Source organism: Pseudarthrobacter sp. NPDC058329, assembly GCF_042879835.1.
Taxonomy (GTDB): domain Bacteria; phylum Actinomycetota; class Actinomycetes; order Actinomycetales; family Micrococcaceae; genus Arthrobacter.
On sequence record NZ_JBHVZR010000008.1, the window covers coordinates 1 to 110,127 of the forward strand.

Below are 110,127 nucleotides of genomic sequence, written 5' to 3' on the forward strand. Positions count from 1 at the left end.
GCCTGCACCGGCGCGTCCGGCGGCGCCACCGCATCGACGGTATCCGCGTACTTCACCGCAGCCCGGGCCTTCAGACCCGCGAACCCGGCCTCGGCTTCATGCGCCCCGGAAAGGATGTCCAGGCACCCATCCCCCAGCCCGGCCAGCGGATCAGCCTCCGAAAACGGCTCCGCACCACACCCGTCCACCTCGGCAGTGAGCACGGCAAGAGCAGCATTGATGTCCTCAAACGCCTTCGCCACCGCCGCCTTCGCCATATACCAATCATCGTGAGGGGGTCTGACATTCCTTGATGCAGGTCGGGGGGCAGCGACCCTACCGTGGTCGGCGCCGACCCATTCCCTAACGGCTGATCTAATCGCAAGCCAAAGCAGACTGCCCTAAGGTGGCCTTACCGCGCCGGAAGCAGATGCGTAGGGGGACCGACCACCGCGTCCTCCAGGAGCCAGACCGTGGATCCGCCCCTGCCTGCGGGCATGATGCTGCCTTCGAAGACAAAGACGGGGTCCATGGAGCGGTCCTCGGGGCGCCAAAAACCATTCGCAGGGCAGTGGAAACCGGTTTTGGCCATCAAGCCCAGGCCTCGGCCCGAAATGCTCCGGAGGGTGTTGATCTTTTTCACAACGTGCTCCCAATTAATCCTTGAAAGAATGAATCGGCCGTAAATGCCCGGCCATGAATTCAGTTTAGGATCAGGAGGGTGCGGGCGCTAAGACGAATGATGAGTGCCCCGATAAGCGGATGGTATGGACCGGTTAACGGGCATATTTGGAGCTGAGCATTTCCTGGAGCATTTCCTTCAGCACCAGGAGAACAGCGGACGCAGCCTCGGAAAGCGGGTCGTGGTCCGGCGTGCACAGCGCGATCTTGCACTGCAGTGCGGGATCCATTATCCGGAGGACATGGAAATCTTCCTCGTGGAAGAGGGCATCCGCGGCAGACTTGGGCATGATGGTGGCACCCAGGTCGGCCCGCAGCAACCGGGTAAGGGACGGAACGGATTCCACCTCACCCACCAACTGGACCTTGAGCCCCTTACTGGTGAAGCCGGCCTCTACGGCCTGGCGGAGGGTGTGGATCTGCTCGGGCAGGAACAGGCCGTGGCGGGCCACTTCCTCAAGGGAGATTTCGCCGTCCGCGTGGTTCACTCCGGCCCTGCCGGCGCTGACTACAAAGTGGAGGTCCTCCACGATCATGGTGGTGAACAGCACACCGCGAATGGGCCCGGGCTCGTAGATGAGTGCCATGTCCAGCCGGCCGTTCTTGATGGCTTCACTGAGCACGCCGCCGTAGATTTCCGTGACGTGCAGGGTGATGTCCGGGTACCGGCTGGCCACTTCACTGATGATCCTGGGCGTCAGGCTCGACGCCATGCTGTAGGGCGCAATGGCAATGGAAACGCGCCCGGACGGTGCGGCGCCGGACTTGGCCACGTCAAGGCGGGCCTGGTCCACAAGGCGCAGGATGGATTGGGCATGCCGGTACAGCGTATGCCCGGCGGCGGTGGGCTTAACCCCCTGCTTGCTGCGGATCAACAGACGCTGCTTCAGGTCAGTCTCCAGCGCCGAAACCTGCTGGCTCAGGGCAGGCTGGGCCACATGCAGCGCCGCCGCGGCCTTGGTGATGCTTCCCGAATCCACAATCTGCACAAAGTACGCAAGCTTCCGCGTATCCATGCCGCCTTCTCTCTCCGCGGCGTCCTGAACCCAGAAAGGTCATAACCGGATGCTATGGCGGGATACACAACAAGTCTTTGTGTGATCCACATCTCTGACACTAGGTTGAACCCAGAACGCAATTTCACTAGCAGTACATTCTACCCCCGGCAGGCATGCAATTTACCGATGACGTCAGATGCATTCTGCATAAAAGCGGGGTTTACCGAAATGGACGTTTTCTTTTACATTTCCGAAATATGCGCTCCATAGTTTCGGAGCATTCAGGATCCGCCACCTAAAAGCACGGGTTCTTCTTTAGAAAGAGATGGCACATGCGAGCAACAATCAAAGGCAAAATGGCAGCCGTGGCCGCGCTTTCCGCGGCGGTGCTGGCACTCTCCGCCTGCGGAGGCGGAAATGAAGCCGCCGGTAGCGGCAGCCCTACCTCGGGCGAAGTCAACCTGATTGCCTACTCCGGCGTGTGGCAGGACCAGTACACGGCGGCGGTCATTGAACCGTTCAAGGCAAAGTACCCGGACATCAAGATCAACTACGCGTCCAAGCGGTCCTCGGCAGAGATGCTCAGCGCCCTGCAAGGCCAGAAAAACAACCCCGCCACCGATGTGGCCATCATGGACAACTCCGTCTCCACCACCGGCAACAAGCAGGGACTATTCGAGAAGGTGGATGCCGACGGCGTCCCGAACCTCGCCAACGTTCCCGAGAAGTTCCAGGACAAGGAAGGGTACGGCCCGGTGGCCATGCTCGACGCCGTCGGCCTCGTCTACGACACCGCCACCTTCCCGGAAGCCCCGGACAGCTGGGAAGTCCTGTGGGACCCGGCGTACGCCGGCAAGATCAACGTCAACGCCCCGCCGTCGCTGCTGGGCCTGTCCCTGACAGCCATCACCTCCAAGATGGAGGGCGAGGACTACACCCAGGGCATTGACAAGGCGGTTGCCCGGCTCAAGGAAATGGCGCCGGGCGTGCAGACCTTCGCACCCAACCCGGATGAGTACCAGAACGTCATCACCGGCCAGACCGTCCTTGGCCTGGGCCAAAACGCCCGCGGCCAGTTCTACAGCGACCAGAGCAACAAGAAGATGGGTGTCACCTTCCCCAAGGAAGGCACGGTCTACCAGATCAACACCATCAACCTTGTGAAGGACGCCCCGCACTCCGCGGCAGCCAAGACCTTCGTTGACTACGCACTCTCCGCAGAGGCGCAGACGGCTTTCGCCAAGGCACTGTTCTACGCCCCCTCTGTCACGAACGCGGAACTGCCCGCTGACGTGAAGGACCGTGTGGTACCCACCGACGGCTCCCTGAACATCGTCCCGCTGGACGTCGATTTCCTTTCCTCGGCCCGCGACAAGTGGACCGACACCTGGAAGCGCCAGATCATCACCAAATAGCGCCTGCCGGTGCCCCTCCCAAACTTTCCCTTCAGGAGAACTGAACCCGTGACTGAATCAAAACTGTCGATCGTAGATCTGACCAAAAGGTACGCAGCTGGTCTGGAACCCGCCGTCGACCGCCTGAACATGGAAGTGGAGGAGGGGCACCTGGTGGCGCTCCTTGGCCCGTCCGGCTGCGGCAAAACCACCACCCTTCGGATGGTTGCCGGCCTGATGGACCCGACCGCCGGCTCCATCGTGGTGGACGGCAAGGAAATCACCCACACCCCAGTGAACAAGCGGGGCATGGGCATGGTCTTCCAGTCCTACGCCCTGTTCCCGCACATGAACGTCGAGCAGAACGTGGCCTTCGGCCTGGAAATGCGCCAGACCCCGAAGGCAGAGCAGAAAGCCCGCGTCGCGGCCGCCCTGGACATGGTCCAGCTGGGCCACCTGGGCAAACGGCAGACCAAGGAACTCTCCGGCGGCCAGCAGCAGCGCATTGCCCTGGCCCGCGCGCTGGTGGTGGAGCCCACCCTGCTCCTGCTGGACGAGCCGCTGTCCAACCTGGATGCCAAACTCCGTGAAACCATGCGCACCGAGATCCGGTCCATCCAGCAGCGCACCAGGGCCACCACGCTCTTCGTCACCCACGACCAGGACGAGGCCCTGGACATGGCGGACCGGATCGCCGTCATGAACGGCGGCCTGATCGAGCAGTTCGGTTCCCCCACGGACGTGTACGAACGGCCCCGCACGCACTTCGTGGCCAACTTCATTGGCCAGGCCAACTTCCTCACCGCCCGGGTGGGCGCTGAAACCGGCCAGGCAGCCATGGCCGGCGAAAGCTACTACAAGGTGGACGTGGAAGGCCTGGGCCAGTTCGGGGCCGTCGGCTCGGCAGGGCTGGCCGGCAGCACGCACGAAATGGTTATCCGCCCGCACCGGCTGGGCGTTTCCCTGCACCCGCGGGCCGGCGGGACAGCACTGGCAGGGACCATCGAGCGCGTCAGCTACACCGGCGATGCCCTGGCCGTTGCCGTCCGCGTGGGCGACCAGCACCTTCAGGCCCAGCTGCTGACCACCAGCGGCGACCTGCCGCGCGTCGGTGACGCCGCCTACCTGTCCTGGGCGCCCGAGGACGCCTACATCCTGCCCACGCCTGTGAAAACGGAGAAGCTGGTGGCGGCATGACACTCCTGCAAACCCCTGTCGATCCGGGGCAGCGGCCCAAAGCCCAGGACGAGGGGCAGCTGGAAAAAGCCACGGAACGGCGCAACCGGCGCACGTACCTGGCGCTGCTGCTTCCCGGCCTTCTCGGCCTGCTTGTGAGCTTCGTCTTCCCGCTGGCCTACATGATCCGGATGTCTTTCAACCAGGGCTTCCCGGACGGCGTCATTGTTGAGACGTTCACCCTTGATACCTATATCCAGCCGCTCACCGACCCCTACTACTGGCGCGTCACCCTGGACACCTTCCAGATGGGCGTCACCGTGGGGATCCTGTGCGTCATTGTGTCCTACCCGGTGGCACTGTTCCTGGCCCGCAGCACCAGCAAGTACCGCGGTCTGCTCATCGCCATCGCCATCGCCCCGCTGCTGACCTCGGCCGTGGTCCGCACCTATGGGTGGATGGTGATCCTTGGAACCAACGGGCTGGTGAATTCCTCGCTGGACGGGCTGGGCCTGATCGACACCCCGCTTGAGCTCACCAACAACATGACCGGCGTAACCATCGGCTTGGTGGAAATCTTTATGCCGTACGCCATCCTGGCCATGATCTCCGGCTTCGGCCGGCTCAGCCCCCAGCTTGAGGAAGCCGCCGGATCCCTGGGCGCCAGCAAGTTCAAGGTGTTCACCAAGGTCACGCTCCCGCTGTGCCTTCCCGGCCTGCTGACAGCGTTCCTTCTGGTTTTCGTCCTCTCCATCAGCACCTTCATCACCCCGCGCCTCCTGGGCGGCGGCAGCGTGCAGGTCCTGGCCACCGAGATCTACGACCAGACCACAGGCCTGCTCAACTGGCCGTTCGCAGCCGCCCTGTCCGTCATCCTGCTGGTGCTGTTCGGCCTCATCATCGCCGTCTACCAGCGCCTCACCAAGAAAATCGGAGGCTGACCGTGAGCGACGTCAAGGTATTCAAGCCGCGCTTCAACCCCGCCAAACCCGCTTTCGGGCTGCTGGTGTTCCTGCTGTACCTGTTCCTGCTGGCACCCCTGCTGATCGTCTTCGTGGTGTCCTTCGCCTCCAACCAGTACCTGTCCTTCCCACCAGAAGGGCTGACCCTGAAGTGGTACGAGATGCTGCCGCAGGAAAGCACCTTCATGGAAGGCATGAAGGTCAGCCTGATCGTGGCGGTCATCGTCACGCTCATCGTCCTCGCGCTGGGAGTACCGGCGGCACTGGCCCTGGACCGGTTCAACTTCAAAGCCAAGGCAGCCGTCCAGTCGTTCTTCCTCTCACCGCTGCTGATCCCCAGCATCGTCCTGGCACTGGGCATGGTGCTGCTCTTCGGGCCGCTGGAGCTGAACAACACCTACGCCGGGATCATCATTGGCCACGTGGCCATCACCATCCCGTTCGTCATCCGGACCACCCTGATGAGCCTGGCCACCACCGACACATCCTGTGAAGCGGCTGCCCGCATCCTGGGCGCCAACTCCTGGACGGTGTTCCGGCGGGTCACGCTGCCCATCATCCAGCCAGGTGTGATCGCCGGCGGCGTCATTGCCTTCATCGTCTCCTTCGATGAAGCAGTCATCTCGCTGTTTGTGGCCGAGTCAGGCCTGCCCACCCTGCCCGTGCAGGTGCTCCGGTACGTGGAAAACTCCGCGGACGCCGCCGTCGCCGCGCTGTCCGTGATCCTCATCCTGATCTCCCTGGCGGTAGTGGTCGTCGTCGAACGCGTTATGGGGCTCCGCAAAGCCCTCCGCTGACGCCCTGTCCCGTACCCACAGGCCCAATCGCAGACACAACGAAACAACACAAAAGTCCTGCCCGGCCCGCAACGCGGACCGGGCAGAACTTTCGTTAAAGGCAGTTGCGGGTCATAACCGGCACCTATCCCGTGACACCTATTACGTCTTTGTGTGATCCAAATCCCGGTGTCAAACTTTTTCTACAAGCCCGGTAATCCGGGCAACGGGACCGCAAGTACCACGGCTAGTCCCGAAACTTCCGCTTCCGGCAGCTGACGCTGTGCCTCTGGCCCAGCGCCGCGCCACCACCCCGAAGGAGGGCTCACATGGGACCCATCGTTGATCTCGTAGCAGATCTCGGAGAAGGCTTCGGCGCCTACTCGATGGGCGACGACGCGGCCCTGCTCGAAGTGGTGTCCAGCGCCAACATCGCCTGCGGCTTCCACGCCGGAGACCCGGACATCATGAACGCCACGGTCGCCGAGTGCGTGCGCCGCGGCGTCGCCATCGGCGCGCACCCCAGCTTCCCGGACCTGCGCGGCTTCGGCCGCCGCGCCATGGACCTCACCGCGGACGAGGTCCGCAACGACGTCCTGTACCAGTTCGGGGCCCTCAGCGCCTTCGCCGCCTACCACGGTGCCGGCGTCGTCCATCTTGCACCGCACGGCCGGCTGGGCAACCTCGTTGCCACCCGCCCCGACTACGCCGAAGCAGTGGCTGACGCCGCCGCCCGCGTCAGCCCGGACCTCATCGTCCTGGCCCAGGACGGCGAACTGGCCGACGCCGCCGCAGCCCGCAAGCTCCCGGTGGGCATCGTGGGCATCGCGGACCGCGCCTACCAGGCAGACGGCACCCTGGTGCCCCGCAGCCAGCCAGGCGCCGTGATCCACGACCCCGCAGCCATCGTGGCCCGCACCATCCGCATGGTCTGCGAAGGCGTCATCGAAACCGTGGCCGGGACCGACCTGCCCATCGTTGCCGACACCATCCTGCTCCACGGAGACACCCCGGGCGCCGTCCAGCTGGCCCGCCAGGTCCGCGCTGAACTGGAACGCGCCGGCGTCACCATCGCCCCGCTCGCCCAGGTCCTGGCCGCCAAAGTGAAAGCCGCCTGATCATGACCGCCACGCAGACTCCAGCGCAGCCTCCGGTGGAGGTGTTCGAATCCGGTGACGCGGCCCTGCGCGTCGTAGCTTCCTCGCCGGACCGGGAAGCCAACTGGGCCACCGTGCACGCCCTCGCCGGGTGGCTGGACGCTACAGGGGCCGACGGCGTCCACGGCGCAGTGCCCACGTACGACTCCCTGCTCGTTGAGTTCGATCCCGGGGTCACCTCCGCACGCCAGGTCAAGGCTTTTGTCCTGCTCGGCCTGCGCCAGCTTGAGTTCACCGGCACCCCCGCCCGTGCACCCCGCGAATTCCGCGTCCCGGTGGTCTACGGCGGCGAGTACGGCCCCGACTTGGAGCGCGTCGCCGAACAGCAGCAGCTCTCCGTCGAGGAGATCATCGAGCTCCACACCGCCAAGTCCTACGTGATCCGCTGCCTTGGCGCCCCCGCCGGTTCGCCCATGATGGACGGCCCCGATTTCCCGTTCGCCGTTCCGCGGCTGAAGGATCCCCGGCTGTCCGTGCCGGCCGGAGCCGTATCGGTGGCGGGCCGCCAGGCAGTTATTGCTCCGGCCGTGGCACCCGGTGGCTGGTGCGTCATAGGCCAAACGCCGCTGACCGTCCTCGACGCCACGGCAGAGCCTCTGGTTCCCTACGTGCCCGGCGACCTGCTGCGCTTCCACCGGATCCAGCCCGAAGAATTCGCTGCCTACGCAGGCCGGAAGCTGGAGGCGGCACGATGAGCGGCTCCCTGGTCATTCAGCAGCCAGGCAACTCAGTGGTCACCGACCTTGGGCGTTTCCGCGGCCCCCGCTTCGGCCTGCCCGTCAACGGCGCCCTGGACCAGTTCTCAGCCCGCGCCGCCAACATCCTTGCCGGCAACGGCGACAACGCCCCGCTGCTGGAGGTTACCGCGCTGGACTTCCGCATGCGCGCCACCACCGACATCCTTATCAGCGTCACCGGCGCACCCCTGCACCTCACGGTGGGCGGGCGCGAGTGCCAGCAGTGGGAGCCCCTATCCGTCAGGGCAGGAGAGACAGTAGCGCTGCGCGGGATCAACGGCGGGCTGCGGGCCTACATAGCCGTCCACGGCTCCGTGGAGGCACCCGTCCTTCTTGGCAGCTGCGCCCCGGACACCGTCGTCGGATTCGGGCTGCGGCTCGCGGAAGGCACGGAACTGAAGACCTTCGAAAGCGTCCAGCCCATCCGGCAGCCGTACTTCGACCTCCCGCTGTTCCGCCTGGGGCTCACCCGGCCGGAATTCCACAGCACCGCGGTGGTGGAGGTCACCGACGGCCCTGACATGGAGGAGTTCGGCGACACCGCGGACCTGCTCTACAACACCGAATACACGGTCAGTGGCCGGAGCAACCACATCGGCCTGCGCCTGGGTGGTGCCCTTCCCGAGCGCCAGTCCACCGCCGAGGTGCTGTCCAGGGGCGTCCCGGTGGGAGCCATCGAAGTGCCTTCACGGGAAGAACTCCTGGTCCTGCACCGCGGACGCGGCGTCACCGCCGGTTACCCCGTCCTCGCCGTGGTCACCAGCCGCTCGCTGGACGTCCTGGCCCAGGCCCGGCCCGGCCACAAAATCACTTTCCGCAAGACCACCGTCCCCGAAGCAACAGCGAAGTACCGGGCAGGGCTGCGGGAACTGGAGACCCTCCGATCCACCGTCAGCACAGTCTTTTCCCTCCTCGGCGTCGGCAAGGATCCGGGCCCGCCCCGGCTCGCGCCGGCAGCCGGAAGCTAACCGTCCTCGCCTTAGCTTCAAACCCTTGTTACCATCCCCTTAAGTAAGGAAAGCCATGTCCACCTCTACGCACGCGGCCCAGCCGCACACAGAGCGGCTCAGCAGCAAGCAGACCCGCAAGGTCGTCACGGCCGGCTGCGTCGGCATTTTCGTGGAACTCTACGACAACGGCATCTTCGCCTTTATGGCCGGAACGCTTGCCCTCGTCTTCCTGGCGCCCGGAAACCCGGACAACGCCCTGCTGTTCGTTTTTGCCGGCTACGCCGTTTCCTTCTTTGTGCGCCCCCTCGGGGCCGTGGTCTGCGGATACCTGGGTGACCGGATCGGGCGCCAAAAACTCCTGGTCTTTGTCATCCTGCTGATCAGTGTGGCCACCGCCGGCATCGGCCTGCTGCCCGCCTACTCCGCCATCGGCATCGCCGCACCGATCCTCCTTGTGCTGCTCCGCATGCTGCAGGGCTTCTCCGTGGGTGGCGAAGCTGCCGGCGCCATGACCTTCCTCGCCGAGCACGCCCCGGAAGGCAAGCGCGGCATCATCACCTCCTACGCCCAGATCGCCTCCTTCGCAGCCCTGCTCACCGGTACCCTCGTTGCATTCTCCATGTCTCCCTGGCTCACCCAGGCAGCGATCGACGGCGGCGGCTTCGGCTCGTTCGCATGGCGCATTCCTTTCTTGGTCGCCATCCCCATGGGCGTCATCGGCTGGTACATCCGCAAGGCCATCAGCGACACCCCCAACTTTGAAAAGCTGAAGGAAGAGGGCGGGCTGTCGAAGAACCCGCTGAAGGAAGCCTTCGCCTCCGCCGAACACCGCCGCGCCATGCTGCTGGCCCTCTTCATCCCGCTGATGAACGGCTCCGGCTACTACGTCCTCTTCTCCTACATGCCCACGTTCCTCAAGGGCAAGCAGCTCAACTTCACCATCGGCGAAGCCCTGCTGGTTACCGCCTGCAGCCTCGTGGTCATCTGCATCGCCATCCCCTTCATGGGTGCCCTCTCAGACCGGATCGGCCGCAAGAAGGTCATCGCCGGCTCGGCCATCGCCATGGCCGTCCTGGGCATTCCCTCCTACGCCCTGATCGCCACCGGCGAAATGGCATTCGCCATCATGGGTGCCTGCATCATGGCCATTGTTTTCGCCGGCCACACGGCCGTCATCCACATCCTCATCGTGGAACTCTTCCCCACCCGCGTCCGCTACTCGGCCTACGGCCTGGGCTACAACATCTCCTCGGCACTGTTCGGCGGTACCGCGCCGCTGCTGATGACCTGGCTGATTTCGTCCACCGGCAACATCTACATGCCTGCCTTCTACGCGGTGGTCACCGCACTGGGCACGCTTGCCGCGGTCAGCACGGTCAAGGACCGGGCGCACCAGCCCCTCCGCGACGCCTGATTTTCCACCTCACCCCGCGGCTCCGGGCCGCACCCTATTAGGAGACTTCCATGACTTTTTCTGACTACAAGACCGCCCTTGTTACCGGCGCATCCACCGGTATGGGCGCGGCCATCGCTGAGCGGCTGGCCAAGCGCGGGCTGACCGTCCACGCCCTGGCCCGCAACGAGGAGCGCCTGAAGGAACTTACAGACAAGACCGGGGCGGTGCCCCACGTCGTGGACCTGACGGACACCGCAGCGCTGACTGCCGCCGTCGGAGACCTGCAAGTGGATGTCCTGGTGAACTGTGCCGGAGTTTCCCGGCCCGGCAACATCCTGGACTCCAGCGCAAGTGACATCGATGAGCTCGTGGACGTCAACCTCCGCGGCCTGCTCCAGCTGACCAGGCTGGTGCTGCCGGGCATGGTGGAGCGCGACCTGGGGCACGTGATCAACGTCAGCTCCATCGCCGGCGTGTACAACTTCTACGGCCACACCGTCTATCACGCCACCAAGGCCGCTGTGCACCAGATCTCCCGCCAGCTCCGCAACGACACCGTGGGCAAGCGCATCCGGGTCACCGAGATCTGCCCCGGACGGGTGGAGACGGAAATCTTCGGCCGTAATATGGGCGGCACGCCCGAAGCGATGGAGGAAGCGTGGCAGACCTACTACGAGGGCTACGAATCGCTGACCACCGATGACATCGTCAACGCGATGGATTACGCCATCGAAACGCCCCGGCACGTGAATGTTGGCATGCTTGAACTGATGCCCACGTTCCAGGTACCCGGCGGCCTCACGTTCGACCGCCGCTAGCCACAGCCTCCACCCGCCCGATTGATAGGTTTCCCGATGCAAACAGTCCGTACAGTCAGCTTCCCCGACCAGCAGCTCCTCGACGATCTCTCACCCCTTCCCGAAGGGCTGCGGGGTGTGGTCTGGGACCTGAAAGGGGATCCCGACGGCGGGACGCTGGGTGAGATCGACGGCGTTATCCTTCCGTACATCGGCGCCGGCGCGGTGTTGGGCTCCCTCGGCAGGGTGGAGCAGCTGAAGTACGTGCAGACGCAGTCCACCGGGTACGACGGCGTGATTGAGGCTGCCGGCCCGGCGGCCGGTGTGGCGAGTGCCTCCGGAGTCCACGCGGCTGCGACGGCGGAACTCGCCATTGGGTTGATCCTGGCGAAGCTGCGCGGCATCGACCAGGCGGTGCGGGACCAGCAGCACGGCCTGTGGAAGCCGGAACGGCGCCAGTCCCTCGCGGACCGGCGCGTGCTGCTGCTGGGCGTGGGTGGGATCGGGCACGAGATCGCCCTCCGCCTGCAGCCCTTCGAAGTGACCGTCACCCGGGTGGGGAGTTCGGCCCGCACCGATGAGCACGGCGAGGTGCACGCGTCCTCGGACCTCATCTCACTGGCCGCCACGCACGACATCCTCGTCTCGGTGCTGCCGCTGAACGAGCACACCCACCAGCTGATCGGCGAAGAGGTCCTCGCGGCCCTGCCGGACGGCGCCCTGGTGGTGAACGTGGGCCGCGGCTCCGTGGTGGACACCGCTGCGCTGACCAAGGAAGTACTGTCGGGCCGCCTGCAGTGCGCCATCGACGTCGTCGATCCGGAGCCGCTGCCCCAGGACCACCCGCTGTGGTCCACTACCAACGCGCTGATCACCCCGCACGTGGGCGGCAATGCGTCGGCGTTCCAGCCGCGGATCCTCAAGCTCCTCCGGAAGCAGCTCGAGGCGCTGGCCGCAGGGCAGGCTCCGGCCAACCTGGTGCAGGCAGGTCCGTTCTCATGAGTTCACTTTTTGACCTGACCGGACGGGTTGCCCTGGTCACCGGTTCGAGCCGGGGGATCGGCAACGCGCTGGCCCGGGCACTGGCCGACGCCGGCGCAACAGTGGTGCTGAACGGCATCAATGCCGAGCGGCTCAAGGACGCGGCGGCCGCGATGGCGGCGGATTTTGCGCCGGGCCGCATTCACAGCGTCGCCTTTGATGTCACGAGCGACGCCGAGGCGACGCGCGGCATTGGGTGGGTGGAAGAGAACGTGGGTCCCCTGGAGATCCTGGTGAACAACGCGGGCATCCAGCACCGGGTGCCCATGCTGGAACTGGACGTCAAGGACTGGGAACGGGTGATTTCCACCGACCTGACCAGCGCCTTCCTGGTTGGCCGCGAGGCTGCCCGCTTCATGATTCCACGCGGCCACGGCAAGATCATCAACATCTGCTCCGTGCAGACGGACCTTGCGCGGCCCACCATTGCCCCCTACATTGCGGCCAAGGGCGGGCTGCGGAACCTGACCCGGGCCATGACGGCCGAGTGGGCGGCGTCCGGACTGCAGATCAACGGCATCGCCCCGGGCTACATCCACACGGAGATGACCCAGAACCTGGTGGATGACGAACAGTTCAACTCCTGGATCCTTGGCCGCACTCCGGCGAACCGGTGGGGGACCGTTCAGGACTTGGCCGGACCGGCTGTGTGGCTCGCATCCAGCGGATCGGACTTTGTTAACGGGCAGACCATTTTCATTGACGGCGGAATGACGGTGGTGGTCTGATGACACTCGATTCAGCACTCACCAGCCCTGTTCTTCCCGTGACCGGCCCGGCTGTTGTGGCCCACGCCGCCGGGGACCTGCGCATCGACGAATTGACGCTCGCCGCTCCGGCCTCCGATGAGGCCGTCATCGAGGTGCACTACGGCGGCATCTGCGGCTCCGACCTGCACTACTGGCTGCACGGCGCCGCCGGCGAATCCATCCTGAAGGCGCCGCTGGTGCTGGGCCACGAAATTTCCGGAACGGTGGTCCGGCCCGCGGCCGATGGAACCGGCCCCGCCGCGGGAACTGCGGTTGCGGTCCACCCTGCCACGCCCGGTCCGGGCGCTGCCCGGTACCCGGCGGACCGGCCCAACCTCTCGCCCGGCTGCACCTACCTGGGCAGCGCCGCGCGGTTCCCGCACAAGGACGGCGCGTTCAGCCGCTACGTGAACCTGCCGACGCGGATGCTTCGGACGCTGCCGGACAGCATCGACCTGCGGACGGCGGCGCTGATCGAGCCCGCCTCGGTGGCGTGGCATGCGGTGGCCCGGGCTGGCGATGTGGCCGGCAAATCGGCGCTGGTGATCGGCAGCGGACCCATCGGGGCCCTGGCCGTCGCGGTGTTGAAGCGGGCCGGCGCACGCCGGATCACCGCCGTCGACATGCATCACAAGCCGCTGGAAATCGCTCAAGCCGTGGGAGCGGACGAAGTGCTCGCCGCCGGCGACGTGGAGGCGATCGCCGCCGTCGAGGCCGACGTCGTGATTGAATCCTCCGGCAACCACCACGGCCTCGCCTCCGCGATTCAGGGTGCGACCCGCGGCGGCACCGTGGTGATGGTGGGGTTGCTGCCCACAGGACCGCAGCCGGTCCTGATCTCCCTGGCCATCACCCGCGAGCTCGAGTTGAAGGGCTCGTTCCGGTTCAACGACGAGATCGACGACGTCATCGCCGCGCTCGCCGACGGCTCGCTCCACATCGAACCGGTCATCACCCACGAATACCCCGTGGAGGAGGCGCTTGAAGCCTTCGGCGTGGCACGTAACTCTGCGGAATCCGGGAAGGTCCTGCTGAGCTTCGGAGCCGGGAGCGGGTCATGACCGTGCTCTCGCCGCTGGTGGTGATGGGCGTTTCCGGCTGCGGGAAGTCCACGGTTGGTTCCCTTTTAGGGCAGCGGCTCGGCGTTCCGTTCTTCGACGGCGATGACTTCCACCCGGCCGCCAACAAGGCCAAGATGGCTGGCGGCGTTCCATTGGACGACGGTGACCGGGCGCCGTGGCTTGCCGAAATCGGTGCCGCACTGGCGGGCCCGGGCGGGGGAGCGGCCTCCTGCATCATCGCCTGCTCAGCGCTCAAGCGCAGCTACCGGAACCTGCTGCGCAGCTTCGCGCCAAACGTGGTGTTCGTCCACCTTGCCGGCGATGCCGCAACCATCTCGGACCGGCTGAGCAGCCGGGAACACGAGTACATGCCCGGCAGCCTGCTCGCTTCCCAGCTGGCCACGCTCGAACCGCTGGGCCCCGATGAGGCGCACTTTGCCGTGGACATTCATGATGACCCGGCGTCATTGGTGGACCGGATCGTCCGGCAACTGGCAGCGCTCGAAGGCCGGGCAACCGCCCCGGCTTAGGGAGTTTTCGGACAGGTATGCAGGAGGGGCTTTCAAGTCCTCGTATCTGCTAATAACTCCGTCACCCAGCAGGAATCCACGCCGTGGGCGTACTCAGGCTGCGGTGATGACCGCGTCCAGCTTCCGCAACGGTCCCCAGGCGCCGTCCTCGCTGTTGGCAACAACGGCCACCGTGACGTCCTGGGCAGGGTAGTAGCGGACCATGGCGCTGGCGCCGACGTTGATGCCTTCCTTGTATACGGACCGCACCGTTCCGTCCGCCGTGAGCTCGACGGCGGGACCCAGCCCGTAATACAGCTCGGCGCGTGCGCCCGGCGCGGGGTCCGTTGTGGTGCTGTGCAGTGCATGCGGAGTGAGGAAGGCCTTGGTGGAGGCTGGGGTGAGCAGTTCACCGTAGCGGACGGCCGTGAGGAACCTGGTGAGGTCCGCTGCTGTGGCGTGGGCACCGCCGTCGGGCGATCCGATGGGCGGGTAGGAGTAGATGTTCTGGCGCCACCCCTTCACGGGCCCGCCCGGTTCCCGGACGGGCTCCCAGCCCTCGGCAACGTCGGGCTCGGCGGCGCGCATGTCGAAGAAGCCGGCTGTGCCCATCCCTGCCCTGGCGAAGACGTCGCGGACCACAACGTCGCGGTAGCTTTCCCCGGTGACTTGCTCCACCGCCAGGCCGCAGAGGACGTAGCCCACGTTGCAGTACCGGCAGCCCTGCCCGGGTTGAAAGACGGCAGGCTTGTGCGCGAACTGCGGCAGGAAGTCCGCTGTCGTGGTGACGGAGTAGGAGGGGCGCTCAAGCCACAGCGCCTCGTAGGACTCGCCGGCTTCCTCATCGGCGTCGTCGGCGATGCCGGAGGTGTGGCTCAGCAAGTGCCTTAGGGTCACTGCCGGGGAGATGGTGGTCTCGGTCAGGTCCACGTAGGAATGGATTGACTCGTCGAGGTCCAGGGCCCCGGCATCAACCTGCTGCAAGACCGCGACGGCGGTGAAGAGCTTGGTCACTGAGGCGACGTCGAAGCGCGTTCCCGCTGAGACGGGCACCTTCCAGCGCCGGCTCGCCAGGCCATGCACCGATTCCAGCAGGACCTCGCCGGCACGCTCCACGCGGACAACACCGGAGAAAGCATCGGTTTCAGAAAGGGCCGCCAGTTCGGCGTCCACGGCCAGCAAAGGATTTTCGAGGGAAACGGTCATTGTTGTCCTTTCGTCTCGGACCATCCTAGGACCGCAGGACTCGCGTTAGTGGGCCTGCAGCGCAGGGCTGTGGCGCTCACTCCGGTGGCGGGGCAATGACGTGCCCGGGAAAATTCCGTCGTGGAGATGAAAGCCCAGAAGTTCTGAACGGAATTTCACTTCGTCCACGAACTCGGACAGGGGCGGAGGCGTGCCGTCCGTCGTTCTCCGCAGCAGCTTCTGCAGCGGGCCGCTGAAGGTGTCCCTGACTTTCAGCAGCGTGAGCCCGGAATGGTCAGTGACAGTGAATGTACGCACAAAGGTCAGCAGTCCCAGCGCCCTGCGCCCGGTCCACACCATGCGCTGCCCGTCGAACCTCTTGACGCGGAGCGGAAGGGACCTCTTGCCGCCGGTCAGCCGGACGCGGATCTTGGCGCCGTGGACGATGTCGCCCGCGATTTCCGCAATTCCCGACTTCCAGACGGGGTAGTTGCCCTGATCCGTCAGGATCTCCCGGACGATGCTGGACGGGGCGAGAAGAACAGTCTGCGCCTCGAACGATTCCATGAGCCAAGGCTATCGAACGGAAATGACAGCCTTCCCAAGAAAATCTATTGTGAAACGTGATTCCCGTAACGCCCGAAGGGCAAAGAAGCGGACGACGGCGGGAGGTCCCGTCGTCGTCCATCCATGGACTCCTCCGGTACCCTGTTGAGATGGCGCGTGGACTTGCGGATTTGGGGGCGGAGGGCATCCTGCTTGCCGGAGCGGGACGGGCCATCCTGCTGCAGCTCGCCGACCCGGCAGTGGGCCGCGGTGTCGCCGAGCACAGCACCTTCACGGACCGCCCGATCAACAGGCTCAAAGGCACCCTCACCTACGTCTACGCCGTCGTTTACGGCTCGGACGCACAGCTGCAGGAGGTCCGCCGCAGAGTGAACCGGGCACATGGCCCGGTTCGCCGGGCCGCCGACGAGAAATCCCCGGGATACAACGCCTACAACGCGGACTTGCAGCTCTGGGTCACAGCGACGCTCTATGACACCGCCCTCACCGTCATCGAGAAAATCTACGGACCGCTCGACGACGAGTCCGCCGACGCGATGTACCGCGACTACGCGAAACTCGGCACCGCCCTGCAGCTTCCGGAGCGGATGTGGCCCCACGACAGGGCAGCGTTCCGCCGCTACTGGGACGAGCGGATCAGCACGCTCCGGGCCGATGAGAACGCCGTCCGGGTGGGCCGGGGCCTCCTCTACCCGCACCGCGCGGCGCCGTGGTACCGGGCCATCATGCCGTTCGCCAGGTTCCTCACCGCGGGTCTCCTGCCGCACCAGTTGCGCCAGGATTTCGGCCTGCCCTGGAGCGGCCGTCATGAGCGCCGCTTCCACCTCACCATGAAAACCCTGGCTGTGGTCTACCCGAAGCTGCCCCAGCGCCTCCGGCACTGGTTCAAGAACTACTGCCTGAACCAGCTGGAGACACCGCGCCAGCCTGCCAATGCGTAGTTCCACCCCGCTGGAGCAGCGCCTCGACGAGCGCACACGCCGCTTCCTCGCGAGCGCACCGGCCAGCCGCATCCGCCCCAGGCTGACAGAGTTCCTGGTCTTCGGCCTCAAACAGGGCTGGGCCTGCATCTTCGGCGCCGCCCTCCTCGCTGTCCTCATGGCGGCACGGCTCTGGTACCCGGACAGCGCCGCACTGGCCAGGAACGACTTCCTGACCCTCGCCGCCGTCGTCATCCAGATCCTGATGGTTGTGTTCAAGCTGGAAACCCTCAAAGAGTTGCGGGTCATCATCCTGTTCCACCTGGTGGGCACGGTGATGGAGCTGTTCAAGACCGACGTCGGCTCCTGGACCTACGAGGCGGAGGGCGTCCTGCGGATCGGGGCGGTCCCGCTCTTCAGCGGGTTTATGTACGCGGCGGTGGGCTCCTACATGGTCCGGGTCTACCGGCTCTTCGACCTCAAGTTCGCCAATTACCCGCGGCGATGGATCACTGCGATCATCGCCGCCGCCGTCTACATCAACTTTTTCAGCCATCATTACGTCTGGGACGCGCGCTGGGTGCTGCTCGCCGCCGTCGTCATCATCTTTGGCCGGTGCGTTATGCACTTCCGCGTCTTTCGGAAGCACCATCGGATGCCGCTGGTCATGGCCTTCCTCCTCGTGGCGCTGTTCATCTGGATAGCGGAGAATATCGCCACCTGGTCCGGCGCCTGGCTCTACCCCAGCCAGGTGGACGGCTGGCACCCGGTCTCGCTGGACAAGCTCGTTTCGTGGTTCCTGCTGATGATCATTTCCGTGGTGCTGGTGGCCTGGGTCTACAAGCCCCAGCCGCCGGAAGTGGCGGGAACAACGGATCAGCCCGCCGGGCAAGATAAGCTTGCTTACTAATTCAGTGTTCGGCGGGAAAGGGTCCAGACATGGTTGCAGGGAAGAATCCGCCGGAAGCCGGGGTGAGCGGCGAAGTTCACCAGGACCGCTTTGTGGGCGGCCAGGACCTCACACGGTGGGATACCAAACCGGGCCAACTCCTGGCCTCTGCTGTCCAGCGGATCAGCAGGCTGCTGGGCTCCCACGCGGCATTGGTTCTCACCCTTGCCGTCGGGGCGGCGCTGGCTGTCGCCCTGGCCGCGATCTTTGCCGAGGTGTACGAATCCGTAGTTGAAGCCGACGGAGTGGCCGGTCTTGACCATCCGGTCCTGGACGGCGCCAAAACGCTCCGGTCCCCGGTCCTGGATACGGTCATCACCGGCTACACGGATGTAGGCGGAACGGTGGGCATGCCTGTGCTGGCGCTTGCCATCATGATCGGCCTGGCGTTGCGGCGCCGGTCCTGGACGCCTGTCATCCTGATGCTTGTCGCCGGGCTCGGGTCGCTTTCGATGACCATCGCGGGCAAGGAACTGGTGGGCAGGACCCGGCCGGACCTCGCCGACGCCGTACCGCCGTATGAATACTCCGCGTCGTTCCCCAGCGGCCACTCGTTGAACTCGGTGGTGATTGCCGGGATTGTCGCCTACCTGATCATCCTTCGCCTCAAGTCCGCCCGCGCACGTGTCCTGGCGGGCGTGGCAGCAGGGGTCTTCGCGGCCACGATGGGGCTGAGCCGCGTCTACCTCGGACATCATTGGCTCACTGACGTCCTGGGCGCCTGGGCACTGGGTGCCGCCTGGCTGGCGCTGGTAGTCACGGCCCACCGCCTGTACCTCACCACCCGGGTGCATCCGGCCTGATCTTCCCGGTGCTAAGCGCTACCGGCCATATACTCGAGGGGCATATTCGGACTGTCTTGATGGGGGACCAATGGGCGGGCAATCCAACTCGCCGGCGCGGGAGGCCAGTGAGCTTCCGCCGGTCTTTGTGGAAGTACCGGACCGGTCGGGTCTGCCCGATGCCGGCACTTCCACCGCACTTAACACTGGGCTCACCGTGGCAGAGGTGCTCACCGCCACCGAGCCAGCCCCCGTCATGTACGCCACGAAGGCCCAGCGGCGGCGCCGCGACATCCTGGGTGTCACCTGGATCCTGGTGGCCATCATCAGCGGGGTGCTATATGGCGTGTACAGGGACGCCGCCTATCCGGGAGAAGCTGACTGGGCGCTAATGGTGCTGGCAGTCACCGTCCCGTTCGTGGTGGTGTTCAGCCTCTACCCCCATTGGCAGGGACGGCGGCTCAAAAAACGGCACAAGGCCTGGCTTTCACGCTTCATCTTGTTGTGGCCGCTTCGCGAGAGGCTCGTCGAGGTGGAGCGCATCCGCGACCTGCGGCAGCGCGTTATCGTGGAGGCCATGGCGGCCACGATGGCTGAGGGCCGGGAGGCATTGCTCAGGCAGTCCGGTGCCGCGTCCCAGGCGGACAGCGCCCTGTTGATGCAGGCGCTGACTGCGGTGGGCGCCTACGCGAAGGCTACATCCGATGAGCCTGCGCTGGAGGCGGATGCACGGCAGGCCGTTGACCACTTCAGTGAAAAGGCCGGACGACGACGGGAGCTTCCCGAGCCGTCCGGCCCACCAGCCGCTCTACCTGGCAAGGCAGATCAGCGGCTGCGGCGGCGCAGCGAAGGATCAGTCAACGACGGCGGCCGGTAGCCGGCGTCGGCCTGGTTCAGGGTGGTGCCGGGCGGGACGATCTCGTCGATCCGGTCCAGCACGTCCTTGGACAGGCTGATCTTGTCCGCGCCGAGCGCCCCCTCAAGGTGCTCCAGCGTGCGCGGACCGATGATCGCGGACGTGACGGCCGGGTGCTCGAGGACGAAGCCGAGCGCGAGATGGATCAGGGACAGGCCCGCCTGCTCGGCGAGTTCGGTCAGCTCCAGCACCGCCCGGGCCTTGATGGCATTTTCGGCCGACGACGGGTCGTGCCGTTCCGGTTGCCGCCAGGCCCTGCTGGAGGTGGCGTGGGCGCCGTCGGGCCGAATCCTGCCGGACAGCCAGCCGCCCGCGAGCGGGCTCCATGGCAGCACACCGAGGCGGTGCTTCTGGGCGAGCGGCAGCACTTCGCGTTCAATGCCGCGGGCCAGGATCGAGTACGGCGGCTGCTCCGTCACCGGCCGCTCCCGGTGTCGCTCGCGTGCCACGTACTGGGCTTCCACGATCTGGCCCGGGTCAAACGTGGACGTGCCGATGTAGCGGATCTTGCCCTGCCGCACCAGGTCCGTGAGCGCGCCGAGGGTCTCGTCAATATCCGTGTGCGGTTCGGGCCGGTGCACCTGGTAAAGGTCAATCCAGTCCGTCTGCAGCCGGCGCAGGCTGTCTTCCACTTCACGGATGATCCAGCGGCGCGAGTTGCCGGCCTGGTTCACCTCTTCGCCGAGGCGCCCGTGCACCTTGGTGGCCAGCACCACGTCGTCCCGGCGGCCCTTGAGAGCCTTGCCCACGATGACCTCGGACTCGCCTTTGGAATAGACGTCGGCGGTGTCCACCAGGTTGATGCCGGAGTCCAGTGCGCGGTGGATGATGCGGATGGAATCCTCGTGGTCCGGGTTGCCGATGGCCCCGAACATCATGGTGCCCAGCGTCAGCGGGCTGACCTTGAGGCCGGTGGCGCCCAGGTTGCGGTATTCGGTCATGCGGAAGCTCCTTGAAGTTGGTTACTGTATTGGCTTGCGGGACGGTCCAGGCCGAAGTGTTCGCGGAGTGTCCGCCCGGTGTACTCGGTGCGGAAGAGGCCGCGGGACTGCAGGACGGGAACCACTTCGTCGGCGAAGGCTTCGAAGCCACCGGGCAGCCACGGCGGCATGATGTTGAATCCGTCCGCCGCGCCGTTTTCGAACCAGCGCTGGATCTCGTCAGCCACCTGGACGGGGGTTCCGGCGACGACGTAGTGCCCGCGGGCCCCGGCGAAGCGGTGCAGCACCTGGCGCACCGTCAGGTTCTCGCGGCGGATGATGTCCAGCACCAGCTGGCTGCGGCTGCCTGCCTTCCCTGCCGTGGCCAGCAGATCCGGCGGGAACGGCTTGTCCAGAGGCACACCGTCCAGGTCCACGCCCAGCAGCTTGCGCAGGATGCCAAGCCCGTACTCCGGCTGCGTCAGTTCGTCGAACTCCTGCTTGAGGGCCCGGGCTTCCGCCTCGGTGGAGCCCAGGTACGGGCTGATGCCGGGCAGGACCAGGAGCTGCTCCGGATCCCGGCCGTTCGCCGCTGCCTGCGCCTTGATGTTGGCGTAGAACCCCTGAGCGCTTTCAAGGGTCTGGTGCGCAGTAAAAACGGCTTCGGCGTGCTGTGCGGCGAAGGCTTTGCCATCGGACGAGGATCCGGCCTGTACGAAGACGGGCCTGCCCTGCGGCGACCGCGGGGTGTTCAGCGGACCCGCCACGCGGAAGTAGTCGCCTTTATGCCCGATCGGATGGATCCGGGACGTGTCCGCAAAGACGCCCGTTTCGGCGTCGGCCTCAACGGCCCCGTCCTCCCAGCTGTCCCAGAGTTTGCCTGCCACGCGCACAAACTCGTCCGCCCGCGCGTACCGCTCGGCATGTGGCGGGTGCTCGTCCAGGCCGAAGTTCTGCGCCGCGCGCTTGGCTCCGGTGGTGACGATGTTCCAGCCCGCCCGGCCGTTGCTGAGGTGGTCCAGCGATGCAAACAGGCGTGCCGCGTTGTATGGCTCCAGGTAGGTGGTGCTGGCCGTGCCGATCAGGCCGATCCGCTCCGTGGCGACGGCGATCGCAGACAGCCAGGTAAACGGCTCGATCCGGAACCTGGTGGCGAACTGCACGTTGCTTTCCAGGGCGGGGCCGTCCGCGTAAAAGACAGCGTCCAGCTTTGCCGCCTCCGCCCGCTGGGCGAGCTCCTGGTAGAAGCGGATGTCCAGCAGACGGTCGGTCCGGGACTTCGGATGCCGCCACGCGGCCTCGTGGTGCCCGCCCGGGTAGATGAACAGGTTGAGCTTCAACTGCCGGCCCATCAGAACGCCGAACCGATCGACGCGAGTTCCGGTGCAAGAGCGCCGGCGAAGCGGTTGTCCGGGCGTTCCAGGCCGTAGTGCTCCCGCAGCGTGCGGCCCGTGTACTCGGTGCGGAACAGGCCGCGCTCCTGAAGGATGGGCACCACTTTGTCCACGAAGGTTTCCAGCCCCGAGGGCAGCACCGGCGGCATGATGTTGAAGCCGTCCGCTGCGCCGCCGTCGAACCATTCCTGGATGGCGTCCGCCACCTGGACGGGGGTGCCGGTGAAGGTGCGGTGCCCACGGCCGCCGCCCAGGCGGCCGATCAGCTGCCGGACGGTGAGATTTTCGCGCCGGGCGAGCTGGACGATCAGGGTATAGCGGCTCTTGGCGCCCTCGATCTCGTCCTCGCTGGGCAGGTCCTCCGGCAGCCGGCGGTCCAGGGGCAGGTCCTCCGGGGCGACGCGCAGGGTCTTGGCGAGCTGAATCCGGGCGTACTCGGGTTTGATCAGGCGGTCCAGTTCCCGCTCCAGTTCCTGGGCCTCCTCCTCGGTGGCGCCGATAACGGGCACGATGCCGGGCAGGATTTTGATGGTTTCCGGGTCGCGGCCGGCCGCTGCGGTGCGGGCCTTGAGGTCGCGGTAGAACTCCTGCGCGTCGCCGAGGGTCTGGTGGGCTGTGAACACGGCGTCCGCGTACCGGGCAGCGAGGTCCTTGCCGTCCTCGGAGGAACCGGCCTGCACAATCAGCGGGTGCCCTTGCGGTGAGCGGGGCACGTTCAGCGGGCCGCGGACCTTGAAGTGCTTCCCCGCGTGGTCGACCACGCGGATCTTCTCTGCGTCGCCCCAGACGCCCTCCGCCTTGTCCGCGAGCACCGCGTCGTCGTGCCAGCTGTCCCACAGCTTCTGCGCCACCTCGATGAATTCGGCGGCACGCTCGTACCGCACCGCGTGGGCGGGTTGATCGTCAACGCCGAAGTTGCGGGCAGCATCCGGACCGGCGGTGGTGACCACGTTCCAGCCGGCGCGGCCGCCGCTGACCCAGTCCACGGACGCGAAGCGGCGGGCGAGGTTGAAGGGTTCGTTGTAGGTGCTGGAAGCGGTGGCAATCAGTCCGATGTGGTCGGTGGCGCCGGCAATGGCGGTGAGCAGGACGGTGGGTTCGAGCTTGCCGGCCGGACGTCGGCCAACCTCGCCGAAGAGCACGGGCGAGTCGGCGAAGAAGATGGAGTCCAGCTTGCCGCGTTCGGCCGTGCGGGCCAGTTGCTTGTAGTGCTCCACATTGGTGCTGGACTGCGGGTCGCTTTCCGGCAGCCGCCACGAGGCCTCGTGGTGGCCGGTGCTCATGAGGAAGGCGTTGAGGTGAAGTTTGCGTTGGGTTGACGCTGGGTTCTGTGATGAATTTTCGGCAGGCATGGGTGCTCCTGGTTCAGAATGTGCAGATCAGGTGGGCGGGGTTTCGCCAGGCTCAACCAGCGGGGTTGAGCATGACGGAGGGTGCCGGGTCAGTGGCTGGCGGCAGGTGCGACGCCGAGATCGGCCAGGAGTTCGCGGCGCAGCGCCTCGTGGCCGGCAGCATCAACGGCCGAGCCTACGTCCGGCGCTACGGTGTGGACGGTGGCCACGCGGCCGCTGTCCAGTACCACGATCCGGTCCGCGAGGGCGATGGCCTCGTCCACGTCGTGGGTCACCAGCAGGACTGCCGGACGGTGGGCGGCCACCAGGTCCTGAAGCAGCCCGTGCATCTTGATCCGGGTCAGGGCATCGAGGGCGCCGAACGGTTCGTCAGCCAGCAGCAGCTGCGGTTCGCGGACCAGCGACCGTGCCAGCGCCACGCGCTGCTGTTCGCCGCCGGACAGCTCGTGCGGCCAGGACTTTTCCCGGCCGGCGAGCCCCACTTCGGCGAGGGCTTTGCGTGCCCGGGCCTCGGCGTCGTGCTCCCGAAGGCCCAGGGTGACGTTGCCCAGCACGGTGTCCCAGGGCAGGAGCCGCGAATCCTGGAAGACCACGGACACCCGCTGCGGGACGGTGATGACGCCGCTGCCCCGAACGTCGTGGTCCAGCCCGGCCAGTGCCCGGAGCAGGGTGCTTTTTCCGCAGCCGCTGGGTCCCAGGAGCGCTACGAACTCGCCCGGGGCGATGTCCAGGTCCACGCCGTTCAGGACGCCCTTCGGGCCGAAGCTGCGGATCAGGTTCCGCACGGAGACGGTGCCGGCGGAGGAGCCCGCGGCGGACTGTGCTGTGCCGGAAGGTGTTGTGCCGGTCAGTGTTGTGCCGGAAGGGGCGACGGCGGTCAGCCCGCCAGAGTGCGCTGCCATGAGAGGGCCTTTCGTTCGAAGAAGCGGACGGCGCCGTCAGACAACAGGCCGAGAATGCCGTAGACGGCGAGTCCGAGGACGATGATGTTGGTCTGGCCATAGGTGCGGGCGAGCTCCATCATGTAGCCGATGCCGCTGGTGGCGTTGATCTGTTCCACCACCACCAGGGACACCCAGGCTCCGGTGACGGCGAAACGCAGGCCCAGGAAGAAGCCGGGCAGGGCGCCGGGGAGAACCACCTTGCGGATGAACGCGGCGCGGCTCAGTCCCACAGTCTGGGCGAGCTCCACATAGCGCAGGTCGATTCCGCGCAGCCCGGCATGTGTCTGCAGGTAGATGGGGACAAACACGCCAAGAGTGATGGTGAGGACCTTCATGGTCTCGTCGATGCCGAACCACAGGATGAGCAGCGGGATCAGGGCCAGGCCGGGGATGGCGCGCTTGATCTGCACCGGCCCGTCGATGAGTGCCTCTCCCACCCGGCTCAGGCCCGACAGGAGCGCGAGCAGTGCGCCGACCACAATGCCGAAGAAGAGCCCGAGTCCGGCGCGCTGGGCGGAGATGGCCAGGTTTTCCTGGAGGCGGCCGTCAGCCAGGAGTTCACCCGCGGTGGCAACCACCGTCCAGGGCTCGGAGAGGATCCTGGGATCGAGCAGGCCGGTGGCCGACAGGACTGTCCAGAGCGCCAGCAGGGCTGAGGGGCCCAGCAGCCAGGCCAGCCGCCGTCGGCGTCCCGGTCCAAGGCGGCGGCCCGTGGGCCGCACGTCCGGACGTCCGGTGAATGCCGGGTCCTGATGGGGTTCGACGGCGGGACGTTCCAGGACGGGGGCGGCGCTCATGCCGCACCGCCCTTTCCATCCTCGGCGAACGAGGTGCCGGCGATGGACTCATAGCGGGTGTCATAAAGGTCCGCCGCGGTCAGCTGCGGCTTCTTCTGTTCCCGGGACAGCAGGTCGATGGTCTGCTGGTGCCGTTCGATGCCATCGGTCCAGGTGGTGGGAACGTCCCGCTTGCCGGCGGCCTCGATCAGGTACTGGCCGTCTTCGCGGGAGAGGCCCTGGTCCTTGACGTAGTAGCCCTCAAGCCATTCCTCAGGGTGGTCCTCGATCCAGCGCTGGGCCTTGCCCCACACCTTCACGTAGGCGGCCAGTGCTGCGGCCTTGGCGGGGTCGGCCAGGACTTTGGCGGGGGAGTAGAGGTGGCCAGGGTCATCGCGCAGGCCGTGCCGGAGGGTGGTGCCGCCGTCGGCCTTGTATTTGGTGAGGTAGCGCTTGATCTGTACCCCGCCCAGCGGTGCGGCGTCCACCTGCTTGCTGGACAAAGCTGAGGCATAGGCGTCCCCGGTGCTGGGCAGTTCGATGAGCTTTACGTCGTCCTGCGCGAGGCCTGCCTGTTCGAGGATCCGCAGCACCAGGGCGCCCTGCGCCTGCCCCGGGCTGTAGGCGATCTTCTTGCCGCGCAGTTCTTCAAGCGTCGCAATCCCGGCCCCGGGCGCGATGCCAAGTTCGTACAGTGGATGGTTGACGGCGTCCTGCCGGTAGGCGCTGGCGATGATGCGGACGTCCAGGCCGGTCCAGGTGGCGTGGATGGGCGGAATGTCGGCCACGGAACCAACGTCGAGGGCGTTGGCCCGGAAGGCTTCGGTGGTCTGGGGGCCGCCGGAAATGTTGGCGAACTCCACGGTGAAGCCTTCGAGCTCCTTGTTCAGGCCCGAAAGTTCGAGGGCCACCTTGACGGTTGGATCGCCCACCTTAATGGTGGTTCCGGCCGGAACCGAGGTGGCCAGCGGGCCAAACGAAGCCTGGTCAACGGCCGGGTTGCCCGCCGTTGCCGTCCCGCCGCAGGCGGTCAGGAGACCCAGGGCGGGCAGGGCCAGGAAAGCGCCAAGCGCACGGCGGCGGGTAAAGGCTGACGTCGCGCTTGGGGCGGACGGCGGGCGGGAGGGTGCAGCGAAGGACATGGTTGGCCTTTCGGAGGTTGGCGTGGGGATGGCGTGCGAAGCCGGAAAATTGGCACAGCGGAGCTGGCCCTGGGACAGGGCCGGAGTGAAAGTTCGTAGTTGGTGCGCGGGCCGCGTGGCCGGAGGCTAGACGGCGGAGCTGCGGTTTCGGGCGGCCCGCATGCTGCACATTCGTTCCGTGCGGCAACAGCTGTCAGTGCGGCAACAGGACGGGCCGGAGGAGTAGCCGCTGTGCACGCGGCTTGTCAGTTCCTGCATCTGGTCCTCCTGTTCGTCCTGGCCTTTGAGGTGCTGTTTGGTGTGTCCGGCGTGGGCCGTGGAAACACCTAAGCACGGTTGGCAAGGCCTTGGCCAGCAGCCCGGACAAGACGCTCAACGTGAGGAAACGGCGCTACTTATGACGCCATCCGAAGGACAAACCGGGCAACGGGGCGCCATGTTCCTCAACGCGGGTTAATGTGACTGGAAAAGGTCAGTTGCACCTCGGATAAAACGCCAGCCCGCCAGTTCGGTCCCCGGAACCGTGATTGATAGGAGAAGCACATGCGCCACAGGATCAGTACGGCGGCTGCCATAGGGGCGGTTCTTCTGCTGGCGGGCTGTACAGCCCCAACCCCGCCGTCCGCGCAGCAGACCACCGGTTCCCCCGTCCCCGTTTCCCCGGCCCCGGTCACGTCCGCTCCCGTTACGCCGGCCCCGGCGTCCTCCAGTCCAGCCAGCGAACCCGCCAGGACAGCGGCAGCCACGATCGCCGGCAGTCCCCGGGCGGTGGCAACGGGCCTCCAGGCACCGTGGTCCGTTGTGTTCAGGAACGGAACGCCGCTGGTCAGCGAACGGAACAGCGCGCGCATCCTCGAACTTGCACCGGATGGCACCGCACGGCCCATTGGAACGGTGGAGGGCGTGGCGGACCGGGGCGAGGCCGGGTTGCTGGGACTGGCCGTGGGCGCCGGGGGAGACCTCTACGTGTATTCGACGGCGGCGGACGGCAACCGGGTCCAGCGTTTCACCGTAACCGGGGCGCCGGGCTCCCTGTCCCTGGGGCAGCCGGACACCCTTATCGAGGGGATTCCCGCCGCAGGCAACCACGACGGCGGCCGCATCGCCTTTGGTCCCGACGGCATGCTGTACGTGACCACCGGCGACGCAGGCCAGCGCAACAGTGCCCAGGACCGTAACTCCCCGGCCGGAAAAATCCTTCGGATGACCCCGGACGGTGATGCCCCCGCAGATAATCCCTTCCAGGGCTCCCTCGTCTACAGCTTTGGGCACCGGAACCCGCAGGGACTGGCGTGGGCCGGGGACGGAACCATGTTCGCCACCGAATTCGGGCAGAACACCTGGGACGAGCTGAACATCATCACCCCTGGCGCCAACTACGGCTGGCCAACGGTCGAGGGAATCGCGGGCCGGGAGGGCTTCGTGGATCCCGTCCAGCAATGGCAGCCCGGCGCCGCGAGTCCCAGCGGCATGGCCCATGCCGGCGGGACCCTCTTCATCGCCAACCTCCGGGGACAGATCCTGCGGTCCGTTCCGGTTTCCGACCCTTCCACGTCCACGGACCACTACAACCGTGAGTTCGGCCGGATCCGTGACGTGGCGCTTTCACCGGACGGACAGTTGTGGTTCCTGACCAACAACACGGACGGCCGCGGCGACCCAAAGCCCGGGGATGACCAGATCCTCGCCGTCCCACTTTCCTAGAGGGAGGCGCCAGGGGGCTACTGGCTCCTGGCGTGCGCCTGGGCCGATTCTGCGATCTTTTCGGTGGCCGCCCACGAAGCGAGGAGCTTGAGGCTTTCCTCTGAGGGACTGCCTGGAGTCGCGGGATAGACAGTCAGTGAATGCCCGGGGTCCTCTTCCAGCCCCAGGACCTGGTAGTTCAGTTCGAGCAGTCCCACTACAGGGTGCTGGAAGAACTTGGTCCCGGCGTAGTGCCGCCGGACGTTGTGCGCTGCCCAGCGCGTGCGGAATTCGTCGCTGCGCATGGACAATTCGCCGATGAGTTCCGCAATGCCCTTGACATGAGGATTCCGGCCTGCTTCACGGCGCAGGATGGCCACGTTGGTGCTCGCTGCCCGCTCCCAGTCTGTGTAGAAGTTGTGCGCCCGCGGGTCCAGGAAGATGAAGCGTGAATGGTTGGCCGGGCGTGCCGGACCCCGGTACATGTCCGAGTACAGGGCGTAACCAAGGGTGTTGGCGGCCACGATGTCCAGCCGGTTGTTTCCGATGAAGGCCGGCGCTCCCGTGATGGTGTCCAGGAGGTACTGGAGTTCGGGCCGGACACCGGCCGGTGCGGCGCTCGCCGCACGCTTCCGGCCCGAGGTGTTGGCGGCGCGGGCCAGGTCGTAGAGGTGGTCATGCTCCGCACGGTCCAGTTCCAGTGCCCGCGCGATGGCGTCAAGGACACTGTCCGAAACGCCGGTGAGGTTACCGCGTTCCAGCCGGGTGTAATAGTCCACGCTGACCCCGGCGAGGCGGGCCACCTCTTCCCGGCGGAGCCCAGGCACCCTGCGGCGCCCGCCGTACGGTTCGATGCCTGCCTGCTCCGGGCTGATGCGTCCACGGCGGGTGGAAAGGAACTGCCGGATCTCGGCTCGGTTATCCATACGGCAACGTTACGTCCAAAGGGGAACCCCTAAGGAGGGTCTGCCATAACCCGTTACAGCAGGGCCCTCGCTACGTCTGCCGGCGGCCGGTGCCGTCCCGGCGACGCTGGTGGCAACGGTCATCTTCCTGACGGCCGTGGCACCGCTGGCCACCGATATGTATGTCCCGGCCTTTCCGCGCGTTGCCGGTGAGTTCGGTACGACGGCGTCCGCTGTGCAACTGACGCTGACCACCTTTTTCGCCGGGATGGGTCTTGGGGAACACATCGCCATCCTTGAAAACGATGAAGACCCGGCCCGCACCACTGCCTGGGCCGAGCACATCACAGACGACGATTACGAAGGCCGCCAAGGGTAGGACTGCCAGAACCAGTTACAGCAGGGCCACCGCTACGGGCCCCGAAAGCCGGGTTGTTCCTCTTCGAGCCCGGTAGCATTTCAGAGATCCCCCTCAGAACCACAGGAGAACCATGACCACCGTCAAGGCCTATGCATCCCCGTCCGCTACAGAGGACCTTATTGCCACCACCATCGAGCGCCGCGAAGTGGGCCCGCACGATGTCCTGATCGAGATCAAGTTCGCCGGCATCTGCCACTCGGACATCCACACCGTCCGCGGCGACTGGGGCCCGCAGCAGTACCCGCTGGTTCCCGGCCACGAGATCGCCGGCATCGTTACCGAGGTAGGCTCCGCCGTCACCAAGCACGCCGTGGGCGACCGCGTCGGCGTCGGCTGCATGGTCAATTCCTGCCGCGAATGCGCCAACTGCCTGAAGGGTGAGGAGCAGTACTGCCTCAACTCAATGGTCGGCACGTACGGCGCGGTTGACCGCGACGGCACCATCACCCAGGGCGGCTACTCCAGCCACGTTGTGGTGACCGAAGACTTCGTGGTGCGCATCCCGGAAGGCATCGACCTCGACGCCGCAGCCCCGCTGCTCTGCGCCGGCATCACCACGTATTCCCCGCTGCGCCACTGGGGCGCCGGGCCCGGCAAGAAAGTTGCCGTCGTCGGCCTCGGCGGGCTCGGCCACATGGCCGTCAAACTCGCCCACGCCATGGGTGCAGAGGTGACCGTCCTGTCCCAGTCCCTTAAGAAGCAGGAAGACGGGCTGCGCCTGGGGGCTGACGCCTACTACGCCACCAGCGACGAGAACACCTTCAAGGACCTTGCGGGGACCTTTGACCTGATCATCAACACGGTCAGCGCATCGATCGACATCAGCTCCTACCTTCAGCTGCTGGCCCTTGAAGGCGCACTGGTCAACGTTGGCGCCCCCGCGGAGCCGCTCCCGGTCAACGCCTTCGCCCTGATCGGCGGACGCCGCTCCTTCGCCGGATCCATGATTGGCGGCATCCGCGAAACCCAGGAAATGCTGGACTTCTGCGCCGAGCACCACCTCGGTGCCGAGATTGAGGTCATCCCGGCTGAAAAGATCAATGACGCCTATGAACGCGTCCTTGCCTCGGACGTCCGCTACCGCTTCGTCATCGACACCGCCACCCTCTAATAAATAACAAAACGCGTTCGACGGCGGCCGGCTCCTTAGGGGGCGGGCCGCCGTTGTGCTTTAAGGGCCCGGAGCTTTTTGTTATTCGGCGCAACGGTTCGGCGCCAATCAGCGGCCGCCCGGTCCGAAAACTGCCCCTGGTTCCACAATTGGAGGATAAGTTTTCCGACCTTGTGGAGGGTGACATGCGTAGGTCCGGCGGGCTGCTGCCCGCGATGACTTTGGTTGCTGTTGTACTTGCCGGGTGCGGTCCGCAGGGAGGGCCGCCGACGGCGACCGCCCCCTCGCCCGGGGCTTCCGTCTCACCCAGTACCGCGCCTGTCCCCGAGCCTTCGGTCACTTCCCCGCCGGCCGCCCCGCCCACTGCCGCTCCGACGGCGACCGTACCGCCCACTGGCACAGCAACCCGGGCGCCGTGGACGACATTCACGACGGCGGACGGACAGTTGGCCTTCGATTATCCTCCGGGTTGGAGCGTGCGGGACCCGGCAGGGGAACTTCCTGAAGGCGGCGGGGCGTTCGCGGAGGTCACCAACGAGGCCGGCAGGCCGCTGGCTACGCTGAGGACCAACATGGCAACGGGGTCCACCTGCATGGAGAAATATCCCTTCGCAGAATTTGAGTCGCAGGAACTCCCCGCCCTGGCCCGGGACGGCGCCGTGCCACGGTACGTCTTTGAGACCCGGGGCGACGCCACCGCTCCCGGCCCGGCTGATACCCCGGCGGCCGCCTATGGGATCACGTCCGTTCCGGCTCCCGCCGGCGATTCGGCCTGCGCCATCTTCCACTTCTTCACCTGGCCGCCCACCGCGGCGATGTTCGGCGCTTTCTACAGCCCGGAGAACAACAGGACCCCCGGCGCTGAGTCCCTGCCGTACCTGGAGCAGGCCCGGAAGTACATGGACACCACCGAGTACCAGAACATCCGGCGGATGATCACGTCACTCCGGCCGGCGGGCAGCGGCTATTGACCTAGCCTGCCTGGCGTGATTCGAACCTGTCCCGGGTGAGGAAGACCAGCTGTGCTTCCTTTTCGGCGAGCTGCACCGTGGGGCCGGTTTCGAAGCCGCAGCCCACCAGGCGGCTGATGGCCTTGCTGTTGCGGGCGTCGGGTTCCGCCACCACGCGGTCCTTCGAGGGATCGGACAGGAGGAACCGGATGAGCCCCGACACCAGGATCGGTGTGAAGTTCTGCACCGGCCGCTCCGCAGGTGCGAGCAGAAGGTGCATCCCCGTATCTTCCAGGCGGGCCGGGTACACCTCGCCCACCGGATCCTGCAGGGGCTGGTACGTCTGGAAAATCCCCACCGGCCGGCCGCCGATCACCATCAGGTACCCGTGGTGTGTGTCCAGGCCGTCCAGGAAACTGTAGATGTCCCGGACCTCATCCCGGCTCAGGGCACCCATGCCCCAGAACCGTGCCCGTTCCTCCCGCACCCAGCTGTAGATCAGGTCTGCGTCCGCCTCTGGCGTGATCACCACCAGCCGCAGCCGGCCCAGCCCCGGCAGCTCGTCCTCGTACACGGCGTCCCTGGCGGCCAGGGGAAGGGCAGTATCAGCGCGCGTCATGGTTCTCCTTGGTGAGCTGGTCCCAGTCGGTGACAACGGGGATGAGTCCGCCGGCGGCCCACAGCGGCAGCTGGCTCGCGAAATGGTCATCGCGGGGATTTCCGGAAGCGCCGTACGGAACGATCCACCGGCTCTTCGTCCGGTCCGCAAGGTCCCACACGTAGCGTGCCACCGGGCCCCGGAATGAAGCGTCCGTAACTCCCGGCAGGCTCTCGGTGGATAGGACGCAGTTCGTGTCCCCGGACAGTGGTGTGACGGGCACGGCGGGTGGGGCAGCGCCAGCGGAAGGGTGGTCAGCCAGCGCGTGCAGCGGCAGCAGGGTGTGGCCGCTTCCCCACGTAACACCGCGCTTTGCGGCAGCGGTTTCCTCGAGTGCCTCCCGGGCTGCGTGGTGTACGTCGACGCCGTGTCCGGAGCCGTTGGCGATAATGGTCTCGACGGCGAAACCCACCCGGGCGGCCGGGTTCAACCAGGGCGCGAACAGGGGTGAGCGGCCGTGTGGCGACGCGAGGAGTTCCAGCGCCGGGCTCCGGGTCAGCGCCAGGACCAGCGCCGAACGCCACGCCGCGAAGGCCGCCGCGGCGGTGCTGTCCGCCCGCATGTGTCCGTCCCAACCCAGCAGCTCCGAGCGCCGCTCCTCCGCGGGACCGGAGATCCCGTCCAGTCCTTCGAGCAGGGCACGGAAGGCAGGCCACGATCCCAGCAGCGTGTCCATGTGGATGCGCTGCATGCCGGCAGCGTCCAGGCCTGGCCCGGTTTCTTCGAGCAGCTGCCGGATCCGGCGTGCCCGGTGGGCAGGGGCAAACTCCAGCCCGGTCCTGTCCCCGCCGCCGGAGGCGCGGTCGTTGGCATTGACGGCAAGCCCGTCCACGCCGGACCGGGGCAGGTCAGCCCACCCGCCGGTCCACTGGTGCCCTGCGGACCAGGCCGGGACGGGCCGGACACGGTTTTCCGGGTTGCGCACCGGCACCCTGCCCGCAACCAGCTGGCGCACGTCCCCGCCCGAATCGGCGGCAAGGACGCAGTTGACCGGTTCAACCCAGTGGCTCAGCGCGGTTTCCACGTCGGCGGCGGAACGGCTCCGAAGGAGCGGCAGGAGGGCCTCGAAACCCAGCGACGCTGCCGAGTTGGACGGCGTCCGCAGGCTCAGCGCACCGCCGTCGGGCCCGCCGGAAATCACCGGACCCCGCGCGGTCTCGATCACGTCCACGGTTTCAGCAGTGGCGCCGCGCACCAGGATTTCCTCCCGGTGGTTGGCCAGCACAGCCTCCCAGCCGTCCGGTCCCCGCGCCTGCAAAGTGCCGTCGTCGTGACGCAGCTGCTCGGTGTACAGGTCCTGGTAGTCGGCCATGGCGTTGGTGACGGCCCACGCCGCCGTGCCCGCGTGCCCGAAGTGCGGCAGGCCGGGGACGCCCGGGAAGGCCAGCCCGACGACGTCGAACTCCGGGCAGGCGAGGCGCACCTGCTGGTACACGCCCGGCAGTTCCATCAGCCGGTGGGGATCCCCGGCAATCAGGGGAGATCCGGATTCCGTGAGGCTGCCAGCGGCGGCCCAGGCGTTGCTGCCGGCCCACACGGGAGCTTCGATGCTGAAGAGTTCCACGGCGTCTTCGCCGAGGGCTCCGGCCACGTGCTCGCGCCAGAGCTTGTTGGGAAAAGTGCCGAAAAGGATGTGGTGGACCAGGAAAACGCCGAGCGGCGTCCACGGTTCCCAGCGGTCCGGGGCTGTGCCGGTGTCCTGGAATTCGGGTGCATCCCGGTGGCCGGCCTCGAGAGCCTTGTTGACGCCGTCCACGTAGGCAGTGCACCAGCTTTGCGTGCCTGCATCCATGGTGGCGAAGCAGCGGCGGGCAGTGTGGTCGATGCGTGCCTGGCGGGCGAACCGGTCCCACACCAGGCCTTCTGCACCCAGGTTTTCGGCTGTCCTGCCCTCGGACCGCCAGCGCTCCACCTCGATCTGCCACGATCGGTCGGCCGCGGCGTTGCGGCCCTGCAGGAACGCCAGTCCGGCCGCGGAATCCGCCCGTAAATGGGGAATGCCCCAGGCATCACGGAACGTCTCAGCGGGCACGGGCGGGGCTGGATGGGGGAGTGGGCTGCACGGTCAGTCCTTTTTCTTAGGTGAACCTAACTAAGGGTAGGGCGGCAAACCGTCCTTCCCCAAAAAGCGGAGGTAACCATCCGCCTTCCAAGGCACCAACACCCGACATGTGACACTTTCGGGAACGCCTGTGACAAGCTCCGGAACATCGCCGCTATATGCTGGGTTGGCTTCCTGCAAATCACTCCGGGAAGCCTACTGATGGGGGCAGTGATGAGAGTTTTTCGACGTGTCATTTTGCCGGCGGCGTGGCTGGCAGTATTCGCGGTCATCGCGGTGGCTTTGGTCAAGATCGCCTTTGTGGACGGCCTGGAGCCGGAACGGACCGTGGCCGGTCCCGGCGCCCAGGTGGCAACTCCGGTGATCCAGGCGTCCCGGGCCACACTGACCAACCGGGTGGAGATCAAGGCCACCGTTCAAAGCGACGCCGCGGTGGGTGTCAGGAACTCCACCGCCGGCCAGGTCACCTACATCTTTTTAGAGCCCGGAGCCAAGGTGGCGATGGGTGATCGGCTCTATCAGGTGCGCTCCGAAGTACAGCCTGCTCCTGCCGTGGCGGCTGATCCGGTCACGGAAGCCGGCCCGCAGGGCAGCAGCGCGAGCCGGCAGCCCCTTCCGGCTGCGCCCCTCCCTGCCTACACCTACACGGACGTGGTGGCCCCGGCCTCAGGGGTACTTGAAACCCTTGACGTCCTTATCAACCAGCAGGTCAGCGTGGGTGAAACGGCAGGATCCGTGGATCCCGGGACCTTTACCGTCAGCGGAACCGTGGACGCTGCGCAGCAGTACCGCCTCCTGGCCAAACCCGGATCGGCCCAGGTGGCCCTGGTTGGCGGCCCTGCTCCCTTCACGTGTCCTGCAGTAGTTCTGGAAAGCGCCGCGGCGGCCGCTGCCGGCGGCCCGGGGGCAGGCGTCACCGGGGGCACCGGCGGCGTGAGCCGGTCCGTTCCGTATGCCCAGGCAGACCCCGGTACTGCCGCCGGGGCACCCGAGCAGGGCGGCACGCCCACCGGAACCCTCAGCTGCGCTGTCCCCTCAAGCGTCGAGGTCTTCGCCGGGCTGGGTGCAACCATGACAGTGACCGCAGGCGAAGCCGTCAACGTGGTCACGGTGCCCCTTACGGCAGTCGAGGGCAGCGTCAAGGAAGGCATCGTGTGGCTGGCAGGAACGGGCCCCGCCCCCGGCGCGGGTGGGGCCGTGGTGGACGGTTCCGCCGGTCCCGGTGCCGCTGAGGGAGTTCCAGCAGGAGTCCCGGCCGGCGGTCCTGCCAGCGAGCCCGAGCAGCGCAAGGTTCAGTTGGGACTCAATGACGGTTCCAGGGTGGAAGTGGTTTCGGGGCTGGCCGAGGGCGAAGCGATCCTTGAGTTCATCCCGGGTGCGCCCGCCCAGGTTCCCCCGGGGCAGCAGTTTGGCCCCGGCTTCCCGATGGGCGGCTGAGGTGGAGGAACTCGTCGCCCTCCGGGGTGTGACCAGGACAGTCCTGCTGCCTGATGACCAGGAGCTGCACATTCTCCGCGGTGTGGACCTCGCCGTTCACAGCGGCGACCACACGGCGGTGGTGGGACGCTCCGGCTGCGGGAAGTCCACGCTGCTGAACCTGCTCGGGCTCCTGGATCTGCCCTCCAGCGGTGACCTCAGCTTCCTGGGAGTCCCCGTGCAACGACTCAACGACGGCGCACGGGCGAGGCTCCGCGGGGAATCCGTGGGCTTCGTGTTCCAGCAGTTCAACCTGTTGCCCAGCCGGAGCGCCCTGGACAACGTCATCACCCCGTTGCTCTACGCCAAAGGGCCGCAGTTCTGGCGGCGCAGGGAGATAGCCATGGACATCCTGGACCGTGTGGGCCTGGCTCATCGGGCCCAGACACTGCCCAACATGCTCTCCGGTGGCGAGCAGCAACGAGTCGCCATCGCCCGGGCCCTGGTGCGGCGCCCGCGGCTGATCCTCGCCGATGAACCGACAGGCGCCCTCGACGTGGACACGGGACAGGCGGTGATGGCGCTGCTGGATACCGTGGCCACCGAATCCGGTGCCGCCCTGGTAACGATCACCCACGACGTCAATGTCGCCGCGCTCGCTCGGGCCTGCTACCGGCTGGAGTCGGGTGTCCTTTCCGCCGCGGAAGTGCCGACGGGAGCCAGCGCGTGACCGGTATCATTTCGGCCCTCGTGGAAGCCTGGCAGGAATTGCGGATCAACAAGACCCGGATCCTGCTGGCCCTGGTGGGGGTTGCCCTCTCCGTGGCGGCCCTGACGTCCGTGGTCGGACTGGGCAACCTGGCCCGCGAAGGTTTCAAAGCGTCCTCCGAGCAGAACGGCGGGCGTACGGCAACCCTGGGCATAGCTGTGTACGGGCCGGCGCAACCGGACCAACAGAAGCTTGAGGACGCGTACCAGGGCATCGTTGACCGGTACGGCATCACCTACTACTCGCATTCATACCAGGCGCAGCATTCCTTCCAGTCACCCTTGGGTGTGCAGCAGGTGAACCTCCAACTCGTGGATCCGGGCTATGGCATGATCCACCGCCTTGACGTCAGCCAGGGCGGATGGTTCGCGGACGACGACGAGAACCGGCTGGCTCCGGCCCTGGTGGTGTCCGAGGCGTTCTACTCCGCAGCGGGCCGGCCGAACCTGATCACGAATCCCAAGGTTCAGCTGCTGGGAACGCAGGAGACGACGGCGGTCATCATCGGGGTGGTTCCAGACCAGCACCCGCAGGCGCCGCCGTCGGCCTTTATGCTGACAGGGGCAGCGGAACGCGCAGGAATTGCCGCGGGCGGCTTCGGGCAGTTCAAACTTTGGGTTGGCGAGGGCCAGGCAGAGCCGCTCAAGCAGGCCATCACCTCGGATCTGCAGCTGCAGTTTCCGGGCATGCAGGCGCAGGTGGACCGGATGGATTATGCCAGCCACGGGGATCCATTCGAGACTGTCCAGCTGGCCGTCGGCGGCATCGCCGGGCTCGTCCTCCTCCTGGGAGCGGTGGGCATGCTGAACATTTCGATGGTCACCGTCCGGTACCGCGTTCGGGAAATCGGCATCCGCCGCAGCTTCGGGGCCACCTCGCAGCGGATCTTCCTGGGCGTCATGATGGAGTCGGTGGTGGCAACGGCTGTAGCCGGCGTCGTGGGAGTTATGCTGTCCGTGGCGGTGGTCAAGAACCCGTGGATCCAGTCCAATATTGCCCCCGGGCTCAAGGAGTATCCGGCGTTTCCCGTTGAGGCCGCGCTGCTCGGCCTGGGCTCCGCCGTCCTGGTCGGGGCACTGGCCGGAGCCATTCCCGCGCTGGTGGCGGTCCGGATCAAGGTGATCGACGCCATCCGCTTCTAGTGCCGCGCCAAGACCCCTCAGCCTGCCGTGGTTGATGCGGGGCGAATATCCTTGCAGGCGTGGGCGGGTTACGCGCCGTCGTCTCCCTCTTCGAGCTCAGCCAGCACGTCGGCGGCGTCAAAGTTGCCGGCTGCCGACAACCGCCTGAGCTCCTCGAGATCGCTTTTCTCCGCCGCCGTTTCGACCAGCTGGTCGGCCGCACCCCGGCTGCCGGAATCGGCCAGCCGCCGGAGCTCATCGAGGTCACCGCGTTCGGCGGCATGTTCAATCAGTTCATCGACCGCATCGGAATCACCGCGGGCCGCCCGCTGCCGCAGGGCTTCGAGGTCAGGATCAGGTGTCTGCACGATCCCACTATGTGCTCCCGCTGCCTGCGCGTCCAGAGCCGGTAGGCCCTGATCCAGGAGCGCACGTCAGTACAGGAAGATGTCGATCCATTCCCGGTTGTGGGCGTGGATGAGGACCAGGAACAGCACGAAGTCGAACAGCAGGTGGACGCTGACGATGTAGGACAGCGACTTGGTGATGGTGAACAGCCGGGCCTGGAGCAGGGCAAACGGGAAGATGAAGAACGGCGCCCAGGAGTGGAATCCCAGTTCCCACAGGAATGACGTGAACAGCACTGCCTGGAGCAGGTTGGCCTGCCAGTCGGGAAGATGCCGGCGGAGCAGTGTGAAGGCCGTGCAGATAAAGAACAGTTCATCCCAGATCCCCAGCACGTTGGTGCCCAGGAAGAGCCGGGCAATGCCATCGGGGTCACTGACGGCGGGCCAGTTGTTGTAGACCCCGGTCCGGATCATGTAGACGGGCATCAGGGCGTACCCGATCACCAGGACTGCGGGCAGGTACCACTTCTCGGCGCGGGTCCAGGGCTGGCCGGTCCGGACGGGAAACCTGATGGCGTGGTCCTTGGTGATAAACCGCGACACCGCGTAGGGGATGCCGACGGCGAGGATCATCGCAGTACCCATCACGGCCATGTGTTCGGTGCTGATATCGGTGGTGATCGGGACCAGGCTCATGGCCGTCAACCCCACACCGATCAGCGCCAGGTCAATAACAAGGCGCCGGCTGATCATGGCGGCAAGCACCAGCGCGGCGGCCAGGAGGAGGAAACCCGAGAGGCGGTCCTCCCGGGCAAACAGCAGAAAGCCCGACGCCGACACCATCGCTGCCGGGACCACGTTCAGTGGTGCGAGGGGCACCGCAACGGGCGCGGCTTCGGTCAGTTGGGCTTGCGACGCTTGCTGCTTCACAGCGTCGCCAGGAGTCCGGCGGCGTCGTCGAGGGCGCCGGGGACCAGCGAGAAGTAGGCCCAGGTGCCCCGCTTTTCCCGGCGCAGGAGCCCTGCGTCCACCAGGATCTTCAGGTGATGCGACACTGTGGGCTGGCCGAGGTCCAGGGGCTCCGTGAGGTCGCACACGCAGGCCTCCCCCGATGCGCCGGCCTTGACGATGGACAGCAGGCGGAGCCGGTTGGGATCGGCCAGGGCCTTGAAAACCAGCGCCCTCTGCAGGGCTTCCTTTGCACTGAGCGCCGGCTTCTGCGACGGCGTGCAGCAGGCGGCGTCCACCTCGGGCTCAAGAGTTTGCACAGTGGTCATGCACCCCATTATGCAACCAATTGACATCCGTCGATATGCACCGTCCGTCCCGGTACCGGCTCTGCGCGGATGCCAGTAGCCTTTTCCAAACGCCCGAAGCAAAGGAACGCACCGTGACCACTGACGCGAACACCCCCGCCACAGAACAGCTGATCATCATCGGTTCCGGCCCCGCCGGCTATACCGCCGCGATTTACGCCGCCCGCGCGGGCCTTCAACCCCTGGTGCTGGCCGGATCCGTGACCGCGGGAGGTGCGCTGATGAACACCACGGAAGTAGAGAACTTTCCGGGTTTCCCCGGCGGGATCCAGGGGCCGGAGCTGATGGACGGGCTGCAGGAGCAGGCCGAGAAGTTCGGCGCCAAAGTACAGTTCGACGACGTCACACAGGTCTCGCTGAAGGGCCATCTCAAGCGCGTGGTCACCGGCGCCGGCGAGACGTATGAGGCCCCGGCCGTCATTCTGGCCACCGGCTCCGCGTACAAGGAGCTCGGCCTGCGGGAGGAGAAGAAGTTCAGCGGCCACGGGGTTTCCTGGTGCGCCACCTGCGACGGGTTCTTTTTCCGTGAGCAGGACATCATCGTCGTCGGCGGCGGGGACTCCGCCATGGAGGAGGCGATGTTCCTGACCCGGTTCGGGAAGTCCGTGACCGTCGTCGTCCGCAAGGGCGAGCTGCGCGCCTCCCGCATCATGGCGCAGCGGGCCAAGGACAATGCCAAGATCAGCTTCGCCTGGAACTCCGCCGTCACGGCCATCCACGGCGACGGGAAAGTCAGCGGCGTGACGCTGACGGACACGCGCACGGGGGAGTCCCGGCACCAGGCCGCCACGGGCATCTTCGTGGCCATCGGCCACGTGCCGCGCACCGAACTGCTGACCGGGCAGGTGGAACTGGACGAGGAGGGCTACATCAAGGTGGACTCGCCCACCACGGTCACGAACCTCTCCGGCGTGTTCGCCTGTGGCGACGCGGTGGACCACCGCTACCGCCAGGCCATCACCGCCGCCGGCACGGGCTGCGCCGCCGCCCTCGACGCCGAACGCTACCTCGCCGCGCTGGAGGATGCGGACAGCATCGCCACCGCGCTGGTGGAGGAACCAACCCACAGCTGACCCCCTCCCAACCAGGTACCGCCGAGTGTCGTTTCCAGCGGTCACAACGACACTTGGCCCGACCTGCCTGGGGGAGCGGGACCGGCGAATCCAATCGCCCGTCCCGGGAGGCACATAAGGAGAGCGGACGACGACGGGAAGTCCCGTCGTCGTCCGCTGCCTTGTTGAAGACCTAAGCGGAGACCAGGGCGCGGTCTTCGCCCCGGACGCTCAGGGTAAAGGTGTTGGGTCCGCTGCAGGTGACGGCGATGCGGCATTTGGTGGTGTTGTGGCGCGCTGAGAGGTCGCTTACTGCGGTGTCCAGCGTGTGGTGGAGGGCAGACCTGTCCCAGATCTTGAGGGTCACGGAGTCATTGGTATCGAACGTCATTATTCAACTTCCATTTCATGCGGTTGGCGTTCCGGAGTCTTCTTTGCCCGGACCGTGTCCTCGTCGATGAGGACGGACTGCAGGTGGGAAAGCGCATTCCCTTACTTCCATGGTGCAGGTTGCAAAAAGGATTGGCAACCGTTGCGGGGCTGATGTGACCAAGCACACGGGCCGCCCGGAGTGTTGGCTCAGAGGCGGTCCGCCCTGCTTTTCCATAGTGCCCAGAGCAGGGGAAGCGACTCAACCAATTTGCGGATTGTTGCAGGTGAGTCTCATCACGTCGGCCGGGATCGGGGCCTACCCGTCGAAGTAGGTGACTACTTCCTTCTCGCCGGAAATGGATGCAATCACCGACGCTGCCACATCCCGAAGTTTGGCGTTGCGTGTGCTGGAGGCCCTGGTGAGGATGGTGAGCGCGGTATCCCGGCTGCACCTGTTTTCGGCCATGATCGCTCCCACCGCCATGTCTATGACCGTCCGGGACTGCATTGCCGAAGCAAGGTCGCTCCTGGCGTCGTTCAGCTGGGTGATGCGGAGCACCAGCCGCAGGGAACCTGCCGCGTGGGCCGTGAATGCTTTCACAGTCGAGACATCATCCGACGAAAGGCCGTTGCTTCTGCCGGAGTACAGATTCAGCACCGCTTCTGCCTCGCCGCCCAGGTCCAGCGGGACGGCCAGGATGGAGGAGACGCCCTTCTCAGCGGCTGCCTTCACGTAGGCAGCCCACCGGTGCTCGCAGCTGAGGTCAGGAACCAGGAGCGGCGCTCCGGTCCGGAGTGCCGTCAGGCAGGGGCCGTCCTTGAAGCCGTTCTGCAACTCGTCCAGGGCGCGGGCCGCGGCATCGCTGCCGGCTACGGCTTCGGGCCTTTTGCGCCGGATGACGGTGACGCCGGTGTGGATCCGGTTGTGGGGGGAGGACAGCCTGGCGGATGCCGCGACGGCCAGGTCGGCAAGGAAGCCGGCGATGTTCCGGAAGCGTTCGGCGGCCCCGCGGCGCTCTTCGGCGGCTTCGTCCGGTTGCTCCGGGCCTTCGGCCAACTCGGGAAACATTTCTATGCTCCGCTCAGCCGGGCTGCTGCCAGTTCGGCTCCTTGGACTGCCGGGGCCGGAAGAAATTCCGGGGACCGTGGACTTCGAGGAGCAGATCTCCGGATGCTTCCGTCACCCCGGGATCTCCTACTACCGAGACTACGCCGGTGCAGGACCTGTGGATATACGGCGGATTGCGCTGTTGGCGCAGGGATGTACGACGGCGGGAGCGCAGGCCGAGCGGGCGCGTCCAGGCAGCATCAGCCAGCCAGCCCGATGAATCGATGCATAGCAATCAAGGTAGGGTGGGGGAATCGTTTGGAAGTGGGCGTCTCGGAACCGCACGGAAAAACTGAAGCGGTTGTAGCCCAACTTCAGGAACGTGCAATGGACGCCCTACCCAACACCGCTGACGGCTTGCCCGGCACCGCTGACGCCTTATCCGGCACCGCTGACGCCTTGTCCGGGTCGGCAGCCTTCCGTGACGGAATCGTCTCCAGTTTGCAGGACCTTGTCCTCCAAACTGCTGACGCCGAGGACTTTTTCAAGGAACTCGCCGTTTTTTCCGCCTCCCTCCTGGCCCCGCCCGGCGGCGAGGTGATCTGTAACGTGACCGTGGCGCGCCGAAAGCGGCCACTGACCATTGCCTCCAGCACACCCAGGGCGCGGGAAATGGATGAGCTGCAATACTCCTTCCGGGACGCGCCCTGCCTGTCGGCCATGCGGACCGGCGAAACCGTATATGTGGGCGATGTGGCCAGCGAACGCCGTTGGCCGGAATATGCCCGGGCCGTTGCAGTCCATGGCGTCCGCTCACTTTTGTGCGTTCCGCTGGAACTCGAAGGGGATTCCTCCGCAGCCCTGAACATCTATTCCTCGGCCGTGCTCGGTTTTTCTGTTGAGGACATCGCCCGCGCTGAACTCTTCGGTGAACAGTCCGCCAAAACGCTCCGGCTGGAGCTCCGCCTGACCCAGCTGAGGGACGCGAAGGAGGATTTGGAGGCCGCAATGAAGTCCAGGACGGCCATCGACATTGCCGTCGGGGTCATCATGGCTCAAAACCGCTGCGGGCAGGCCACAGCCATGACCATCCTGAGGAAGGCGTCAAACAGCCGCAACATCAAGCTGAGGGACGTGGCGGCAGGTGTTATCCAATCCATTTCACCGGACCCGGAGTTGCGCACCCACTTCGACGAATAGCTTCCCGGGCCCTCCAACAGGAGTGCTGCACTACCCGTCCATATGTGCATTAACTTCCTCGCGCTTTTGTGGGTGGGACATAGGATAGGCCCATGTGGAATTCACCAGAGGGCGAACCTGTCGAGCAGCTTCAGAGCATTCTTGTGGGCACGGAAGATGCAGCTGAGTTCCTCTCCGGGCTCTCCAGGCTCGCTGCCGCCGCGGTCTCCGAGGCGGCCGGCGACCAGATCGAATGCGCAGTCACCGTCAAGGTGCGGCGCAAGCCCTCAACAGCCGCCGGCAGCAGCGCACGCGCCGTCGAACTGGACAAGCTGGAGCAGGCCGTGGGCGACGGCCCCTGCATCAAGGCGCTGCGGGACATGGCCCCGGTGATCATCGACGACGTCGCCTCGGATCCGCGGTGGCCCGTGCTCGGCCGGAAGTTCGTGGAGGCGGGCGTCAACAGCTCGCTGGGAGTGCCCCTGGAAATCGGCAACGGAGCCAGCGCTGCGCTGAACTTCTTCGCGTCAAAGGCCAACGTGTTCACCCCCAACGTCTATGACAAGGCGCTTGGCTTTGCTGCCGCCGCACACAACACGCTCCACCTGTCCGTACGGATCAACGCGGCGCAGGACCGGGCGGACGATTTGGAGGCGGCGATGGAAAGCCGCACCGCCATCAACCTTGCATGCGGTGTGATCATGGCCCAGAACAGGTGCTCGCAGGCAGAAGCGATGGAAATTCTCACCAAGGTCTCAAGCAACCGCAACCGCAAACTGCGTGACGTCGCCACAGAATTGATCGAACAGCTGTCCGGCACCAGCATCAGCACCCACTTCGACTCGTAAGCCGGCCCGGGCAGTCAAACGGCGTTGGTTTACTGTCCGCTCGAACGGACGGAAACGCTGCAGCCCGCCCCGGTCCAGCGGATATCCCAGCAGTGGCCGCTGCCGATCACCTCGAAGTCCCCGTGGCCGTCGTCGTTCAGGATTATTGCCGTGTCCTCATCGACGGCGACGGCCCTGGCCACGAGTCCCGCTGCCACGGCCCCTACGGCCCTGCTGAGGGTGCCGGCCTGGGCGGCATGGACGTCCACGGCGAAGGGGACCAGCCCCAGCCCCGCACGGACGTCTACGGCATCAAGGTCCTCTGAACACTCCTCACCGCACACCTCGACGCCCGCAATCCGGTAGCCGCCTATGATGCCCCTTTCGGGAGCAATCATGGCGCCGGCGGAAAACCCAAGGTAGGGCAGGCCGTCGGACACCTTCGCCGCAATGGCAGCCGCGCAACCTTCCAGCCCTGCGAGGTATGCCGGCGTCAGTCCGCCGCCCACCACCACGGCGTCGATGCCGTCGAAAACCGCAGGATCCGCCGGCCCGCCGGCACCCAGCAGGACCGGGACCACCTCGCAGGAGGCCAGGGACTGAATCGGCCCGGCGTAATCCTGCAGCACGATCCCCGGAGTCCCGCCGCGGTGGTGCACCACGACGGCGATCCGGACGGGCCGGGATTCGCCGCACTCCCGGGGGATGTCCTGTACAAAGCGTTTGAACACATCAGGAAAGGATTCGTAGGCCGGTCCGGCGCCGGCCAGGAAAATGCCCATGGGCTAAAAGATACCTTGCGGGGGAGGGCCCTCCCCGGTGGCACAAGCGGGTGGTCGAAGCATTGACACTGGGCCCAGCCAGGACTATCGTACAACCAAATGGTTGTAGATCAGCTCCGCGAAACCGAACTTGACCGCCTTTTCCAGGCGTTCGCTGATTCCACCCGCCGGGACATTGTCCGGCGTGTCACGGTGGGCGAATACACCGTCTCCGGCCTCGCGGGCCTTTACGCCATGAGTTTCGCCGCAGTCCAGAAGCATGTTGCGGTATTGGAGCGCGCATCCCTGGTCACCAAGGAAAAGCGCGGAAGGGAGCAGATCGTGCGGGGTAATCATGAAGGGCTGCAGAAAGCCCGGCGGCTGCTCGATGAGTACGAGGCGATCTGGCGGCAGCGCGTCGGCCGGATCGCTGACATTCTGGCTGAAGGATAAGGAAGGGTTCTGCAATGTCGGTTATCAGTTCCACCAAGAATCTTGAGGCGCTGAGCTTCACCCTCGTGGCCGAGTTCGACGCCGGCGTCGAACGTGTCTGGCAGCTTTGGGAAGACCCGCGCCAGCTGGAGCGCTGGTGGGGACCGCCCACCTGGCCCGCCACTTTTGACCGGTTCGAATTCCAGCCCGGCGGAAAAGCCGGTTACTACATGACCGGGCCCGAGGGTGAAAAAGCCGGGGGCTGGTGGCGCTTCACCACCATCCAGGCGCCCAACAAGCTGGAGTTCGATGACGGTTTTGCTGACGAAAACGGGGAGCCCGTCGATACCCTGGGCATCACGCACGCCACGGTCGCGCTTGAGGAGTCCGGCGGCCGCACCAGGATGACCATCGTCTCCACCTTCGAATCGGAAGATCAGATGGAGCAGATGGTCCAGATGGGCATGGAGGAAGGCATGAAGGAGGCCGTCGGCCAGATCGACGCCATCCTTGCCGAACACGCCAACGCCTGAGCAGCTAACCCGCCCAGCGACGGAAGGAAGCGGACGACGACGGGACCTCCCGCCGTCGTCCGCTATTCCTTTGGTTCCCCGTCCTGGGGCGCCCCGGCGGGAAAAACCAGCAGCGGGCTGGTTGCGGTGGCCAGGACTTCACCGCCCGAAAGTTTGCGTGGGCTCCGCCGCGCCGCTGGCATCCATGGACTTCCCCTCTACGATCGCCGCTACATGCCAGCTTAAACTCGGGAAGGCACTAACTAACCAGAGGTAAGGCGGTGGCAGGGATGGGCAGCGGTGCGGAGGACTTCCGGAAGCGGCTGGAGCGTGCCGCCGAAGTCCGGTCCTACCGGGGAGCCGGGATCAGCGCCGAGGAGGAAGCCGCGCTCGACGCCCTCGACTCGCAGGAGCGGGAAAAGCGCCGGAAGGTGGGCGATGCCGCGCGGGCCGAATATCTGGTCCGGGATGCCATGGCGCACGGGAAGTTCGACAACCTCAAGTACGCCGGCAAACCGATTCCGGGACTGGGGGAGTCATACGACCCCGACTGGTGGGTCAAGGGCCTCATCCAGCGGGAAAACATCAGCGGCCTGGGCCCGGCGGCCATCCTGCTCCGCACCGAGGACGCAGAACTGGACGCCAAGCTCGACGCGCAGTACACAGAGCAGCAGGTCCGTGACATTCTGCAGGACTTCAACCGAAGGGTCATCGACGCACGGCGCCAGCTCCAGGGCGGCCCGCCGGTTATCACCAAGACCCGCGACGTGGAGGAGGAAGTGGGGCGGTGGCGCGGACGCCGTGCCGCTTCCCAGGTTGCCCAGGCCGCGCCCGAGCCGGAACTGCCCCGCCCATGGTGGCGGCGGCTGTGGAAGGGGACGGGCTAGTGTGGTGCTCTTGCCTCGAAGAGCTCGCAGGTGGCGTTGTAGTACCTCTCGGTCTGTCCGCGGTGGGTCATGCCGATGCGCAGGCACACCCTTTGTGAGGCTGTGTTGGCCGGCGCCGTGACTGCCACGACCTTGTCCAGCCCGCTGTCCAGCGCGTAGCCGAGGCCAGCGGCCGCCGCCTCTGTTGCGTAGCCGTTTCCCCAGTGGTCGGGGTGGAAATGCCAGCCAATTTCCGTATCGCCCGAGGGCTGAAGCGGCAGAGTCCCGCCCGACGCCGGGATGGACTTCAAAAGCAGCGTCCCGACGAGTGGTGCCCCGGCTTTCAGCTGAACGGCCCAGATGGCGTGGCTGGGGTGGGCCAGGGGCTGCTGGTGGATGTTCCGCCAGGTTCGGACGCGCTCCTCAGCCTCGGCCCGGTCCCTCATTATCTGTGGGTGGTTTCCGATGAAGCGTTGTACCTCCCAGCGGGAGTAGAGGTCCAGCACAAAGTCTGCGTCCTCCGGCTGCCACTGGCGGAGAATCAACCGTTCGGTTTCGAGGCTTTTCACCGGGCCAATCCTGCCAGAATCCGGGGAGTTGAGGGAGGATTTCCCCGTCTCCACAGAGCGTGGGCCACCCCGGTTTCCCCACTCCGGCGGAGAGGCTACCGCTTGGGAGTGGGCGGCGGGTTGGGGCTTGACATGGATGGCGGCGGCCCGGGGAACGGCGCCGCCGGATAGAGCGGAGCCACGTTCACCATGTAATTGGCCCACTGCGGCCCGGCGATCATGTAACCGTCCAGGCGGGGGTAGAAGGTCCCGTTAATCGTGACGTTCTGGCCGGAACGCTTCTGGCCCTCCAGCGCGTCCCCGAAGAAGGAGGCGGTGGCCAGCCCGGTGGTGTAGCCGGCTACCCATGTGGCTCCGTTGTTGTTCGAGGTGCCGGTCTTTGCTGCCACCGGAACCTTGTCCTGGACCTTTGGATTGATCCAGACGCCTGATCCCTTCTTCATCACGTCCTGCAGCACGGAGTTGACGCCACGGGCCACGTCCGGCTTCACGGCGTCCCGACACTCGCTTGCCTGGGCCGGAAGCTTCCCGCCGGCGGCGTCAGTAACCTCCAGCAGTGCGATGGGTGTGCAGTACTTTCCGTCATTGGCGAAGGTGGCGAAGGCGTTCGCCATATGCAGCGGTGCCACATTGGTGGCGCCCAGGAGGTTGCCCAGTTGGTGCATGTTGATGGGGGAACCGTCGTGGCCGTTATGCAGGCCCACGGCGTCTACCATCTTCTGGATGCCACAGAAGTCCAGCTGTGCAGCCGAAGCGAAGGTGGCAGTGTTGATGGAGTTGTAGAGGCCGTAATCGATGGGCATCTTCCGGTAGAAGCCCTCTTCGGCGTTCTGCAGGTCATCGGCCGCGCCCAGCTCCGGGTTGTTCTGGGCCGTGCTGTAGGCGCCGAGAACCTTTCCGCAGCTGTCCCGCCAGGGGAACCCCAGCGGGTAGACGCGCTTTGAAGCGTCCACCTCCGCGTTCAGCGGCTTGCCCTCATTCAGCCATTGCGCGAACGTAAACGGCTTCATGGTAGACCCGGTCTGGAAGCCGCCTGCCCCGTTCAGGTCATTGCCCTGGGGGTCCCTGGCATCCACGTTGAAGTTCAGGTGGGTGTCGAACTTCCCCGGCTCGGGCAGAAAGACGGTGTTCTGGGCCATCGCCAGGATCTTGCCGGTTCCGGGCTGGACGGTCACCAGGGTGGCTGCCCACCTGTCCGGATTGGCCCCTGCCGTACCATCCACCTGTGACTGCGCTGCGCCCTGGAGCCTGCTGTCCAACGTGGTGGTGATGGTGAGGCCACCCCGGTAGAGCTTCCTCTCCCGTTCCTTGAGCGTGGGCCCGTACGCGGGATTGTTGAGTATGAGGTGCGAGATGTAATCGCAGAAGTACGGCGCCATGGTGGCGTTGGCACAGCCCTGCCGTTCGGGGCTGATCTTCAGCTCGATGGGGCTGGCAACGGCCTCGTCGTGTTCAGCCTGGGTGATCTTCTCCTGCTGCAGCATCTCGCCAAGCACCTGGTCACGGCGGACAACCGACTTATCCGGGTTGAGGGCGGGGTTATAGAACGTGGGACTGTTCACCAGGCCAGCCAGCAGTGCGGCCTGGGGAAGGTTCAGGTCTTTCGCGCTGGTGCTGAAGAAGTATTGCGCTGCAGCTTCCACGCCGTAGGCGTCGCTGTTGAAGAACACGATGTTCAGGTAGCCCTCCAGGATCTGGTCCTTGCTGAACTTCTTTTCCAGTGCAACAGCGAGTTTCATTTCCCGCAGCTTGTCAGCGATGTCCTTCTGCCCGCTCAGGACCACCTCATCAGGCCGTTCCTGGGACAGCTTTGCCTCATTGAGCACGTTGGTGACGTACTGCTGTGTAATGGTGGACGCCCCCTGCTGGTCGCCCTTTGTCAGGTTCGCCACCACCGCGCGGAGGATGCCTTGCGGATCGAGGCCGGCATGTTCATAGAACCGGCTGTCCTCGATGGCGATGACGGCGTCCTTGATGTACGGGGACATCTGGTCCAGCGGTATCCGGACGCGGTTCTCGGCATAGAACGTCGCGATTGGCTTGCCATCGGCGGTGAGGACCTTGGTGGATTGCGACGGCGGCTGGACGGTCAGCTCCTCCGGCAGGCTTTCGAAAAAGTCAATGGAAGTGCTGACACCATACCCAGCGGCGGCAACAGACGGCACAACCAGGCTGGCGGCCAGTACTCCGCACATAACGCTCGCTGCGAGGAATGCCAGGAACCGTCCCAGCGGAGAACCGCTGCCGCGCCTGCGCTTCTTTTCCTTCGCCATGTTTCAGCCCTCGAGCTTGAAGAGTGCCACAAGATTACGTCGCGCCAGCAGGGCAATCCAGAGGGCGGAAGGTCATGATTTGATGAATTCTTTTCCTTGACCAGCGATAGTTAACGACATATCGTTAACTATCGCTGAGCTACGGCGACGACTAAGAAAACGAAAGGACGATGCCACGATGAAGGGCATTTTTTATGACGACAGTTCCGGATCGCACTCCGGCAGGGGCAGGTTCGAGCGCGGCCGCGGCCGGCGGGGACCGCACGGACACCGCGGAGGCGGCTTCGGGCCTGGTTTTGGACCAGGATTCGGGCCGGGCTTCGGCCCCGGTTTTGGGCGCGGCCCGCGCAGGGCAAGCAGGGGTGACGTCCGCTCCGCCATCCTCTCGCTCCTGGCTGAAGCGCCGTCCAATGGTTACGGACTGATTAAGGCGATAGCCGAAAAGACCAGTGGAGCTTGGCGGCCGAGCCCGGGATCTATCTATCCCACGTTGCAGCAACTGGTGGACGAGGAACTGATCACGGCGCTCAGCGAAGGCCGTGGAACCGAGTTCACGCTTACTGACGCCGGAAGGGCGTGGGTGGCAGAGCACGCCGAAGAATTGGCCGATGCCTGGGACGCCGGGCCTGACAGCCCGGACAAGGACTTCCACCAGAGCATCGGCAAGCTGATGGGTGTTATCCACCAGTTCCGGACGGGAGTCACCGAGGAGCAGCGGGCAGCAGCCATCGAGAAGCTGGACGAAACCCGCCGCGCCCTCTACAAGATCCTGGCTGACTGACCTGCTGACTGGAATCGCCAAGGGGCGGAGCGGTCAGTGGGCCGGACGGGGGAGCGCCCCAGGGGGCCGGGCGGCGCGGACTGCACAGGCGGTTCAGGCGAAGGAGTCTTCCTTGGTCCGCTGCCCGGCGGGGTTTTGAATCCCGGGGGAGGGCGAAGCGACTGGAAGAGGCGGGACTGCGTGGCGCACCGGGTTAAAACCTGCACCCATTTCCCCGAAGGCGTAGGCGCTCTCGGCATGCTCTGACAGGTCAACGCCGGCGGTCTCAGCCTCGCGGCTGACGCGGAACCCGATGGTCTTGTTGATGGTACGGCCAATCACCAGGGTTCCGACGCCGGACAGCAGCACCGTGATCACCACAGCCACGGTCTGCGCCACCAGCTGTTGGAAACCGCCGCCATAGAACAGTCCGCCGCCCTGTCCATCCACCGGGAGGGCGATGAAGCCCAGTGAAAGGGTGCCGATCAGTCCCGCACCCAGGTGGACCCCCACCACATCGAGGGAATCATCCAGCCCGAACCGGTACTTCAGGTCCACGAAAATGGCGCAGGCTGCTCCGGCCACCAAGCCCAGGCCGATGGCGGCCACTGGGCTGATGTTGGCGCAGGACGGAGTGATGGCAACGAGCCCGGCTACCACGCCGGACGCTGCGCCGAGCGAGGTGGGGTGGCCGTGGCGGATTTTTTCGGCCACCAGCCAGCTGAGCATCGCCGCTGCCGGCGTTACCAGGGTGTTGACCCAAATCAGGCCGGCCTGTTCCGCTGTGATCGCCGCTCCGCCGTTGAAGCCAAACCACCCGAACCACAGGATGGCGGCACCGAGCATAATGAACGGCACGTTGTGCGGCCGGTGGTTGGGGTCCTTGGCGAAGCCGTGGCGCTGGCCCACGATCAGGGCCAGTACCAGTGCGGCTGTGCCGGAGCTGATCTCCACCACGGCCCCGCCGGCGAAGTCGATAACCTGACCGAAAGCGGCGGTGATGGCCCCGTCGGCGCTCATCAGGCCGCCGCCCCAGATCATGTAGGCGAGCGGGCAGTAGACCGCGGTGATCCAGATCGGCACGAACAGGGCCCAGGCGCCGAACCTGGCGCGGTCCGCTATGGCGCCGCTGATCAGCGCCACCGTGATGATCGCAAAGGTTGCGCTGTATCCCGCCTTGATCAGGTCCGGGGAGCCCATCAGGTTCTGCAGGCCAAAATTAGCGAACGGGTTGCCGAAGATGCCCAGCACGCCGTCGCCTGTTGTCATGGAGTAGCCCCACAGAACCCAGACCACCCCAACGATCCCGGCGGAGATGAAGCTCATCATGATCATGTTCAGGGCGGCTTTGGCGCGTGTCATGCCGCCATAAAAGAGGCCCAGCCCCGGAGTCATCAGCAGTACCATCGCGGCTGAAATCATCAGCCAGACATGTTGGGCAGTGATTTCCACCTGCGGGTCCCTTCGCGTTGCGCCTCGAAGCGGGGCGCCCTGCCGGCCCCCGCATTCCCCCGGGTCCATCTTTCGGGTTCCGTATTTCGGGAATTGGCCGTGAAAGTTGCGCTGAGGTTACAGAAATCGCGGTTCTGTGAAGTGCCCGTGTCGAAATTGTTTCAGCCGTGTAAACGGCCGCTATCCAGCAACGGGAAGAGCTCACGCGAGGGGGCTGGGATTTCCCAGCCTGAGATACGACGACGGCGCGCCGTCGTGGGACGCTGCCCAAACCGGGGGGGACTCAGTGGGGCAGCAGCCCCTCCGAGGTGTTAGAACTGCCGGGCGTTGGCCAGGACGGGAAGTTTGGCGCGCACCTCGTCCACCACCGAGGGATCGATGTCGACGACGGCAAGTTCCGGTTTTCCGCCCAGCGCGGCTATCGCTGAGCCCAGGGGGGTGATGACGGCACTGTGGCCGATACCCGTGGGGGCGGTTCCGGCAGGGCCGGCTCCGATGGTTTCGGGATCGCCCTGGCCACAGGCCACCACGAAGGTGGTGCTGTCCAGTGCGCGCGCCCGCACCAGGAGGTCCCACTGCTCGGCTTTGCCAACGCCGGCGCCCCAGGAGGCGCAGACAATGTTGACCTGCGCGCCTGCGCGGGCGTTGGCGGTGAACAGGGCGGGAAAACGGACGTCATAACAGGTGGCCAGGCCGAACACGGTGCCGCTAACTTCGAAGGTCACCGGGTTGGTTCCAGCGTCCACTGTCTCGGATTCGGCAAAGCCGAAGGCATCAAAAAGATGCACCTTGTCATAGGAGGTGTCCACGCCCGGGCCGGTAACCAGGAGGGTGTTGCGCACCCGGCCGTCCTTCCCGGGGGTGAACATCCCGGCCACGATCACAATGTCCAGTTCGCTGGCAAGGGCGCGGACTTTTTCAGCCCACGGGCCGTCCAGCGGTTCGGCGATGCCCCTCAGCGAATGGCCGAACGCGCGCATGGCGGCCTCGGGGAACACCACCAGCTCCGCACCGGCCGCCTTGGCCTGGGTGGCGTTGTCCCGGATGAGCTCCAGGTTGGCGGCGAGGTCCTCGCTGCTGATGATTTGGGCGACTGCTAGACGCATTGGTGGCTCCAATCTGTTGTATACATAATGTATGGGAAAAACAGCAGGGACGGCAGCGTCCGGACGGGAAAAGGCGTATGCCCACCTGCGCGAAAATGTCCTGATCGACCCCGAGCTGCAGGGCCGCTTCCTCAATGAACAGGAACTCGCGGCCGAAATTGGCGTATCGCGCACCCCGGTCCGCGAAGCGCTGCTGCTCCTCGTCTCGGACGGGCTGGTGGAACTCATCCCGCAGCGCGGGGCCTATGTCCCGCCCGTCACCGGCAGGGAAATCTCTGAACTTATGGAACTCCGCGGCGTCCTGGAAAGCCATGCGGCACGGCTGGTGATCGCCGAAAGGCGCGTCCCGGCTGCACTGATGCAGGAAACCCTGGACCTGCAGGCCCGGATCCCGGATACCGGGGAGGCTGAGGGCGCCCGCGAGTTCATCCGCCTGGACACCCTCTTCCACCAGCAGCTCATTGACGCGGCCGGAAATGAGCTCATCTCCCGTACCTACAGCAAGCTCCACGTCCGCCAGATCCTGGTGGGAGTGTCCGCCTTGTTCAGGACCGGCGACCGCAGGCAGGCCGTGTGCGCCGAACACCAGGGCATCCTCGACGCCCTGGTATCCGGTGATGAAACCCAGGCCCAGAAGGCGATCGACCACCACCTGGCCGTGACCCGGGACCTCCTGCTCCGGACCTGAGGGATGTTGAGTCCACGTGAGGCCGGGCTGGATGCCTCCTGAAAGCGTCACGTGGACTCGACTCCCCGGCGGGTTAGCGGGATTCGCCGACGCCGGAGGCGGGGCTTGCCTGTCCGGCACCTTCCAGCAGCAACCGGTAGTCCTGGTCCTCCACCGTGTTGTTATCGCGGCCCATGGCGAGGCCAATGAGCGTGACGGCCGACGCGATGGCTACATAAATGGCCACCGGCACCCACGTGCCAAACTGTGAAAGCAGAACGGTGAACATCAGCGGCGCGATGGCACCGCCGATCACTCCGGCAAAAGTGTAGGCGAGGGAACTTCCCGTGGAGCGGAGCCGCGGGGAGAACTGCTCCACAATAAAGGCCGCTTGCGGTCCATACATAAAGGAGTGCGCCGCAAGCCCCAGGACGATGCCGATGATCAGCATCGGCTGGTTGTTGCCTCCGAGGATGCCGAAGAAAATGAACGTCCAGACGGCGCCTACCACCGCGCCCACCCCGTACACCAGGCGGCGGTTAAAGCGATCCGAAACAGCGCCGGCCAGCGGGATCATAAACAGCTGGAACGCAGAACCGACCAGGACGGCGGTAAGGACCTGGTTGCGGTCGTAACCAAGGGCCTGGATGCCGTAGGTCAGGGTGAAAACCGTGAACAGCGCGTACAGGACGTCCGGCCCTACGCGGCAAAGAATGGCCGCGATCAACGGACGCAGTTCGTGGGCGAAAACCTCGCGGATGGGGGCGTGCGGCTGCTCACCGTGGGCGGCGATGGCCTTGAAGACAGGGGTGTCCTCAAGTCTGAGCCGGATCCAGAGGCCGAACGCAACCAGCAGTGCCGATACCAGGAACGCGATCCGCCAGCCGAAGCTGAGGAACTGCTCCTCGGTCAGCATCACGGTCAGGAGGGCCAGCGCGCCGTTGGCCAGGAGGTTGCCGGCAGGCGGACCTACCTGTGCGGCAGAGGCCCAGAAGCCGCGACGGTGCGGATCGCCGTATTCGCTGGAGAGAAGGACTGCGCCGCCCCATTCGCCGCCAACGCCTACACCCTGCGCGAACCGCAGCAGCACCAGGATGATGGGCGCCGTAATGCCGATGCTGTCGTAGCCCGGCAGGACGCCGATCAGCACCGTGGCCACACCGATAATCATCAGGGTGGTCACGAGCACTTTCTTGCGTCCGATCCGGTCACCCAGGCGTCCGAAGATAATGCCGCCCACCGGCCGGGACACGTAGCCCACAGCGTAGGTGGAAAACGCGAGGATGGTGCCCGTCAGGGGGTCGGAAGCAGGAAAGAAAACGAGGGGAAATACAACGGCGGCAGCCGCCGAGTAGACGGCAAAGTCGTACCACTCAAGGGCGGTGCCGGTGAGGCTGGCGGCAAAGGCTTTGTAGAGGCCCTTGGGATGGATCGGCGCGTGCGGGTGCGGCGCTGCGCCCGGAGTTGGAACGGGAGAGTTGCTCATGGTGTCCTCCACGGTATTTTCCTAATAGTGACGCCTGTCACGCTGGCGTATAATGTATACATTACGCATACTGGATGTACATTGGCGACCCTTTCCGGTTTCCGGTTTGTTAATTTTTTTCCCGCAGCACGCGAAAAGGACGGATCCACCATGGCGGTACTCAGTTTTGAACTTCCCGATGGAAGCACCAAGGACGTGCAGGTCAAGCACCTCCTCAATGCCGGATACGCGGGTCGCGAGCAGGATGAAGTCCTGGCGCACATTGCCGAACTGGCGGAACTGGGCGTTCCCGGCCCCACCACCACCCCGGCCCTCTATCCGGTGTCGCCCTACCTGGCGCAGCAGGTGTCCGAAGTGCGCGTGCAGCATGGGCGGACGTCCGGGGAGGCGGAGTGGGCGCTGGTGATCACGGACGACGGCGTACTGCTGACAGTTGCCTGCGACCATACGGACCGGGAGCTGGAAGTCCATGGCGTGGCGTGGAGCAAGAACGCGAGTCCGGATGTCCTGGGCCGGAAGGCGTGGCGGCTTGACGATGTCCGTGACCACTTGGACAGGATCACACTGAAGGGCTGGGTTGGGGAAGGGGAGACCCCTGACACCCTCATCCAGGACAGCTCGCTGGAGGCCTTGCTGACCCCGGACTACTGGCTGGACGTTCTGGCGGAGCGGGGGCTGAACGAGCCCGGCACTGTGCTGATTTCCGGAACCGTAGCCATGACTGGCGGCGTGAACCAGTTCGCCCGCAGCTGGAAGGTGGAGATGGCCGATCCCGTCACCGGGCTGTCCGTGGACGCCCAGTACGTGGTGGAGCAGATGCCGGAACCGATCGGCTGAACCCCGTTCGATGACGAGGGGTAGGGGGCTGCCGCTTGTATCCCCCTGCCCCGGAGTCCCCGCGGAGTGTGTGTTCCTATTCCGCCAGGGCCTGGATTCGGGCTGAAAGATCGGGGTCGTTCATGTCCAGCCCTTCCGCCGGAAACGTTTCCCTCACCGTACGCCTGTACCATCAGAATCATGCCCACTGTGCTTGATATGGCAGGTCCAATCCTGGAAATGCTGACTTGGTTGTGCCTGCCCGCCGGGCTGGGATTGCTTTTTTACACAGGCTTCCTGCGCCGCTTTGTGCACCCGTGGGCGGTGGCCGAAGCGGTGGTGTATTCGGACAATACCGGGGTAGGTTTCCGCTGGTTCGACCGGAAGTACCAGGTGCACCATGCGCCCATGTCACCGCACGACATCAAGGACCTGGCTGTAGGGGATACGCTCCCCATCTACTACCACCCCAAGCGGCCCACCCAGTGGCAGACCGCGGCTCCGGAAGAAGCTGGAAGGACAGCAGCCGTGCTGGGACGCTGCCTCACCGGGATCGGCGCGGTCGCTCTTTTGGCGGGGTTTGTCCTGCCGATGTTCTAGGGCACGCTTACGCGGCAAGGACCACGCCGATGCCGAGGCCGCCCAACGCGACCCCCGCGCAAGCCGTCCACAGCACTGCGGTGATGTCGGCGTCGACATTTTCCCTGGCGATGCCGCGGGAGCTGGCGCTGTAGCGGCGGCGCTGCGTGAAGTAGATCGCAGCGGCTGCCGCGGCGGAGACGGCGAACAGCAGCAGGATAGGCAGCCCATGGACCGGGAGCCAGCGCAGGAAGATCGCGCTGACCGTCAGCAGGGCCATCATTGTCCGGCCCCAGGCCAGTGCAGTCCGCTCCGGCTGGAGGCCCGGATCCCCGTGACCGCCGGCGTGGTGGGCAGGCAGCACCGGTTCACCGCCCGAGGATAAAAATCAGCACGACGGCGGCCGCCAGCGCCCCAGCGCCGGCAAGCAGCGGGACAATAAGCGGAAGCGGCAGCGGCGCCTTGTTGCGCATGCTTCGTTCCACGCGCAGCCACCGCACCGCAGATCCGGCGCTCAGGAGCATGCCCAGCAGGAGCAGCACCACGGCCAGGCCCTTCCGGACGGGCTCCAGGAAAAGGTCCGCGGTGAAGGCCTCGATGGCGATACCCCCGGCCAGAAGCGCCAGGGACGTACGGATCCAGGCGAGGAAGGTGCGTTCGTTCGCGAGCGTAAAGCGCGGGTCCGGTTCCTCCCCTCCGGGCAGCAGCCGTTCGGCGAGTTTCCCGCGCGACGGCGTATCGGCGCTGGCGGGCTGCTCGCTGTTGGTCACGGTGCCAGTTTAGCCATGGCCCCTTTTCCGGGCTGCCTGCGGGTGCTGGCCGGCAAGGGGACGGCGTGCGGGCAGTAGGCACCCGATTAGCGTGCGGGCAGCAGGCGCCCGATTAGACTGCCTTAACGGTAAGCAAATGGCCCGAAAAGCGGGTGCGTGACATGGCGGCGGGAAATGCCCCGGGTGCCGGCAAGGTGAGGGCAAGGTATGGAGCGCATCGGATTCCTATCATTCGGCCACTGGGGCCCGGGGCCGGGGTCCCGCACGCGGACTGCCGGCGATGCCCTCCTCCAGGCCATCGACCTCGCAGTCGCTGCCGAGGAACTGGGGGTCAACGGGGCATTCTTCCGCGTCCACCACTTCGCCCGGCAGCAGGCCTCGCCCTTTCCCCTGCTGTCGGCCATCGGCGCGCGGACAAGCCGGATCGAAATCGGCACCGGCGTGATCGACATGCGCTACGAGAACCCCTTGTATATGGCAGAGGACGCCGCAGCGGCCGACCTGATCAGCGGCGGCAGGCTCCAGCTCGGAATCAGCCGCGGTTCACCCGAACCGGTGCGGGACGGGGCCGCGGTGTTCGGCCACCGCCCGCAGCCGGGGGAAACTGACGCCGATATGGCGCGCCGGCACACAGCCGTTTTCCGGAAGGCCATCAGCGGTGCCGGAGTGGCGGACGCAGATCCCCGCTACGCCGGCGGTGCCACGGGACTGCTGCCCGTCCAGCCGCAGTCACCAGGCCTGGCCGAGCGTATCTGGTGGGGGGCCGGGAGCAGGAAGACAGCCGTCTGGGCTGCGGAGCTGGGCATGAACCTGATGAGCTCCACCCTCCTGACCGAGGACACCGGCGTGCCCTTCCATGAACTCCAGGCGGAGCAGATCCGGTTGTTCAGGGACGCCTGGTCAGCCGAAGGGCACAGTCACATGCCCCGTGTTTCGGTCAGCCGCAGCGTCCTTCCCATCGTGGATGGCGAAGACAGCCGCTACTTTGCCGGCAGTGCCCTGCGGGACGGCCGGGACCAGGTGGGCGTCATTGATGGACTGACCGCCCGGTTCGGAAAGAGCTATGTGGGCGCACCGGATGTCCTGGCCGAGGAGCTCGCTGCGGACACGGCGGTACAGGCGGCAGACACCCTGTTGCTCACCGTACCCAACCAGCTCGGCGTCGAATTCAATGCCAAGCTCCTGGGAAACATTGCCCGCTACATCGCGCCTGCACTGGGCTGGAGCCCCGCCCGGTCCTGACCCAGTCAAGCCTCCACGTAACGAAGCCGGCGCAGGCGTAAACATGTCCCCTGCCGCTCCGGAAAGCAGTATAATAAGCATGCTTACTGAAATGTGGGGAACCTTCTGCAGGCTGCAGCCGTTACTCTTGAAGTGCGGCTTGGGGGCTTAGCGCCCCCACTACAGCGTGACTGCGGAACGGTCATATGACGGAGAGAGAGAAATATGGCCCGCGCCGTTTTAGGCTTTATCGCATGATCCGGTTACGTCAGCTGGCCCAGGCGGCCTCTGTACTCACCACGCCTTTGGCGCCGGAGGACATCCTTGCGCTGTTCAACCCCGTCTACTCTGCGCGGCAACTTCGTGGTGTCGTCACCCGGGTAGTGCAGGAGACGGCGCAGTCCGCAACGATCTTCTTCCGGCCCGGCCGAGGCTGGCACTCCCACCTGGCAGGCCAGTGGGCGCGCATCGGCGTCGAGCTCGACGGCGTCCGCCACTGGCGGTCATACTCCCTCAGCGCCCCCGCCGGCAAGGATCCCGCCATCACGGTCACCGACGTCGGCGCAGTCTCGGGCACGCTGGTGCGCACCACCCGCCCGGGCGACGTCTTATTTTTGGCGCCCCCGCAGGGCGACTTTGTGCTCCCGGAGCACCCCCGGCCCCTCCTGATGGTGACGGCCGGCAGCGGCATCACCCCGGTGATGTCCATGATCCGCACCCTTGTTCCGCGGCGTCCGGATGCCGACGTCGTGCTGGTCCACTCGGCCCGCACCCCCGGCGACAGCCTCTTCCGCGAAGAACTTGCCGAACTGGCCGACCAGTTCCCCAACTTCCGCCTTGCCCACTGGTTCACGGGCGAGCAAGGCCGTATGGACCTCACCAACACCGCCCAGCTGGACGAGATCTGCCCTGACTGGAAGGAACGCGCGGCCTACGCCTGCGGCCCGGACAGTTTCCTGGACGACGCCGAGGAGCTGTGGAAGCAGGCCGCGCTGACAACGGCGGCACCCGGCTCGGACATCGCGGTGGCCGGCGGCGCCGGCAACTTGATGATCGAACGCTTCAACACCACTTTTGCCGGTGGTGTCGGGCACGACGGCGGACTGGTCACCTTCGAAACGTCCGACCGGGAAGTGGAAGCCGACGGCGACACCCCCTTGCTGGACGTGGGTGAGGACGCCGGGGTGCTGATGCCCAGCGGCTGCCGCATGGGCATCTGCCACAGCTGCCTCACTCCGCTCCGGGCCGGACAGGTCCGCGACCTTCGTACCGGGGAAATCCATGGCGAACCCGGCCAACTGATCCAAACGTGTGTCTCGGCAGCCGCCGGACCCGTCAACCTCGAAATCTGAGGAGCATCACGGTATGTCTGTAATTACACCCAGCAAGCCCACACCCACCGAAGGCAGTTCCACCGGAGGGTCAAGGACGCGCCCCGGAAAGCTGGCAGAATCCGGCAGTCCGACCGTCCGGCCTCCTGCTGCCGCCCACCTGACCGACGAACAGGTGGCCGAGCTCGGCCGCGAACTCGATGCCATCCGCGACGAGGTCCTGGCCAAGCGCGGAGCGGAAGACGCCGCCTACATCCGCCGCATGATCAAGATCCAGCGCGGCCTGGAGATCTCCGGCCGCGCGGCCCTGCTGGTCAGCAAGAACAAGGCAGCCTGGGTTACGGGCACCACCCTGCTGAGCCTGGCCAAGATCCTCGAGAACATGGAACTCGGCCACAACATCCTCCACGGACAGTGGGACTGGATGCGGGACCCGGACATCCACTCCACCACCTGGGAGTGGGACTTCGTCACGCCGTCGCGCTCCTGGCAGCACACCCACAACGACCTGCACCACCGCTGGACCAACGTGGTGGGCAAGGACAACGACGTCGGATACAACCTCCTGCGTATGGACGAGAACCAGCCGTGGAAGCCGATTAACCTGGCCAACCCCCTGTTCAACGCCATCCTGGCCCCCATCTTTGAGTGGGGCATCGCCGTCTACGACCTCGAGCTGACTGAGTACAAGGAAGGCACGAAGTCCAAGGAAGCCCTGCTCAAGGACCTCAAGGCCCTGGGTAAGAAGGTGGTCACGCAGTTCACCAAGGACTATGCCGCCACGCCCGCCGTCGCCATGCTGACCGGCTCCGGCAAGCAGGCTCTCTACGGCACCCTGGCCGCTAACGCCATCCGGAACGTCTGGGCACACGCCGTCATCTTCTGCGGCCACTTCCCCGAAGGCACCGACACCTTCACTGAGGAAATGGTGGAGGGCGAAACCCGCGGTGACTGGTATGTCCGCCAGATGATCGGGTCCGCCAACATCTCCGGTTCCAAGTTCATGCACATCATGACCGGCAACCTGTCGCACCAGATCGAGCACCACCTGTTCCCGGACCTGCCCTCCAGCCGGTATCCCGAGGTTGCTCCGAAGGTCCGCGAAATCTGCCAACGCTACGGCCTGAAGTACACCACCGGTCCGCTGCTCAAGCAGGTGGGCTCGTCCTGGGCGAAGGTCTTCAAGCTGGCCCTCCCGGGCAAGCCGGCCAGCGCCTGATCCAGGAATCCAGATCAAAGCACAGGCCGGGTCAGGTACCGCCCGATCTCAGTAACACCTGACGTGGACACCCAAATGCACCTCCGGTCCCGGGAACCAAACCCGGGCGCCGGAGGTGCATTTCTGTTTCCCCAGGCGGCACGCTCTCTCACTTTCTGCACGTTTTCCCCGGACGCTCTATCACCTTTCGGGCACGTTCTTCAACCGCTCTCTCACTTTCCCCGGTGGACGCCGCATAATTGATCCCACAGCCGCCGCAGCCTAGGGAGAAATCATGCGGATCCTTGGAGCACTTGTTGTCATCTGGCTGATCATCGGCGGTGTGGCCGCCTGGCAGCGCGGCTACTTCGGCGGGGCGCCTGATACCTGTGCGCAAGCCGGGACCATAGCCATCACTATTGCGGCGGGCCCGCTGAATTATATGGGCGCCAACCCACAGATCGACTGCGAACTTCCCCAGCCGTCACAGTAGCGCGCGGCGCGGCGGACCACCCTAGAGTAGGGATTGCGCGGGCAGCATATGTCCCGCCAGCATCGATCCCACAGTCTCGAAAGGACCCGCCGCGATGGCCTTCATCACCGTTGGAACCGAAAACAGCACTGACATCGAGCTTTACTACGAGGACCACGGTTCGGGCCAGCCCGTCGTGCTGATCCACGGCTACCCACTCGACGGCGCCTCCTGGGAAAAGCAGACCACCGCACTGCTGGGCGCCGGGTACCGCGTCATCACCTATGACCGCCGGGGCTTTGGCGAATCGAGCAAGACCACCGAGGGATACGACTACGACACCTTTGCCGCCGATCTCAACACCATTGTGTCCACCCTCGACCTGAACGCCGCGGTACTGGTGGGCTTTTCCATGGGTACGGGCGAAGTGGCCCGCTACCTGGGCACCTATGGCTCCGCCCGGATAGCCAAGGCAGCGTTCCTCGGCTCCCTCGAGCCGTTCCTGCTGAAAACCGATGACAACCCCGACGGCGTTCCACAGGAGGTCTTCGACGGACTTCATGAGGCAGTAACGGCAGACCGGTACGCCTTCTTCACGCAGTTTTTCAAGAACTTCTACAATAGCGACACCTTCCTGGGTACGCCCCGCCTTAGCCAGGAGGCTGTCACCGCCAGTTGGAACACCGCTGCCGGCGCCGGAGCCACTGCATCCGTGGCAGCACAGCCCACCTGGCTCACCGATTTCCGTGGGGACATTCCCAAGATTGACGTCCCTGCACTGATCCTCCACGGCACAGCGGACAACATCCTCCCCATCGATTCGACTGGGCGGCTGTTCGCCAAGGCGCTGCCCAGCGCCGAGTACGTGGAGATCGAGGGTGCCCCGCACGGCCTGCTGTTGACCCACGCCGCGGAGGTCAACGAAGCGCTGCTGGGTTTCCTCGCCAAGTAGTCCGGGCTTAACGCCAAGACTTCCGGCGACGGCGGGAGTCCGCCGTCGCCGGAAGTGATGGAGCGCTGGGGTTGAATAGGCGTTAGGTGAGAGAGCGTTCGGGGGGAATGCGCATCAGGTGGGAGAGCGTTTGAGGTTACCAGCGCGGTCCGCCACCGCCGCCCGGGCCCTGCTCGGCGGTGTACTCGCCGGCCGTGACCGAGCCCTGCTCTGTGGCCCCGTCCAGTGAGCCTTCGCCGAGGCCTGCGCTGACGGTTGCCGTGCCGCCGGTGTAGACGGTGTATTCCTCGCCTTCGGTAATGGCCGCGGAGGAGAACACCAACGATGCGGTGGCCTTGCTGGTAACGAACGCTGCCACCACCGTTCCTGACGAATCCGCGATCTGGACCACGGTCCCGGCGGGGACTGACGAACCGAGAGTCACCTGCACACCGGATTGCGTGGACGAGGTCCCCGGCGTGACCACCATCCCGGCGCTGCCGGCTGCTGCCACGGTTCCGCCGGTCACGGCCAGTTCGCCGTTTACGTCCAGCGCTCCGTTGCCGGAGTTAGTGGGGCCGTTCACCACCACCGTGCCGCCGGAAATGCTGGCATTGCCATTGGAGTCCAGGCCGTCGCCCTGGGAGTTGATGGTCAGCAGGCCGCCGCTGACCTCCACGGTGTAGTCGCCTACGGCCATCTCACCGCCGCCCGAGGCGTTCACACCGTCGTCCTTCGCGGTGATGGTGGCGGTACCGCCGGTCAGGATGATGTGCTGTGCCTCCAGGCCCTCCTCGGATTCCTCCACGGTGGCGGTGCCGGCCGCCATGGTGAGGGTGTTGAAGGCTTTGATGCCGTCGTCGCCCGCGCTGACGTTCAGGGTGCCGCCGTTGATCAGGACCCAGCCGCGGCCTTCGTCCTCCTCGTTGTCTGACTTGAAGCCGTCGCCGGCCGCGGAAACCTGGTAGGCCCCGTCCAGCAGCACTGCGTAGTCCTTGCCCACGATCCCGTCATCCGCAGCGTCCACCGTGACGGTGCCCGCTGCGAGAACCAGGCCGTCCTTGGCAGAGATGCCGTCGTTGAAGTTGCCGTCCACAGCCAGCGACCCGGTGCCGGCAATGGTCAGATCCGCCATAGAGTACATGGCGGCATTCGGCGCGTCCGTCCCCTGGTCCGCGTAGGTGGAGGCATCGCTGAGCGTGTTCGAGGTTCCGTCTCCGAGGTAGACGATGGCCTCGTTGGCGCTCTGCACCACGAACGGGGAGCCGGTGGAGCTGGTGAGGTCCGCGCCGTCGAGAACAATGCGGACCACGTCCTCCTCACCGGCGGCCACCACTACCTGCCCGTCGGACAGCGAGCCGCTGAGGCGGTAGGTGCCGGCGGAAGTGATGGTGACGGTGTCGCCGTCGACCTTTACGGCGTCCGACGACGACGATGCCACAGTGCCGCCGTCCGCCAGGGTCACGGCTACTTCGGAGGCGGCATCCCAAGTGAGGTCATCGTCGTCGAAATGCGTGTCCTCGGCCAGGGTATCCAGCGATACGGCCTGGGCGGTGCCGGAAGAAGTGGTGCCGGATGAGGTGCCTGTGCCGCTGATGGCCGGGATGCCAGTGGCGGCGGTGCCCGCTACCGAGCAGCCGGCAAGGCCGATAGTGACGGCCAGGGCGGCAACGGAGAGGTGGCTGCGGAAGTTTTTCATGGTGGTTCCTTTGGGAAGCTCGGCGGGGGTGTGTTGCAATGAGGAAAGCTAGGCGGCGGGCCGGAGGGACAGGCTGCGGCCCAGAGTCCGGTTCCAGCGGTTGGCGGGAAGGTCCGGGCAGAGCGCGGCCATCCCGGTGGCGAACTTGGAGATCCGGGAGGGCCGGACGCCGTAGGCCCACAGATGCCGGTCGAGTGGGCCTGCGGTGGAGCCGGACTTCGTCTCCAGGATCACCGCATCGTCCAGCACCCAGGCGGGGTTGTCCGGCCGCTGCCAGGTCACGTCGGTGTCGATGGTTGCCCGGCTCCCGGACTCCGGCAGGTACAGCGTTGTCCGGTTGTAGCGGGTTTCGAGGACCGGTTCCAGCGGGTCCGCCGGCACCGAGCCGACCGCGGCAGTGAGCGTCTCCCGGACATACTCCAGGCCTTCGGCGGTGAGCCGGGCCCTGTCGTCAAGGTGGTACGGAATCCGCTCCTTGACCGTTGCTTCGCGGGCGCCTTCGGTTTTCACTTCAAGGAAGCTCACAGCACTGTCCACGTAGGTTCGGGTGCGGATCTTGTAGCGCCGGCGGCGTCCGCGGGCAGCGAGCAGGTAGCTGTCCAGGTTGGCCGTGTCGAAGTAGACGGAGTCGTAGGCGAAGCTGCGGGAACCGTCCATCTCAAGCACCCGCACATCTGCATGGAAGGTGTCCAAGAGTTGGCGGGCAAGCCCGGCGGGAACCACGTACTTCCGGTCCACGCGGGTCTGCAGTGCTGCCTCACTGTTGAGCTCGTCCAACCCGACGGACGGAAGGAAGCGAAGAGCGCCGGTGACGTCTGTTCCGGTGGTGCTCATGCGGCACCTGCCTCGGCGTGGGCAGGCGTGCGCTCCACAGGCGCGGGTTCTGCATGCCGGGGTGCCGCCGACGGCATCGTAGGGATGACCGCCGGTGCGGGGAAGGCTGCGGGGGAGTAGGCGTACCGGACGTCAACGATGGTCTTGTCGTTGACCAGGTCCAGTTCCTGGACGGTGGCCGAGTGCACCCTGCCGTGCAGGACCTCTTCCAGCCTCGCGTAGAGTTCGCCGTCTCCGGCTATGGCACGGTCAAGGATGACTGTCTGGTGCCGGTGAGCCGGCAGGACGCGGGGGTGGTCTCCCACGAACATCACCAGCAGGATCAGGGCCATCAGCGATCCGGTCAGCCAAAGCGGCTCGATGCCCAGGCCGGCGATCAGGCCCAGTGCGAGGGCTGAGAAGTAATAGGCCACCTCGTGCTGGGCCAGCTCGGTGGAGCGGAGCCGGATGATGGACAGGACGCCGAAGAGTCCCAGCCCCAGGCCGAGGCCGGCAGCTGAACCTGACAGCGCGGTTGCCACTGCCAGGACGCCAACGTTCATGCCCAGGTAGGACACCACCAGGTCGCGGCGGCGGTGGCGGCGGAGGTAGAGGGCGAAGGTCAGGACGCTGATGGCGGCGAGGTCGGCGAGGATGAAGATCAGTGAGTTCATGGGTTCTCCGGGATGTTTTCGGTGGGCTGGTCTTTACTTTCCGGGCCCAAGCTGTGCGGGTGCTGTGACGGAACCTAGGCGCGAATATGAGTGTTTTCCGAACGTTCATCCCGCGTTTTCAAGGCGCCTTTGGCCGCTTTTCCGGCGAAGAGCCAGCGCTGCTGCACGGCGAAGCTGACAGCCAGCAGGGTGATCTCGGCCATGATCTTGGCCGGCAGGGCGGCAATCCCGGCGGCTTCGAAGGCCCAGATCAGGCCGAAGTTCACAGCCAGCAGCACGGCCGCCAGGCTGAAGTAGCGCAGCCCGGTGGCGCCGGCCGGTATGTCACGGCCATGCGCGAAGACCACGTTCCGGTTGACGAGGAAGTTCACGGACGAGCTCACGGCGCGGGCACCCAGCACTGCCAGGAGCAGCGAATCAACCAGCACGGAGAGCACCACGAACAGGATGGTGTCCAACAGGAAGGCGGTGAACGAGGACGCCAGGAACTTCAGCAGCGGCGCGTAGATCCGGGCCGAGTCCGCCAGGGGCCGGAAGTGGGATCCCGAGTTGTGGTCCAGGTAAACGGTGGCGATGTCCACGGACTCAATGGAGTAGCCGGCGTGCCTGGCCTCCAGCAGCAGGTTCAGCTCATACTCGTAGCGGTCGCCGCGGACCGACCTTAGCCAGGGGACCATTGCGGCGGGGTAGCCGCGGAGGCCGGTTTGGGTATCGGGGATGCGCTCGCCGGTGGCCAGTGTGAAGAGGGCCTTGGTAGCGGTATTGCCCAGCCGGCTTCGCGCGGGGACATCGCCGGTGAAGTTCCGGCTGCCCAGGACCATGGTGGTCCAGCCCCCTGGTTCGGCGCGGTTACGTCGCACGGCTTCGGCCACCCGGAGGATGTCCGACAGCCGGTGTTGGCCGTCGCTGTCGGCGCAGACCACGCCGTGGCCCGGCAGGTTGTCCGCGATGAAACCGAAGCCGGTTTTCAGGGCGAAGCCCTTTCCGCGGTTGTGCCCGTAACTGATGACGTGGCACCCGTGCGCCCTGACGTCGTCGAACACTTCCCGGTACTGAGGGCCGCTGCCGTCGTCCACAACCACGATGGGAACCCACGGTTCGGCGTCCCGGATGGTGCGGATCAGGGCAGGCAGTTTCCGGTCCGGCTCGTAGGCCGGGATCAGGATGATCATGGCAGGTCCTACTCCGCGATGTAGAGGATGTCGGAGGTGCCGCGTTCCTTGTTTTCTCCGAGCGGGTTGTTCACCAGATCGCCGTTGAAGTACATGGTGGAGGAGCCGCCGCCGTCGACGTTGTAGGCGGTGGTGGCGCCGAGACCCTGCATGATTTCGGCGAGGCCGGTCATGGTGACGCCCGCGCTGTAGCCGGGGCTGCGGCCGTCCACCACCACAAACACCAGGTGGTTCTCGTCGATGATGCCGACGCCGGTGCGCGGCTGTTCGCCCTGGATGGAGTGGTTGCCGAAGTTGGTGTCCACCTCCACGTCCTCGATGCCGTCGGCCACCTCGCCGTTGTCCAGCAGGGAGGGGCCGAAGGAGAGGGTGTTCCACACGCCGTCGGCCAGAAGCTGTTCGGCGGTGGTGGTGGTTTCGTCGTAGACCCTGACGGTGCCGTCGCGGTAGAACGCGAGGCCCTGGCGGGCGCCCTCGTCCCGGAACACCACGCCGTTGCGGATCACGATGCCGGTGTCGCGGAAGCCATAGTAGTCGCCGTTGATCGCGAAAACCGCGTTGTTTTCTTCGGCGATGGCGGACGTGGTCTCGGTGATGTTTTCGCCGAAGCTGTCTTTGGCGAAGGCTGACTGGAGGGTGGTGGCGTCGTCGAGGACGACGTCGGCCACGTAGTAGGTGACGGTGCTGTCGCCGCTGCCGGTGGTTACCGTGGAAATGCTGATGTTCGAAGAGTCGGAAACGTAGGAGGTGTCTGTGGTGACGGCACTTGAAGAGGAAGTGTCCGTCGCCGTACCTGTGCCCGTGGAGGTGCCCACCTGGCTGGCTTCGTAAGCGGAGACGTCGGAGATTTCCACGTGCTGGACAACGAAACGGTCCAGAGCCCAGGCTGTGGCGCCGCCAGCTGAAAGGGTGAGAGCCACCGCCCCCGCGACGATGGACCGGCGGAGGCGTGCGCCTTTACGGAGTTTGGTTTGCTGAGGAGTCATGCTCCATTTCTAGGCAGGCAAACTAGCAGAGGGATTTGCCGGATATGTGAGGGGCCTGTGAAAGGGGCTCCTGTGAAGAAGGCTCAGGGCAAAGCTGCTCTGCCAGGGCCTGGAGTTCCTTGGGGTGGAAGGGCTTGGTGAGGTAGGCGGCGGCGCCGGAGGCCATTCCGGCCAGGACGTCGTCGTTCTCGGACCTGGCCGTGAGGAACAGCAACGGTGCCTTGCTCAGCGCCCGGACCGCGCGGGCAACCACATGTCCGTCCATGTCCGGAAGGCCGAGGTCCAGGGTTACCAGCACGACGACGGGGTCTGCTGCTGCAGCGATGCCCTCTGCCCCGGTGGCCACTGCCCTTACTTCGAATCCTGCGCGCGTCAGGACCGTAGTGATCAGTCCGCGGATATCGTCGTTGTCTTCAACAACGAGGCAGACACGCTTCTTTTCCATTGGAGCCCCCCGGCAAAGTTGGCATCAGTCTACCGCCACGCTCCGGGTGGGCAGGTAACAATGACAGGCAGGCCAGCCATGCCGACGACGACGGGCCGCCCGCCGTCGACGACCGGGCCTGACGCCGGGCTGCTACCCGTCGTAATGGGTGCGTGCGGGGCCCTGCCCCAGGGAGTTGACCACTGCGGTGGCAACCTCATGCAACTTTGAATTGCGGGTGCTGGACGCGGTCTTCAGGATCTCGAACGCGTCCTGCTGGCTGCACCTGTTCTGGGCCATGATGATGCCCACGGCCATGTCGATCACAGTCCGCGATTCCAGGGTGGCCCGCAGGTTTGCCGCGGTTTCGCTGTAATGCGCAAAGCGGACCGCAAGCCGGAGTGCGAGTGAGGTCTGGCTGACGAAGTCTTCGGCAAATTTGAGCATACGGGCGTCAAAACGGTTGGGCCGCCCCGAGTACAGCAGCAACGCAGCCTTGGTCTCGCCTTCCAGCTGGAAAGGCAGTGCCAGGACGGAGCGGACGCCCTCGCCCAGCAACGCCGCGGAGTAGTCAGGCCACTGGCCGTCCTCACGGATGTCCGGCACCTGGACGGGCTCCTGGCTGGAGGAGGCCGTCATGCTGGGCGTCTGGCTGAAGTGGTACTCAAGGCGTGCGACGGCCGCAGCAGCAGGACTGCTGCTGGCAACCGTGGCGGCCTTGCGCTGCCGCAACAGGGTGATGGCGCACAGGATCTCGTCGCCGGGCCCGGAAAGATTGCGGGCGGACACCTGCGCCAGTTCGTTAAGGAAGTCCTCAACATCGGAGCTGTTGAGGACAAGTTCATGCAGGTGCTCAGTAATGGATGTATCGGTTTTTGCAGTTGACTCGGTGGCCACGGTTTCTTTTGTGCCATTCGCTCAGGTCAAAACGAGCAGGTAACATGCTCCGTCCACCCAACGGGCGGAAGGCGGCAATGCTCGCTGGATCGACGAACTTTCCAACGGCCTGCTGCTAAACCGATATCCAGAAGTATATACATCCTCCGGGGCCGGAAAACGTCAATCTGCCACGCCGCGCAGGCCGCCGAGGCTGGCGCTGGAACAGGCGTTACCGGCAGAATGGGGCACGCGCCGGCGCTGCCGGTGGGGGACCCGGAAACCAGCGGCAGCCACGCTATGGAGGCACACGAACATGACCAGATTGCTCATCATTGGTCCGCCCGGGTCCGGCAAAGGGACGCAAGCAGAACACCTGGCCCTGCATTTCGGCATCCCCGCCGTTTCCACCGGTGAAATCTTCCGGAGCAACGTCAGCCGCCACACGGAACTGGGCAAGGAAGCCGCAAAGTATCTTGACGACGGCGACTTCGTGCCGGACCACCTGACCAACGCCCTGGTCAAGGACCGGCTCCTGGACGCCGACGTCCAGGCAGGCTTTCTTCTGGACGGCTACCCGCGCACCGCACCCCAAGTGACCGAACTCGACAACATGCTTGCCTCGCAGGGGCACCGCATTAGCGCAGTAATCGAGCTCCAGGCCCCCGATGCCGAGCTGGAACAGCGGATGCTGCGGCGTGCAAAGGACGAGGGCCGCAGGGACGACACCGTGGACGTGTTCCGGCGCCGCCTTGACCTCTATCACCGCGAAACCCATGAAGTTGTGTCCGTCTACGCAGGCCGGGGCCTCCTGGTGCCGGTCAATGGCAGCGGCGACCCGCGCGACATCACCAAAGTTGCGGTCGCTGCCGTCGAACGGTTTCTGAACGACAAAGGAGAACACGCATGAGGGTGGCAGTAACCGGAGGAAGCGGAAAGCTCGGACGGCACGTGGTGCGCAGGCTGGCCGGCGACGGGCACCACGTGCTCAACCTGGACCGCGCCGGGGAGCGGAACCCCGGGCTGGTGGTGGTGGACCTCCGCAATTATGGCCAGGTCGTGGATGTCCTGCTCGGCCTGGACGATCGCCACGGCGGGTTCGACGCAGTGGTCCACCTTGGTGCTGTTCCGGCGCCCGGCATCATCCCGGACGCGGCCACTTTCGAGAACAATATGCTTGCCACGTACAACGTGTTCCAGGCGGCCCGGCGGGCAGGAATCAAGAAGGTGGTGTACGCCTCCAGTGAGACGGTGCTGGGACTGCCGTTCGACGTCGACCCGCCCTACATTCCCGTTGACGAGGAGTACCCCGCGCGGCCGGAGAGCACCTACTCATTGGTGAAGCACCTCGAGGAGCAGATGGCGGCGGAGCTGACGCGGTGGGACCCGGAACTGAGCATCTCCGGGCTCCGGTTCTCCAACGTTATGGACGTTGAGGACTACGACAAATTTCCCGCGTTCGACGCCGATGCCACGCTGCGGAAATGGAACCTCTGGGGCTACATCGATGGCCGCGACGGCGCTCAGGCCGTGGCACGGGCGCTGGAAAACGCCAAGCCGGGCTTCGAGGCGTACATCATCGCCAACGCGGATACGGTGATGAGCCGGTCCAGTGCGGAGCTGGCTGCGGAGGTGTTCCCCGCCGTCACGGTCACGAAGACCCTGGGCGAGCACGAGACCATGCTGTCCATTGACAAAGCCCGGCGGCTGCTCGGTTTTGAGCCCGAACACTCCTGGCGGAACCACCAGCCGAACATCCCGGCGGGCTCCTCGAACTAGGCGGGAAGGTCCAGCCGCAGGAATCCCCAAGGGTTGGCACAGGATCCTGCAAAGACCCCGTTTCGGTCCTAAGACGGGTCATAACCTGTTGGTAGGGCGGATGTTTTACCTGCCCGCGCAGACCGCAACGCCAAAGCAAGGACCCCAAAATTCGCATCCCATCCTTTGTGCTGCCCGCCGCAGCCATGCTGCTTTCCGCCATTGCCCTTTCCGCCGGCTCCCTGCCGGCTTCGGCAGCACCGCCGGCAGATGCCGGCACCACGGGGCGCTACATCGTCCGGTATGCCGGCAACGCTGATGTTGCAGCAGAGGCAGCCGGGATGCGGGGGCAGGGACTCGCCGTCCGCAGAACCTTCGCCCACGCTGTCCGTGGCGCCGTGGTGGATGCCAATCCGGCGCAGGCGGCTGCGCTGGCACGCTCCGGCCGAGTGGTCTCGGTGGAAGTGGATGCTCCCGTCCAGCTCTCCGCATCCCAGCAGCCCGCGCCGTGGGGCCTGGACCGGGTGGACCAGAGGCCCCTGCCCCTGTCCGGCGCCTACTCCTGGACGGCGTCCGGAGCAGGCGTGAACGCCTACGTGGTGGACACCGGTGTCCTCGCCTCGCATGCCGATTTTGGCGGCCGGGTGGCTGCCGGCTGGTCCGCCGTAGCTGACGGCCGGGGCTCAAGCGACTGCAACGGACACGGCACCCACGTGGCCGGTTCGGTGGCCGCGTCCACCTACGGCGTGGCCAAGGGCGCCACCGTGGTGCCGGTGCGTGTGCTGGACTGCAACGGCTCGGGCTACAACTCGGACGTGGTGGCGGGCCTGGACTGGATCGCCGCCCACCACACGGCGGGAACGCCTGCAGTGGCCAACCTCAGCCTGGGCGGCACCGCCAGCGCCGCGGTGGACGCGGCCATTCAGGCTGTTATGAACGACGGCGTTACTGCGGTGGTTGCCGCCGGCAACTCCGCCGTTGACGCCTGCAGCGGTTCGCCCGCCCGCGTTCCCGGGGCAGTAACGGTGGCGGCCAGCGACTCCGCTGACCGGCAGGCGTCCTTCTCCAACTTCGGGTCCTGCGTGGACCTCTACGCGCCCGGCGTCGGCATCACTTCGGCACACCACACCTCCGCTACCGCCAGCGTGTCCATGTCCGGAACCTCCATGGCCGCTCCCCACGCGGCCGGTGCTGCAGCCGTGCTGCTGTCCCAGAACCCCACACTGTTACCTGCCCAGGTAGCGGGCGCGCTGGTGTCCAATGCCACCGCCGGAGTGGTCACCGGAGCCACCGGCGGCACCCCCAACCGCCTGCTGTTTACCGGTGCTGTTGCTCCGGCACCCGCTCCTACACCGGCTCCCGCCCCGGCACCCGCTCCCGCTCCGGCCGCGCCTGCGCCCACCGTCACTGCCGTTGCGCCAGGACCCAACGCAACGGCAGTGTCAGCGGGAACCAATGTCACGGCAACTTTCAGTGCCGCTGTCCAGGGAGTGACCACCGGAACGTTTGTGCTCAAGAACGCCGCGGGCAGCACCGTCGCCGCCGCGGTCACGTACAACGCCACCACCCGCACGGCCACCCTGAACCCGGCTGCCGCCCTTGCCGCGGACACCCGCTACACGGCTACGCTGGTGGGCGGCGTTTCGGCCATCCGCAACGGCGCCGGAACCCCGCTGGCGGCCACCAGTTGGAGCTTTGTGACCGGCGCCGCCCCGGTGGTCACCGGCCAGGCCCCCGGCAGCAACGCACTGCTGGTGCGCCGTGCCAACAACATCAGCGTTACCTTCAACGAGGGCGTCCAGGGCGTCAGCGGCAGCACCTTCATGGTTAAGAATGCCGCCACCGGCGCAGTGGTTCCGGCGGCCGTGTTCCGGAACGCCACCACCAACCAGTGGATCCTGGACCCCCAGCAGGCGCTGGCTGCGAAGACCAAGTACACCGTGACGGTGACCGGCGGCAGTGCCGGGGTACGCGATCTTGCCGGAAACCCGTTCGCCGGCAGGAGCTGGCAGTTCACTACCGGTTCGTTTTAGGAACTCCCGGCAGGAACCGGGCCATAAGCAGCGGGATCTACGCCATTTCCAGCAGGAACTCAGTGCGGCCATGAACGGCGCCGTTCACCTGGAGTTCCAGTGCATGCAGCCCCGGATGGTGCACCCTGGTGGTCATTTGCCTGAACACGTGCCGCTTGGACAGGCTCCTGCTCTCGCCCGGGGCCAGGGTCAGGGTTGAGATCTTGAAAACCTTGGCGGACTGGCTGCCGTTCGCCTTGCGATAGTACACCAGGTAGTCCACCGCGAGGCGCACGTCCTCGGTGCCGGTATTGGAAATTTCAAAGGCAAACGTCAACTCACCCGGCACCGACAGGATTTCCTGGTCAAGGCGCGGACCGGTAACGGCCACCGACGCCGGCGCGAAGCCCAGCAGCGCCAGGGCACCGGGATGTCCCTTTTTGACCAGGGTGCGGAGCCCGTGCCGGACCACGCATCCGGTGTTGGCGTCCGCCGCGGCGAGCCACTGACGCGCGGTGTCTACAACAGCACCGGGCGCGTGCCGGGCGAGATCGTTGAGGTGGTTGGCCACAGAACGCCGAACGTACTCGGACGGGTCGCGGTAGAGGGCGGTGAGGATGGGCAGCGTCGCTTCGGGCCGCTGGACGAGGGCCGGGACGCGGACCGCCCACGGCAGGTAGGGACGTGTTCCCTCGCTGGCGAGGCGGCGGACATGTTCGTCGGCGTGGCCCGTCCACCCCAGGATTGCCGCCAGCAACCGGTCCGGGTTCCTGGCAAGGAGCCGGCGAATGGCAAATTCTCCGGTGAGCCGCGGCGTCAGTTCGGCGAGCAGGGCCAGGCAGTCGTCGAAGTCCTCGGCTGTACCCGAGGCGAGGGCCAGGGTGACTGCCGCTTCCGAAACCGGCCAGAGGACCCAGCCGGTGAACTCGGGGACTGCCAGCGCCCCGCGGAAGCTGGCGGACGCCGTCGTATATCCCGGGACTGGACCCGTGCTGATATCGGCAACGAGGGCGTCGGCCACCAGATCGGTCCGTGCACGTAAGTTCAGGTCGCCGAGCAGGGATGCGGCGGCAGCTGTTTGCGCCCAACGTACTGCCGGTGCCCTTTCCGCCAGGATGCGGGTGAGAGTGCCAACGCTTCGCGGATCAATCAACTCGTTCATAACGCCCATGCAGTCAGGCTACCGCCGGGGTGCGACGGTTCAGGCGGCCCAACAGCCCGCTGGCGGACAGAATCCATCCGGCCTACCGGTCAAGGGCGGGCAGGCGGGATAATCTTCACCCTAAGCATTTCGTCACCACCTAGGGATGGGCATGGCAGGACAGCAGAGGTCAGCGGGTTCCGGAGCCACCGGGAAAAGTGCCGGCAAATGGCGGGTCTTCCACGATAAGTTCGTGGTGGAGGAGCGGTTCCTGGATCCCGGCGACCGCCGCGGCCTGTACCGGGCAGCGATTATCCTGGCGGTGGCGGGGGCAGCACTCTTTCTCATCACCCTGGTCAGCGTGGTGCAGGCCGATGGCCTGTCTGCCGCCGACGGCCCCGCCCGGGACTGGCTGCTAGGGCTGAGGTCCGAAACCCTGACGGTGGTCATGATCTTCCTGGCCGTGGTCTTTGGTCCCATCGCACTTCCCATCATTGTCCTGGTGGTGGTTGTGGTGTGGGGATTTGCTGCAAAGCATGCGTGGCGTCCCATCGTGCTGGCGTCCGCGATGATCACCGGCGTGATCATCTCGCAGATCATCCTCCAGATTGTGCGGCGCTCGCGTCCCCCGGTGGATCAGATGCTTTTCGGCATCGACCACACCTTTTCGTTCCCGTCCGGACATGTCCTGGGCGCATGTGACTTCCTGCTGGTGGGTGCCTTTTTGATGTACTCCCGGCGGAGCAACCGGCGGGCTGCCGTGTTCGGGTTCATCGGGGCAGGGATCGGGATCGTGCTGGCGTCCCTGAGCCGGTTATACCTCGGGTACCACTGGCTCAGCGATGCCCTGGCCTCGCTTTCGCTGTCCCTGGTGATCCTGGCCGGAGTCATTGCCCTCGATACGTGGCGCACTGCGAGGGTTCGGGGTGAGCGGATCACCGGCGAACTGTCCAAGGCGGACGCCCCGGGCGACTGAACCGGCCGGCTGAACAGCGCACGGCTCTCCAAGGCAGGCCGCTATGTGGCCTGCCGGCGCGCCGCCCTCACCCGATTAGGCCGGCGGCTTGGCCCGGGCCCGCTTGAGGGCCAGGTGGAGCTTGACGTTGGCTTCCTCAAGTTCCAGCACCTTGGCTACTCCGGCGAGGTTCAGGCCCTGTTCCAGGAGTTCTCCAATCCGCAGCAGTACGGCGATGTCCGCATCGCTGTACTGCCGCGTGCCGCCGGAAGTACGCGACGGCGTCAGCAGGCCCCGCGTCTCATAGAGGCGGATGTTCTGCTGGCCTGTCCCTGCCAGCTTCGCCGCTACGGAGATGGCATACAGGGCGCGTCCTTTTGCGGGCACCGGGGTCCGCCCTGCTTCCTGCTTCGCCATCAGCGCTCCAAAAAATCTCGATGAGTCTTGCTTCAGTGTCCCACCGGTGTTATAAAAAATCTATATCCACCACCATAGATCACCAGGTGGGTACAGTACCGATCCAACATCCAACAAGCTGAAGGAGTGGGAAATGATGTTGATGCGCACGGACCCGTTCCGTGAGCTGGACCGGCTCACGCAGCAGGTCTTCGGAACCGCTGCCCGCCCGGCGGCCATGCCCATGGATGCCTGGCAGGAAGACGGCGAGTTTGTGGTGGCCTTCGATCTTCCAGGCGTTAAGCTCGATTCGCTGGACCTGAACGTTGAGCGCAATGTCCTCACGGTCCGGGCGGAGCGGCAGGATCCCACCCAGCCCAATGTGGAGCTGGTGGCCTCCGAGCGGCCCCGCGGCGTGTTCAGCCGCCAGTTGATCCTGGGTGACACCTTGAACACGGACAACATCAAGGCAAGCTACGACCAAGGTGTCCTGACACTGCGGATCCCCGTGGCGGAGCAGGCCAAGCCGCGCAAGATCGAGATCGAGACGCAGCAGGGCCAGATGCACCAGATCGGAACCTAGGCCGGCAGCAGCGGGCGCAGGACAACCATGGTTGCCCTGCGCCGCGCGCGTCCTGCCCGGCAGCTGACCGGAACACTGACATGGACAAACCCCTGGATTACTACGCCATCCTGCACGTCCCGCGTGACGCCACCCGGCAGCAGATCTCGCGGGCTTACCGGGCCCTGATGCGCAGCCACCATCCGGACATGGACGGCGCCGCGGGGATGCGCCAGGGTGTACAAAACGGGGCACAGAAGGCCGATGCGGTTCGCGGCACGCCGCCACCCGAGGCGGAGCTGCTGCGGATCATGCAGGCATTCGCCGTCCTGCGCGACCCTGCCCGGCGGGAGGCCTATGACCGGGAAGCGGAGGCAGGACCGGCAGCCAGCGCAGCACCGGCGGCACAGGCCGGGACGGACATCCCGGTACGGAAGATCCGGCACCCGGCCGGCGCGTCCGGCACTACTATTCGAATCACCCCGGTTCGCTGGGAGAGCGGCCCCTGGGCATGATGGCCAAACCACCGGCCGCGGACCGGGACCTTGCAGACTCCGGGGATCCACCCCGGGCACCACTTGGAGAGGCGGAGAACCGTATGAGCGACTGGCGCCGCTATGATTCACACCTGATGCCGGTGTTCCATGAGCGTTTTGAACAGCGCTGGGGCCAAGGCACCGCGCCGTTCCTGGATCCGGAAGCGCACGAGGAACCCCTTCCCCGCGCCCAGTGGATCAACGCGGCCACCGGCGCAGCACTGGCCGTGGTGCCGGTGTGGACCAACGACGAAAGGCGGCAGCGGTCCTTCGGCGTGTTTTACCTTCCGCCGGCTGGCGACATCTGGGTGCTGAGGCCTGGCTACACCGGATATCTTGAACCGGCCGACGGCGACACGGAGCACCTGGTCACACTTCGGAACGATGCCTTCCGCAAGGCCGTGGCGCATGCGAAGGAATTCCTGTTCGGTGATCAATGAGGCACCGAAGGCCAGGACGCGCGGGATAAACAGCATCCCCCGGGGCAAGCCTGCCGTCAAACGGTTCCCGCGGCGCCGCTGCCCAGCAGGCTCCGGGTCAGGGATTCGGCGTCGCTCAGCAATTCTTCCGCTATGAGGTCGCAGTCCTCCAGCACCACCATCGATGGCTGCAGGGCCCGGGCCATCCGTGCCGCCTCCGAGATCCGGGCGAGGGAGCCGCCGCTGAGGAGGATGGCGGTGGTGCCCGTGCCCTGGCCGAGCAAATACCGCACAGTGTGCGTTTTGCCGGTCCCGGGCGGGCCGTACAGCAGGACTCCCCGCTTAAGGTGCTGGCCGTGGCGCTTCAGGGATTCCCGGTGGGCGGCGATGCCCACGGCGTGGCCGGCCACCTTCTGCAGGAGGCCCGCCGGGAGGATAACTTCCTGCCCTGTCAGGTGGGGCCGGTGATGGAAGGTCACCCCGCCGCTGCTCGGCCCGAACTCACCCATGGTCAGGGAGATGACCTGGCCCTTCAGCACACTCTGGCTGTCCATCCGCCGCCTGTACTCGGCCAGGAACGCCGCACCAGTTTCGGTGTTCTCCGGCGCCACCTCGAGGGAGGCGGTCTGCCGTCCGGAGCGCGGGTCCGCCGCGCGCTGCAGGACAGCCAGCCGGCCGCCGTCGTACGTCAGAAGCCGCAGCCCGAAACCCACCGCCTGGCGCTGGGTGTCCGGCCCCACGGGCAGGTTGACGTAATCCGGCTGGGCCAGCGGGAACTGCGGGAAGGCCTGCGACTGCTGAAGCATGTCGCTCAGCGACTGGTGGTGCCGCTGGCCGCCTCCGCCGATCCCCAGCAGCCGGCTTTCCGGATCCAGGGCAGCGAGCTCCGCCATCACAATGTCCGCATCCACGAACCTGTGCGGCGGAATCTGTTCCTCCACCACGGCGAAGTCCCCGGCAGCCAGGCCCAGATGCCCGGTCAGCGTATCCAAAAGCTGCACCCCGGCCTGGCGCCTGTGGATCTGGGCCCGCGCGAGCTGCACCAGATCAGCAAAATTGTCGATGAACTTCCCCAGTTCTTCATCCATTCCCAGACCCTAGCAGGACGCCCACCAGCATTCCGGGAATCGTGCGAGGATATGGTCCTGACCTCGCGTGGGTTCAAGGACCGGCGCGGTTACCGTCCTGTCCGTAGTAAGGGTTTATTCGATGCATATTTCCGCCAGGGACCTCGCGGCACTCATCCGGCCGGGGTTCACGCTTGGAGTGGCCACTGCCGCGTTCCAGATTGAGGGCGCGCTGGATGAGGACGGCCGCGGACCTGCGGGCTGGGATGTGTTTGCGGCCAAGCCGGGCGCCATCGTCGAGGACCACAGCCCGGTCACAGCCTGCGACCATTATCACCGCATGCCCCAGGATGTGGCCCTCATGAAGCAGCTGGGCGTGGACTCGTACCGGTTCTCGATCGCCTGGCCACGGATCCAGCCCACCGGCAAGGGCCCTGCGAACAAGGCTGGCCTTGCCTTTTACGACCGGCTCCTGGACGAACTCCTCGCCAACGGAATCTCGCCCATGGCCACGATCTACCACTGGGACACGCCCCTGGCCCTGGATGAGGCGGGGGGCTGGATGAACCGCGACACCGCCTACCGGCTGGGGGAGTACGCCGGCATCCTGGCAGAAGCCTTTGGTGACCGGGTGGCGAGGTGGGTAACCATCAACGAACCCGCCACCGTGAGCACCAACGGGTATTCACTGGGCCTGCATTCTCCCGGGGAGGAGCTGGTCCTGAATGCCTTCCCCACCGTCCACCACCAGCTGCTGGGCCACGGCCTTGCCGTGCAGGCCCTGCGGGCAGCGAACGTTTCCGGCGAAATCGGCATGACCAATGTCTATTCGCCCATGGTCCCCAACTCGATCAACCCCCTGGACTACATCAGCGCCGGCCTGATGGACCTGGCGCAGAACCGGCTCTACGCGGACCCCGTACTGACCGGAAAATATCCGGACCTGATCCGCGCGGCCAAGTTCTTCAGTTCCTTTGAGCACCCGCCCGAGGACATGGAGATCATCTCCCAGCCGCTCGATTACTACGGGCTGAACTACTACATGCCCACCAAGGTGGCCGTGGGTCCGGGCGGCGGCGCCGTGCCGGCGAGTATGGCCGAGGCGATGGGCAGCGACCTCAGCGCGGCGGGCAGCGGCGGGACCCCCTTCCACGTGGAAACCTGGCCTGAAGCGGACATCACGTCCTACGGCTGGCCGGTCAAGCCCGAGTACATGGCGGTGGCCCTGAAGGAAATGGCCGACCGGTACCCCAACCTGCCACCGGTCATCCTCACCGAGGGCGGAGCCAGCTTCGAGGACATCATCGTCCGGGACAAGTCCACGAACACGCGGTTCATCCCCGACGAGCGCCGCCTGAAGTACCTCTCGGACCATCTGGAGGCAGCGCTGCGTGCCACCGCTCCGGGCGGGGAAGCCGAGTCCATAGACCTGCGCGGCTACTACGTCTGGTCCCTCATGGACAACTTCGAGTGGTCCGCCGGCTACAACCAGCCCTTCGGACTGCTCCACGTGGACCGCGAGACCCTGGAGCGGACGCCCAAGGCCTCCTACTACTGGTACCAGGAACTGATCGAGGAGCGCGACCTTGCCATCGCGGCCGAGGTGGCGATTGCACAGGCAGCAGCGTCCGGGGATCTTGGCACTGAAGTTCTGGATGCCGGGGTTCTTGATACCGAGGCGCCCGACGACGGCGTTTCGCCTTTGGGTGCCAGCGCCTAGCAGGCATCGGCTGGGACCGCCCGGGCAGGGAACGCGCGGCAGCCGGGGCGCCTGCCCCGGCTTTAGAGTACGTCCAGCGTGGTGAGCTGCTTGGCCATCCCGGCACCGTCCGGGGAATAGATCCACGGCACCTGGGACGTGGTGTGGTCCCCGTCCTCCGAGTGGCCGCCGGCGAACACGGACTCGCTGACGGAAAGCTGCCGGATGGCGATGGCGGCCACCCTGTTCGGGTTCTCCTGCGCAAACTCTGAGTAGATCGCCTCATCGTGCTGGCCGTTGTCGCCGATCAGCAGCCAGCGCATGTCCGGGAACTCGCTGGCCAGGCGCGCCAGGTTGCGAAGCTTGTGGTCCTGGCCGCTGCGGAACCAGCGGTCCTGCGTCAGCCCCCAGTCCGTGAGGAGCAGGGCGCCGGACGGATACATGTTGCGGGTGAGGAACCGGGCCAGGGTGGGGGCCGCATTCCACGGCCCGGTGGAAAGGTAGATCATCGGTGCGTCCGGGTGCTCGACCGTGAGCCGGTCCAGCAGCACGGCCATGCCCGGCGTGGCCATGCGGGCCCGCTCGCTCAGCACAAAGGTGTTCCAGAGAGCCAGGAACGGCCGGGGCAGGGCCGTCACCATCACGGTGTCATCAATGTCCGAGACAATGCCAAACTTCGCATCCGGTGCAATGACCCGGATCCGGGCCTCCACGGGCTCTGTTCCTTTGGCCCGGAGGATGGCAGTGTGCCAGCCCGGTGAAAGCTGGACGTTCACCTCCGTGTCAATCAGCCCGCCCCGGTCCGCCCGGACGTGGGTGACAACATCGCCGAGGGTGATTTCGACGTCCGTGAACTGCAGCGGCACGCTGGTGAAGGCGCGCCAGCCGCGGACGTTCTGGTTGCCGTTCTGCGCCGCGTGCTCAGCTTTGCTTCCCGGCAGCGGCTTCTGCGTCAGGAGGACCCGCCCCAGGACTCGGACCTGGCTGGTGGAGCCGTACCCCTGGTAGGCGATGGTCTGGGCAACAAAATCCCAGCGCTTGGCCAGCCGGATCCGTACCGAATTGACGGTGTCCGAGATCCGGTGTGCCAGCCGGAACACCTGATTTCCCGAGAGCGCGTCCGGAAGCGGAGTGTGCGCTGTTTTCTCTGACGAATTATTCGGAGCCATGTCCATGGCTCCACTCTGCCACAGGGCCGCGCCTGTGGAAGAGAACGCGGGCCTGCGGGGGAGGTGTATGACGTCAGCCTTGTCCCAGGATCCCGCGCAGCGTCTCCGCGTTGCGCACGGCGTGACCCTCGCCGTCGTTATTGAAATAGGCGTAGACGTCCAGCCCGTTGGCGGACCACTCCCGGATCCGGGCCGCCCACCATCGCAGGTCCGCGTCGGAGTAGGAGCCGGCGTACAGGTGCTGGTGGTCCGGACCGTGCAGCCGGACATACGTGAAGGGCGCCGTGGTGCGCAAGATGCAGGGGAGATTTGCGCCGCTCATGATGCAGTAGGCAGCCTGGTGCCGTTCCAGCAGGGCGAATACCTCCGGGCAGTCCCAGCTGGAGTGCCGGAACTCCACCGTGACCCGGATCCAGTCCGGGACAGCGGCCAAGAAGTAGTCCAGCCGGGCATCGTCCCGTTCCAGGCCGGGCGGCAGCTGGACCAGAAGGACGGCCCGCTTATCGCCGAGTTCGTGCCAGCACCGCGTGATGCGTTCAAGCCACACCTCCGGTTCGTACAGCTTCCGGGCATGCGTCAGGCCGCGGGGAGCCTTGACGGACATGCTGAAGCCGGGCGGCAGCCGCCGGTTCCAGCCGGCAAACATTGTGTCCCGGGGCCAGCGGTAAAAGCTGGCATTCAGTTCAACGGTATGGAAACGGGCCACATAATGCTGTAGCCGGTCCTTGACCGGCAATCTGGGGGGATAAAGAACATTCTCCCAGTGGTTGTAGCTCCATCCGGAGGTGCCGACGTGGATTGCCATAAATGCCTCCGGTGACTGCAGCGTTGTTTTGAGGCTACACCCCTCTATCCGGTCCGCTGGGGGGCAGGCTGTGGCAGGGTAAAGGCATGGCGCGAATTGAAGACTATGCGGTTGTCGGTGACCTCCATACTGGGGCGCTGGTCAGCAAAGAAGGCTCCATCGACTGGCTCTGCCTTCCCCGATTCGATTCCCCGGCGTGCTTCAACGCGCTGCTGGACACCCCCGACGCCGGCCGCTGGCTCCTGGCGCCGGTGGGCGGCGGCCCTTGTACGCGCCGGGGCTACAAGGACGGCAGCCTCATCCTGGAAACAGAGTGGGAAACCCCTGACGGAACTGTGCGCGTGATCGACTTCATGCCGCCACGGGATTCGGTGGCGGACATTGTCCGGATCGTTGAAGGCGTCAGCGGAAGCGTCCGGATGCACAGCGAACTGACCCTCCGCTTCGACTACGGCCACATCATCCCCTGGGTGCGCCGGGACGAGTACGGCCTGCACGCCATCGCCGGACCCGACGCCGTTTATTTTGTGACCCCGGCCCCGCTTCACGGCGAGAACATGCACACCGTCAGCGACTTCACCGTCAAGGCGGGGGAGCGGGTCCCCTTCGTCCTCACCTGGGCACCCAGCCATGTTGGGCGGCCGCACACTGTGGACGCAGAAGAAGTACTGGGCACCACCTTTGCGTTCTGGCGCGGCTGGGCCTCGCAGTGCACGGTGGAGGGCAAGTACAAGGAGGCGGTCGTGCGCTCCCTGGTGACCTTGAAGGCACTGACGTACGCTCCCACGGGCGGCATTGTGGCGGCAGTGACCACCTCCCTGCCCGAGCAGCTGGGCGGCCCCCGCAACTGGGACTACCGTTACTGCTGGCTGCGCGATGCAACCATGACGCTCCAGGCGCTGCTGGCAGCTGGCTACACCGCCGAGGCTGCCGCCTGGCGCGACTGGCTGCTGCGGGCCGTGGCCGGCGACCCGGCAGACCTGCAGATCATGTACGGGATCCACGGCGAACGGCGCCTGCCCGAGATGGAGCTGCCCTGGTTGAAAGGCTACGAAAACTCGTCCCCGGTACGCATCGGCAACGGCGCCGCCGAACAGCTGCAGCTGGATGTGTGGGGGGAGGTGCTGGACTGCCTGGCCCTGACCCGCAACTCCCTCCTCACGCACTCGGATGAGGCGTGGGACGTGCAGGTGGCACTGATGGAGCATCTTGAGACCATCTGGGACCAGCCCGATAACGGGCTTTGGGAAATGCGCGGCCCCCGCCGCCACTTCACCCACTCGAAGGTGATGGCGTGGGTGGCCGCGGACCGGATGGTGAAGGGTGTGCGTGACTCAGGGCTGCCCGGACCGGCGGAGCGTTGGGAGAAGCTGCGGGACACGATCCACCGGGATGTGATGTCCAACGGATTCGACGCCCGCCGGAACACGTTCGTGCAGTCCTATGGCAGGCCGGAGCTTGACGCCAGCCTGCTCTTGATCCCCCGTGTGGGGTTCCTGCCGCCGGATGATCCCCGTGTCATCGGAACCATTGAAGCCATCCAGCGGGAGCTGACCGAGGACGGTTTTGTGCTCAGGTACCGGCCGGCAGAGAGCGACGACGGACTGCCGGGTGATGAGGGTGTGTTCCTGGCCTGTTCCTTCTGGCTGGTGGAGGCGCTGCTGGGTGCGGGCCGCCACAAGGAATCAAGGCAACTTTTCGAGCGCCTCCTTGAGTTGCGCAACGACGTGGGGTTGCTGAGTGAGGAATGGGCCGTCCGAGCGGCCAGGCAGCTGGGCAACACGCCCCAGGCCTTCAGCCACTTCGCGCTTGTGACTAGCGCCTTGGAGCTTCATCAAGATACGGTTCGGCGAAGTGACACCCCCATTCCACCGGAAACGGCGGCAGCGCGCTGAGGCGGCGCGTGCAGGGTGTGGCTTCTCCTTCGCAGAATAGATAAGTATACTTACTAACACTTCATGGCGTGCTCCCAGCAAGCACAGTGCGGTGACTGACAGAGGAGTGATTATTGATGGCCGGGTATTTTGAGCTCGTGGATGCACCCGACGGCGGGTACAGGATTCGGATGATGGACGGAACCGGGAACCTGATGGCCATCTCGGTCACGTTTCCCACAAAAAGGGCGGCGGTTGCCGGCGTGGCAATGGCGCGGGAGATCGCCGGGACGGGCTTGATCAGGGACAGGAGCCACGACGGCGCCGGCACCGTGATCCGGGAACGGGTGCGTCCCGTCAGCACGGCCAAGGACGACGCGGCCCGGGCCAGGAAGTCTCCCGAGGCCAGGCGGGCAGCGGTTAATTGATGGCGCCGCAGGGTGTCGGATCCCCTGGCGGCGGGCGCCGGCAGGGGATCCTCTTTGATGTTGACGGCACCCTGATTGATTCGTCCTACATCCACACCCTGTCCTGGTGGGGTGCCTTCCGCCAGCAGGGCTATGACATCCCCATGGCATCCATCCACTACTACGTTGGCATGGGTGGAGACCGCCTGGTGGACAGCCTTCTGCCGGCGGACCGGGACCGGTCCGTGGATTCTGAGATTGTGGCCAGCCATGGTGCCCTGTACGCCTCGCATTGGCCGGCGCTGCGTGCCTTCGACGGCGCCCGGGAACTGCTCGCTCAGTGCCACGCCGCGGGGCTGGCAGTCGCGCTCGCCTCCTCGGCGCGGAAGCAGGATCTGCAGGTCATGAAGGCCGTTTTGGCTTCCGACGAGTTCATCGATGCTGCCACCAGCGCCAATGATGCCAAGGAAAGCAAGCCTGCCCCGGACATCCTCGTGGCGGCCCTTGAGGCAATCGGCGTGGCGGCGGCAGACGCCGTGTATGTAGGGGACGCCGTGTGGGACATGAAGGCGGCAGCCGCCCTGGGCATGCCGGCGATTGCCGTTACCTGCGGCGGGGTCAGCGCAGGCGAACTGCGGAAGGCGGGCGCGGTGGAAGTCTACGACGGCCCGCGCGACCTGCTGGAAAACCTGGCTTCAAGCGCCATCGGCAGGCTCCTCCCGCTGGGGCCCGACTCCTGACGTCCACTTCCCGGGGCCTCGCTCGCGATGACGCAGCGCTCGCGGTCCTCGACCCGTCGTCGTAAATTCCCGGATGCCGCGTCAAAGAGCCTGGCCGCCGGCGACAGTGTCCTCGTCACCCGCATTGGCTGGCTTAGCCCACGAAACTGCTACGCGTACCGAGCCGTCATCGCTCCGATCGATATCCGTCACCACATCGGTGGGCCTGGCGCCCATCTCCACTATCCTCTCGCGGTAGCTTTCCACGAGCAGTTCCAGGCTTTCCTCCGTCCACTCCCCGGGGCGCATGCGCGTGGAGATTTCAACCGGTTCGGGCTGGTAAAGCGACATAACGTTCCTCTTTCACTCATGCGGACCTCGAATGTGCCTCTTCCTACGCTAGAAGCCGCAGCCCGTGACGACAAGGATTTTAGTCAGCCTGCTTACTTTTTGTTGCCTGAACCGATAGCGTCGAAGGACGGGCGGCGAGCCCCGACTGCAGCGAAAACTTCCACGAAAGGCAAATTGTGAAAGCACTGACATGGCAGGGAAAGCGCTCGGTGAGTGTGGCGGAGGTACCGGATCCGGTGATCCAGGAGCCCACGGATGCCATTGTCCGGATTACCTCCACAGCGATCTGCGGATCAGACCTGCACCTGTACGAAGTCCTGGGTCCCTACATGCACAAGGGCGACGTGATCGGCCACGAGCCGATGGGCATCGTGGAGGAAGTGGGAAGCGGCGTTACCAACCTGCGCAAGGGAGACCGGGTGGTGGTTCCCTTCAACATCTCCTGCGGCAGCTGTTATATGTGCGCGCAGGGGCTGCAGTCCCAGTGCGAAACCACTCAGGTCAAGGACAAGGGTTCCGGCGCCGCGCTCTTTGGCTACTCCGAGCTCTACGGCTCCGTCCCCGGCGGGCAGGCCGAGTACCTGCGCGTACCCCATGCGGATTACGGTCCGGTCAAAGTGGGAACTGAGCTTCCGGACGAGCGGTACCTGTTCCTTTCTGACATCCTTCCCACGGCGTGGCAGGCAGTGGAGTACGCGAACACGCCCGCCGGTGGAACGCTGGCAGTGTTCGGACTCGGGCCGGTGGGGCAGTTCTCGGGCCGCATCGGGGTCCAACGCGGGCTGCGCGTCATCGGCATCGATCCCGTTCCCGAACGCCGCGCGATGGCGGAGCGGCACGGGATCGAAACGCTCGATTACACCAAGGACGTCGCTGACCAGTTGCGGGAGCTGACAGCGGGGCGCGGACCGGACGCGGTGGTGGACGCCGTCGGCATGGAAGCGCATGGCTCCCCGGTTGCCGGATTCGCGCACCAGGCGCTGGGCCTCCTGCCGGACAAGCTGGCCCAAAAGGCCATGGAGACAGCCGGTGTGGACCGGTTGGCAGCCCTGCACACGTCCATCGACGCCGTGCGGCGGGGCGGAACCGTCTCCCTGAGCGGTGTCTACGGCGGCCAGGCCAGTCCCATGCCGCTGCTGACCATGTTCGACAAGCAGATCCAGCTCCGCATGGGGCAGTGCAACGTTAAGCGCTGGATTGATGACCTCCTTCCCCTGGTGGAGGACGACGCCGATCCGCTGGGCGTGATGGATCTGGTCACCCACCGCTCGGGATTGGAAGGCGCGCCCGCCCTGTACGAAAAGTTCCAGAAGAAGGAGGACGGCTGCATCAAGGTGGTCCTCAACCCCTGACGGCCGGCGCGGCCCCCTGACCGGCAGCTGGCATCAGAGACTGCGTTGTGGCGGTGCCGGTTGCGGGTCAGTTTTCCAGGCAGAGGCTGTTCAGCGCCTCCTGCGCCACGTCCTGCATCTCGAGGATCAATGGATTCAGGTCCAGGGTTGGCGGCGCCGGCGGGTAGGCGACAGCGAGCGCAAGTTGTTTGCTGCCGTCCTCGCTGGCCACGGCGATCATGCCGTAGCCGTCCACGTCTCCGGGCAGGCCGTAGTAGAACCGGTTGTTGCAGGTGTTGTTCCATCGCCGCAGGGCGAAACCGTAATACTGCGAGTAGCCGCCCTTCATGGCTGTCACGCTGTCCGGTGGAAGCAGCCTGCCCTGCAAGAGTGCGGCGTAGAACCTGTTCACTTCCTGCACTGTGGATACGGCTCCGGTGGCCGGCGACTCCGCCTGCCACGCCGGCATGCTGACGTCCCTGCGCGTACCCTCGATGGTGACGTAACCGTGAACCAGGGCCGCGGGCGGGGAGCCGCCCAGCCGGGTTGCCTTCAGGTCCAGTGTCCCGGCGATGTCTTCGGACAGTACCCGCCCGATCTCCTGGCCTCGGAGCCGCTCGACAATCAGGGCAAGGGCTGCGTAGTTGGAGCGGGAGTAGTCGAAGATCCGCGCCAGCCGGCCGTCCCACGGCTCGGTGGCCGCCAGGGCCAGCTGCTGTTCGAGGCTGAGCGGCCGGTTCATCGTCTCCTCCCAGCTTCCCGCCGTCAGCAGGGGGACGGAGAAATCGGGAAGTCCTGACTCGTGCGTCAAGAGCTGGCGCACACTGACCGGCCCGGGTGGGCGGAGGACATTGCCGAACTCGGGCAGGTATTTGCTGACCTGGGTGTCCAGGTCGAGTTTTCCCTCCGCCACCAGCTTCATCACCGAGACTGCAACGAAGGATTCGGTAATGGTGCCCACATGCACCGGGTCGGCCGCTGTGACCGGCTCACCCGACTCGAGGCTGCGGACACCGGCCGCGTGGGTCCAGGTGTTGTCGCCGTCCGTGACGGCTATAAGCACTGCGGGTGCGCCCTCCTCCAGCATCCGGGCGCTGAAGTCCTCCAAAAGGGCGAAGGCTGGGGGCTTCTCCTGGTCCGGTGGCCGTGGAGCATCGATGCAGCTTGCCGAGGAGGCCACGAGCAGGACTGCGAACAGGAAGGCTGCGATGCGCTTCCACACGCAGCCCCGGCCTTTGCCCATGTCACTAATTTTCCCCCAACTGACTGGCAGCAAACGTCCCGAAAAGGGGTTTTGACAACGTTAGCTGCCAGTCAGTTGGGAGGGGGGTCAGGTGAGGCGGACCTGGCGGTTCATGTCCTTGTACAGCAGGTAGCGGAACTCGCCCGGGCCACCGGCGTAGCAGGCCTGCGGGCAGAAGGCCCTCAGCCACATGAAGTCGCCGGCTTCCACCTCCACCCAGTCGTTGTTCAGCAGGTACATGGCCTTGCCCTCCAGGACGTACAGGCCGTGCTCCATCACGTGGGTTTCGGGGAACGGGATGACGCCGCCGGGCTGGAACGTCACGATGTTCACCTGCATGTCGTGCGCCAGATCGTTGGAGTCCGTGAAGCGGGTGGTCTTCCAGGCGTCGTTGGTGTCAGGCATGGACGTGGGCGCCACGTCCTTTTCGTTGGTGACGAAGGACTTGGCTTCGTAGCCCTCAAGGCGTTCGTAGGCCTTGCGGATCCAGTGGAAGGACACGACGTCGTCGGAAACGTTCTCCAGGCCCCACTCCGAACCGGCTGCCAGGTAGGCGTAGCCGCCTTCCTCCAGCTGGTGCAATTCGCCGTCGAGGGTGAGGGTGACCTTACCGCGGGTGACAAATATGACGCCTTCAACACCGGCTTCGAACTCGGCCTTGGGAGCCCCGCCGCCCGGGCCGATCTCCACGATCAGCTGGGAGAACGTGGTGGCGAAGCCGGAGATCGGCCGGGCGATGATCCAGGAGCGGGTGTTCGAAAAGCCCGGCAGGTTGGACGTGACGATGTCCGTCATAACGCCCTTCGGGATCACCGTGTACGCCTCGGTGACGATGGCCCGCTCGGTGGTCAGGTGGGTCTGCGGCGGCAGTCCGCCGGTGGGCGAGTAGTACTTTCCCATGGTTGGATCCTTACTGTGATGTTGCCTGCGACAGCCGCGGGTGGGCCAGTGCAGTGAGTTGGGGGATTCCGGCGCCGGCCAGTGCCTGGACTTCCTCGGCACCTGCTGCGCCGCACTGGACGCCGCGCAGGACGAACGCGGCCAGGGCACGGGCCGTGGCGGGTTCGTCCATAACGCCGCCCTCGGTCTGTTCCACGTAGTTCCGCAGCCGGACCGCGGCGGCCGGAAGGCCCTGGCGGTAGAAGGCGTAGGTGGCGGCGAAGCGGCTGGGCAGCTGGGCCGGGTGCAGGTCCCAGCCCTGGTAGAAGCCGCGCTCCAGTGACCGCCGGACCAGCCGGCCGTGCAGCTGCCAGGCGTTCTCCACGTTGTCGCCCACCGGAATGATGTTGGTGGACCCGTCGGAGAGCCGGATGCCGGTGCCCGCCACGGCCAGCTGCATCACTTCCTTGGCGAAATCCGCCACCGGATGCTCCATGGACTGGTACTCGGCGGAGATCTGCAGGGACGCCGAGTAGTCGTACGTGCCGTAGTGCAGGCCGCTGATCCGGCCGGGAACCGCGTGCGGCAGTTGCGCTACCGGGGACGTTCCCTCCGGCCCGAGGATCAGCTGCGGCGTTTCCACCTGGACCTCGAAGCGGAGCCGGCCGGCAGGAAGCGAGTGCACTTCCTCGAGCCGGGAGACGGCGTAATCCATGGCCTGGACCTGGGCCACCGTGGTGACCTTGGGCAGGGTCAGGACCAGCCCGTCGGGGAGTTCGCCGGCGGCAGCAAGGCCCGAGACGAACAGGTCCAGGGTGCGCAGTCCGCGGGTCCGGGTGGGTGCCTCGAAGCACTTGAAGCGGATGCCGATGAACGGGGGAGCGGAGCCGGCAGCGACTGCGGCGGCCACCGCGGAAGCCGCGGCAACCGCGGCGGCGTCCTCGGCGTCGTCGCCCCTGTCCCCGAAGCCATCCTCAAAGTCGAGGCGCAGGTCCTCAATGGGTTCACTGCCCAGCTTCGCCTCCACGCGCGGGGCAACGGCCTCCGCGAGGCTGGAGTCCTGGCCCAGCAGGGCGCCGAGCTTCTCCAGCCCGCCATGGGCGTTGGCCGTAGCGAACGCCTCGGCGCCCCAGTCGGCGGCGAACGACGGCGTAAACCGGTCAGCGGGGACGTACACCGTGTGCACGGGCTGGCGTGAGCCGTCGTCGCCCGGGTAGTTCTGCTCCAGCAGGCGGTCCGTCGCGGCCAGCTGCCGGTCGATGTTCGCCAGGTCCACGGAGGACAGCGACGGTTTGGGTCCTGCCATTCCTCAGCCCACCAGTTCGTAGGCCGGGGTGGTGAGGAAGTCGGTGTAGTCCTCGGACAGGCAGATGTCAGCGATCAGTTCGCTGGCGGGCTGGTAGTACCGGCGGAACGCTTCGTCGCCGAACTCGGTGCGGAGCCGCTCGGTTTCTTCGCCCAGGATGCGCTCCACAAGCTCGCGGGTCACGGTGTTGCCGGTGTCCGCGAGGACGGACTTGTTGCGGATCTGCTGCCACACCTGCGAGCGGGAGATCTCCGCGGTGGCGGCATCCTCCATCAGGTTGTGAATGGCCACGGCGCCGTTCCCGGACAGCCACACGGCGGTGTATGCAACGGCCACGTACAGGTTCAGCCGCAGGCCCGATTCGGTGACCTGGCCGTCGGCGGAGGAGACGTCCAGCAGCTGCCCGGCCGTCACGGATACCTCAGGGCGCTGCTTGTCCAGCTGGTTCGGCTTGTCTCCGAGCACCGCATCAAAAACCTCGCGGCACGTTGGGACGAGATCCGGGTGCGCAACCCACGAGCCGTCAAAGCCGTCGTTCGCCTCGCGCGTCTTGTCTGCGCGGACCTTGGCAAAGGCGGCTTCGGTGACCTCGGGGTGGCGACGGTTGGGGATGACGGCCGCCATGCCGCCCATGGCGAACGCCCCGCGCTTGTGGCAGGTCTTGACCAGCAGCTCGGTGTAGGCCCGCATAAACGGTGCGGTCATCACCACGGAGGCCCGGTCCGGCAGCACAAACTCCTCGCCGGCGTCCCGGAAGTACTTGATGATGCTGAACAGGTAGTCCCAGCGGCCCGCGTTCAGGCCGGAGGCGTGGTGACGCAGTTCGTACAGGATCTCATCCATCTCGAATGCGGCGGGGATGGTCTCGATCAGCACGGTGGCGCGGATGGTGCCCTGGTTCAGTCCCAGGTAATCCTGGGCGAAAACGAAGACATCATTCCACAGCCGGGCCTCAAGGTGGCTCTCCATCTTGGGCAGGTAGTAGTACGGACCCTGTCCGTTGAGGACCAGTTGCTTGGCCACATGGAAGAAGTGAAGCCCGAAGTCCACCAGCGCACCCACGGCGGGTTCGCCGTTGATGAGCAGGTGCTTCTCCGGCATGTGCCAGCCGCGGGGGCGGGCCACCACGACGGCGAGGGGCGCGTCCGTGCGGAGCCTGTACTCCTTGCCTTCGTCCGAGGTGTAGCTGAGGGTGCCCTGGGCGGCGTCGCGGAGGTTCAGGATGGCGTCGATGACGTTGCCCCAGGTGGGGGTGCTGGCATCCTCGAGGTCCGCGAGCCAGACCTTGGCGCCGGAGTTCAATGCATTGATGGCCATCTTTGCCGGTGAGGCAGGCCCGGTCATCTCAACCCTTCGGTCCTGCAAAGCCGCGGGTGCGGGCGCAACTTTCCAGTCGCCGTCGCGCACGTCCTGCGTCTCCGGCAGGAAGTCCAGCTTGCCGGTCTCGGCGACGCGCTGCCGCTTGACGGCGCGTGCCGCCAGCAGCTCGTTGCGGGTCCCCGCGAAGCGGGTGTGCAGCTCCTCCACGAAGGCCAGCGCCTTGGGGGTCAGGATCTCCTCCGCGCGGTTGATGGGCCGGGGATCTGTGACAGTGATGGCCATTTCTGGTCCTTTCCTTGTGCTGAAGTCAGGCGGTGAATCAGGCGCTGGCCAGGGCGGCTTCGGGGGCTGGTGCTGCAGCAGCCACGTTGGCGGCATGGGCTGCGGCGGCCACCGCTGAGGCAACATCGGCGGCAACATGGGGATCGAAGACGCTGGGGATAATGTAGCTGGCATTGAGCTCGTCGTCAGCTACCCGGTTCGCGATCGCCTCCGCGGCGGCCACCAGCATCTCCGGGGTAATGTCCGAGGCTCCGGCGTCGAGCAGGCCGCGGAAGAAGCCCGGGAACGCCAGCACGTTGTTGATCTGGTTGGGAAAGTCGCTCCGGCCGGTCGCCACGACGGCGGCATGGCGGGACGCGACCACCGGATCGATCTCCGGCGTGGGGTTGGCCATGGCGAACACAATGGCATCCTTCGCCATAGCGGCGACCTGCTCCTCGCCGATCACGTGCGGCGCGCTGACGCCGATGAACACGTCAGCGCCCACAAGCGCCTCGTGCAGTGTGCCGGCAAAGCCGCCCTCGTTGGTATTGGCTGCGATCCAGCTGCGGTGCTCGTCCCCGTAGGTTTCACCCGCGTGGATGGCGCCGGACCGGCCGGCGGCAATGATGTGCCGGGCGCCCTGGGCCTTGAGGAGCTGAATGATGGCGGAACCGGCGGCGCCGACGCCCGAAACCACAATCCGTACCTCATCCAGCTTTTTGCCAACCACGCGCAGTGCGTTGACCAGCGCTGCGAGCGTGACGATGGCGGTGCCGTGCTGGTCGTCGTGGAACACCGGGATGTCCAGTTCCTCGCGGAGCCGGTTCTCGATCTCGAAGCAGCGGGGAGCGGCGATGTCCTCGAGGTTCACGCCGCCGTAGACGGGGGCCAGGGCCTTGACGATCCGGATAATCTCTTCGGTGTCCTGGGTATCCAGGCAGACGGGCCAGGCGTCAACGTTGGCGAACTGCTTGAAGAGTGCGGCCTTGCCCTCCATCACGGGCAGTGCTGCGGCGGGGCCGATGTTGCCCAGGCCCAGGACGGCGGAACCATCGGTGACGACGGCGATGGTGTTGCGTTTGACGGTCAGGTTCCGGGCTGCTGCGGGGTCCTCGGCTATGGCGAGGCAGACGCGGGCGACGCCGGGAGTGTAGGCACGGGAGAGATCGTCGCGGTTGCGCAGGGCTACTTTGGGAACCACCTCGAGCTTGCCGCCGAGGTGCATCAGGAAGGTGCGGTCCGAGACGTGCTGGACCGTGACGCCGTCGAGCGCGTTCAGGGCATCCTTGACCCTGCCGGCGTGCTCGTCATCGGTGGTGTTGCAGGTGACGTCCACAACCAAAGTCTCGTGGTGGGACTCGCTGACGTCCAGTGCAGTGATGGCCGCGCCGGCCGCACCCACGGCAGCGGCGAGTTCGCTGGTGGCGCTAAAGCTCGACGGTGCTTCCACGCGCAGGGTAATCGAATTTCCGGGGCTGGGGTTCGCCATTGAATGTCCTCCTGTTGGGCCCGGGCTGGGCAGCTGCTCTATCCGAATGTTTTCGTATTATGGATATTATTATCTACTTTGTGGAAATACAACCCCATGCAGAGGTTATCGCTTCCTCGCGCACCGGTGCTGTATCTTGAAGGGATTAGGGCAATTCTTTTCACGATGCGGATAAGACTTGTCGGAATCCGAGTCCACAGGAGACTGTTACATGGCTGAGAAAGCCGCAGGTGGCGTCCAATCCGTTGAGCGCGTCTTCGAATTGCTGGAACTGATCACAGATGCCGGCGGGGACGTCACCCTCAGCGAACTGTCCTCCTCCACGGACCTGCCCCTGCCCACGATTCACCGGCTGCTCCGCACCCTGGTGTCGCTGGGTTATATCCGGCAGCTGCCAAACCGCCGCTATGCCCTGGGCCCCCGGCTCATCCGGCTGGGCGAGGGCGCGAACAAGCAGCTCGGCGCAGTAGCCCGTCCGCAGCTGAAGACGCTGGTTGACCGGCTGGGGGAGACCTCGAACATGGCCGTACTCGACTCTGACATGGTCATTTACGTGGCGCAGGTGCCGTCCCTTCACTCCATGCGTATGTTCACCGAGGTGGGCCGGCGCGCCCATACCCATGCCACCGGCGTCGGCAAAGCCATCCTGGCCCAGCTCGACGATGACACGGTGCGCGGCATTGTTGCCCGCGCCGGGATGCCGACGCCTACGGCCAAGAGCATCGGTGACGTCGAGGACCTCTTGGCAGACCTGAAGCTCATCCGGGAACGCGGCTACTCCATTGACGAGGAGGAACAGGAGCTCGGTGTCCGGTGCTTCGCCATGGCCGTGCCCAACGCTCCCACGCCCGCCGCGATTTCTGTTTCCGGCCCGGTGTCCCGGGTAGACGGGAACTTCGCCGATAAGGCAGTGCCGGTCCTCCGCAAAGCCGCCGAGGCCATCTCCCTGGAGCTCAACCGGATCTGACGCACCCCTTGGAGTTTTGCGCAGATACCGGGAACTTCAGCGGCTGCCACGTCCCGGCATCTGTCCGAAAACTCAGGGAGCACGTTCGACGGCGGCCCGCTCCTTCCGGAAGCGGGCCGCCGTCGCCGTTGGTGTCCCTCTTAGTGGTCTGACGCCTTCTCGGACGACTCGACCCGGACTTCCTTGCCATCGCAGTCGATGAGCTTGCCGCCTTCGAAGCGGTCGCCGTCGGCCAGGCACTTCAGGTCCTCTTCCCGGACCACCCGGCCGGTGCCGGCCACAAACACCGACTGGTTCTCCGAGTTGCCGGCCTTGAGGTGGTTGAACAGCAGGTTCAGCAGGATGGCCATCACAGCGGCGGAGCTGATGCCGGAATGGAAGATCGTGCTGAACCAGGACGGGAACTGGTCGTAGAAGGTGGGAGCGGCGATCGGAATCATGCCGAAGCCGATGGATGCGGCCACGATGATCAGGTTCATATTGTTCCGGTATTCCACCTTTGCCAGTGTCCTGATGCCACTGGCGGCCACCGTGCCGAACAGGACAATGCCTGCGCCGCCCAGGACGGCGGTGGGTACGGCGGCGACGACGCGTCCGAGGACCGGCAGCAGCCCCAACAGCACGAGGATTACGCCGCCGGCAGCCACCACATAACGGCTCTTGATCTTGGTGACAGCCACCAGGCCAACGTTCTGGGCGAATGCGCTTTGCGTGAATGAGCCGAAAATTGGCGCAATCAGGCTGGAACCCATATCTGCGCGCAAACCAGCTGCGATCCGCTTTGAGTCCGTCCGCGTGCCGACGATCTCACCGACGGCAAGGATGTCCGCCATGGTTTCCGTCAGGATCACCAGCACCACAATCACCATGGAGATGATGGCGGCGATTTCGAAGGTGGGGGCGCCGAGGTGGAACGGCGTGGGGAAGGCAACGATGGGGCCGTTGCCCACCTTGGAGAAGTCGGCCATTCCGGCGATGACGGCAACGAGCGTGCCGCCCACCATGGCCAGGAGAATGGACAGGCGGGAGAGAGTTGCGCTGCCCACCTTGCTCAGGAGCAGCACCAGTGCCAGGGTAACGGCGGCGAGCCCGATGTTCGCCATGCTGCCGTAGTTCCCGGCTGTTCGGTTGCCGCCCATGGCCCAGTTGGCGGCGACAGGCATCAGGGTCAGGCCAATAGTGGTGATGACCGTGCCAGTTACCACCGGCGGGAAGAACCTGACGATCTTTGAGAAGACTGGAGCAATCAGCAGGCCGATCGCCGCGGAGACCATAACAGCGCCGAAGACGGAGGGCAATCCGCCGCCACCGCTGACAATGGCGACCATGGTGGCCACGCTGGCAAACGAGACACCCTGTACCAGGGGCAGTTGCGAGCCGAAGAACGGGATGCCGATGGTTTGCAGCAACGTGGCCAGGCCCCCCATAAAGAGGGCAGCGGCGATCAGGACGCCGATGTCGGCGGGTGACAGTCCGGCTGCCTGGCCCACGATGAGCGGAACGGCGATGATGCCGCCGTACATGGTCAGGACGTGTTGGAAGCCGTAAGCAAAGCTGCTCCCGATGGACAGCCGTTCGTCCTCCGGCCGGGTTGGATGCTGGCCTTTTCCGGCGATGGCAGCAGCCGGTTTCCTTCTGATGTTCATGGCAGACTTTCTTGGTTCATGGCAGACGACATTGTCTGGCTAACGGGGTCTGGCTAACTGTGGGTTGAAAGACGGAGGGTGGGTGCCCGGAGTTTTTGGACACGTAACGTGACCTCGAAGGAGCTGAGGTCCTTGCATCTGTCCGAAAACTCCGGGCCTGTGCTGGTGCGGGTTTTAGCAGAAGCCGGCGATGCCTGACCAGGCGATGTCCGCCGGGGTGGCGTCGTCGCGCTGGACGGTGGCCTCGATCAGGCCGTAGGGGCGGTCGGCGGCGTAGAAGACCTCGTTGGGGTTGTCGAGGCCGAACGGTGTGAGGTCGACGAGGAAGTGGTGCTTGTTGGGCATCGAGAACTTGATCTCGTCGATTTCGCTGTGGGCTTCGAGAACCTTGGTGCCCATGTCGAACAAGGTCTGCTGGAGGGCGTGGGAGTACTTCTCGGTGAAGCCTTCGAGCAGGAGTCCCTTGACGTCGTCGTAGTTCTTGTTGAAGTCCAGCGTGCTGAAATCGGTGCCGGTCTTGAAGCGCCAGCGGGCCGAGACATCGGTGGCCAGGATGCGGTCCGTGGTCTCCTGCAGGGTGGTGTACCTGTCCTTCGGGTAGCCCACAAAGCCTGACTGGGTGGACTTGAGGACAGTCAGGTCCTTGAGCCCCGAGATGAGGTGCGTGGTGGCGCCGTCGCGGACCAACACGGCGGTGCGCACTTCCTGGCCATTGCGCACGAAGGAGTGGTCGTGTTCGCTGCCGTGGGCCTGGATCCGGTCCCAGCTGTAGGACTCGGCTTCCCAGCGGCCGCCGGTAACCCAGTCGAAGCTGGACGTGAAGTGCTCCCCGAGCCGAAGCAGGAACGCCTCGGGGGAGCCGACGCCGTCGCGGGCGAAGGCGTAGATGGTGTTCTTCTGGGTGTCTGTGGCCACCACGTGGGCGTTGTCGCCCTCCAGGTGGGCGGCCAGGAAGTCCCCCCGCAGCTGCGAGGTGACATTGAGGTCTTCGATTTCGTGGCGGTCGCTGTCGCGGGTGATCTTGACGACCCGCACTTCGGCCTTTCCGTACTGGTTTTCGCCGAGGATGATCTTGCTGCTCATGGTCTGTTCCCAATCTCCGGTAAGTGGAACCTAGGTTCCATCACTGAAATTAAGCGCGCATTTCAAGCGCGTTTCCGGTGGAGCCGACCCAACAAAAAAGAGCCGGCATCCATTGATGCCAGCTCATTACGACCCTGCCTGCTGCTCCCAGGTTACGTGATTTACACCACGAATTGATATCCAGCGTACCCCCGGAATTCGGTGGTGTACATCACAAGTTGAAAATTCTGTTTGTGACCGAAGGGCTCCGGAGCCATTGACGGACGAACAGCGGCAATCTAAGCTCTTCCACATAACAAAAGTTATTTTCCGTCTTACGGAATCAGTTCACGCCTTGAAGGAGGATCAGATGTACCAGCAGGACAGCACGCCGGTTGCACCGGCGCAGACGGCGGCACCTTCGGTCCAGGAGTTCTACCTCCCCCTTGGAGGCGGAACCGATCCTGACTTTTACCTGCCGGCGGATCGGGAGCACGTGCCCGGCCGCTTCTCGCGCTGGGTCCACGCGCTCCCGGGATTCGGCCAGCGCTCTTAGATAAGGCCAGCGACAACGCCAGCGACCAGGCCGGCGACGCGCAAACTCGTTGCCGATGCGCCAAAGGGCTGGCGACGCCCTGATCCGGGTGTCGCCAGCCCTTTTCCGCGTCACACGTAAATGGGCGCGTCGACGGACGCCAGGAAGTCCGGCTACCCGTTGACCAGCCGGCGCGCTGCCGCCGAGTGCTCGGCAATAAGCCCGGCGACGTCCAGCCCGGGTATCTGCCCATCCACCACGCGCCACTGCCCGCCCACCATCACCCGGTCGGCGCGGTCCGCTGCGCACAGCAGGAGCGCAGCAATGGGGTCATGGCTGCCGGAGAAGCGCAGGTCGTCCAGCCGGAAAAGTGCCAGGTCCGCCTGCATTCCTGGCGCGAGCTGGCCCAGTCCAGGGCGGCCGAGGACGGCGGCCGAACCGCGCGTCGCCCAGCCCAGCGCCCGCTCCACCGGAACGTCTGCCCCGTAGCGCAGCCGCTGCAGATACAGAGCCTGCCGGGCTTCCAGGATCATGTTCGAGGCATCGTTCGACGCCGAGCCGTCCACCCCCAGCCCCACGGGAACTCCCGCGTCCTCCAGCTCCAGGACGCGCGCGGTGCCGGACGCCAGCCGCATGTTGGAGGTGGGGCAATGTGCGACGGCGGTGCCCGCGGCTCCCAGCCTGGCAATCTCGGCGTCGCTGAAATGGATGCCGTGGCCCAGCCAGGTGCGGTCCGTCAGCCAGCCCACACTCTCCAGGTAATCGACGGTCCGCAGACCGAACATCTGCCGGCAGAAGTCCTCCTCGTCAAGGGTTTCAGCGAGATGAGTGTGCAGCCGGACGTCCAGGCCCTCGGCGAGCGCGGCGCTTTCGGCCATGATCTCCTTGGTGACCGAGAACGGCGAGCACGGAGCCAGGGCAATCTGGATTGCAGCGTCCTCCCCGCGTTCGTGGTACCGGCCAATCAGTCGTTCACTGTCGGCCAGTACCACCTCCGGCGCCTGCACTGTTGACTGTGGCGGCAGGCCGCCGTCGTCCGTTCCCAACGTCATGGACCCGCGCGTCAGGGTGGCGCGCATCCCCAGCCGGCGGACTGCCTCCACCTGGATGTCGATCGCGTCCTCAAGGCCGCCGGGGAAGAGGTAGTGGTGGTCCGCTGCCGTGGTACAGCCGGACAGCAGGAGTTCCGCCAGTGCCACGGTGGTGGCGAGTTCGAGGTCCCGGGGCGTGAGCCGGGCCCAGACGGGATAGAGGTTCTGCAGCCAGGGGAACAATGGGGCGTTCGCCACCGGACCCCAGGCGCGGGTGAGGGTCTGGTAGAAGTGGTGGTGCGTGTTGATCAGGCCTGGAAGAAGTACATGATTTCCGGCGTCGAAGGTCTCGTCGCAGGAATCGGTGGGCTGCTGCCCGGCGGCGAGGACCTCCGTGATAACACCGCCGCTGACCACCAGCCCGCCTGAGGCGTCGAGGTTGTTGGCGGTGAAGGCGGCTTGGGGATTCTTGATCCACAGGCGGGAAGCAGATTCGTTGGGGTGCGTCATAACGGTCCTTCTCTGAGCGTAGGGGTTTCGTTCCAGCTCAGTGAGGCCCTGTCTGCTGATCCAGGTGGCCGCGCCCGCGGGTGTGGAAGTGGTGCGGCTGGGACCTAGGTTAGGACGCGGCCCCGCGCAGCGTCAACGGCCCGGAACTGTGACCGCGGGCGTGAGGGGTGCGTAACCTCGATTTCACATTGCGAAATCAAGTTTCCAGAAAACTATGGCGCGGACCACATCCGAGTGCTAATCTCGATCTTGCCAAAGGCGGGCGCCCGGACTCCGGGAAGCTATCTACCAGGCGCAACTTAACCTTCACAGCACATGCTGAAGCCTGGTAACCGTCGCACCTGGTTCTACTGGTCCTGCCACCGGCTACCGGCTTCCCGGCACAAAGGAAGTCGCATCATGAGTACCACCGTCACGGCCGAACAATTCCTGGCCAGATCCATCAGGTTGGCCACGGCCAATGTCCTGAACAGCGGGGGACCCTTCGGAGCCATGATCGTCACGGCCGACGGCCGGACGTTCGACGGCGTTAACCGGGTCACCGCCGACAACGATCCCACCGCCCACGCCGAGGTCACTGCCATCCGCACGGCCTGCCGCGAACTGGGCACCTTCGACCTCAGCGGCGCCGTCCTCTACACGAGCTGCGAGCCGTGCCCCATGTGCCTGGCGTCCGCGCTCTGGGCCCGGGTGGAACGGGTTGTTTTCGCCGCAGACCGGCACGACGCCGCCTCCGTGGGCTTCGATGACGCCGTTTTCTACGAATACTTCGATAACCAGGACAGGAACTCCCTGATGCCGGTTTCGAAGCTGGCGTTGGACGACCCGCAGGCCCCGGCCCCGCTGGAGCCGTTCAACACCTGGAACACCCTCGAATCCAGGATCGACTACTAGGCGGCTGGGATGACCATCCTGGACAACTCCCACGAAGAGCATTCGGCTCCGAACACCCGCACCCCACGGACCGCCACGGGCACTCCCCGGCCGCCGGCGTCGGCCTCATTCCTCGACCGGTTCTTCCAGGTCACCCAGCGGGGCTCCACCCTGGCCCGCGAGTTCCGCGGCGGTCTGGTCACCTTCTTCACCATGGCGTACATCGTCATCCTCAACCCGCTCATCCTGGGCGGTTTCAGCGCGGACAACGCCCCCACCGACGTCGCCGGGGGCTGGCTTTCCGCCGCGCAGGTGGGCGCTGTCACCGGACTCACCGCCGGCGTGATGACCATCCTCTTCGGCCTCATCGCCAACCTGCCCTTCGGCCTCGCCGCAGGCCTGGGCATCAACTCCTTCCTTGCCGTGTCCGTGATCCAGGAAGTCACCTGGGCGGAGGCCATGGGCCTGGTGGTGATCAACGGCATCCTGATCGTGCTGTTCGGCATCACCGGTGCCCGCACCGCCATTTTCCGGGCGGTCCCCAAGGAACTGAAGGCGGCCATCACGGTGGGCATCGGCCTGTTCATAGCCTTCATCGGCTTTGTGGACTCCGGCTTCGTCAAGGCGACGGCGGGGGGCCCGCCCGTCCAGCTGGGCAACGGCGGGTCCATCACGTCCATTCCCACGCTGGTGTTCGTCGTCGGCCTGCTGGCCATGGGCATCCTCGTGGCCCGCAAGGTGCAAGGCGGACTGCTGATCGGGATTGTGGCCACCACTTTCCTGGCCGCCGTGGTGGAAGCAGTGCTGAAGATCGGCCCGGCCAGCAGCACCAACCCCGGTGGCTGGCACCTGAACACCCCGGTGCTCTCGGGCCAGCTGGTGTCCGCCCCCGACCTGGGCCTCGTGGGGCAGTTCGACCTGTTCGGCGCCTTCGGCAGGATCGGCGGACTCGCCGCCACCATGCTGGTGTTCACCCTGGTGTTCACCAACTTCTTCGATGCCATGGGCACCATGACCGGCCTGGCCAAGAGCGCCGGCGTCGCCCACAAGGACGGAACGTTCCCGCGGCTGAAGTCCGCCTTCATCGTGGAAGGTTTCGGCGCCGTGGCCGGCGGGGCAACGTCAGGCTCCTCGAACACCGTGTACATCGACTCCGCCGCGGGCATTGGCGAGGGAGCGCGGACCGGACTGGCATCGGTGGTGACCGGCGTACTCTTCCTGGGGTCGATGTTCCTCACGCCGCTCACCAGCGTGGTTCCGCTCGAAGTGGCCGCGGCCGCACTCGTGGTGGTGGGCGCGATGATGATGGCGCAGATCCGCGAGATCAAGTTCAGCAAGTTCTCCGTGGCACTGCCGGCCTTCCTCACCATCGTGACCATGCCGCTGAGCTACTCGATCGCCAACGGCATCGGCGTGGGCTTCGTCAGCTGGGCCATCATTGGGGCCGCATCGGGGAAGGCCAAGAAGATCCATCCGCTGATGTGGGTGGTCAGCGCCGGCTTCCTGGTGTACTTCGCCCGCGGCCCCATCAACCTGCTGCTCGGCGCCTGACCGCTTCTCCGAACCGCACAGCGTTTGCGGACTGCACGGGGCCGGGCCAAAAGCTTGGCCCGGCCCCCGATAGGAACGACAATATGGACACCACCGCAGCGCGGAAGAAGGAGTGCCGCCATGCTTGACCTGATCCCTTCACTGAGTGGCTGGGCTCCGGCCCTTGCCCGTGAGCGGTTCGCGGTGGCCACCATCGTGCGTGCCGGCGGCTCGGTTCCCCGGCCGGTGGGCACCTCGATGCTCGTGTCCGCCGGCGGTGCCATCCTGGGCAGCCTCTCCGGCGGCTGCGTGGAAGGTGCCGTCGTGGCGGCGGCTTTGGAATCCATGGACGACGGCGCCACCCGCCTTGAGACGTTCGGCTTCAGCGCCGAAGATGCCTTCGCCGTCGGGCTGACCTGCGGCGGGGAGCTGGAGGTTCACATCGAACCGGCCAACCTGGGCCGCGGGTGCCCGCTCGGCGAAGCGGTGCGGCAGTTGGCGGCCTACCGGACTGACGAGCCTGTGGCGCTGGTCCGGACGCTGGACGCGGGCGAAAACGCCCGCGGCAGCATCGCCGTCGTGATTCCGGATCCGGGCACCGCCACCGTGTCCGCGAATCCGGACCTGGCAACCCTCCTGGACCTGAACGCAGACCCGGGGGCCGGACGGGCCCTGGTTGTGCAGCTGGACTCGTTCCTGCGCGGCGGTGCCACCGGCGTCCTGGGCCTGGGCGGGCCCGGCCTGTGCACGGGCGAAACCGCACTGCTCATCGAATCCCGGCTGGCGCCGCCGCGCCTGCTCGTGTTTGGTGCCAACGACTTAAGCGCGGCACTGCTGCCGGCCGCCAAACCGCTGGGCTATCACGTCACACTGGTGGACGCCCGGCCGGCTTTTGCCTCGCAGGCGCGGTTTCGCGCAGCGGATGAGGTGGTCACCGCCTGGCCCCACCACTACCTCGCAGCAGAGGCTGCCGCGGGACTAGTGGACAGCAGGACAGTCATCTGCATTCTCACCCACGATCCGAAGTTCGATATCCCCTTGCTCGAGGCCGCACTTGGCCTGGACGTCGCCTTTGTCGGAGCCCTCGGATCACGGCGCAGCCACGCCCAACGGGTGGGCGCCCTCCTGGACGCCGGCGTGCGCCCGGAACGGATTGCCCAGCTTCACTCACCGCTCGGCCTGGACATCGGGGCAGTATCCCCGGCCGAAGTGGCGGTGTCCGTCCTTGCCGAAGTCATCGCCGCCCGCAATGCGGCGGCGTCCCATCAGCCGTTGAGGGAAACCTCCGGGCCCATACACCAGCAGCGGGCCGCCAGGCCTGCACCCACCAACGTTATGCAGCAGGAGATCGTATGGACATGAACACCATCGAGGCGGTGGTCCCCACCACCGACCCCGCACAATGGCGCGACGGCGATGCCTGGCTGGCCGGCGGCACCGTCCTGTTCTCCTACGGCAGCCTCGCGTTTGGGCCCCGGCCGCTGAGGCGACTCCTGGACCTCGGCAGCGCGGGCTGGACTCCCGTGACCGTGAGCGATGATGGGATCGAGCTCGCCGCCACCTGCACTGTTGCCGAGCTCTTCAACCTTCCCGGTGCGCCCGGAATCCAGCCTCAGGCGTGGCCCGCCCTGGACCTGGTCCGGCCCTGCTGCGACTCCTTTGTTGCCTCCTTCAAGGTGTGGAACATGTCCACGGTGGGCGGCAACCTCTGTACGTCGCTGCCGGCCGGCCCCATCATCTCGCTCTGCGCCGGTTTGGACGGCGCCGCCACCATCCTCAGCCCGGGCGGTGCCAGCCGCATAGTCCCGGTGACGGAGTTTGTCACGGGCGATGCGGCAAACTGCCTGGCACCCGGGGAACTGCTCCGCAGTATCCACCTCCCGGCGTCGGCCCTTGCCTCCCGCGTGGCGTTCCGGCGCCTGTCGCTGAGCAACCTCGGCCGGTCCGGGGTGCTGCTGACCGGACGGCTCGACGGCGGCACCCACCTGGTCCTGACCGTCACCGCCGCCACCAAACGGCCGGTCCAGCTGCGCTTCGACGGGCTGCCCGACGCCGACGGCCTGGCCACTGCAATCGACGGGGCCATCCCCGCTGACCTTTACCACAACGACATCCACGGGCTGCCGGCCTGGCGCCGGGACATGACCTACCGCCTGGCAGAGGAGATCCGCGCCGAACTCGCTGCTCCCGACGGGTCGCCCGGGCTCCGGGTCTCCGGCGACTTCTGGCCGCCGGTGGACCGCGGTATCCACGCACCGGGACCTTACGCACAGCAGGAAGGGGCCTGAGCATGGCCAACGACAACAACGGCGCCATCCAGATCAACGGCGTTCCGGCCGGAACCCCGCCGCGCCCGGGGCAGTGCCTGCGCACCTTCCTGCGTGAGCAGGGCAGCCTCGGCGTTAAAAAGGGCTGCGACGGCGGCGATTGCGGCGCCTGCACCGTCCACGTGGACGGCACCCCGGTGCATAGCTGCATCTACCCGGCGGTCCGGGCGGAAGGGCATGAGGTCACCACGATCGAGGGCCTGGCTGCCGCTTCCGGCGGCACCGGGCTGCACCCCGTGCAGCAGCAATTCATGGAGCGGCAGGGCTTCCAGTGCGGATTCTGCACAGCGGGCATGGTGATGACGGCGGCAACGTTCGACGCCGGGCAGATGGAGAACCTGCCCCGGAACCTCAAGGGAAACCTCTGCCGCTGCACCGGATACCGGGCCATTTCCGACGCCATCTGCGGACACGCCGGCCACCCCGATCCCAAGGGACAGGGCTCAGGAATCGCGGGGGAGGGGCAGCCGGATCCCGAGCCCGGGCAGCTGGGCGACGACGTCCCGGCACCTGCCAGCCGGGCGGTGGTCACCGGCGCTGCCCGCTACACCCTGGACGTCCCTGCGGAGCAGTTGCAGGGCCTGCTCCACCTGAAGCTGCTGCGTTCGCCGCATGCGCATGCCCGCGTGCTGTCGATCAACGCCGAGGCCGCCTTGAAGGTACCCGGCGTGGTGGCCGTGTTGACCCACCAGGATGCTCCGGAACAGCTGTTCTCCACGGCGCAGCACGAGCTTTTCACGGATGACCCCGATGACACCCGCGTCCTGGATGACGTGGTGCGGTTCCGCGGCCAGCGGGTTGCCGCGGTGGTGGCGGAAACCGTGGCCGCCGCCGAAGCTGGGCTTCGGGCACTGGATGTGGAGTATCAGCAACTGCCCGCGGTCTTCTCGCCGCAGGATGCGCTGTTGCCCGGAGCGCCGCTGGTGCACGGTGACAAGGAAGGGGCGGTGGCCCGCATTTCCCGGCCTGACCGCAACGTTGTGGCCGAGCTGCACTCCGAACTGGGGAGCGTTGCCGACGGTTTCGCGGCCGCGGACTTCATCCACGAAAAGACCTACCGCACGCAGCGCGTCCAGCACGTCGCACTGGAAACCCATGCGGCCATCGCTTCAGTTGACGGCGAAGGCCGCCTGCAGGTGCGCACGTCCAGCCAGGTGCCGTTCCTGGTCCGGCGGACGCTCTGCCGTTTGTTCGGACTGCCGGAGGAACAGGTCCACGTGGTGGCCGGCCGGGTGGGCGGCGGCTTCGGGGGCAAGCAGGAGGTGCTCACCGAGGACATCGTGGCGCTCGCGGCCCTCAAACTCGGCCGGCCCGTCCAGCTCGAGCTGACCCGGACCGAACAGTTCACCGCCACCACCACGAGGCATCCCTTCACCATCAAGCTCAAGGCCGGCACCAGTAACGACGGGAGGCTGACCGCCCTGGAACTGGATGTCCTGACCAACACCGGCGCCTACGGCAACCACGGTCCCGGTGTAATGTTCCACGGCTGCGGCGAATCCTTGAGTGTCTACAACTGCGCCAATAAGAAGGTGGACGCCCACGCCATGTACACCAACACTGTCCCGGCCGGGGCGTTCCGTGGCTACGGGCTAAGCCAGATGATCTTCGCGATCGAGTCCGCCATGGATGAACTCGCCGCGGGCATCGGCATGGATCCGTTCGAGTTCCGCCGCCGGAACATGGTGCGCGAGGGGGACCGCATGCTGTCCACCCAGCCGGAACCCGAAGAGGACGTCCACTACGGCAGCTACGGTCTGGACCAGTGCCTGAGCCTGGTCCGCGATGCACTGGCCCGCGGCCGGGAACGCTACCGGGCAGCCGGCCTGGACGAGCTCGGGCCCGACTGGCTCACCGGGGAGGGAACCGCCCTGTCCATGATCGACACCGTGCCCCCGCGCGGCCACTTCGCCCATTCCAGGCTCCGGCTCCTGCCGGACGGAACGTACCAGGCCGACGTCGGAACCGCCGAGTTCGGCAACGGCACCACCACCGTCCACGCCCAGCTTGCTGCTACTGCGTTGGCCACGGAAGCGGCGCGGGTTGCCGTCCGGCAGTCCGACACTGACCTGATCGAGCACGACACCGGCGCCTTCGGCTCCGCCGGCACGGTGGTGGCCGGCAAAGCCACGCTGGCCGCGGCCGAAGAGTTGGCCGTCCGGATCCGGGCCTTCGCCGCCGGGATCAGGCAGACGCAGGCCTCCGCCTGCGTCCTCGACGGCAACTTCGTGGTCATTGACGGCACTCCCGTGGAACTGGCGGAACTGGCGCAGGCGGCTGCGGATGCCGGCGTCGAACTCGCTGCCGAGGGGCGCTGGGGCGGGACGCCACGTTCCGTCGCCTTCAACGTCCACGGCTTCCGGGTGGCGGTGAACCGCGGCACGGGTGAGCTGAAGATCCTGCAGAGCGTGCAGGCGGCGGACGCGGGTGTGGTGGTGAATCCGCGCCAGTGCCGGGGGCAGATCGAGGGCGGGATCGCCCAGGCCATCGGCGCCGCCCTGTATGAGGAGGTGGTGATTGACGACGCCGGCCGGGTCACCACCGACATCCTGCGGCAGTACCATATCCCCACCTTCGCGGACGTTCCCCGCAGCGAGGTGTACTTCGCGGACACGAATGACAAGCTGGGGCCCCTGGGCGCCAAATCCATGAGCGAGAGCCCCTTCAACCCGGTAGCCCCCGCCCTGGCCAACGCCATCCGCAACGCGACCGGTGTGCGCTTCGCGTCGCTGCCCATCGCCCGCGACAGGATCTACCTGGGACTCAAGGAAGCGGGGCTGGTGCCCAACGGAGTACGTCCTCTCCTGACCAACGCGGGGTCACCTAATGCCCCCTAAAACGACATCATTGGGCAGGATGTGACCCCGCGTTGCATATAGTCGTGGGATGGAACAGCGGATTTTAGGGAAAACCGGACGGAATGTGTCCATCGTGGGGCTTGGCACGTGGCAGCTTGGCGCGGACTGGGGCAACGTTGACCCGGCGCAGGCGCAGGCCATCCTGGCGGCATCCGTGGAGGCGGGAGTGAACTTCTTCGACACCGCGGACGTCTACGGTGACGGCAAGAGTGAACAGGCCATCGGCAAGTTCCTTGCGGACAATCCCGGTCTGGACATCACCGTGGGCACCAAGATGGGGCGGCGGGTGGACCAGCAGACGGAGCACTACACCCTGGCCAACTTCCGGCAGTGGGTGGACCGCTCGCGGAAGAACCTCGGCACGGACACCCTGGACCTGGTCCAACTGCACTGCCCGCCCACCCCGGTATTCAGCAGCAACGAGGTCTACGACGCCCTGGACACGCTGGTTTCGGAAGGCTCCATACGGAACTACGGCGTCAGCGTTGAGCGCACCGACGAAGCCCTGGAAGCGATCCGCCGCGAGGGGACGTCCTCCGTCCAGATCATCCTGAACGCCTTCCGCCTCAAGCCCCTCGACGAGGTCCTGCCCGCCGCGAAGGCAGCAAACGTGGGCATCATCGCCCGCGTGCCGCTCGCTTCCGGTCTGCTCTCCGGCAAGTACTCCAAGGAGACCACCTTCGCCGAAAACGACCACCGGAACTACAACCGCAACGGCGACTCCTTCGACGTCGGCGAGACGTTCTCCGGAGTTGACTACGAGCTGGGACTGAAGGCCGTGGCCGAGTTTGAACAGATCGTTCCGGCGGGAGCCAGCATGGCCCAGGCGGCCATCGCGTGGATCGCAGCCCAGGACGGCGTCACCACCGTGATCCCCGGCGCGCGCAACGTGGAACAGGCGACGGCGAACGCCGCCGCCGCTGGTTTCGCGGTGGATGAAGACTTCGACGGCGGGGTCCGCTGGATCTACGACCACTACTTCCGCGACGCCATCCACCCCCGCTGGTAGCGTTCGCCGCCTGCCCCATGCCTCGCTGCGCCCGCCGGTGACCGCCGCTATCACCGCTTTTGTGGAGCGACTCGCTGCCGTGCCTACGGTCCCGGGCCGCAACAACTTCTTTGACCACAGCGTCCCGGACAATTCAGTGCGCCGGCAGAACCTGGAGCTTTACCTCGAGGAGATGCTGGACCGCTCACCGCAGGTGCTGCTGCTCGGGGAGGCCCCGGGTTTCAGGGGCATGAGGATCACCGGGGTTCCCTTCACCAACCGCACCATGTTCCAGGAACCGGCCAACAGCTTCGGCCTGTTCGGCCCGGGTAAGGGTTACGTGTTGCCGGCGGAAGCAGTGGGGGTCGCGGCGGAGCCAACGGCAACGGTGATGTGGGAAGTGCTGGCCGAACTGGAGTTCCTGCCGCTGCTGTGGAGCGCCTGCCCCTGGCATACCCACGTGCCCGGAAAGCCGCAGTCCAACCGCACGCCCCGGATCACCGAAGCCCGGCTCGGAACTCCCTTCTGGCAGTCGCTGGCTGAACTGTTCCGCATCAAAACCGTGGTGGCTGCAGGCAACGTGGCACACCGGAGCCTGCTGTCCAGCGGCCTGGACCTGCCGAAAGTCCGCCACCCCTCCCACGGCGGGAGGGCCGGCTTCAAGCAGGGGCTGGAGGAGTTGCTCGCGGCCGGGGCAATTCGCAGCTAGCCCAGAAGGTACAGCTGCTCAGGGGTGTCTATATCTTCCCCGGTGGACAGGTCGCTGCAGTCCACCTCGTCCACCAGCTCCGGATGGACCCGCAGGAAGCCGCGTGCCCCGGCGTCGCCCGCCACGGTTGCGGCCACAGCCTGCCGGAGACTGACGTCGATGACCAGGGGATGCCCGCGACGGAGCCTGCCGCCTGCACGGTTGGTTGAGGCAGGGCCCGTTGCGGCAGCGCCGCCGTCGTAAGCAGCCGCGGTGACCCGGCCCGGGCGGTGGGCTGCCAGCAGCCGCCCCACAGTGCGCGGTGTCAGTCCGGGCTGGTCCACGAGCGCGACCATGAGATGGTCGCCGGGGTCTGCAGTGGCGTTGCCCAGCAGCAGGGAACTGCCCATGCCCGACTGCCATTCGCGGTTCACCACCATCCTGTAGCGATCCAGCTCGGCGATGGACGCCACGGCCGCGGCGCCGGCGCCGAGCACCACCACCACCTCGCGGCAGCCGCCGTCGAACAGCGCCGCCGCGACAGACTCCACCAGCGGGCGGCCGCGGTACGGCAGCAGGGCCTTGGGCCCCCGGCCGAGCCTGGTCCCGGCGCCGGCCGCAAGCACCACCCCGGTGGTCCTGATCTCGGACAAACCCGCTCCGTTACCGTTCCCCATAGCTGCACCCTAATCGAGTTCTTGGACAGATACCGCGACTTCAAGGGCCGGAAGTCCTCGTCCTTGTCCTCAAACTCGAGGGAGTGGTCAGGCGTCGCCGCCGGCCCCACCTGTGGTGCCTGCGGTTACGTCCAGGAGTTTGTAGCGGTCCATGGCGTACGACGGCGAGCCCGCCTCAACCTCGCCCCTCGCGGCGAGCATCTCCAGCGAACGCACCACGATGGAGTGGGTGTCGTTCTTGAAGAAGCGGCGGGCTGCGGCGCGGGTGTCGGAGAAGCCGAAGCCGTCGGCACCGAGGGTGGCGAATTCGTTTGGCACGAACTGGCGGATCTGGTCCGGTACGGCCTTCATGTAGTCGCTCACGGCCACGACGGGACCCCGCGCGTCCGCCAGTTGACTTGCCACGAACGGGATCCGGGCAGGTTCACCGGGGTGCAGGAACGCCCCTTCTTCGGCGGCGAGGCCGTCCCGGCGCAGTTCGTTCCAGGACGTGACGGACCAGACGTCCGCTGAAACGCCCCAGTCCTCGGCGAGGATGCGCTGGGCTTCCAACGCCCAGGGGACGGAGACGCCGGAGGCCAGAATCTGGCTTTTCGGACCTTCAACGTCCGACGCCGACACCCGGTAGATGCCCTTGAGCACACCTTCGACGTCGAGGTTCTCCGGTTCGCCGGGCTGGGTGATGGGCTCGTTGTACACGGTGAGGTAGTACATGAGGTTCCGGTCGGTTTTGTCTCCTTCGGAGTGCTCCCCGTACATGCGTTCGATGCCGTCGCGGATGATGTGGCCCATTTCGTAGCCGTAGGCGGGGTCGTAGGTGACCACGGCCGGGTTGGTGGAGGCCAGCAGCGGGGAGTGGCCGTCGGCGTGCTGGAGGCCTTCGCCGGTGAGGGTGGTCCGGCCTGCGGTGGCGCCGATGATGAAGCCGCGGGTCATTTGGTCTGCCGCTGCCCAGAAGGCGTCGCCGGTGCGCTGGAAGCCGAACATGGAGTAGAACACGTAGACCGGGACCAGCGGCACGCCGTGGGTGGCGTAGGCGGTGCCGGCGGCGGTGAAGGCTGCCACGGCGCCGGCTTCGTTGATGCCGGGGTGGATCAGCTGGCCCTGCGCGGATTCCTTGTAAGCCAGGACGAGGTCGCGGTCCACGGAGAGGTAGTTCTGGCCGCCCGGATTGTAGATCTTCGCGGTGGGGAAGAACGCGTCCATGCCAAAGGTCCGGGATTCGTCCGGGACAATCGGCACAATTCGGTGCCCGAACTTCTTGTCCCTGATCAGGTCTTTCAGAAGGCGCACGAAGGCCATGGTGGTGGCTGCCTGCTGCTTGCCCGAACCGCGTTTGGCCACGTCAAAGGTTTTGGCCTCGGGCAGTTCCACGGACTGGTGGTGCGGCCGGCGTTCAGGCACTGCGCCGCCGAGTGCCCTGCGCCGCTCGTGGAGATAGACGATTTCCGGCGCATCATGGCCGGGATGGAAGTAGGGCGGGCTGTAGGGATCCTCCTCCAGCCGGGCATCGGAAATCGGAATGCGAAGGTAGTCCCTGAATTCCTTTAGGTCGTCGAGGGTGAGTTTTTTCATTTGGTGGGTCGCGTTGCGGCCCTCGAAGTGCGGTCCGAGTCCGTAGCCCTTGACGGTCTTGGCGAGGATGACGGTGGGTTTGCCCTTGAATTCGGTGGCTGCCTTGTACGCGGCGTAGACCTTGCGGTAGTCGTGGCCGCCGCGTTTGAGGTTCCAGATCTGGTCGTCGGTCAGGTCCGCGACGAGGTCTTTGGTGGCCGGGTCTTTGCCGAAGAAGTGTTCACGGACGAACCCGCCGGATTCGGCCTTGTAGGTCTGGTAGTCCCCGTCGGGGGTTTCGTTCATGATCTTCACGAGCGAGCCGTCGGAGTCGCGGGTGAGCAGGTCATCCCACTCCCGGCCCCAGACGACCTTGATCACGTTCCAGCCCGCGCCGCGGAAGAACGCCTCGAGTTCCTGCATGATCTTGCCGTTGCCCCGGACCGGTCCGTCCAGGCGCTGGAGGTTGCAGTTGATCACGAAGTTCAGGTTGTCCAGGTTCTCGTTCGCCGCGAGCTGGAGCAGGCCGCGGGACTCGGGCTCGTCCATTTCCCCGTCGCCCAGGAACGCCCAGACCTGCTGGTCAGAGGTGTCCTTCAGGCCCCGGTTATGCAGGTAACGGTTGGACTGGGCCTGGTAAATCGCGTTCATCGGCCCGATCCCCATCGAGACCGTGGGGAACTCCCAGAACTCCGGCATCAGCCGCGGGTGCGGGTAGGAGGACAGGGCGTGGCCCTCCTTGGACTTTTCCTGCCGGAACCCGTCCAGGTCCTCCTCACTGAGGCGGCCTTCCATAAACGCCCGGGCGTACATGCCGGGGGAGGCATGGCCCTGGAAAAAGACCTGGTCCCCGCCGCCAGGGGCATCCTTGCCGCGGAAGAAGTGG

The 110,127-nt window shown here is 65.9% G+C and carries 109 protein-coding genes and 1 pseudogene (1 of these 110 only partly in view); 60 read left to right on the forward strand and 50 right to left on the reverse strand.

Features of this window, described 5'->3' with window-relative positions; genetic code table 11:
- The 3 genes and pseudogenes from ACFVYC_RS11985 to ACFVYC_RS11995 all read right to left on the reverse strand — a co-directional run.
- A pseudogene (locus ACFVYC_RS11985) lies at window positions 1-257 on the reverse strand (endonuclease); the annotation flags it as partial.
- A gap of 134 nt (window positions 258-391) precedes the next feature.
- Window positions 392-622, reverse strand: a complete 231-nt coding sequence (locus ACFVYC_RS11990) for a hypothetical protein (RefSeq protein ID WP_387550103.1) — start codon at window positions 620-622, stop codon at window positions 392-394.
- A 133-nt stretch (window positions 623-755) separates the two neighbouring features.
- The gene (locus tag ACFVYC_RS11995; protein ID WP_387550104.1) at window positions 756-1,676 is read right to left on the reverse strand and encodes a LysR substrate-binding domain-containing protein; all 921 of its coding nucleotides are present in this window, start codon (window positions 1,674-1,676) and stop codon (window positions 756-758) included.
- Between the two features lie 314 nt (window positions 1,677-1,990).
- On the opposite strand from ACFVYC_RS11995, the gene ACFVYC_RS12000 reads away from it, so the two are divergent.
- The 13 genes from ACFVYC_RS12000 to ACFVYC_RS12060 all read left to right on the forward strand — a co-directional run bounded on the left by ACFVYC_RS12000 (window position 1,991) and on the right by ACFVYC_RS12060 (window position 14,384).
- Entirely contained in the window at window positions 1,991-3,073 is a 1,083-nt protein-coding gene (locus tag ACFVYC_RS12000) for an ABC transporter substrate-binding protein (RefSeq protein ID WP_387550106.1), read from the forward strand.
- A gap of 48 nt (window positions 3,074-3,121) precedes the next feature.
- Window positions 3,122-4,249: an ABC transporter ATP-binding protein gene (locus ACFVYC_RS12005; protein ID WP_387550108.1), complete on the forward strand. Its 1,128-nt coding sequence runs from the start codon at window positions 3,122-3,124 to the stop codon at window positions 4,247-4,249.
- Entirely contained in the window at window positions 4,246-5,169 is a 924-nt protein-coding gene (locus ACFVYC_RS12010; protein ID WP_387550109.1) for an ABC transporter permease, read from the forward strand. Before ACFVYC_RS12005 ends, ACFVYC_RS12010 begins: the two co-directional genes overlap by 4 nt.
- Before the next feature lie 2 nt (window positions 5,170-5,171).
- Window positions 5,172-5,987 carry an ABC transporter permease gene (locus ACFVYC_RS12015; protein WP_387550111.1) on the forward strand — a complete coding sequence of 272 codons (816 nt, stop codon included), beginning with the start codon at window positions 5,172-5,174 and terminating at the stop codon, window positions 5,985-5,987.
- A gap of 308 nt (window positions 5,988-6,295) precedes the next feature.
- The gene (locus tag ACFVYC_RS12020; RefSeq protein ID WP_387550113.1) at window positions 6,296-7,084 is read left to right on the forward strand and encodes a LamB/YcsF family protein; all 789 of its coding nucleotides are present in this window, start codon (window positions 6,296-6,298) and stop codon (window positions 7,082-7,084) included.
- A 2-nt stretch (window positions 7,085-7,086) separates the two neighbouring features.
- The gene (locus ACFVYC_RS12025) at window positions 7,087-7,818 is read left to right on the forward strand and encodes an allophanate hydrolase subunit 1 (protein WP_387550114.1); all 732 of its coding nucleotides are present in this window, start codon (window positions 7,087-7,089) and stop codon (window positions 7,816-7,818) included.
- Entirely contained in the window at window positions 7,815-8,828 is a 1,014-nt protein-coding gene (locus ACFVYC_RS12030; RefSeq protein ID WP_387550115.1) for a biotin-dependent carboxyltransferase family protein, read from the forward strand. The genes ACFVYC_RS12025 and ACFVYC_RS12030 overlap by 4 nt, the downstream gene beginning before the upstream one ends.
- Before the next feature lie 55 nt (window positions 8,829-8,883).
- Window positions 8,884-10,224, forward strand: a complete 1,341-nt coding sequence (locus tag ACFVYC_RS12035) for an MFS transporter (RefSeq protein ID WP_387550116.1) — start codon at window positions 8,884-8,886, stop codon at window positions 10,222-10,224.
- Between the two features lie 50 nt (window positions 10,225-10,274).
- A complete protein-coding gene (locus ACFVYC_RS12040) occupies window positions 10,275-11,024 on the forward strand; it encodes an SDR family oxidoreductase (RefSeq protein ID WP_387550118.1) in 750 nt (249 codons plus the stop codon).
- A 36-nt stretch (window positions 11,025-11,060) separates the two neighbouring features.
- Window positions 11,061-12,005 carry a 2-hydroxyacid dehydrogenase gene (locus tag ACFVYC_RS12045; protein WP_387550120.1) on the forward strand — a complete coding sequence of 315 codons (945 nt, stop codon included), beginning with the start codon at window positions 11,061-11,063 and terminating at the stop codon, window positions 12,003-12,005.
- Complete coding sequence (locus ACFVYC_RS12050) at window positions 12,002-12,772, forward strand: SDR family oxidoreductase (protein WP_387550122.1); 771 nt, start codon at window positions 12,002-12,004, stop codon at window positions 12,770-12,772. Before ACFVYC_RS12045 ends, ACFVYC_RS12050 begins: the two co-directional genes overlap by 4 nt.
- Window positions 12,772-13,854, forward strand: coding sequence for an L-idonate 5-dehydrogenase (locus ACFVYC_RS12055; RefSeq protein WP_387550123.1), 1,083 nt, complete (start codon window positions 12,772-12,774; stop codon window positions 13,852-13,854). The genes ACFVYC_RS12050 and ACFVYC_RS12055 overlap by 1 nt, the downstream gene beginning before the upstream one ends.
- Entirely contained in the window at window positions 13,851-14,384 is a 534-nt protein-coding gene (locus ACFVYC_RS12060) for a gluconokinase (protein WP_387550124.1), read from the forward strand. The genes ACFVYC_RS12055 and ACFVYC_RS12060 overlap by 4 nt, the downstream gene beginning before the upstream one ends.
- 93 nt (window positions 14,385-14,477) lie before the next feature.
- Here the strand turns inward: ACFVYC_RS12060 and ACFVYC_RS12065 are convergent, their stop codons facing one another.
- Both ACFVYC_RS12065 and ACFVYC_RS12070 read right to left on the reverse strand, forming a co-directional pair.
- The gene (locus ACFVYC_RS12065; protein ID WP_387550126.1) at window positions 14,478-15,569 is read right to left on the reverse strand and encodes a serine hydrolase domain-containing protein; all 1,092 of its coding nucleotides are present in this window, start codon (window positions 15,567-15,569) and stop codon (window positions 14,478-14,480) included.
- 45 nt (window positions 15,570-15,614) lie between these two features.
- Entirely contained in the window at window positions 15,615-16,115 is a 501-nt protein-coding gene (locus tag ACFVYC_RS12070) for a hypothetical protein (RefSeq protein WP_387550128.1), read from the reverse strand.
- Between the two features lie 149 nt (window positions 16,116-16,264).
- On the opposite strand from ACFVYC_RS12070, the gene ACFVYC_RS12075 reads away from it, so the two are divergent.
- The 4 genes from ACFVYC_RS12075 (at window position 16,265) to ACFVYC_RS12090 (ending at window position 19,643) form a co-directional block, all read left to right on the forward strand.
- Window positions 16,265-17,056 (forward strand): oxygenase MpaB family protein, encoded by a 792-nt coding sequence (locus ACFVYC_RS12075; protein WP_387550130.1) that lies wholly within the window; start codon window positions 16,265-16,267, stop codon window positions 17,054-17,056.
- Entirely contained in the window at window positions 17,049-17,945 is an 897-nt protein-coding gene (locus tag ACFVYC_RS12080; protein WP_387550132.1) for a DUF817 domain-containing protein, read from the forward strand. The genes ACFVYC_RS12075 and ACFVYC_RS12080 overlap by 8 nt, the downstream gene beginning before the upstream one ends.
- A gap of 29 nt (window positions 17,946-17,974) precedes the next feature.
- The gene (locus tag ACFVYC_RS12085; RefSeq protein ID WP_387550133.1) at window positions 17,975-18,787 is read left to right on the forward strand and encodes a phosphatase PAP2 family protein; all 813 of its coding nucleotides are present in this window, start codon (window positions 17,975-17,977) and stop codon (window positions 18,785-18,787) included.
- Between the two features lie 70 nt (window positions 18,788-18,857).
- A complete protein-coding gene (locus ACFVYC_RS12090; RefSeq protein ID WP_387550135.1) occupies window positions 18,858-19,643 on the forward strand; it encodes a hypothetical protein in 786 nt (261 codons plus the stop codon).
- On the opposite strand, the gene ACFVYC_RS12095 is transcribed toward ACFVYC_RS12090, so the two are convergent.
- The 6 genes from ACFVYC_RS12095 to ACFVYC_RS12120 all read right to left on the reverse strand — a co-directional run bounded on the left by ACFVYC_RS12095 (window position 19,592) and on the right by ACFVYC_RS12120 (window position 26,210).
- The gene (locus tag ACFVYC_RS12095; protein WP_387550137.1) at window positions 19,592-20,623 is read right to left on the reverse strand and encodes an aldo/keto reductase; all 1,032 of its coding nucleotides are present in this window, start codon (window positions 20,621-20,623) and stop codon (window positions 19,592-19,594) included. The two genes, ACFVYC_RS12090 and ACFVYC_RS12095, sit on opposite strands and share 52 nt — an antisense overlap.
- Window positions 20,620-21,954: an LLM class flavin-dependent oxidoreductase gene (locus ACFVYC_RS12100; RefSeq protein WP_387550139.1), complete on the reverse strand. Its 1,335-nt coding sequence runs from the start codon at window positions 21,952-21,954 to the stop codon at window positions 20,620-20,622. Before ACFVYC_RS12100 ends, ACFVYC_RS12095 begins: the two co-directional genes overlap by 4 nt.
- Window positions 21,954-23,348, reverse strand: a complete 1,395-nt coding sequence (locus ACFVYC_RS12105) for an LLM class flavin-dependent oxidoreductase (protein WP_387550141.1) — start codon at window positions 23,346-23,348, stop codon at window positions 21,954-21,956. The genes ACFVYC_RS12100 and ACFVYC_RS12105 overlap by 1 nt, the downstream gene beginning before the upstream one ends.
- An 89-nt stretch (window positions 23,349-23,437) precedes the next feature.
- The gene (locus ACFVYC_RS12110; RefSeq protein ID WP_387550142.1) at window positions 23,438-24,250 is read right to left on the reverse strand and encodes an ABC transporter ATP-binding protein; all 813 of its coding nucleotides are present in this window, start codon (window positions 24,248-24,250) and stop codon (window positions 23,438-23,440) included.
- Entirely contained in the window at window positions 24,226-25,089 is an 864-nt protein-coding gene (locus ACFVYC_RS12115) for an ABC transporter permease (RefSeq protein WP_387550144.1), read from the reverse strand. The genes ACFVYC_RS12110 and ACFVYC_RS12115 overlap by 25 nt, the downstream gene beginning before the upstream one ends.
- On the reverse strand, window positions 25,086-26,210 hold the full coding sequence (locus ACFVYC_RS12120; protein WP_387550146.1) for an ABC transporter substrate-binding protein: 1,125 nt from the start codon (window positions 26,208-26,210) through the stop codon (window positions 25,086-25,088). Before ACFVYC_RS12120 ends, ACFVYC_RS12115 begins: the two co-directional genes overlap by 4 nt.
- Before the next feature lie 543 nt (window positions 26,211-26,753).
- Between ACFVYC_RS12120 and ACFVYC_RS12125 the strand changes: the two genes are divergently transcribed.
- Window positions 26,754-27,914, forward strand: a complete 1,161-nt coding sequence (locus ACFVYC_RS12125; RefSeq protein WP_387550148.1) for a PQQ-dependent sugar dehydrogenase — start codon at window positions 26,754-26,756, stop codon at window positions 27,912-27,914.
- A gap of 17 nt (window positions 27,915-27,931) precedes the next feature.
- Here the strand turns inward: ACFVYC_RS12125 and ACFVYC_RS12130 are convergent, their stop codons facing one another.
- Window positions 27,932-28,819 (reverse strand): helix-turn-helix transcriptional regulator, encoded by an 888-nt coding sequence (locus ACFVYC_RS12130; protein ID WP_387550149.1) that lies wholly within the window; start codon window positions 28,817-28,819, stop codon window positions 27,932-27,934.
- A 109-nt stretch (window positions 28,820-28,928) separates the two neighbouring features.
- Between ACFVYC_RS12130 and ACFVYC_RS12135 the strand changes: the two genes are divergently transcribed.
- The 3 genes from ACFVYC_RS12135 to ACFVYC_RS12145 all read left to right on the forward strand — a co-directional run bounded on the left by ACFVYC_RS12135 (window position 28,929) and on the right by ACFVYC_RS12145 (window position 31,301).
- Entirely contained in the window at window positions 28,929-29,177 is a 249-nt protein-coding gene (locus ACFVYC_RS12135) for a hypothetical protein (RefSeq protein ID WP_387550151.1), read from the forward strand.
- Between the two features lie 112 nt (window positions 29,178-29,289).
- The gene (locus ACFVYC_RS12140) at window positions 29,290-30,330 is read left to right on the forward strand and encodes an NAD(P)-dependent alcohol dehydrogenase (protein ID WP_387550153.1); all 1,041 of its coding nucleotides are present in this window, start codon (window positions 29,290-29,292) and stop codon (window positions 30,328-30,330) included.
- A gap of 476 nt (window positions 30,331-30,806) precedes the next feature.
- Window positions 30,807-31,301, forward strand: a complete 495-nt coding sequence (locus ACFVYC_RS12145) for a hypothetical protein (protein ID WP_387550154.1) — start codon at window positions 30,807-30,809, stop codon at window positions 31,299-31,301.
- 1 nt (window position 31,302) lies between these two features.
- Here ACFVYC_RS12145 and ACFVYC_RS12150 read toward each other — a convergent pair whose 3' ends face one another.
- Together ACFVYC_RS12150 and ACFVYC_RS12155 are read right to left on the reverse strand one after the other, a co-directional pair.
- Window positions 31,303-31,899, reverse strand: coding sequence for a GNAT family N-acetyltransferase (locus tag ACFVYC_RS12150; RefSeq protein WP_387550155.1), 597 nt, complete (start codon window positions 31,897-31,899; stop codon window positions 31,303-31,305).
- On the reverse strand, window positions 31,886-33,970 hold the full coding sequence (locus tag ACFVYC_RS12155; RefSeq protein WP_387550156.1) for a penicillin acylase family protein: 2,085 nt from the start codon (window positions 33,968-33,970) through the stop codon (window positions 31,886-31,888). Before ACFVYC_RS12155 ends, ACFVYC_RS12150 begins: the two co-directional genes overlap by 14 nt.
- A gap of 243 nt (window positions 33,971-34,213) precedes the next feature.
- Here ACFVYC_RS12155 and ACFVYC_RS12160 point away from each other — a divergent pair, with 243 nt between their 5' ends.
- From ACFVYC_RS12160 to ACFVYC_RS12170, 3 genes are read left to right on the forward strand one after another with little or no spacing between them, the layout of a single operon-like run.
- Window positions 34,214-35,437, forward strand: a complete 1,224-nt coding sequence (locus ACFVYC_RS12160) for a hypothetical protein (RefSeq protein WP_387550158.1) — start codon at window positions 34,214-34,216, stop codon at window positions 35,435-35,437.
- 1 nt (window position 35,438) lies between these two features.
- Entirely contained in the window at window positions 35,439-36,146 is a 708-nt protein-coding gene (locus tag ACFVYC_RS12165; protein ID WP_387550160.1) for an ABC transporter ATP-binding protein, read from the forward strand.
- A complete protein-coding gene (locus ACFVYC_RS12170) occupies window positions 36,143-37,327 on the forward strand; it encodes an ABC transporter permease (RefSeq protein WP_387550162.1) in 1,185 nt (394 codons plus the stop codon). Before ACFVYC_RS12165 ends, ACFVYC_RS12170 begins: the two co-directional genes overlap by 4 nt.
- A 68-nt stretch (window positions 37,328-37,395) precedes the next feature.
- Here ACFVYC_RS12170 and ACFVYC_RS12175 read toward each other — a convergent pair whose 3' ends face one another.
- The 3 genes from ACFVYC_RS12175 to ACFVYC_RS12185 all read right to left on the reverse strand — a co-directional run bounded on the left by ACFVYC_RS12175 (window position 37,396) and on the right by ACFVYC_RS12185 (window position 38,930).
- A complete protein-coding gene (locus ACFVYC_RS12175; RefSeq protein ID WP_387550164.1) occupies window positions 37,396-37,674 on the reverse strand; it encodes a hypothetical protein in 279 nt (92 codons plus the stop codon).
- A gap of 66 nt (window positions 37,675-37,740) precedes the next feature.
- The gene (locus tag ACFVYC_RS12180; RefSeq protein WP_387550403.1) at window positions 37,741-38,496 is read right to left on the reverse strand and encodes a type II CAAX prenyl endopeptidase Rce1 family protein; all 756 of its coding nucleotides are present in this window, start codon (window positions 38,494-38,496) and stop codon (window positions 37,741-37,743) included.
- A gap of 83 nt (window positions 38,497-38,579) precedes the next feature.
- Window positions 38,580-38,930 (reverse strand): ArsR/SmtB family transcription factor, encoded by a 351-nt coding sequence (locus ACFVYC_RS12185; protein WP_387550166.1) that lies wholly within the window; start codon window positions 38,928-38,930, stop codon window positions 38,580-38,582.
- A 113-nt stretch (window positions 38,931-39,043) separates the two neighbouring features.
- Here ACFVYC_RS12185 and trxB point away from each other — a divergent pair, with 113 nt between their 5' ends.
- Complete coding sequence (gene trxB / locus ACFVYC_RS12190) at window positions 39,044-40,042, forward strand: thioredoxin-disulfide reductase (RefSeq protein WP_387550168.1); 999 nt, start codon at window positions 39,044-39,046, stop codon at window positions 40,040-40,042.
- Window positions 40,043-40,214: 172 nt separating this feature from the next.
- Here trxB and ACFVYC_RS12195 read toward each other — a convergent pair whose 3' ends face one another.
- Both ACFVYC_RS12195 and ACFVYC_RS12200 read right to left on the reverse strand, forming a co-directional pair.
- Entirely contained in the window at window positions 40,215-40,412 is a 198-nt protein-coding gene (locus ACFVYC_RS12195) for a hypothetical protein (RefSeq protein WP_387550170.1), read from the reverse strand.
- A 297-nt stretch (window positions 40,413-40,709) separates the two neighbouring features.
- Window positions 40,710-41,462 (reverse strand): GAF and ANTAR domain-containing protein, encoded by a 753-nt coding sequence (locus ACFVYC_RS12200; protein WP_387550172.1) that lies wholly within the window; start codon window positions 41,460-41,462, stop codon window positions 40,710-40,712.
- A gap of 366 nt (window positions 41,463-41,828) precedes the next feature.
- Between ACFVYC_RS12200 and ACFVYC_RS12205 the strand changes: the two genes are divergently transcribed.
- Window positions 41,829-42,641: a GAF and ANTAR domain-containing protein gene (locus tag ACFVYC_RS12205; protein WP_387550174.1), complete on the forward strand. Its 813-nt coding sequence runs from the start codon at window positions 41,829-41,831 to the stop codon at window positions 42,639-42,641.
- Between the two features lie 92 nt (window positions 42,642-42,733).
- The gene (locus ACFVYC_RS12210; protein WP_387550176.1) at window positions 42,734-43,468 is read left to right on the forward strand and encodes a GAF and ANTAR domain-containing protein; all 735 of its coding nucleotides are present in this window, start codon (window positions 42,734-42,736) and stop codon (window positions 43,466-43,468) included.
- A gap of 29 nt (window positions 43,469-43,497) precedes the next feature.
- Here ACFVYC_RS12210 and ACFVYC_RS12215 read toward each other — a convergent pair whose 3' ends face one another.
- Complete coding sequence (locus tag ACFVYC_RS12215) at window positions 43,498-44,229, reverse strand: Type 1 glutamine amidotransferase-like domain-containing protein (protein ID WP_387550178.1); 732 nt, start codon at window positions 44,227-44,229, stop codon at window positions 43,498-43,500.
- A gap of 99 nt (window positions 44,230-44,328) precedes the next feature.
- Here ACFVYC_RS12215 and ACFVYC_RS12220 point away from each other — a divergent pair, with 99 nt between their 5' ends.
- The 3 genes from ACFVYC_RS12220 to ACFVYC_RS12230 all read left to right on the forward strand — a co-directional run bounded on the left by ACFVYC_RS12220 (window position 44,329) and on the right by ACFVYC_RS12230 (window position 46,039).
- The gene (locus ACFVYC_RS12220; protein ID WP_142040303.1) at window positions 44,329-44,661 is read left to right on the forward strand and encodes a metalloregulator ArsR/SmtB family transcription factor; all 333 of its coding nucleotides are present in this window, start codon (window positions 44,329-44,331) and stop codon (window positions 44,659-44,661) included.
- A gap of 14 nt (window positions 44,662-44,675) precedes the next feature.
- Window positions 44,676-45,173 (forward strand): SRPBCC domain-containing protein, encoded by a 498-nt coding sequence (locus ACFVYC_RS12225; RefSeq protein WP_387550180.1) that lies wholly within the window; start codon window positions 44,676-44,678, stop codon window positions 45,171-45,173.
- A gap of 269 nt (window positions 45,174-45,442) precedes the next feature.
- Complete coding sequence (locus tag ACFVYC_RS12230) at window positions 45,443-46,039, forward strand: DUF1992 domain-containing protein (RefSeq protein WP_387550182.1); 597 nt, start codon at window positions 45,443-45,445, stop codon at window positions 46,037-46,039.
- Here the strand turns inward: ACFVYC_RS12230 and ACFVYC_RS12235 are convergent.
- On the reverse strand, window positions 46,036-46,587 hold the full coding sequence (locus ACFVYC_RS12235; protein ID WP_387550184.1) for a GNAT family N-acetyltransferase: 552 nt from the start codon (window positions 46,585-46,587) through the stop codon (window positions 46,036-46,038). The two genes, ACFVYC_RS12230 and ACFVYC_RS12235, sit on opposite strands and share 4 nt — an antisense overlap.
- A gap of 95 nt (window positions 46,588-46,682) precedes the next feature.
- Complete coding sequence (locus ACFVYC_RS12240) at window positions 46,683-48,860, reverse strand: transglycosylase domain-containing protein (RefSeq protein ID WP_387550186.1); 2,178 nt, start codon at window positions 48,858-48,860, stop codon at window positions 46,683-46,685.
- Window positions 48,861-49,038: 178 nt separating this feature from the next.
- Here ACFVYC_RS12240 and ACFVYC_RS12245 point away from each other — a divergent pair, with 178 nt between their 5' ends.
- Window positions 49,039-49,641, forward strand: a complete 603-nt coding sequence (locus ACFVYC_RS12245; protein ID WP_387550188.1) for a PadR family transcriptional regulator — start codon at window positions 49,039-49,041, stop codon at window positions 49,639-49,641.
- Between the two features lie 93 nt (window positions 49,642-49,734).
- Here ACFVYC_RS12245 and ACFVYC_RS12250 read toward each other — a convergent pair whose 3' ends face one another.
- Window positions 49,735-51,072 carry an ammonium transporter gene (locus ACFVYC_RS12250; RefSeq protein ID WP_387550189.1) on the reverse strand — a complete coding sequence of 446 codons (1,338 nt, stop codon included), beginning with the start codon at window positions 51,070-51,072 and terminating at the stop codon, window positions 49,735-49,737.
- A gap of 311 nt (window positions 51,073-51,383) precedes the next feature.
- The gene (locus tag ACFVYC_RS12255; protein ID WP_387550191.1) at window positions 51,384-52,178 is read right to left on the reverse strand and encodes a carbon-nitrogen hydrolase family protein; all 795 of its coding nucleotides are present in this window, start codon (window positions 52,176-52,178) and stop codon (window positions 51,384-51,386) included.
- 31 nt (window positions 52,179-52,209) lie between these two features.
- Between ACFVYC_RS12255 and ACFVYC_RS12260 the strand changes: the two genes are divergently transcribed.
- Window positions 52,210-52,866, forward strand: coding sequence for a GntR family transcriptional regulator (locus ACFVYC_RS12260; protein WP_387550193.1), 657 nt, complete (start codon window positions 52,210-52,212; stop codon window positions 52,864-52,866).
- A gap of 73 nt (window positions 52,867-52,939) precedes the next feature.
- Here ACFVYC_RS12260 and ACFVYC_RS12265 read toward each other — a convergent pair whose 3' ends face one another.
- Window positions 52,940-54,331, reverse strand: coding sequence for an MFS transporter (locus ACFVYC_RS12265; RefSeq protein ID WP_387550195.1), 1,392 nt, complete (start codon window positions 54,329-54,331; stop codon window positions 52,940-52,942).
- Window positions 54,332-54,481: 150 nt separating this feature from the next.
- Here ACFVYC_RS12265 and ACFVYC_RS12270 point away from each other — a divergent pair, with 150 nt between their 5' ends.
- Together ACFVYC_RS12270 and ACFVYC_RS12275 are read left to right on the forward strand one after the other, a co-directional pair.
- Entirely contained in the window at window positions 54,482-55,168 is a 687-nt protein-coding gene (locus tag ACFVYC_RS12270) for a DUF2848 domain-containing protein (protein ID WP_387550197.1), read from the forward strand.
- Window positions 55,169-55,348: 180 nt separating this feature from the next.
- Window positions 55,349-55,747, forward strand: coding sequence for a hypothetical protein (locus tag ACFVYC_RS12275; protein ID WP_387550199.1), 399 nt, complete (start codon window positions 55,349-55,351; stop codon window positions 55,745-55,747).
- A gap of 7 nt (window positions 55,748-55,754) precedes the next feature.
- On the opposite strand, the gene ACFVYC_RS12280 is transcribed toward ACFVYC_RS12275, so the two are convergent.
- Together ACFVYC_RS12280 and ACFVYC_RS12285 are read right to left on the reverse strand one after the other, a co-directional pair.
- On the reverse strand, window positions 55,755-56,090 hold the full coding sequence (locus tag ACFVYC_RS12280) for a DUF202 domain-containing protein (RefSeq protein WP_387550201.1): 336 nt from the start codon (window positions 56,088-56,090) through the stop codon (window positions 55,755-55,757).
- Window positions 56,091-56,094: 4 nt separating this feature from the next.
- Complete coding sequence (locus ACFVYC_RS12285; protein WP_387550202.1) at window positions 56,095-56,496, reverse strand: YidH family protein; 402 nt, start codon at window positions 56,494-56,496, stop codon at window positions 56,095-56,097.
- Window positions 56,497-56,703: 207 nt separating this feature from the next.
- On the opposite strand from ACFVYC_RS12285, the gene ACFVYC_RS12290 reads away from it, so the two are divergent.
- From ACFVYC_RS12290 to ACFVYC_RS12310, 5 genes are all read left to right on the forward strand, one after another.
- The gene (locus ACFVYC_RS12290; protein WP_387550204.1) at window positions 56,704-57,738 is read left to right on the forward strand and encodes an LLM class flavin-dependent oxidoreductase; all 1,035 of its coding nucleotides are present in this window, start codon (window positions 56,704-56,706) and stop codon (window positions 57,736-57,738) included.
- Between the two features lie 233 nt (window positions 57,739-57,971).
- A complete protein-coding gene (locus tag ACFVYC_RS12295) occupies window positions 57,972-59,069 on the forward strand; it encodes a ferredoxin reductase (RefSeq protein WP_387550206.1) in 1,098 nt (365 codons plus the stop codon).
- 13 nt (window positions 59,070-59,082) lie between these two features.
- On the forward strand, window positions 59,083-60,267 hold the full coding sequence (locus ACFVYC_RS12300) for a fatty acid desaturase family protein (protein ID WP_387550208.1): 1,185 nt from the start codon (window positions 59,083-59,085) through the stop codon (window positions 60,265-60,267).
- A 274-nt stretch (window positions 60,268-60,541) separates the two neighbouring features.
- Window positions 60,542-60,739 (forward strand): hypothetical protein, encoded by a 198-nt coding sequence (locus ACFVYC_RS12305; RefSeq protein WP_387550209.1) that lies wholly within the window; start codon window positions 60,542-60,544, stop codon window positions 60,737-60,739.
- Between the two features lie 94 nt (window positions 60,740-60,833).
- Window positions 60,834-61,670 carry an alpha/beta fold hydrolase gene (locus ACFVYC_RS12310; protein ID WP_387550211.1) on the forward strand — a complete coding sequence of 279 codons (837 nt, stop codon included), beginning with the start codon at window positions 60,834-60,836 and terminating at the stop codon, window positions 61,668-61,670.
- 136 nt (window positions 61,671-61,806) lie between these two features.
- On the opposite strand, the gene ACFVYC_RS12315 is transcribed toward ACFVYC_RS12310, so the two are convergent.
- From ACFVYC_RS12315 to ACFVYC_RS12345, 7 genes are all read right to left on the reverse strand, one after another.
- The gene (locus ACFVYC_RS12315; RefSeq protein WP_387550213.1) at window positions 61,807-63,348 is read right to left on the reverse strand and encodes a carbohydrate-binding domain-containing protein; all 1,542 of its coding nucleotides are present in this window, start codon (window positions 63,346-63,348) and stop codon (window positions 61,807-61,809) included.
- A 48-nt stretch (window positions 63,349-63,396) separates the two neighbouring features.
- Entirely contained in the window at window positions 63,397-64,182 is a 786-nt protein-coding gene (locus ACFVYC_RS12320) for a polyphosphate polymerase domain-containing protein (protein ID WP_387550215.1), read from the reverse strand.
- Window positions 64,179-64,835, reverse strand: a complete 657-nt coding sequence (locus ACFVYC_RS12325; protein ID WP_387550217.1) for a DUF4956 domain-containing protein — start codon at window positions 64,833-64,835, stop codon at window positions 64,179-64,181. The genes ACFVYC_RS12320 and ACFVYC_RS12325 overlap by 4 nt, the downstream gene beginning before the upstream one ends.
- Window positions 64,836-64,909: 74 nt before the next feature.
- Entirely contained in the window at window positions 64,910-66,007 is a 1,098-nt protein-coding gene (locus tag ACFVYC_RS12330) for a GtrA family protein (protein WP_387550218.1), read from the reverse strand.
- A gap of 8 nt (window positions 66,008-66,015) precedes the next feature.
- Entirely contained in the window at window positions 66,016-66,993 is a 978-nt protein-coding gene (locus tag ACFVYC_RS12335) for a phosphodiester glycosidase family protein (protein ID WP_387550220.1), read from the reverse strand.
- 22 nt (window positions 66,994-67,015) lie between these two features.
- Entirely contained in the window at window positions 67,016-67,438 is a 423-nt protein-coding gene (locus tag ACFVYC_RS12340) for a response regulator transcription factor (RefSeq protein WP_387550222.1), read from the reverse strand.
- A 132-nt stretch (window positions 67,439-67,570) separates the two neighbouring features.
- Window positions 67,571-68,314 carry an ANTAR domain-containing protein gene (locus ACFVYC_RS12345; RefSeq protein WP_387550223.1) on the reverse strand — a complete coding sequence of 248 codons (744 nt, stop codon included), beginning with the start codon at window positions 68,312-68,314 and terminating at the stop codon, window positions 67,571-67,573.
- A gap of 295 nt (window positions 68,315-68,609) precedes the next feature.
- On the opposite strand from ACFVYC_RS12345, the gene ACFVYC_RS12350 reads away from it, so the two are divergent.
- The 3 genes from ACFVYC_RS12350 (at window position 68,610) to ACFVYC_RS12360 (ending at window position 72,084) form a co-directional block, all read left to right on the forward strand.
- On the forward strand, window positions 68,610-69,203 hold the full coding sequence (locus ACFVYC_RS12350; RefSeq protein ID WP_387550225.1) for an adenylate kinase: 594 nt from the start codon (window positions 68,610-68,612) through the stop codon (window positions 69,201-69,203).
- On the forward strand, window positions 69,200-70,072 hold the full coding sequence (locus tag ACFVYC_RS12355; RefSeq protein WP_387550227.1) for an NAD-dependent epimerase/dehydratase family protein: 873 nt from the start codon (window positions 69,200-69,202) through the stop codon (window positions 70,070-70,072). Before ACFVYC_RS12350 ends, ACFVYC_RS12355 begins: the two co-directional genes overlap by 4 nt.
- Before the next feature lie 167 nt (window positions 70,073-70,239).
- Entirely contained in the window at window positions 70,240-72,084 is a 1,845-nt protein-coding gene (locus ACFVYC_RS12360) for a S8 family serine peptidase (protein WP_387550229.1), read from the forward strand.
- Between the two features lie 37 nt (window positions 72,085-72,121).
- Here the strand turns inward: ACFVYC_RS12360 and ACFVYC_RS12365 are convergent, their stop codons facing one another.
- A complete protein-coding gene (locus ACFVYC_RS12365) occupies window positions 72,122-73,234 on the reverse strand; it encodes a DNA alkylation repair protein (protein WP_387550231.1) in 1,113 nt (370 codons plus the stop codon).
- Between the two features lie 142 nt (window positions 73,235-73,376).
- On the opposite strand from ACFVYC_RS12365, the gene ACFVYC_RS12370 reads away from it, so the two are divergent.
- The gene (locus tag ACFVYC_RS12370) at window positions 73,377-74,180 is read left to right on the forward strand and encodes a phosphatase PAP2 family protein (protein WP_387550233.1); all 804 of its coding nucleotides are present in this window, start codon (window positions 73,377-73,379) and stop codon (window positions 74,178-74,180) included.
- Window positions 74,181-74,255: 75 nt separating this feature from the next.
- On the opposite strand, the gene ACFVYC_RS12375 is transcribed toward ACFVYC_RS12370, so the two are convergent.
- A complete protein-coding gene (locus ACFVYC_RS12375; protein WP_387550234.1) occupies window positions 74,256-74,576 on the reverse strand; it encodes a MerR family transcriptional regulator in 321 nt (106 codons plus the stop codon).
- 136 nt (window positions 74,577-74,712) lie between these two features.
- Between ACFVYC_RS12375 and ACFVYC_RS12380 the strand changes: the two genes are divergently transcribed.
- The 3 genes from ACFVYC_RS12380 (at window position 74,713) to ACFVYC_RS12390 (ending at window position 76,093) form a co-directional block, all read left to right on the forward strand.
- Window positions 74,713-75,138: an Hsp20/alpha crystallin family protein gene (locus tag ACFVYC_RS12380; protein WP_387550405.1), complete on the forward strand. Its 426-nt coding sequence runs from the start codon at window positions 74,713-74,715 to the stop codon at window positions 75,136-75,138.
- Window positions 75,139-75,218: 80 nt separating this feature from the next.
- A complete protein-coding gene (locus tag ACFVYC_RS12385) occupies window positions 75,219-75,632 on the forward strand; it encodes a J domain-containing protein (protein ID WP_387550236.1) in 414 nt (137 codons plus the stop codon).
- 83 nt (window positions 75,633-75,715) lie between these two features.
- Window positions 75,716-76,093, forward strand: coding sequence for a hypothetical protein (locus ACFVYC_RS12390; RefSeq protein WP_387550238.1), 378 nt, complete (start codon window positions 75,716-75,718; stop codon window positions 76,091-76,093).
- A 56-nt stretch (window positions 76,094-76,149) separates the two neighbouring features.
- On the opposite strand, the gene ACFVYC_RS12395 is transcribed toward ACFVYC_RS12390, so the two are convergent.
- The gene (locus tag ACFVYC_RS12395; RefSeq protein ID WP_387550240.1) at window positions 76,150-77,160 is read right to left on the reverse strand and encodes an AAA family ATPase; all 1,011 of its coding nucleotides are present in this window, start codon (window positions 77,158-77,160) and stop codon (window positions 76,150-76,152) included.
- 121 nt (window positions 77,161-77,281) lie between these two features.
- Here ACFVYC_RS12395 and ACFVYC_RS12400 point away from each other — a divergent pair, with 121 nt between their 5' ends.
- Complete coding sequence (locus ACFVYC_RS12400; protein ID WP_387550242.1) at window positions 77,282-78,859, forward strand: glycoside hydrolase family 1 protein; 1,578 nt, start codon at window positions 77,282-77,284, stop codon at window positions 78,857-78,859.
- 62 nt (window positions 78,860-78,921) lie between these two features.
- Here ACFVYC_RS12400 and ACFVYC_RS12405 read toward each other — a convergent pair whose 3' ends face one another.
- Window positions 78,922-80,013, reverse strand: a complete 1,092-nt coding sequence (locus ACFVYC_RS12405; RefSeq protein WP_387550244.1) for an App1 family protein — start codon at window positions 80,011-80,013, stop codon at window positions 78,922-78,924.
- Between the two features lie 67 nt (window positions 80,014-80,080).
- Window positions 80,081-80,812: a DUF72 domain-containing protein gene (locus ACFVYC_RS12410; protein ID WP_387550246.1), complete on the reverse strand. Its 732-nt coding sequence runs from the start codon at window positions 80,810-80,812 to the stop codon at window positions 80,081-80,083.
- A gap of 86 nt (window positions 80,813-80,898) precedes the next feature.
- On the opposite strand from ACFVYC_RS12410, the gene ACFVYC_RS12415 reads away from it, so the two are divergent.
- The 3 genes from ACFVYC_RS12415 to ACFVYC_RS12425 all read left to right on the forward strand — a co-directional run bounded on the left by ACFVYC_RS12415 (window position 80,899) and on the right by ACFVYC_RS12425 (window position 83,833).
- Window positions 80,899-82,707 (forward strand): glycoside hydrolase family 15 protein, encoded by a 1,809-nt coding sequence (locus ACFVYC_RS12415; RefSeq protein WP_387550248.1) that lies wholly within the window; start codon window positions 80,899-80,901, stop codon window positions 82,705-82,707.
- A gap of 116 nt (window positions 82,708-82,823) precedes the next feature.
- Window positions 82,824-83,114, forward strand: coding sequence for a hypothetical protein (locus ACFVYC_RS12420; protein WP_387550250.1), 291 nt, complete (start codon window positions 82,824-82,826; stop codon window positions 83,112-83,114).
- Entirely contained in the window at window positions 83,114-83,833 is a 720-nt protein-coding gene (locus tag ACFVYC_RS12425) for an HAD family hydrolase (protein ID WP_387550252.1), read from the forward strand. Before ACFVYC_RS12420 ends, ACFVYC_RS12425 begins: the two co-directional genes overlap by 1 nt.
- A gap of 81 nt (window positions 83,834-83,914) precedes the next feature.
- Here the strand turns inward: ACFVYC_RS12425 and ACFVYC_RS12430 are convergent, their stop codons facing one another.
- Complete coding sequence (locus tag ACFVYC_RS12430; protein ID WP_387550254.1) at window positions 83,915-84,163, reverse strand: hypothetical protein; 249 nt, start codon at window positions 84,161-84,163, stop codon at window positions 83,915-83,917.
- Between the two features lie 176 nt (window positions 84,164-84,339).
- Between ACFVYC_RS12430 and ACFVYC_RS12435 the strand changes: the two genes are divergently transcribed.
- Entirely contained in the window at window positions 84,340-85,515 is a 1,176-nt protein-coding gene (locus ACFVYC_RS12435) for a zinc-dependent alcohol dehydrogenase (RefSeq protein WP_387550256.1), read from the forward strand.
- Between the two features lie 67 nt (window positions 85,516-85,582).
- Here the strand turns inward: ACFVYC_RS12435 and ACFVYC_RS12440 are convergent, their stop codons facing one another.
- The 5 genes from ACFVYC_RS12440 to ACFVYC_RS12460 form a co-directional block, all read right to left on the reverse strand.
- A complete protein-coding gene (locus tag ACFVYC_RS12440) occupies window positions 85,583-86,737 on the reverse strand; it encodes a serine hydrolase domain-containing protein (protein ID WP_387550257.1) in 1,155 nt (384 codons plus the stop codon).
- A gap of 87 nt (window positions 86,738-86,824) precedes the next feature.
- Complete coding sequence (locus ACFVYC_RS12445; protein ID WP_387550259.1) at window positions 86,825-87,637, reverse strand: bifunctional allantoicase/(S)-ureidoglycine aminohydrolase; 813 nt, start codon at window positions 87,635-87,637, stop codon at window positions 86,825-86,827.
- A 10-nt stretch (window positions 87,638-87,647) separates the two neighbouring features.
- Window positions 87,648-88,922 (reverse strand): DUF6986 family protein, encoded by a 1,275-nt coding sequence (locus tag ACFVYC_RS12450; RefSeq protein ID WP_387550261.1) that lies wholly within the window; start codon window positions 88,920-88,922, stop codon window positions 87,648-87,650.
- A 3-nt stretch (window positions 88,923-88,925) separates the two neighbouring features.
- On the reverse strand, window positions 88,926-90,524 hold the full coding sequence (gene aceB / locus ACFVYC_RS12455; RefSeq protein WP_387550263.1) for a malate synthase A: 1,599 nt from the start codon (window positions 90,522-90,524) through the stop codon (window positions 88,926-88,928).
- A 37-nt stretch (window positions 90,525-90,561) separates the two neighbouring features.
- Entirely contained in the window at window positions 90,562-91,995 is a 1,434-nt protein-coding gene (locus ACFVYC_RS12460; RefSeq protein WP_387550265.1) for an NAD-dependent malic enzyme, read from the reverse strand.
- Between the two features lie 211 nt (window positions 91,996-92,206).
- Here ACFVYC_RS12460 and ACFVYC_RS12465 point away from each other — a divergent pair, with 211 nt between their 5' ends.
- The gene (locus tag ACFVYC_RS12465; RefSeq protein ID WP_387550267.1) at window positions 92,207-92,962 is read left to right on the forward strand and encodes an IclR family transcriptional regulator; all 756 of its coding nucleotides are present in this window, start codon (window positions 92,207-92,209) and stop codon (window positions 92,960-92,962) included.
- A gap of 140 nt (window positions 92,963-93,102) precedes the next feature.
- Here the strand turns inward: ACFVYC_RS12465 and ACFVYC_RS12470 are convergent, their stop codons facing one another.
- Both ACFVYC_RS12470 and pucL read right to left on the reverse strand, forming a co-directional pair.
- On the reverse strand, window positions 93,103-94,608 hold the full coding sequence (locus ACFVYC_RS12470) for a nucleobase:cation symporter-2 family protein (RefSeq protein ID WP_387550269.1): 1,506 nt from the start codon (window positions 94,606-94,608) through the stop codon (window positions 93,103-93,105).
- A gap of 174 nt (window positions 94,609-94,782) precedes the next feature.
- Complete coding sequence (gene pucL, locus ACFVYC_RS12475) at window positions 94,783-95,691, reverse strand: factor-independent urate hydroxylase (protein WP_387550271.1); 909 nt, start codon at window positions 95,689-95,691, stop codon at window positions 94,783-94,785.
- 349 nt (window positions 95,692-96,040) lie between these two features.
- On the opposite strand from pucL, the gene ACFVYC_RS12480 reads away from it, so the two are divergent.
- Window positions 96,041-96,226 (forward strand): hypothetical protein, encoded by a 186-nt coding sequence (locus ACFVYC_RS12480; protein ID WP_387550272.1) that lies wholly within the window; start codon window positions 96,041-96,043, stop codon window positions 96,224-96,226.
- Window positions 96,227-96,378: 152 nt separating this feature from the next.
- Here the strand turns inward: ACFVYC_RS12480 and ACFVYC_RS12485 are convergent, their stop codons facing one another.
- A complete protein-coding gene (locus tag ACFVYC_RS12485; protein WP_387550274.1) occupies window positions 96,379-97,746 on the reverse strand; it encodes an 8-oxoguanine deaminase in 1,368 nt (455 codons plus the stop codon).
- A gap of 399 nt (window positions 97,747-98,145) precedes the next feature.
- On the opposite strand from ACFVYC_RS12485, the gene ACFVYC_RS12490 reads away from it, so the two are divergent.
- The 7 genes from ACFVYC_RS12490 (at window position 98,146) to ACFVYC_RS12520 (ending at window position 107,031) form a co-directional block, all read left to right on the forward strand.
- Window positions 98,146-98,640 carry a nucleoside deaminase gene (locus tag ACFVYC_RS12490; RefSeq protein ID WP_387550276.1) on the forward strand — a complete coding sequence of 165 codons (495 nt, stop codon included), beginning with the start codon at window positions 98,146-98,148 and terminating at the stop codon, window positions 98,638-98,640.
- Window positions 98,641-98,649: 9 nt separating this feature from the next.
- Window positions 98,650-100,170: an NCS2 family permease gene (locus tag ACFVYC_RS12495; protein ID WP_387550278.1), complete on the forward strand. Its 1,521-nt coding sequence runs from the start codon at window positions 98,650-98,652 to the stop codon at window positions 100,168-100,170.
- 120 nt (window positions 100,171-100,290) lie between these two features.
- Window positions 100,291-101,511 carry an XdhC family protein gene (locus ACFVYC_RS12500; RefSeq protein ID WP_387550280.1) on the forward strand — a complete coding sequence of 407 codons (1,221 nt, stop codon included), beginning with the start codon at window positions 100,291-100,293 and terminating at the stop codon, window positions 101,509-101,511.
- Complete coding sequence (locus tag ACFVYC_RS12505; protein ID WP_387550282.1) at window positions 101,502-102,437, forward strand: FAD binding domain-containing protein; 936 nt, start codon at window positions 101,502-101,504, stop codon at window positions 102,435-102,437. The genes ACFVYC_RS12500 and ACFVYC_RS12505 overlap by 10 nt, the downstream gene beginning before the upstream one ends.
- Before the next feature lie 2 nt (window positions 102,438-102,439).
- Window positions 102,440-105,313, forward strand: coding sequence for a molybdopterin-dependent oxidoreductase (locus ACFVYC_RS12510; RefSeq protein WP_387550284.1), 2,874 nt, complete (start codon window positions 102,440-102,442; stop codon window positions 105,311-105,313).
- Between the two features lie 49 nt (window positions 105,314-105,362).
- Complete coding sequence (locus ACFVYC_RS12515) at window positions 105,363-106,343, forward strand: aldo/keto reductase (protein ID WP_387550286.1); 981 nt, start codon at window positions 105,363-105,365, stop codon at window positions 106,341-106,343.
- 37 nt (window positions 106,344-106,380) lie between these two features.
- Window positions 106,381-107,031, forward strand: coding sequence for a uracil-DNA glycosylase (locus ACFVYC_RS12520; protein ID WP_387550287.1), 651 nt, complete (start codon window positions 106,381-106,383; stop codon window positions 107,029-107,031).
- Here ACFVYC_RS12520 and nboR read toward each other — a convergent pair.
- Both nboR and aceE read right to left on the reverse strand, forming a co-directional pair.
- Window positions 107,028-107,687 (reverse strand): nicotine blue oxidoreductase, encoded by a 660-nt coding sequence (nboR, locus tag ACFVYC_RS12525; RefSeq protein WP_387550289.1) that lies wholly within the window; start codon window positions 107,685-107,687, stop codon window positions 107,028-107,030. The genes ACFVYC_RS12520 and nboR overlap by 4 nt on opposite strands.
- An 87-nt stretch (window positions 107,688-107,774) precedes the next feature.
- Window positions 107,775-110,127, reverse strand: the 3' portion of a protein-coding gene (gene aceE / locus ACFVYC_RS12530; protein WP_387550291.1) for a pyruvate dehydrogenase (acetyl-transferring), homodimeric type. 401 nt of this gene lie beyond the right edge of the window; 2,353 of the gene's 2,754 nt are visible here — the last part of the coding sequence; the start codon falls outside the window, past its right edge; its stop codon occupies window positions 107,775-107,777.

What these genes read in the sequence shown, in the direction of transcription:
- ACFVYC_RS12160 (WP_387550158.1), top strand. Translation starts at nt 34,214, where the DNA reads ATGAGAGTTTTTCGACGTGTCATTTTGCCGGCGGCGTGGCTGGCAGTA.
- ACFVYC_RS12460 (WP_387550265.1), bottom strand. Translation starts at nt 91,995, where the DNA reads ATGGCGAACCCCAGCCCCGGAAATTCGATTACCCTGCGCGTGGAAGCA.
- ACFVYC_RS12370 (WP_387550233.1), top strand. Translation starts at nt 73,377, where the DNA reads ATGGCAGGACAGCAGAGGTCAGCGGGTTCCGGAGCCACCGGGAAAAGT.
- ACFVYC_RS12100 (WP_387550139.1), bottom strand. Translation starts at nt 21,954, where the DNA reads ATGGGCCGGCAGTTGAAGCTCAACCTGTTCATCTACCCGGGCGGGCAC.
- ACFVYC_RS12420 (WP_387550250.1), top strand. Translation starts at nt 82,824, where the DNA reads ATGGCCGGGTATTTTGAGCTCGTGGATGCACCCGACGGCGGGTACAGG.
- ACFVYC_RS12255 (WP_387550191.1), bottom strand. Translation starts at nt 52,178, where the DNA reads ATGCGTCTAGCAGTCGCCCAAATCATCAGCAGCGAGGACCTCGCCGCC.
- ACFVYC_RS12225 (WP_387550180.1), top strand. Translation starts at nt 44,676, where the DNA reads ATGTCGGTTATCAGTTCCACCAAGAATCTTGAGGCGCTGAGCTTCACC.
- ACFVYC_RS12055 (WP_387550123.1), top strand. Translation starts at nt 12,772, where the DNA reads ATGACACTCGATTCAGCACTCACCAGCCCTGTTCTTCCCGTGACCGGC.
- ACFVYC_RS12480 (WP_387550272.1), top strand. Translation starts at nt 96,041, where the DNA reads ATGTACCAGCAGGACAGCACGCCGGTTGCACCGGCGCAGACGGCGGCA.
- ACFVYC_RS12185 (WP_387550166.1), bottom strand. Translation starts at nt 38,930, where the DNA reads ATGACCACTGTGCAAACTCTTGAGCCCGAGGTGGACGCCGCCTGCTGC.
- ACFVYC_RS12425 (WP_387550252.1), top strand. Translation starts at nt 83,114, where the DNA reads ATGGCGCCGCAGGGTGTCGGATCCCCTGGCGGCGGGCGCCGGCAGGGG.
- ACFVYC_RS12215 (WP_387550178.1), bottom strand. Translation starts at nt 44,229, where the DNA reads ATGGGCATTTTCCTGGCCGGCGCCGGACCGGCCTACGAATCCTTTCCT.
- ACFVYC_RS12365 (WP_387550231.1), bottom strand. Translation starts at nt 73,234, where the DNA reads ATGGGCGTTATGAACGAGTTGATTGATCCGCGAAGCGTTGGCACTCTC.
- ACFVYC_RS12260 (WP_387550193.1), top strand. Translation starts at nt 52,210, where the DNA reads ATGGGAAAAACAGCAGGGACGGCAGCGTCCGGACGGGAAAAGGCGTAT.
- ACFVYC_RS11995 (WP_387550104.1), bottom strand. Translation starts at nt 1,676, where the DNA reads ATGGATACGCGGAAGCTTGCGTACTTTGTGCAGATTGTGGATTCGGGA.
- ACFVYC_RS12275 (WP_387550199.1), top strand. Translation starts at nt 55,349, where the DNA reads ATGCCCACTGTGCTTGATATGGCAGGTCCAATCCTGGAAATGCTGACT.
- ACFVYC_RS12040 (WP_387550118.1), top strand. Translation starts at nt 10,275, where the DNA reads ATGACTTTTTCTGACTACAAGACCGCCCTTGTTACCGGCGCATCCACC.
- ACFVYC_RS12045 (WP_387550120.1), top strand. Translation starts at nt 11,061, where the DNA reads ATGCAAACAGTCCGTACAGTCAGCTTCCCCGACCAGCAGCTCCTCGAC.
- ACFVYC_RS12125 (WP_387550148.1), top strand. Translation starts at nt 26,754, where the DNA reads ATGCGCCACAGGATCAGTACGGCGGCTGCCATAGGGGCGGTTCTTCTG.
- ACFVYC_RS12180 (WP_387550403.1), bottom strand. Translation starts at nt 38,496, where the DNA reads ATGGTGTCGGCGTCGGGCTTTCTGCTGTTTGCCCGGGAGGACCGCCTC.
- ACFVYC_RS12355 (WP_387550227.1), top strand. Translation starts at nt 69,200, where the DNA reads ATGAGGGTGGCAGTAACCGGAGGAAGCGGAAAGCTCGGACGGCACGTG.
- ACFVYC_RS12265 (WP_387550195.1), bottom strand. Translation starts at nt 54,331, where the DNA reads ATGAGCAACTCTCCCGTTCCAACTCCGGGCGCAGCGCCGCACCCGCAC.
- ACFVYC_RS12515 (WP_387550286.1), top strand. Translation starts at nt 105,363, where the DNA reads ATGGAACAGCGGATTTTAGGGAAAACCGGACGGAATGTGTCCATCGTG.
- ACFVYC_RS12295 (WP_387550206.1), top strand. Translation starts at nt 57,972, where the DNA reads ATGATCCGGTTACGTCAGCTGGCCCAGGCGGCCTCTGTACTCACCACG.
- ACFVYC_RS12390 (WP_387550238.1), top strand. Translation starts at nt 75,716, where the DNA reads ATGAGCGACTGGCGCCGCTATGATTCACACCTGATGCCGGTGTTCCAT.
- ACFVYC_RS12060 (WP_387550124.1), top strand. Translation starts at nt 13,851, where the DNA reads ATGACCGTGCTCTCGCCGCTGGTGGTGATGGGCGTTTCCGGCTGCGGG.
- ACFVYC_RS12375 (WP_387550234.1), bottom strand. Translation starts at nt 74,576, where the DNA reads ATGGCGAAGCAGGAAGCAGGGCGGACCCCGGTGCCCGCAAAAGGACGC.
- ACFVYC_RS12065 (WP_387550126.1), bottom strand. Translation starts at nt 15,569, where the DNA reads ATGACCGTTTCCCTCGAAAATCCTTTGCTGGCCGTGGACGCCGAACTG.
- ACFVYC_RS12085 (WP_387550133.1), top strand. Translation starts at nt 17,975, where the DNA reads ATGGTTGCAGGGAAGAATCCGCCGGAAGCCGGGGTGAGCGGCGAAGTT.
- ACFVYC_RS12415 (WP_387550248.1), top strand. Translation starts at nt 80,899, where the DNA reads ATGGCGCGAATTGAAGACTATGCGGTTGTCGGTGACCTCCATACTGGG.
- ACFVYC_RS12430 (WP_387550254.1), bottom strand. Translation starts at nt 84,163, where the DNA reads ATGTCGCTTTACCAGCCCGAACCGGTTGAAATCTCCACGCGCATGCGC.
- ACFVYC_RS12385 (WP_387550236.1), top strand. Translation starts at nt 75,219, where the DNA reads ATGGACAAACCCCTGGATTACTACGCCATCCTGCACGTCCCGCGTGAC.
- ACFVYC_RS12495 (WP_387550278.1), top strand. Translation starts at nt 98,650, where the DNA reads ATGACCATCCTGGACAACTCCCACGAAGAGCATTCGGCTCCGAACACC.
- ACFVYC_RS12000 (WP_387550106.1), top strand. Translation starts at nt 1,991, where the DNA reads ATGCGAGCAACAATCAAAGGCAAAATGGCAGCCGTGGCCGCGCTTTCC.
- ACFVYC_RS12485 (WP_387550274.1), bottom strand. Translation starts at nt 97,746, where the DNA reads ATGACGCACCCCAACGAATCTGCTTCCCGCCTGTGGATCAAGAATCCC.
- nboR (WP_387550289.1), bottom strand. Translation starts at nt 107,687, where the DNA reads ATGGGGAACGGTAACGGAGCGGGTTTGTCCGAGATCAGGACCACCGGG.
- ACFVYC_RS12315 (WP_387550213.1), bottom strand. Translation starts at nt 63,348, where the DNA reads ATGAAAAACTTCCGCAGCCACCTCTCCGTTGCCGCCCTGGCCGTCACT.
- ACFVYC_RS12470 (WP_387550269.1), bottom strand. Translation starts at nt 94,608, where the DNA reads ATGAACATCAGAAGGAAACCGGCTGCTGCCATCGCCGGAAAAGGCCAG.
- ACFVYC_RS12240 (WP_387550186.1), bottom strand. Translation starts at nt 48,860, where the DNA reads ATGGCGAAGGAAAAGAAGCGCAGGCGCGGCAGCGGTTCTCCGCTGGGA.
- ACFVYC_RS12035 (WP_387550116.1), top strand. Translation starts at nt 8,884, where the DNA reads ATGTCCACCTCTACGCACGCGGCCCAGCCGCACACAGAGCGGCTCAGC.
- ACFVYC_RS12335 (WP_387550220.1), bottom strand. Translation starts at nt 66,993, where the DNA reads ATGACTCCTCAGCAAACCAAACTCCGTAAAGGCGCACGCCTCCGCCGG.
- ACFVYC_RS12020 (WP_387550113.1), top strand. Translation starts at nt 6,296, where the DNA reads ATGGGACCCATCGTTGATCTCGTAGCAGATCTCGGAGAAGGCTTCGGC.
- ACFVYC_RS12080 (WP_387550132.1), top strand. Translation starts at nt 17,049, where the DNA reads ATGCGTAGTTCCACCCCGCTGGAGCAGCGCCTCGACGAGCGCACACGC.
- ACFVYC_RS12410 (WP_387550246.1), bottom strand. Translation starts at nt 80,812, where the DNA reads ATGGCAATCCACGTCGGCACCTCCGGATGGAGCTACAACCACTGGGAG.
- ACFVYC_RS12505 (WP_387550282.1), top strand. Translation starts at nt 101,502, where the DNA reads ATGGACATGAACACCATCGAGGCGGTGGTCCCCACCACCGACCCCGCA.
- ACFVYC_RS12490 (WP_387550276.1), top strand. Translation starts at nt 98,146, where the DNA reads ATGAGTACCACCGTCACGGCCGAACAATTCCTGGCCAGATCCATCAGG.
- ACFVYC_RS12325 (WP_387550217.1), bottom strand. Translation starts at nt 64,835, where the DNA reads ATGAACTCACTGATCTTCATCCTCGCCGACCTCGCCGCCATCAGCGTC.
- ACFVYC_RS12465 (WP_387550267.1), top strand. Translation starts at nt 92,207, where the DNA reads ATGGCTGAGAAAGCCGCAGGTGGCGTCCAATCCGTTGAGCGCGTCTTC.
- ACFVYC_RS12140 (WP_387550153.1), top strand. Translation starts at nt 29,290, where the DNA reads ATGACCACCGTCAAGGCCTATGCATCCCCGTCCGCTACAGAGGACCTT.
- ACFVYC_RS12200 (WP_387550172.1), bottom strand. Translation starts at nt 41,462, where the DNA reads ATGTTTCCCGAGTTGGCCGAAGGCCCGGAGCAACCGGACGAAGCCGCC.
- ACFVYC_RS12380 (WP_387550405.1), top strand. Translation starts at nt 74,713, where the DNA reads ATGTTGATGCGCACGGACCCGTTCCGTGAGCTGGACCGGCTCACGCAG.
- ACFVYC_RS12290 (WP_387550204.1), top strand. Translation starts at nt 56,704, where the DNA reads ATGGAGCGCATCGGATTCCTATCATTCGGCCACTGGGGCCCGGGGCCG.
- ACFVYC_RS12320 (WP_387550215.1), bottom strand. Translation starts at nt 64,182, where the DNA reads ATGAGCACCACCGGAACAGACGTCACCGGCGCTCTTCGCTTCCTTCCG.
- ACFVYC_RS12030 (WP_387550115.1), top strand. Translation starts at nt 7,815, where the DNA reads ATGAGCGGCTCCCTGGTCATTCAGCAGCCAGGCAACTCAGTGGTCACC.
- ACFVYC_RS12130 (WP_387550149.1), bottom strand. Translation starts at nt 28,819, where the DNA reads ATGGATAACCGAGCCGAGATCCGGCAGTTCCTTTCCACCCGCCGTGGA.
- ACFVYC_RS12070 (WP_387550128.1), bottom strand. Translation starts at nt 16,115, where the DNA reads ATGGAATCGTTCGAGGCGCAGACTGTTCTTCTCGCCCCGTCCAGCATC.
- ACFVYC_RS12245 (WP_387550188.1), top strand. Translation starts at nt 49,039, where the DNA reads ATGAAGGGCATTTTTTATGACGACAGTTCCGGATCGCACTCCGGCAGG.
- ACFVYC_RS12230 (WP_387550182.1), top strand. Translation starts at nt 45,443, where the DNA reads ATGGGCAGCGGTGCGGAGGACTTCCGGAAGCGGCTGGAGCGTGCCGCC.
- ACFVYC_RS12195 (WP_387550170.1), bottom strand. Translation starts at nt 40,412, where the DNA reads ATGACGTTCGATACCAATGACTCCGTGACCCTCAAGATCTGGGACAGG.
- aceB (WP_387550263.1), bottom strand. Translation starts at nt 90,524, where the DNA reads ATGGCCATCACTGTCACAGATCCCCGGCCCATCAACCGCGCGGAGGAG.
- ACFVYC_RS12340 (WP_387550222.1), bottom strand. Translation starts at nt 67,438, where the DNA reads ATGGAAAAGAAGCGTGTCTGCCTCGTTGTTGAAGACAACGACGATATC.
- ACFVYC_RS12270 (WP_387550197.1), top strand. Translation starts at nt 54,482, where the DNA reads ATGGCGGTACTCAGTTTTGAACTTCCCGATGGAAGCACCAAGGACGTG.
- ACFVYC_RS12095 (WP_387550137.1), bottom strand. Translation starts at nt 20,623, where the DNA reads ATGACCGAATACCGCAACCTGGGCGCCACCGGCCTCAAGGTCAGCCCG.
- ACFVYC_RS12300 (WP_387550208.1), top strand. Translation starts at nt 59,083, where the DNA reads ATGTCTGTAATTACACCCAGCAAGCCCACACCCACCGAAGGCAGTTCC.
- ACFVYC_RS12115 (WP_387550144.1), bottom strand. Translation starts at nt 25,089, where the DNA reads ATGAGCGCCGCCCCCGTCCTGGAACGTCCCGCCGTCGAACCCCATCAG.
- ACFVYC_RS12210 (WP_387550176.1), top strand. Translation starts at nt 42,734, where the DNA reads ATGTGGAATTCACCAGAGGGCGAACCTGTCGAGCAGCTTCAGAGCATT.
- ACFVYC_RS12405 (WP_387550244.1), bottom strand. Translation starts at nt 80,013, where the DNA reads ATGGACATGGCTCCGAATAATTCGTCAGAGAAAACAGCGCACACTCCG.
- ACFVYC_RS12350 (WP_387550225.1), top strand. Translation starts at nt 68,610, where the DNA reads ATGACCAGATTGCTCATCATTGGTCCGCCCGGGTCCGGCAAAGGGACG.
- ACFVYC_RS12310 (WP_387550211.1), top strand. Translation starts at nt 60,834, where the DNA reads ATGGCCTTCATCACCGTTGGAACCGAAAACAGCACTGACATCGAGCTT.
- pucL (WP_387550271.1), bottom strand. Translation starts at nt 95,691, where the DNA reads ATGAGCAGCAAGATCATCCTCGGCGAAAACCAGTACGGAAAGGCCGAA.
- ACFVYC_RS12120 (WP_387550146.1), bottom strand. Translation starts at nt 26,210, where the DNA reads ATGTCCTTCGCTGCACCCTCCCGCCCGCCGTCCGCCCCAAGCGCGACG.
- ACFVYC_RS12205 (WP_387550174.1), top strand. Translation starts at nt 41,829, where the DNA reads ATGGACGCCCTACCCAACACCGCTGACGGCTTGCCCGGCACCGCTGAC.
- ACFVYC_RS12150 (WP_387550155.1), bottom strand. Translation starts at nt 31,899, where the DNA reads ATGACGCGCGCTGATACTGCCCTTCCCCTGGCCGCCAGGGACGCCGTG.
- ACFVYC_RS12075 (WP_387550130.1), top strand. Translation starts at nt 16,265, where the DNA reads ATGGCGCGTGGACTTGCGGATTTGGGGGCGGAGGGCATCCTGCTTGCC.
- ACFVYC_RS12440 (WP_387550257.1), bottom strand. Translation starts at nt 86,737, where the DNA reads ATGGGCAAAGGCCGGGGCTGCGTGTGGAAGCGCATCGCAGCCTTCCTG.
- ACFVYC_RS12500 (WP_387550280.1), top strand. Translation starts at nt 100,291, where the DNA reads ATGCTTGACCTGATCCCTTCACTGAGTGGCTGGGCTCCGGCCCTTGCC.
- ACFVYC_RS12105 (WP_387550141.1), bottom strand. Translation starts at nt 23,348, where the DNA reads ATGCCTGCCGAAAATTCATCACAGAACCCAGCGTCAACCCAACGCAAA.
- ACFVYC_RS12110 (WP_387550142.1), bottom strand. Translation starts at nt 24,250, where the DNA reads ATGGCAGCGCACTCTGGCGGGCTGACCGCCGTCGCCCCTTCCGGCACA.
- ACFVYC_RS12010 (WP_387550109.1), top strand. Translation starts at nt 4,246, where the DNA reads ATGACACTCCTGCAAACCCCTGTCGATCCGGGGCAGCGGCCCAAAGCC.
- ACFVYC_RS12445 (WP_387550259.1), bottom strand. Translation starts at nt 87,637, where the DNA reads ATGGGAAAGTACTACTCGCCCACCGGCGGACTGCCGCCGCAGACCCAC.
- ACFVYC_RS12050 (WP_387550122.1), top strand. Translation starts at nt 12,002, where the DNA reads ATGAGTTCACTTTTTGACCTGACCGGACGGGTTGCCCTGGTCACCGGT.
- ACFVYC_RS12025 (WP_387550114.1), top strand. Translation starts at nt 7,087, where the DNA reads ATGACCGCCACGCAGACTCCAGCGCAGCCTCCGGTGGAGGTGTTCGAA.
- ACFVYC_RS12090 (WP_387550135.1), top strand. Translation starts at nt 18,858, where the DNA reads ATGGGCGGGCAATCCAACTCGCCGGCGCGGGAGGCCAGTGAGCTTCCG.
- ACFVYC_RS12305 (WP_387550209.1), top strand. Translation starts at nt 60,542, where the DNA reads ATGCGGATCCTTGGAGCACTTGTTGTCATCTGGCTGATCATCGGCGGT.
- ACFVYC_RS12395 (WP_387550240.1), bottom strand. Translation starts at nt 77,160, where the DNA reads ATGGATGAAGAACTGGGGAAGTTCATCGACAATTTTGCTGATCTGGTG.
- ACFVYC_RS12330 (WP_387550218.1), bottom strand. Translation starts at nt 66,007, where the DNA reads ATGATCATCCTGATCCCGGCCTACGAGCCGGACCGGAAACTGCCTGCC.
- ACFVYC_RS12450 (WP_387550261.1), bottom strand. Translation starts at nt 88,922, where the DNA reads ATGGCAGGACCCAAACCGTCGCTGTCCTCCGTGGACCTGGCGAACATC.
- ACFVYC_RS12220 (WP_142040303.1), top strand. Translation starts at nt 44,329, where the DNA reads ATGGTTGTAGATCAGCTCCGCGAAACCGAACTTGACCGCCTTTTCCAG.
- ACFVYC_RS12510 (WP_387550284.1), top strand. Translation starts at nt 102,440, where the DNA reads ATGGCCAACGACAACAACGGCGCCATCCAGATCAACGGCGTTCCGGCC.
- ACFVYC_RS12400 (WP_387550242.1), top strand. Translation starts at nt 77,282, where the DNA reads ATGCATATTTCCGCCAGGGACCTCGCGGCACTCATCCGGCCGGGGTTC.